90 protein-coding genes are annotated in these 99,765 nt (G+C 52.0%); 39 read left to right on the top strand and 51 right to left on the bottom strand.

What is annotated here, in order from left to right:
- Positions 1–289 precede the first annotated feature (289 nt).
- Positions 290–2,047: an AMP-dependent synthetase/ligase gene (locus tag BM040_RS19280; RefSeq protein ID WP_092105008.1), complete on the bottom strand. Its 1,758-nt coding sequence runs from the start codon at positions 2,045–2,047 to the stop codon at positions 290–292.
- A 219-nt stretch (positions 2,048–2,266) separates the two neighbouring features.
- Here BM040_RS19280 and BM040_RS19275 point away from each other — a divergent pair, with 219 nt between their 5' ends.
- The 5 genes from BM040_RS19275 (at position 2,267) to BM040_RS19255 (ending at position 6,132) form a co-directional block, all read left to right on the top strand.
- Positions 2,267–3,436, top strand: coding sequence for a formimidoylglutamase (locus BM040_RS19275; RefSeq protein ID WP_092105006.1), 1,170 nt, complete (start codon positions 2,267–2,269; stop codon positions 3,434–3,436).
- Positions 3,437–3,589: 153 nt separating this feature from the next.
- The gene (locus BM040_RS19270; protein ID WP_092105004.1) at positions 3,590–3,850 is read left to right on the top strand and encodes a cytochrome b5 domain-containing protein; all 261 of its coding nucleotides are present in this window, start codon (positions 3,590–3,592) and stop codon (positions 3,848–3,850) included.
- A gap of 71 nt (positions 3,851–3,921) precedes the next feature.
- Positions 3,922–4,794, top strand: coding sequence for a BadF/BadG/BcrA/BcrD ATPase family protein (locus BM040_RS19265; protein WP_092105002.1), 873 nt, complete (start codon positions 3,922–3,924; stop codon positions 4,792–4,794).
- 91 nt (positions 4,795–4,885) lie between these two features.
- On the top strand, positions 4,886–5,710 hold the full coding sequence (gene murQ / locus BM040_RS19260) for an N-acetylmuramic acid 6-phosphate etherase (RefSeq protein WP_092105000.1): 825 nt from the start codon (positions 4,886–4,888) through the stop codon (positions 5,708–5,710).
- Between the two features lie 143 nt (positions 5,711–5,853).
- Positions 5,854–6,132, top strand: a complete 279-nt coding sequence (locus tag BM040_RS19255) for a hypothetical protein (protein ID WP_092104997.1) — start codon at positions 5,854–5,856, stop codon at positions 6,130–6,132.
- A gap of 21 nt (positions 6,133–6,153) precedes the next feature.
- Here BM040_RS19255 and BM040_RS19250 read toward each other — a convergent pair whose 3' ends face one another.
- Entirely contained in the window at positions 6,154–7,203 is a 1,050-nt protein-coding gene (locus tag BM040_RS19250; protein WP_092104995.1) for a hypothetical protein, read from the bottom strand.
- 54 nt (positions 7,204–7,257) lie between these two features.
- Positions 7,258–7,986 (bottom strand): SpoIIAA family protein, encoded by a 729-nt coding sequence (locus BM040_RS19245; protein ID WP_092104993.1) that lies wholly within the window; start codon positions 7,984–7,986, stop codon positions 7,258–7,260.
- 273 nt (positions 7,987–8,259) lie between these two features.
- On the opposite strand from BM040_RS19245, the gene BM040_RS19240 reads away from it, so the two are divergent.
- A complete protein-coding gene (locus tag BM040_RS19240) occupies positions 8,260–8,829 on the top strand; it encodes a hypothetical protein (protein WP_092104991.1) in 570 nt (189 codons plus the stop codon).
- 72 nt (positions 8,830–8,901) lie between these two features.
- Here the strand turns inward: BM040_RS19240 and BM040_RS19235 are convergent, their stop codons facing one another.
- From BM040_RS19235 to era, 4 genes are all read right to left on the bottom strand, one after another.
- Positions 8,902–9,108, bottom strand: a complete 207-nt coding sequence (locus BM040_RS19235; RefSeq protein ID WP_092104989.1) for a hypothetical protein — start codon at positions 9,106–9,108, stop codon at positions 8,902–8,904.
- 33 nt (positions 9,109–9,141) lie between these two features.
- Positions 9,142–9,318, bottom strand: a complete 177-nt coding sequence (locus BM040_RS21865) for a hypothetical protein (RefSeq protein WP_175491128.1) — start codon at positions 9,316–9,318, stop codon at positions 9,142–9,144.
- 184 nt (positions 9,319–9,502) lie between these two features.
- Positions 9,503–10,816, bottom strand: coding sequence for a ribosome biogenesis GTPase Der (gene der, locus BM040_RS19230; protein ID WP_092104987.1), 1,314 nt, complete (start codon positions 10,814–10,816; stop codon positions 9,503–9,505).
- Between the two features lie 61 nt (positions 10,817–10,877).
- Positions 10,878–11,768 carry a GTPase Era gene (era, locus tag BM040_RS19225; protein WP_092104985.1) on the bottom strand — a complete coding sequence of 297 codons (891 nt, stop codon included), beginning with the start codon at positions 11,766–11,768 and terminating at the stop codon, positions 10,878–10,880.
- Between the two features lie 489 nt (positions 11,769–12,257).
- Here era and hemH point away from each other — a divergent pair, with 489 nt between their 5' ends.
- Positions 12,258–13,286, top strand: coding sequence for a ferrochelatase (gene hemH, locus BM040_RS19220; RefSeq protein ID WP_092104983.1), 1,029 nt, complete (start codon positions 12,258–12,260; stop codon positions 13,284–13,286).
- A gap of 387 nt (positions 13,287–13,673) precedes the next feature.
- On the opposite strand, the gene BM040_RS19215 is transcribed toward hemH, so the two are convergent.
- The 4 genes from BM040_RS19215 to BM040_RS19200 all read right to left on the bottom strand — a co-directional run bounded on the left by BM040_RS19215 (position 13,674) and on the right by BM040_RS19200 (position 17,472).
- Positions 13,674–14,255 (bottom strand): LOG family protein, encoded by a 582-nt coding sequence (locus BM040_RS19215; protein WP_092104981.1) that lies wholly within the window; start codon positions 14,253–14,255, stop codon positions 13,674–13,676.
- A gap of 104 nt (positions 14,256–14,359) precedes the next feature.
- Positions 14,360–15,502, bottom strand: coding sequence for a cysteine desulfurase family protein (locus BM040_RS19210; RefSeq protein WP_092104979.1), 1,143 nt, complete (start codon positions 15,500–15,502; stop codon positions 14,360–14,362).
- A gap of 149 nt (positions 15,503–15,651) precedes the next feature.
- Complete coding sequence (glmM, locus tag BM040_RS19205; RefSeq protein WP_092104977.1) at positions 15,652–17,043, bottom strand: phosphoglucosamine mutase; 1,392 nt, start codon at positions 17,041–17,043, stop codon at positions 15,652–15,654.
- 168 nt (positions 17,044–17,211) lie between these two features.
- Positions 17,212–17,472, bottom strand: a complete 261-nt coding sequence (locus tag BM040_RS19200; RefSeq protein WP_092104975.1) for a hypothetical protein — start codon at positions 17,470–17,472, stop codon at positions 17,212–17,214.
- Positions 17,473–17,617: 145 nt separating this feature from the next.
- On the opposite strand from BM040_RS19200, the gene mazG reads away from it, so the two are divergent.
- The 9 genes from mazG (at position 17,618) to BM040_RS19155 (ending at position 25,760) form a co-directional block, all read left to right on the top strand.
- Complete coding sequence (mazG, locus tag BM040_RS19195; RefSeq protein ID WP_092104973.1) at positions 17,618–18,427, top strand: nucleoside triphosphate pyrophosphohydrolase; 810 nt, start codon at positions 17,618–17,620, stop codon at positions 18,425–18,427.
- Positions 18,428–18,896: 469 nt separating this feature from the next.
- Positions 18,897–19,763 carry a MotA/TolQ/ExbB proton channel family protein gene (locus BM040_RS19190; RefSeq protein ID WP_092104971.1) on the top strand — a complete coding sequence of 289 codons (867 nt, stop codon included), beginning with the start codon at positions 18,897–18,899 and terminating at the stop codon, positions 19,761–19,763.
- Positions 19,764–19,788: 25 nt separating this feature from the next.
- Positions 19,789–20,394: an ExbD/TolR family protein gene (locus BM040_RS19185; RefSeq protein WP_092104969.1), complete on the top strand. Its 606-nt coding sequence runs from the start codon at positions 19,789–19,791 to the stop codon at positions 20,392–20,394.
- An 18-nt stretch (positions 20,395–20,412) separates the two neighbouring features.
- Positions 20,413–20,934, top strand: coding sequence for an ExbD/TolR family protein (locus BM040_RS19180; RefSeq protein ID WP_092104967.1), 522 nt, complete (start codon positions 20,413–20,415; stop codon positions 20,932–20,934).
- 207 nt (positions 20,935–21,141) lie between these two features.
- The gene (locus BM040_RS19175; RefSeq protein WP_317040195.1) at positions 21,142–21,768 is read left to right on the top strand and encodes an energy transducer TonB; all 627 of its coding nucleotides are present in this window, start codon (positions 21,142–21,144) and stop codon (positions 21,766–21,768) included.
- Positions 21,769–21,950: 182 nt separating this feature from the next.
- Positions 21,951–22,787, top strand: coding sequence for an energy transducer TonB (locus tag BM040_RS19170; protein WP_092104963.1), 837 nt, complete (start codon positions 21,951–21,953; stop codon positions 22,785–22,787).
- A gap of 107 nt (positions 22,788–22,894) precedes the next feature.
- On the top strand, positions 22,895–23,152 hold the full coding sequence (locus BM040_RS19165) for a hypothetical protein (RefSeq protein ID WP_092104961.1): 258 nt from the start codon (positions 22,895–22,897) through the stop codon (positions 23,150–23,152).
- On the top strand, positions 23,142–24,083 hold the full coding sequence (locus BM040_RS19160; RefSeq protein ID WP_092104959.1) for a PstS family phosphate ABC transporter substrate-binding protein: 942 nt from the start codon (positions 23,142–23,144) through the stop codon (positions 24,081–24,083). The genes BM040_RS19165 and BM040_RS19160 overlap by 11 nt, the downstream gene beginning before the upstream one ends.
- Before the next feature lie 33 nt (positions 24,084–24,116).
- A complete protein-coding gene (locus BM040_RS19155; RefSeq protein WP_092104957.1) occupies positions 24,117–25,760 on the top strand; it encodes a tetratricopeptide repeat protein in 1,644 nt (547 codons plus the stop codon).
- A gap of 118 nt (positions 25,761–25,878) precedes the next feature.
- Here the strand turns inward: BM040_RS19155 and BM040_RS19150 are convergent, their stop codons facing one another.
- The 14 genes from BM040_RS19150 to BM040_RS19085 form a co-directional block, all read right to left on the bottom strand.
- A complete protein-coding gene (locus BM040_RS19150) occupies positions 25,879–26,916 on the bottom strand; it encodes an RluA family pseudouridine synthase (protein WP_092104955.1) in 1,038 nt (345 codons plus the stop codon).
- 71 nt (positions 26,917–26,987) lie between these two features.
- On the bottom strand, positions 26,988–27,614 hold the full coding sequence (locus BM040_RS19145) for an OmpH/Skp family outer membrane protein (RefSeq protein ID WP_245756304.1): 627 nt from the start codon (positions 27,612–27,614) through the stop codon (positions 26,988–26,990).
- 29 nt (positions 27,615–27,643) lie between these two features.
- The gene (locus tag BM040_RS19140; protein ID WP_092104952.1) at positions 27,644–28,297 is read right to left on the bottom strand and encodes an OmpH/Skp family outer membrane protein; all 654 of its coding nucleotides are present in this window, start codon (positions 28,295–28,297) and stop codon (positions 27,644–27,646) included.
- Between the two features lie 17 nt (positions 28,298–28,314).
- Positions 28,315–30,837 carry an outer membrane protein assembly factor BamA gene (gene bamA / locus BM040_RS19135; protein ID WP_092104950.1) on the bottom strand — a complete coding sequence of 841 codons (2,523 nt, stop codon included), beginning with the start codon at positions 30,835–30,837 and terminating at the stop codon, positions 28,315–28,317.
- Between the two features lie 11 nt (positions 30,838–30,848).
- A complete protein-coding gene (locus tag BM040_RS19130) occupies positions 30,849–31,592 on the bottom strand; it encodes an isoprenyl transferase (protein WP_092104948.1) in 744 nt (247 codons plus the stop codon).
- Between the two features lie 59 nt (positions 31,593–31,651).
- Positions 31,652–32,374, bottom strand: coding sequence for a type IX secretion system protein PorG (gene porG / locus BM040_RS19125; protein WP_245756303.1), 723 nt, complete (start codon positions 32,372–32,374; stop codon positions 31,652–31,654).
- Positions 32,375–32,467: 93 nt separating this feature from the next.
- On the bottom strand, positions 32,468–33,472 hold the full coding sequence (locus BM040_RS19120) for a DUF6089 family protein (RefSeq protein ID WP_092104944.1): 1,005 nt from the start codon (positions 33,470–33,472) through the stop codon (positions 32,468–32,470).
- A 118-nt stretch (positions 33,473–33,590) separates the two neighbouring features.
- Entirely contained in the window at positions 33,591–34,478 is an 888-nt protein-coding gene (locus BM040_RS19115) for an NAD kinase (RefSeq protein WP_092104943.1), read from the bottom strand.
- Between the two features lie 10 nt (positions 34,479–34,488).
- Positions 34,489–35,877: a BamA/TamA family outer membrane protein gene (locus tag BM040_RS19110; protein WP_092105019.1), complete on the bottom strand. Its 1,389-nt coding sequence runs from the start codon at positions 35,875–35,877 to the stop codon at positions 34,489–34,491.
- Between the two features lie 11 nt (positions 35,878–35,888).
- Positions 35,889–36,554: a CBS domain-containing protein gene (locus tag BM040_RS19105; protein ID WP_092104941.1), complete on the bottom strand. Its 666-nt coding sequence runs from the start codon at positions 36,552–36,554 to the stop codon at positions 35,889–35,891.
- Positions 36,551–37,324 (bottom strand): alpha/beta fold hydrolase, encoded by a 774-nt coding sequence (locus BM040_RS19100; protein ID WP_092104939.1) that lies wholly within the window; start codon positions 37,322–37,324, stop codon positions 36,551–36,553. The genes BM040_RS19105 and BM040_RS19100 overlap by 4 nt, the downstream gene beginning before the upstream one ends.
- 516 nt (positions 37,325–37,840) lie before the next feature.
- A complete protein-coding gene (locus BM040_RS19095) occupies positions 37,841–38,413 on the bottom strand; it encodes an anthranilate synthase component II (protein WP_092104937.1) in 573 nt (190 codons plus the stop codon).
- A 172-nt stretch (positions 38,414–38,585) separates the two neighbouring features.
- A complete protein-coding gene (locus tag BM040_RS19090; protein WP_245756302.1) occupies positions 38,586–39,098 on the bottom strand; it encodes a CvpA family protein in 513 nt (170 codons plus the stop codon).
- 136 nt (positions 39,099–39,234) lie between these two features.
- Positions 39,235–39,696: a GatB/YqeY domain-containing protein gene (locus BM040_RS19085; protein WP_092104934.1), complete on the bottom strand. Its 462-nt coding sequence runs from the start codon at positions 39,694–39,696 to the stop codon at positions 39,235–39,237.
- Between the two features lie 162 nt (positions 39,697–39,858).
- Between BM040_RS19085 and BM040_RS19080 the strand changes: the two genes are divergently transcribed.
- The 6 genes from BM040_RS19080 to BM040_RS19055 all read left to right on the top strand — a co-directional run bounded on the left by BM040_RS19080 (position 39,859) and on the right by BM040_RS19055 (position 45,076).
- Positions 39,859–40,572 (top strand): pyridoxine 5'-phosphate synthase, encoded by a 714-nt coding sequence (locus BM040_RS19080; RefSeq protein WP_092104932.1) that lies wholly within the window; start codon positions 39,859–39,861, stop codon positions 40,570–40,572.
- Positions 40,573–41,601 (top strand): tRNA 2-selenouridine(34) synthase MnmH, encoded by a 1,029-nt coding sequence (gene mnmH, locus BM040_RS19075; protein ID WP_092104930.1) that lies wholly within the window; start codon positions 40,573–40,575, stop codon positions 41,599–41,601.
- A 2-nt stretch (positions 41,602–41,603) separates the two neighbouring features.
- Positions 41,604–42,656: a selenide, water dikinase SelD gene (gene selD, locus BM040_RS19070; RefSeq protein ID WP_092104929.1), complete on the top strand. Its 1,053-nt coding sequence runs from the start codon at positions 41,604–41,606 to the stop codon at positions 42,654–42,656.
- A gap of 10 nt (positions 42,657–42,666) precedes the next feature.
- Entirely contained in the window at positions 42,667–43,317 is a 651-nt protein-coding gene (locus tag BM040_RS19065) for a hypothetical protein (RefSeq protein WP_092104926.1), read from the top strand.
- A 49-nt stretch (positions 43,318–43,366) separates the two neighbouring features.
- The gene (locus tag BM040_RS19060) at positions 43,367–44,137 is read left to right on the top strand and encodes an alpha/beta fold hydrolase (RefSeq protein ID WP_092104924.1); all 771 of its coding nucleotides are present in this window, start codon (positions 43,367–43,369) and stop codon (positions 44,135–44,137) included.
- A gap of 222 nt (positions 44,138–44,359) precedes the next feature.
- Positions 44,360–45,076, top strand: coding sequence for an SAM-dependent methyltransferase (locus tag BM040_RS19055; protein ID WP_092104922.1), 717 nt, complete (start codon positions 44,360–44,362; stop codon positions 45,074–45,076).
- A 3-nt stretch (positions 45,077–45,079) separates the two neighbouring features.
- Here BM040_RS19055 and BM040_RS19050 read toward each other — a convergent pair whose 3' ends face one another.
- The 9 genes from BM040_RS19050 to BM040_RS19010 form a co-directional block, all read right to left on the bottom strand.
- Positions 45,080–46,078, bottom strand: coding sequence for a DUF4249 domain-containing protein (locus tag BM040_RS19050; protein WP_245756305.1), 999 nt, complete (start codon positions 46,076–46,078; stop codon positions 45,080–45,082).
- A 45-nt stretch (positions 46,079–46,123) separates the two neighbouring features.
- A complete protein-coding gene (locus BM040_RS19045; protein WP_092104918.1) occupies positions 46,124–48,481 on the bottom strand; it encodes a TonB-dependent receptor in 2,358 nt (785 codons plus the stop codon).
- Positions 48,482–48,698: 217 nt separating this feature from the next.
- Positions 48,699–50,255 carry a SusD/RagB family nutrient-binding outer membrane lipoprotein gene (locus BM040_RS19040; RefSeq protein ID WP_092104916.1) on the bottom strand — a complete coding sequence of 519 codons (1,557 nt, stop codon included), beginning with the start codon at positions 50,253–50,255 and terminating at the stop codon, positions 48,699–48,701.
- A 32-nt stretch (positions 50,256–50,287) separates the two neighbouring features.
- On the bottom strand, positions 50,288–53,497 hold the full coding sequence (locus BM040_RS19035; protein WP_092104914.1) for a SusC/RagA family TonB-linked outer membrane protein: 3,210 nt from the start codon (positions 53,495–53,497) through the stop codon (positions 50,288–50,290).
- Positions 53,498–54,314: 817 nt separating this feature from the next.
- Positions 54,315–55,751, bottom strand: a complete 1,437-nt coding sequence (locus BM040_RS19030; RefSeq protein WP_092104912.1) for a SusD/RagB family nutrient-binding outer membrane lipoprotein — start codon at positions 55,749–55,751, stop codon at positions 54,315–54,317.
- A 10-nt stretch (positions 55,752–55,761) separates the two neighbouring features.
- A complete protein-coding gene (locus BM040_RS19025; RefSeq protein ID WP_092104910.1) occupies positions 55,762–59,007 on the bottom strand; it encodes a SusC/RagA family TonB-linked outer membrane protein in 3,246 nt (1,081 codons plus the stop codon).
- A gap of 728 nt (positions 59,008–59,735) precedes the next feature.
- A complete protein-coding gene (gene feoB, locus BM040_RS19020; protein ID WP_092104908.1) occupies positions 59,736–61,889 on the bottom strand; it encodes a ferrous iron transport protein B in 2,154 nt (717 codons plus the stop codon).
- An 8-nt stretch (positions 61,890–61,897) separates the two neighbouring features.
- A complete protein-coding gene (locus BM040_RS19015; protein WP_092105016.1) occupies positions 61,898–62,101 on the bottom strand; it encodes a FeoA family protein in 204 nt (67 codons plus the stop codon).
- A 210-nt stretch (positions 62,102–62,311) separates the two neighbouring features.
- Complete coding sequence (locus BM040_RS19010; protein WP_092104906.1) at positions 62,312–64,768, bottom strand: bifunctional UDP-N-acetylmuramoyl-tripeptide:D-alanyl-D-alanine ligase/alanine racemase; 2,457 nt, start codon at positions 64,766–64,768, stop codon at positions 62,312–62,314.
- Between the two features lie 405 nt (positions 64,769–65,173).
- On the opposite strand from BM040_RS19010, the gene BM040_RS19005 reads away from it, so the two are divergent.
- On the top strand, positions 65,174–66,121 hold the full coding sequence (locus tag BM040_RS19005; protein WP_092104904.1) for an EamA family transporter: 948 nt from the start codon (positions 65,174–65,176) through the stop codon (positions 66,119–66,121).
- Positions 66,122–66,546: 425 nt separating this feature from the next.
- Here BM040_RS19005 and BM040_RS19000 read toward each other — a convergent pair whose 3' ends face one another.
- The 3 genes from BM040_RS19000 to BM040_RS18990 all read right to left on the bottom strand — a co-directional run bounded on the left by BM040_RS19000 (position 66,547) and on the right by BM040_RS18990 (position 70,646).
- The gene (locus BM040_RS19000) at positions 66,547–66,864 is read right to left on the bottom strand and encodes a hypothetical protein (RefSeq protein WP_092104902.1); all 318 of its coding nucleotides are present in this window, start codon (positions 66,862–66,864) and stop codon (positions 66,547–66,549) included.
- Between the two features lie 73 nt (positions 66,865–66,937).
- On the bottom strand, positions 66,938–69,529 hold the full coding sequence (locus BM040_RS18995) for a DUF5686 and carboxypeptidase regulatory-like domain-containing protein (protein ID WP_092104900.1): 2,592 nt from the start codon (positions 69,527–69,529) through the stop codon (positions 66,938–66,940).
- 238 nt (positions 69,530–69,767) lie between these two features.
- Complete coding sequence (locus BM040_RS18990) at positions 69,768–70,646, bottom strand: DMT family transporter (protein WP_245756301.1); 879 nt, start codon at positions 70,644–70,646, stop codon at positions 69,768–69,770.
- 293 nt (positions 70,647–70,939) lie between these two features.
- Here BM040_RS18990 and BM040_RS18985 point away from each other — a divergent pair, with 293 nt between their 5' ends.
- Positions 70,940–71,425, top strand: a complete 486-nt coding sequence (locus BM040_RS18985; protein ID WP_092104898.1) for a regulatory protein RecX — start codon at positions 70,940–70,942, stop codon at positions 71,423–71,425.
- 407 nt (positions 71,426–71,832) lie between these two features.
- On the top strand, positions 71,833–72,219 hold the full coding sequence (locus BM040_RS18980) for a hypothetical protein (protein WP_092104896.1): 387 nt from the start codon (positions 71,833–71,835) through the stop codon (positions 72,217–72,219).
- Between the two features lie 72 nt (positions 72,220–72,291).
- On the opposite strand, the gene BM040_RS18975 is transcribed toward BM040_RS18980, so the two are convergent.
- The 5 genes from BM040_RS18975 to carB all read right to left on the bottom strand — a co-directional run bounded on the left by BM040_RS18975 (position 72,292) and on the right by carB (position 80,815).
- Complete coding sequence (locus BM040_RS18975) at positions 72,292–72,927, bottom strand: DUF4230 domain-containing protein (protein ID WP_092104894.1); 636 nt, start codon at positions 72,925–72,927, stop codon at positions 72,292–72,294.
- Between the two features lie 70 nt (positions 72,928–72,997).
- Complete coding sequence (locus BM040_RS18970; protein ID WP_092104892.1) at positions 72,998–73,900, bottom strand: 1-aminocyclopropane-1-carboxylate deaminase/D-cysteine desulfhydrase; 903 nt, start codon at positions 73,898–73,900, stop codon at positions 72,998–73,000.
- 294 nt (positions 73,901–74,194) lie between these two features.
- Positions 74,195–76,651: a YfhO family protein gene (locus tag BM040_RS18965; RefSeq protein ID WP_092104890.1), complete on the bottom strand. Its 2,457-nt coding sequence runs from the start codon at positions 76,649–76,651 to the stop codon at positions 74,195–74,197.
- Between the two features lie 42 nt (positions 76,652–76,693).
- Entirely contained in the window at positions 76,694–76,975 is a 282-nt protein-coding gene (locus BM040_RS18960) for a DUF4834 family protein (protein WP_092104889.1), read from the bottom strand.
- A gap of 1,026 nt (positions 76,976–78,001) precedes the next feature.
- Complete coding sequence (gene carB / locus BM040_RS18950; RefSeq protein WP_092104885.1) at positions 78,002–80,815, bottom strand: carbamoyl-phosphate synthase large subunit; 2,814 nt, start codon at positions 80,813–80,815, stop codon at positions 78,002–78,004.
- A gap of 278 nt (positions 80,816–81,093) precedes the next feature.
- Here carB and BM040_RS18945 point away from each other — a divergent pair, with 278 nt between their 5' ends.
- Together BM040_RS18945 and BM040_RS18940 are read left to right on the top strand one after the other, a co-directional pair.
- Positions 81,094–81,330 carry a hypothetical protein gene (locus tag BM040_RS18945; RefSeq protein WP_092105012.1) on the top strand — a complete coding sequence of 79 codons (237 nt, stop codon included), beginning with the start codon at positions 81,094–81,096 and terminating at the stop codon, positions 81,328–81,330.
- 189 nt (positions 81,331–81,519) lie between these two features.
- Complete coding sequence (locus BM040_RS18940; RefSeq protein ID WP_139217854.1) at positions 81,520–81,930, top strand: hypothetical protein; 411 nt, start codon at positions 81,520–81,522, stop codon at positions 81,928–81,930.
- A 12-nt stretch (positions 81,931–81,942) separates the two neighbouring features.
- On the opposite strand, the gene BM040_RS18935 is transcribed toward BM040_RS18940, so the two are convergent.
- Positions 81,943–82,575 carry a DsbA family protein gene (locus tag BM040_RS18935; RefSeq protein ID WP_092104881.1) on the bottom strand — a complete coding sequence of 211 codons (633 nt, stop codon included), beginning with the start codon at positions 82,573–82,575 and terminating at the stop codon, positions 81,943–81,945.
- A gap of 228 nt (positions 82,576–82,803) precedes the next feature.
- On the opposite strand from BM040_RS18935, the gene BM040_RS18930 reads away from it, so the two are divergent.
- The 3 genes from BM040_RS18930 to BM040_RS18920 all read left to right on the top strand — a co-directional run bounded on the left by BM040_RS18930 (position 82,804) and on the right by BM040_RS18920 (position 85,288).
- Positions 82,804–83,277 (top strand): hypothetical protein, encoded by a 474-nt coding sequence (locus BM040_RS18930; protein WP_175491127.1) that lies wholly within the window; start codon positions 82,804–82,806, stop codon positions 83,275–83,277.
- A gap of 84 nt (positions 83,278–83,361) precedes the next feature.
- Positions 83,362–84,882 carry an HTTM domain-containing protein gene (locus BM040_RS18925; protein WP_092104879.1) on the top strand — a complete coding sequence of 507 codons (1,521 nt, stop codon included), beginning with the start codon at positions 83,362–83,364 and terminating at the stop codon, positions 84,880–84,882.
- Between the two features lie 85 nt (positions 84,883–84,967).
- Entirely contained in the window at positions 84,968–85,288 is a 321-nt protein-coding gene (locus BM040_RS18920) for a hypothetical protein (RefSeq protein ID WP_092104878.1), read from the top strand.
- Positions 85,289–85,369: 81 nt separating this feature from the next.
- On the opposite strand, the gene BM040_RS18915 is transcribed toward BM040_RS18920, so the two are convergent.
- Together BM040_RS18915 and BM040_RS18910 are read right to left on the bottom strand one after the other, a co-directional pair.
- Positions 85,370–85,831 carry a hypothetical protein gene (locus BM040_RS18915; protein ID WP_092104876.1) on the bottom strand — a complete coding sequence of 154 codons (462 nt, stop codon included), beginning with the start codon at positions 85,829–85,831 and terminating at the stop codon, positions 85,370–85,372.
- A gap of 73 nt (positions 85,832–85,904) precedes the next feature.
- The gene (locus tag BM040_RS18910) at positions 85,905–86,990 is read right to left on the bottom strand and encodes a DUF3616 domain-containing protein (RefSeq protein WP_092104874.1); all 1,086 of its coding nucleotides are present in this window, start codon (positions 86,988–86,990) and stop codon (positions 85,905–85,907) included.
- An 89-nt stretch (positions 86,991–87,079) separates the two neighbouring features.
- Here BM040_RS18910 and msrA point away from each other — a divergent pair, with 89 nt between their 5' ends.
- Positions 87,080–87,580 carry a peptide-methionine (S)-S-oxide reductase MsrA gene (msrA, locus tag BM040_RS18905; RefSeq protein WP_092104872.1) on the top strand — a complete coding sequence of 167 codons (501 nt, stop codon included), beginning with the start codon at positions 87,080–87,082 and terminating at the stop codon, positions 87,578–87,580.
- Positions 87,581–87,653: 73 nt separating this feature from the next.
- On the opposite strand, the gene BM040_RS18900 is transcribed toward msrA, so the two are convergent.
- From BM040_RS18900 to BM040_RS18890, 3 genes are all read right to left on the bottom strand, one after another.
- Positions 87,654–88,157 carry a hypothetical protein gene (locus tag BM040_RS18900; RefSeq protein WP_092104870.1) on the bottom strand — a complete coding sequence of 168 codons (504 nt, stop codon included), beginning with the start codon at positions 88,155–88,157 and terminating at the stop codon, positions 87,654–87,656.
- A 231-nt stretch (positions 88,158–88,388) separates the two neighbouring features.
- Positions 88,389–89,660 (bottom strand): zinc dependent phospholipase C family protein, encoded by a 1,272-nt coding sequence (locus BM040_RS18895; RefSeq protein WP_092104868.1) that lies wholly within the window; start codon positions 89,658–89,660, stop codon positions 88,389–88,391.
- 45 nt (positions 89,661–89,705) lie between these two features.
- Entirely contained in the window at positions 89,706–90,497 is a 792-nt protein-coding gene (locus BM040_RS18890) for a phosphatase PAP2 family protein (protein WP_092104866.1), read from the bottom strand.
- 137 nt (positions 90,498–90,634) lie between these two features.
- On the opposite strand from BM040_RS18890, the gene BM040_RS18885 reads away from it, so the two are divergent.
- From BM040_RS18885 to BM040_RS18870, 4 genes are all read left to right on the top strand, one after another.
- Complete coding sequence (locus tag BM040_RS18885) at positions 90,635–91,195, top strand: DUF4864 domain-containing protein (RefSeq protein WP_092104864.1); 561 nt, start codon at positions 90,635–90,637, stop codon at positions 91,193–91,195.
- Positions 91,196–91,282: 87 nt separating this feature from the next.
- Positions 91,283–92,299: a dipeptidase gene (locus BM040_RS18880; RefSeq protein ID WP_092104862.1), complete on the top strand. Its 1,017-nt coding sequence runs from the start codon at positions 91,283–91,285 to the stop codon at positions 92,297–92,299.
- A gap of 141 nt (positions 92,300–92,440) precedes the next feature.
- Positions 92,441–92,626 carry a hypothetical protein gene (locus BM040_RS18875; RefSeq protein ID WP_092104860.1) on the top strand — a complete coding sequence of 62 codons (186 nt, stop codon included), beginning with the start codon at positions 92,441–92,443 and terminating at the stop codon, positions 92,624–92,626.
- A 116-nt stretch (positions 92,627–92,742) separates the two neighbouring features.
- Positions 92,743–93,402: a hypothetical protein gene (locus BM040_RS18870; protein ID WP_092104858.1), complete on the top strand. Its 660-nt coding sequence runs from the start codon at positions 92,743–92,745 to the stop codon at positions 93,400–93,402.
- A 10-nt stretch (positions 93,403–93,412) separates the two neighbouring features.
- Here BM040_RS18870 and BM040_RS18865 read toward each other — a convergent pair whose 3' ends face one another.
- From BM040_RS18865 to BM040_RS18855, 3 genes are all read right to left on the bottom strand, one after another.
- Positions 93,413–95,728, bottom strand: a complete 2,316-nt coding sequence (locus tag BM040_RS18865) for a M28 family peptidase (RefSeq protein WP_092104856.1) — start codon at positions 95,726–95,728, stop codon at positions 93,413–93,415.
- Between the two features lie 126 nt (positions 95,729–95,854).
- A complete protein-coding gene (locus BM040_RS18860) occupies positions 95,855–96,640 on the bottom strand; it encodes a TerC family protein (protein WP_092104845.1) in 786 nt (261 codons plus the stop codon).
- Positions 96,641–96,822: 182 nt separating this feature from the next.
- Positions 96,823–97,320 (bottom strand): YajQ family cyclic di-GMP-binding protein, encoded by a 498-nt coding sequence (locus tag BM040_RS18855; protein ID WP_092104843.1) that lies wholly within the window; start codon positions 97,318–97,320, stop codon positions 96,823–96,825.
- A 313-nt stretch (positions 97,321–97,633) separates the two neighbouring features.
- Here BM040_RS18855 and BM040_RS18850 point away from each other — a divergent pair, with 313 nt between their 5' ends.
- From BM040_RS18850 to BM040_RS18830, 4 genes are all read left to right on the top strand, one after another.
- Positions 97,634–98,065, top strand: a complete 432-nt coding sequence (locus tag BM040_RS18850; RefSeq protein ID WP_092104841.1) for a GNAT family N-acetyltransferase — start codon at positions 97,634–97,636, stop codon at positions 98,063–98,065.
- A gap of 5 nt (positions 98,066–98,070) precedes the next feature.
- On the top strand, positions 98,071–98,625 hold the full coding sequence (locus BM040_RS18845) for a lipocalin family protein (RefSeq protein ID WP_092105010.1): 555 nt from the start codon (positions 98,071–98,073) through the stop codon (positions 98,623–98,625).
- 182 nt (positions 98,626–98,807) lie between these two features.
- Positions 98,808–99,020 carry a hypothetical protein gene (locus tag BM040_RS18840; RefSeq protein WP_092104839.1) on the top strand — a complete coding sequence of 71 codons (213 nt, stop codon included), beginning with the start codon at positions 98,808–98,810 and terminating at the stop codon, positions 99,018–99,020.
- A 327-nt stretch (positions 99,021–99,347) separates the two neighbouring features.
- Complete coding sequence (locus tag BM040_RS18830; RefSeq protein WP_092104835.1) at positions 99,348–99,680, top strand: hypothetical protein; 333 nt, start codon at positions 99,348–99,350, stop codon at positions 99,678–99,680.
- Positions 99,681–99,765: the final 85 nt, after the last annotated feature.

Here is a 99,765-nt window from a genome sequence, read left to right as displayed (position 1 = left end):
AGGGGCTGAATTTCAGAGCACCGGTGGAATTATTGGAGGAAATTGTAACTTGAAAAACCAACTTTACAATGGCTCAAAATCTGGGGTAGCTTACATGACCATCACGAATAAAAGTATAAACCGAATCATTTGTGTTGATAAAAAAGTGCAGAGACTATAAAAAAATCATCCTGAAAGCACCTTAGCGGAAGTATAAGCTCCCTCCGACCAGGTTCCTTTCAGGATGATATCAGGTTGGTGACGTATAAACAGCAGCCATTGCGGCGGCGGTTATACTTCGGTTTATACTTTAATACAGGCTTTCGATTATATCTTTATAGTTGGCTGTGATGATCTTGCGCTTCACCTTCAGGGTTGGCGTCAGCTCACCGCTTTCCACGGTCCACATTTTAGGGATGAGGGCAAACTTCTTCACAGTTTCGTATTGCGCCAGGCCTTTGTTGGCCTTCTCCAGCTCACGTTTGAACTTCTCTATTACCTCCGGATGCTTGATCATCTCCTCATCGGACGTATACTTGATGCCCTTGTGGTTGGCCCAGTCCTGCAGGCCCAGGAACGATGGCACGATGAGCGCAGAGGCGTACTTGCGGCCGTCGCCCACCACCATCACCTGCTCTATCACCACCGACTCCTTCAGCTTGTTCTCAATGGGCTGCGGCGCCACGTACTTGCCACCGGAGGTTTTGAACATCTCTTTCTTGCGGTCGGTGATCTTCAGGTATTTGCCCTGAATCATCTCGCCGATGTCGCCGGTGTGGAACCAGCCATCCTCATCGATCACCTCTGCCGTGAGATCAGGCTTTTTGTAGTAGCCTTTCATGATGTGCGGCCCGCGGGTCAGGATTTCCCCGTCTTCGGCAATCTTTACTTCCACATCGTCAATTGTCATGCCTACGGTGCCTATCAGGTTATTTTCCGGCTCGTAGCGGTTCACTGAAATTACTGGCGAAGTTTCTGTGAGGCCGTAGCCTTCCATCACGCGAATGTTGGCTGCCCAGAAAACGCGCGCCAGGCGTGGCTGCAGCGCTGCGCCACCCGACACGATCACTTTCACGTTGCCGCCCAGTGCCTCGCGCCACTTGCTGAAGATAATCTTGTTGGCCAGATCCAGCTGCTTGTTGTACCACCAGCCCTGGTCGGTCTGCGTGTCATACTTCAGGCCCAGCTCCAGCGCCCAGAAAAACAGCTTACGCTTCACGCCCGTCAGCTCCATACCAGCCGCCACAATCTTGTCGTATACTTTCTCCAGCAGGCGCGGCACGGTGGTGAACAGGTGCGGTTTCACCTCCTTCAGGTTGTCGGCCACCTTCTCTATACTTTCAGCATAGTAGATAGACACCCCGATGCGGAAGTACAGGTACAGCAGCATGCGCTCGAACACGTGGCAGAGCGGCAGGAAGCTAAGCGCGCGGTGGGTATGGTCTACCGGCACGTAGGCCAGCGTACCGCGCACGTTGCTCATCAGGTTGTCGTGGGTCAGCATCACCCCTTTCGGGTTGCCGGTGGTGCCGGAAGTATAGATAATGGTCAGGACATCTTCCGGGGTAACGGCGTCTTTCAGCGGCTCCAGCTGCTGCGGGTCTTCTTTCTCCCCCAGCGCCAGCACCTCTTTCCAGCTTTTAGCTCCGTGTATGTCATCAAAAGTATAAATCTCCTTGATGCCCGCTATGCCCTCAGTGGCGGCCACTACTTTGTTGTATAGTCCGGCATCGGCCACGAAGACAACCTTCACCTCTGCATCGTTGAAGATATAGCGGTAGTCCTCCTCGGTAATGGTTGGGTACATGGGCACGCTGATGGCCCCTATCTGCTGAATGCCAAAATCCACCAGCACCCACTCCGGCCGGTTGAAAGAGACGATAGCTACTTTGTCTTCTTTGCCAACGCCCAGCTTCAGTAGCCCGAGGCTTACCTGGTTGGCGTACTCGAGCACATCGCTGGTAGTATACTTTTGCCAGGTGCCGTTTACCTTAGCCGCTAAACAGTCGGGCTTTGGAAATTGCTGCATCTGGTTAGGCAGAAGGTCGAAGGTCCGGGTTAGGTTCATAGTGTATCTTACGCAACAGTGTTTTGATTAGCTTAAAAACAGGTCTCCGTGCAGGATAAACGACCTGTTACTGATGCATTTTAATTATTTTTTTCGAATTCTGCCACGGCAGGCCGTATAAATATTTCCAGTATAGTATATTTATACTTTTAGAACTTAGGCTACTGGCGCGGGTTACCCTGTGTTTGCGGCCTGCACTTTTAGGAGCAAGCTTCACCCATGAACCTATCGATATTTTTTGAGCCGCTGAACGAGGACGTTTTTGCTGCCCTGCATAAACCCCGCACGCTCGGCTCCTACATCAGCCGCTTTGTGAGCAAGTTTCCGGACTGGCGCGCTGCCGATATTGCCATACTTGGCGTAAATGAAACGCGCGGCAGAAACACCGCCGAAGCAGGCGAGGAAGATGCTGCGGTCCCTTCTCCCGCCCGCCTGGTGCGCAAAAGGCTCTACAGCCTGAACAAAGGCGCCGGCCGCTGCCACATTGTGGACCTGGGCAACCTGCGCCCCGGCATTACGCTGGAGGACACGCACCTGCGCCTGAAGGAGATCGTGGAAGTACTCATCTCACACAACACCATTCCCATCATCATCGGCGGCTCGCAGGATTTGGAGTATGGCCAATACATGGGCTACGAGCACCTGGAGCGCGCCGTGAACATGGTCACCGTGGACAGCAGCGTGGACATGAGCGAGGATACCGACGAGGCCCCTAACAGAAGGCAGCTGCGCCAGATACTCATGCACGAGCCCAACTACCTCTTCAGCCTGAGCCAGATTGGATACCAGTCGTACTTTGTGGAGCCGGAGGTAATGGCCACCTTCGAGAAGATGCACTTTGAGGCCTACCGCGTGGGCGAGGTGCACCGGAGCGTGCAGGAGATGGAGCCCGTGGTGCGCGTGGCTGACCTGCTGACGTTCGATATCTCGGCCATTCGCCACCAGGACGCCCCGGCCAGCGAGCCCGCCAACCCTTTTGGGCTGACCGGCGAGGAGGCCTGCCAGATCTGCTGGTACGCCGGCCTGAACGACAACCTGACCTCGCTGGGCATCTATGAGTATAACCCCGCCCTCGACGACCGCGAGCTGACCGCCATGACCGTGGCCACCATGGTCTGGTACTTTATCGAAGGCTTTTACCACCGCAAAAACGAGACGGACTTTAACGGCCGTAGCTTTACCAAGTATGCCGTGGCCTTGAACCACGACAACCCCGACCGCATGATCTTCTACAAAAACCGGAGCAGCGAAAAGTGGTGGCTGGAGGTGGAGCCGCTCAGCCCCGACAAGGGCAGCCGCATCGTACCCTGCAGCTACGAGGATTACCTGCAGGCCACCAAAGGCGAGGTGCCCCACCGCTGGATACTGACACAGGCAAGAATCGGGTAATTTTATCGTTCGGGATTTAAAATACGGAGGCGTGAAGATGCTTGAAATCTTTAAGCGCTGGAATTGAAGTATGATTGAAGCTAACCAAGTATAAACCACTTCTTGGCGCAATATTCTCAAAACTTCAAATTCCCACATCTCCTCATCTAAAGCATGACTTTACCAGAATACACGCTGCAACAACTGGCGCTACGCAACGGACAGGACCGCGAGGAAGTATGGGTAGCCTACCAGGGCATTATCTACGATGTAAAAAAATCGAGGCTTTGGCGGAACGGGAGGCACTACGAGCACTGGGCCGGGCAGGATTTAACAGAAGAACTAGCAGATGCACCGCATAATGCCAATGTTTTTGATAAATTTGAGGCTGTGGGGCTTGTCAAGAATTCTGCTCACCGTAATCCGCAGAGTTAACAGAGCTAAAAATAAAACCGTATATTGGTGTCACGACTTGTTTAAACATTAAAATAAATCAAAATAAACAAATGATATTTATAGCTGATAGCGGCTCAACTAAGACAGACTGGCGCATCGTAACGCAAGACACTGTGCTGGGCCAGGCACAGACTGCCGGATTTAACCCGATGTACCAGGAGACAGACGAGATTTTCCAGGAAATAAACGATGTGCTGCTACCACAGCTAAGCGACAAGAACCCGGAGGCCATCTACTACTACGGTGCAGGCTGCAGCTCGCCAGACCGTAACAAGCGCGTAGAAGACGCCCTGCTCCGCGCCTTCCCAGATGCGGCTGTATTTGTGGAGCACGACCTGCTGGCTGCCGCCCGTGCGGTTTGCGGCCGTCAGGCTGGTATTGCCTGCATCCTGGGCACCGGCTCCAACACCTGCCTCTACGATGGCACCGATATCATTGACAACGTGCCGTCGCTGGGCTTCCTGCTGGGCGATGAGGGCAGTGGCGCTTACATGGGCAAGCTGCTGATAAAGGCTTACCTGTACCGTGAGTTGCCGGAAGACCTGGCCACTTCGCTCAAGAACACCTACAACCTGACCAAAGACGGCATCCTGGACACGCTTTACAGCTCCGCTATCCCAAGCCGCTACATGGCTACCTTTGCCAGGTTCATGCACGACAAGCAGAAGCACCCGGTTATCCACGGCATGATTTACGAAAACTTCTCCGAGTTCTTCGAGCGCCACGTGGTGAAGTATGAGGGCCACGAGACGCTGCCGGTTAACTTTGTGGGCTCCATCTCCTACTTCTTCAGCGACATTCTGAAGCAGGTGGCCAAGAAGTATGGCCTGCACGTGAACACCATTCTGCAGAGCCCAAGCCAGGGCCTGATCCAATATCACCAGGAGCTCCTGCAAACGTTCGGCTCTCCTAAGAAAGCATAAATAGCCTCTAAAAGTTAAGCATGGCGCGATGGTTTAACGGCTATCGCGCCATGCTTTAAACCTATCATACTCTTTAAACGATATTTTACCGGTGTCTACTACAGAAACAACTTCCAACTACGACGGCCTGGAGCACATGAGTGTGCATGAGCTGCTCGTAAACATCAACCGCGAAGACAAAACCGTGCCGTTGGCCGTAGAAAAAGCCATCCCGCAGCTGGAGCGGCTGGTAAACGCCACGGTGGAGCGCCTGCAGCAGGGAGGCCGCCTGTTCTACATCGGGGCCGGCACCAGTGGCCGCCTGGGTGTGGTGGATGCCTCGGAGTGCCCTCCTACCTATGGTGTGCCGCACGGCATGGTGGTAGGCATTATGGCGGGCGGTGATTCGGCCATTCGCAAGGCGGTGGAGTTTGCCGAGGACGACGAGGAGCAGGCCTGGAAAGATCTGCAGCAGCACGACATCAACGAGAAGGACATTGTAGTGGGCATCGCTGCCTCAGGGCGCACGCCATACGTTATCGGCGGGCTGAAGGCCTGCCGTGAGCGCGGAATTGCTACCGGATGTGTGGTTTGCAACGCCGGCAGTGCCGTGGCCGCTGCCGCAGATTTCCCGGTAGAGGTAGTGACGGGACCGGAGTTCGTGACCGGCAGCACCCGTATGAAAGCCGGCACCGGACAGAAACTGGCGCTCAACATGCTCACCACCTCCACCATGATCAAACTGGGCCGCGTGAAAGGCAACAAGATGGTGGACATGCAGCTCTCCAACCTGAAACTGGTAGACCGCGGCACCCGCATGGTGATGGAAGAGCTGGGAATAGAGCAAGAGGAAGCAGGCGCCCTGCTTAAAAAGTATGGCAGCGTGCGCAACGCCGTAGACGCCTACCGCAACAGCAACCGCCATCAGGTTTTATAAGCCGCAGAAAAAAACAGCAAGAGCCGGAGCAAACACTCCGGCTCTTTTTATTTAGTGCCTGTTGCATCTTTATCGGTTGCCCGTAGTAGTAAAGTATAACCTGTAGCAGTAAAGGCTGGGGTTTACTTTAATCAGACCTACAAATGAAAGCAGCTGCCATTATATCGCTTCTGATTGGCCTGGTGGGGCTGGCGATACTCACCTACCTTTACCTGCAAACTCCCCCCGAACAAGAGGCGCCGGGCGGGCTGCAAAGTATAGGCTTAAGCTATGCCATGAGCGACAACACCAGAATGATACTATTTATACTCGAGACCGTTGGCGCTGTCTCAGGATTTCTGGCCTACAAGTACAGGAAAATCAAAACCGGGCTTCTGGGGATGGGCCTGTGCATGCTGAACCTCATCCTTTTATACTTTTAAGCTAGCCCCAGCAAGTATAACTTACTTCTCTGTAAACTTCTCCAGCATCACACGAGCCGCCTCCTTGCTGGGCACCCTATAGTTTACTACCGACCAGGGGTAGGAAAGTATAAACCGCTCGCGGTTGGCATCCCCGATATGCACGATTTTATACTTGTACAGCTCCAGCGGCTCCAGGCCCAGTTCCTTGCGGCGCTCATCTACTCGCTCCTCCTCCTTCCGGCTTAGCCTCATAGGCATATAATCGTCCAGACCGTCAAATTCATCGTCGTCTGCGCATTTGCTGCAAACTATTTTGGCATAGGCGCGGGAGCCGTGCCGGTTGGCTCCGGCCTGCTGGTCCAGGAGGTAGGCGGCGGCATACGGTGCAAGGCGCCCCTGCTGCACGGCCTGCGTCAGCACCTCAGTAAAGTCGTGGCCGTCGCGGGCCTTGGTCTGCCGCTCTATCACGATGGTGAAGCGAGGCAGTAACTCCAGCGTGTCCGCCAGGCCAATCAGGTCTTCGCCGGGGTAGCCATACTCCTCTATCCAGCCGAGCAGCAGCTTGGTGTTGGCTCCCTCAATGGCACGGATGGTGTCGCGGTGCACGCGCAGCCCGCCCTTTGCCTGCCGGAAATACTGATCGCGGGCGTAGAGTTCGTCAAGGTCGGCGCGGAGCTCCTTGTTCAGGTGCTGCTCATACTTCTGGCGGCGCTTGGGGTATTTCTTGGCGAATTTCTTCCAATGCTTGGTGGTGCGCAGCGAGTCGAGTGCGGGGCGCCGCTCCAGGTACTCCAGGCTTACCCCCTTCAGCACCAGTTTATCGAGGTAATGGAAGGTTTTCTTGCGATCCTGCAGCTCCAGCGCGCTCATCGCGGCATTGTAATAATCGCGGGCGAAGGGCGAGGGCACGGCGGCAAAGGCCTGTTTATACACATCCAGCGCCTGTTCATACTCCCTGTCCACCACCAGCAGTTCGGCCTGGTTGATGAGCGGGTGGTATACTTTCGTGTAGTCGGGTGTTTGCTGGGCAAAAGTATAGTGCTGCACCAGCAGCACTGCTGCAAAGTATAAAAGCGTTTTTCTGAGCATCGTTGTTTTGTCTGATGGCGCGGCAAGTATATAGTGGCGGCGTTGCTCCGGCTGCTACCGTAGCCAATCTATGGCTGTATCGCGCTCATCCAGTTTAAAGAATCTTACATGATGGCTGGGCGTGTAGCCACCTGACCGCTGCAGCCACTCCTCGTGCCCGGCAATGGCCACCTTGCTGAACTTATTATGGTGCGCCACGCCCTGCTTCAGGTTTTCCCACAGCACATCCGGGGCGGCACCGTTTGGTTGCAGCACCTCCAGGTATAAACGCACATCCTGGCTGTGCATTGTCCGCTCCTCCAACATGTGGTCTATTTGCTGCAGGTCCTCGTCTGATAGCCCGTCAAGGGTTGCCACGCCCAACACGTGCCGCGGCATGGCCTCCAGCACCGACAGCGCCTCGCCCTGTCCGGCGGCCAGTGGCCGGCCAAGCCATGCCAGTGCCTGCTCTTTATCGGCCATGCCAAAGGCTTTCACCTCAAAATGCGGCGTCAGGAAATTGGCCAGCCGCGACTGCTTCTTTACCCACTCTTTATCGGTTACGATGGCGTAGCGGGCCACCTTGTTCCAGCTGTGGAACCTTAGTTTGAGGGCATCGAAAAAGGACTGCACGCTGTCCCAGTCGCCGAACTGCTCAAACTCAAAGTATAGGCAGATTTTGGGGTGGGCCTTCGCCTTTTGCTCCATCTCCTGCACGATCATCCTCAGTCCTGCCTCATCAATATAGTGTTGTACCTGAAACCCTGCAAGGTTTTCCTTCTCAAAGCTAATTACTGCTACCATAGTATGCCAGAAAGTTAGGGTGTGTACTGTGCCTGCTACGTATGCCGATGTCTCTGTTAAATAGCGGCTTTACTGTACTTTACCATACCGCCAATGGCGCTAAACGGTTTCCTGTTCGGCACTTATACTTTTCAGATAATTCTGGTGCCACTTTTTCTGTGCTACATTTGTTAAAAGATGCTGCCGGAGAAGGTAAAAAAGCCGCTGGCGGGGCCAACCATGGTTAGGCCCGGACAGTATTTATGCTACGGCCCATACTTTGGAGACTAACTTATGCACGACATAGAGCCATACTACAACTGGATTGAGAAATACGCGGCCAGCGAGGACCCGCGCTCGCCGCTGTTCGGGGCCGAGAACAGCCTCATGCACTACACCCACGCCATTTACGGGTACTACATCCACCCGCAGTGGGATAACATGGATTCTGAAACGCTCTTCCTGAAGATCCTCTACGCCGACTACGAGCTGAACTTTGCCGTCATTGAGTTTATCGGCGAGTGGAACGATGCCCTCAACAACGACATCATGCAGCTCAAGCGCAACATCATCGACCCGATGGTGAAGGAGGGCATCAAGCATTTTATACTTATCGGGGAGAACGTGTTTAACTTCCACGGCTCCGATGACTCTTACTACGAGGAGTGGTTCGAGGATATCGAGGAGGGCTGGGTGGCTGCGCTTGGCTTCCAGGACTTTGTGCTGAGCGAGATGAAAAACTATAACCTGGACTCTTACATCAACTACGGCGGCAACCTGAACGACATCCACTGGCGCACCTTTGTGCCCAAGCGCCTGTTTGCCCTCGTAAACAGCCTGATCCAGAAACGGCTGGGGCCCTGAAAGTATAAAAAGTATAAAAAGAAAGAGGACCTGTTGTGGCAGGTCCTCTTCCGTTATGTAGTGTTCAGCTTGTTACTGCACTTCGTTTTCTACTTTCTCAGCGCCCTCCTCTATCTCGTCTCCTGCTTCATCAGCAGCATCCTCGATATCGTTGCCCATTTCTTCCGCACTGTCCTCTACTCTTTCAGCATCGCGCTCAGCGGCATTTTCAGTATTAGAATCGCAGGAGGCGAAGGCAAACATGCCCAGTGCCAGAAACATAACAATTGACTTTTTCATGGTATGGTTGTTTTAAGGGTTATCAAATAATGTTTACTCAATTACGGCGCTGGTATCAGCATCCTCGGCGGCATCTTCCATGTCCTCCGCCGTTTCCTGGGCCTGGTCTTCCCTTACCTCTGTCGTGTCGCGGCCTTCTTCGGCCGGAGAGCTGCATGAGGCGAGGCTTGCTAAACTAGCCAGTGTGAATGTGTACAGAGCCTTTTTCATTTGTCGTTTTGGTTAACTTTCTCGCTTGCGGGGCTGCCAAAACAGCTTCCGCCGAAACATGCCAGACAATACGCAGCTATCTGAATATAGTTTTTATTATTCATAAAAAAAGCGGCGGGCACCTCCTGAGAAGTGCCCGCCGTTTTTACTCTAATTCAGCCTGTAAGGCCTTATACTTTGTGCCTTATTTTTTCTTGAACAGCAGCCTGATCGGCACCCCGGTAAAGTCGAAGTGCTCCCGCATTCTGTTCTCGAGGTAGCGCATGTATGGCTCCTTTACGTACTGCGGCAGGTTGCAGAAAAACGCAAATGTGGGGTTGTGCGTCGGCAGCTGCGTGATGTATTTAATTTTGATGAACTTGCCCTTAATGGCCGGCGGCGGGTAACGCTCAATGTCCGGCAGCAGCAGGTCGTTCAGCTTAGACGTCGGGATCTTGCGCGTCTTATTCTCATACACATCCATGGCCACCTCGATGGCTTTGTGGATACGCTGCTTTGTTACCACCGAAGTAAAGATGATCGGCACGTAAGAAATCGGCGCGATGCGGCTGTAGATCTCGTCCTCAAACTTTTTGGTCGTGTGGGTGTCTTTCTCCACCAGGTCCCACTTGTTTACCAGTATCACAATGCCTTTGCGGTTCTTCTCGGCCAGGGCAATAATGTTGACGTCCTGCGCCTCGATGCCGCGCGTGGCGTCCAGTATCACGATGCACACATCCGCCTCTTCCAGGGCACGCACCGAGCGCAGCACCGAGTAGAACTCAATGTCTTCGCTTACCTTGCTCTTGCGGCGCAGACCGGCGGTATCCACAATGATAAACTCTTTGCCGAAGGCATTGTAGCGGGCATGGATGGCGTCGCGGGTGGTGCCGGCAATATCAGTTACGATGTTGCGCTCCTGGCCCAGCAGCAGGTTCACGAAGGACGACTTGCCTACGTTTGGGCGACCCAGCACGGCTATTTTTGGAATACCGGCATCCGGGTCTTCCACGCCTTCGTCCTTAAAGTGCTTTACTACCTCGTCCAGCAGCTCGCCCGTGCCGGAGCCGCTCTGCGAGGAGATCGGGAAGATATCGATGCCTACACCCAGCGCGTAAAACTCACCCATCTGGTGCATGCGTGCGTTGGTGTCGGCTTTGTTGGCTACCACATAAATAGGCTTATCAGTGCGGCGCAGCACGTTGGCAAACTCCTCGTCCAGGCTGGTAAGGCCGGCATCCACGTCTACCATAAAAAGTATCACGTCGGCCTCGTTCATAGCTAGCTCTACCTGGCGGTTAATCTCGGCCTCAAAAATGTCGTCGGAGCCGTGCACGTAGCCACCGGTATCTATCACGGTGAAGTACTTGCCGCACCAGTCGCCGTGGCCGTAGCTGCGGTCGCGGGTTACGCCGCTCACGTTGTCCATGATGGCCTTGCGCTGGCCAATCAGGCGGTTAAAAAGGGTTGATTTGCCCACGTTGGGGCGGCCTACAATGGCAATGATGTTGGTTGACATCGAACTATAATAAAATGGTTAAAGTGCCCCCGGAGCACCGTGCCCCGAAGCTTTATGTGCGCTACTCTTCGCGGTAGCCGAAGCGCCGAAGCAGCTTCTCGTCTGTCCGCCAGTTCTCGTTCACGCGCACGTATAAATCAAGAAATATCTTTTTCTGGAAGAAGTCCTCCATGTCCAGGCGGGCCTGGGTGCCTACTTTCTTCAGTGCCTCGCCCTTGTTGCCAATCACGATGCCTTTCTGGCTTCTGCGCTCCACGCTAATCTCGGCGCGGATGCGGATGATGTCGACCTCTTCCTTAAACTCCTCTACCACTACCTCGCAGCTGTAGGGAATTTCCTTTTTATAGTTGAGGAAAATTTTCTCCCGGATTATCTCCGACACAAAGAAACGCTCGGGCTTGTCGGTCAGTTCATCCTTCGGGTAAAAGGCGGGATGCTCGGGCAGGTAATGCAGCAATCGTTGGAACAAGTGGTCCAGCCCGAAGTTGTGCAGCGCCGAGATAGGCATAATCTCGGTCGGGTTCATGTGCTCCTGCCAGTAAGCCACCTTCTCGTTTACCTCTTCTTCGGTGGCCTGGTCTATTTTATTTATGAGTAAAAGTATGGGCACCTTGGCGTGCTGCAGGCGCTTGATTACGTCGTCCTCGTCGTGCTTCTCGTAGATGTCAGTCACAAAAAGGATGATGTCAGCATCTTCCAGCGAGGTACGCACGAAACCCATCATCGACTCGTGCAGCGCGTACTGCGGCTTGATGATGCCAGGCGTGTCGGAGTAAACGATCTGGAAGTCGTCTCCGTTCAAAATGCCCATAATGCGGTGCCGCGTGGTCTGCGCTTTGGACGTGATGATGGAGAGTTTCTCGCCTACCAGCGCGTTCATCAGCGTGGATTTGCCCACGTTCGGCTTGCCCACTATACTTACAAAACCGGCTTTGTGCGGTGTTTCGGCCATAATCTGAATTTGAGGTTGCAAAATTACTCCTTTTTTACGAAACCCCGTGAAAATGTGCAGATTTAGGAAGAGTTTGGGAGTTAGAGAGTTGGGGAGTTTAGGAGTTTTAGAGTTAAAAGGTTAGAAAGTGTGGAGACTGCTCCTTGGTTTGAATCCAAGAAATGTTGCCCTCGCTCGCCTCTGGCGAGTGTGCGGTATACTGTGGCGTCCCGCCCCGCATGCGTAACCCAAAGCGGCCAGAGGACGCCATATATTTCGCACTCGCCAGAGGCGAGCGAGAGAGGTAGCTGATTATAAAGTATATCTCAACTCTCTAACTCCTAAACTCCCCAACTCTCTAACTCCAAATATCTTTCTAACTGTAGAACATTTTCCCCTACTTGTCGCTTTAGGCTACGTTGGGCCTCTATGACGGCATAGAAATTAAGAATCAACAAGTAACGGGTTATCCTTGTATCTTTGTAAGACGAAAGCACTTTTAAAGTATAAATGAGCAAGAAAGCTATCGGTAAGATTGGCGTGCTGCTGGTGAACCTCGGTACACCGGACACACCCCAGACACCTGACGTGAGAAAGTACCTGCGCGAGTTCCTGCTGGACAAGCGCGTGATGGACATAAATCCGGTGGGCCGCTATGCCCTGGTGAACGGTATTATCGCGCCGTTTCGGGCACCGAAGTCTGCCAAAGTATACCAGCAGCTCTGGACCGACCGCGGCTCGCCGCTCATGTTCCATGGCCGCGACCTGCAGGCAAAACTGCAGACTGCCCTCGGCAAAGACTACCACGTGGCCTTTGGCATGCGCTACCAGAGCCCAAGTATAAACAGCGCCCTGGAGGAACTCAGGGAGCAGAGCGTGGACCGCATCATTGTAGTGCCGCTGTTTCCGCAGTATGCCGCTGCCACCACCGGCTCGGTGCACGATAAGATCATGGAGATTGTGCGGGACTGGTGGATCATCCCGAGTATAAACTTCATCTCCTCATACTGCGACGATCCGGGCTTTATCAAGGCTTTTGCTGAGCTGGGCAAGAAGTATATGGCCGAGGATGAGTACGACCATGTGGTGTTCAGCTACCATGGTGTGCCCGAGCGGCAGGTGCTCAAGGGCAGCGACCACGGCTACTGCAAGCTGGGCTCCTGCTGCAATAGCTATAACAAGCGCAACAAGTACTGCTACCGGGCCTCCTGCTTTGTCACCTCACGCCTGCTGGCCGCCGAGTTGGGCCTGCGCGAAGACCAGTATACTGTGGCGTTTCAGTCCAGGCTGCTGAGCGACCCGTGGCTGCAACCGTACACTGACGACCTGCTGAAGACTATGCCGGCCAAGGGCATCAAGAAAGTACTGGCCTTCAGCCCCGCCTTCGTAGCCGACTGCTTGGAAACCACCATTGAGGTTGGCGAGGAGTTTAAGGAGATGTTTGAGCATGCCGGCGGTGAGAAGTGGCAGCTGGTGGAGAGCCTGAACTCCAACGACTCCTGGATAGAGGCGCTGAAGGATATCGTGCTGGAGAACTAAATTTGAAGATTTGGGAATTGGGAGATGTGAAGATGCTCTCCGACAAAGTATAAAAGGGGCCGTTGCAAGTATAAATGCAGCGGCCTTTACTTTTAAAGTCTCTGCCGCAAGTCTAGCGCAGCGTAACTTGCGGCTAAGTATGGCAGCAGTTTTCAACTGCTTTGCTTTGGAGAAGTAAGGAGTGCAAAGGCTTAGGCTATACTTTATACTTTTGTTAAGTTGTATTTCAAGTACGCCCCTAGAGCCTGCCGAAGTATAAAGTATCTGCTACCTTATACTTTTCTGCTTCGCAGAAAGCAAGTTTCAAACTTGCCTCATGCAAAACCACAAGTTACGCTGTCGCTAAACTTGCGGCAGATGACCCCGAAAGCTCGAACAACCGTACAATTAAATCCGCTCCGAGTCCACCCAATCCTCCGACACAGTGTCGGCATACCTGGTGAGCTTTTGCAGCAGCACCTCCGGCTCGCTTTCCACGATCAGGTTCTTCATGTACTCCGGCTTAATGAGCCCTTCCTGCACGCAGTCGGCCAGAAAGGCCATGAATTTATCGTAGTAGCCGTTCACGTTAAAGAAGGCCACCGGCTTCTGGATAATGCCCAGCTGGTTCCAGGTGATTATCTCGTTTATCTCGTCCAGGGTGCCAAAGCCGCCCGGCATGGCTACAAAGGCATCGGACTTAGAGGCCATCAGGGCCTTGCGCTCGTGCATGGTCTTTACAATGTGCTGCTCCGTCAGTCCGGTGTGGGCTTGCTCGCGGTCTACCAGGCTTTGCGGGATTACGCCCACGGCCTGCCCACCTTTGGCAAGTACGGAATCGGCAATGGTGCCCATCAGGCCTACCTTACCACCACCGAACACCAACCCTATACTTTTGGCGGCCATCAGGTGGCCTAGTTGTGTGGCAGCCTCCGCGTACACCGGGTTATTCCCGGAGTTGGCGCCACAGAAAACGGCTATACTTTTCATGTTTTATACTTGCTAGAGTTTAATCAAGAAAGGCCCCGGCATACTGCCAAGGCCTTTTTTATACTTTATACTTTGTTTACACTCTAAGCTGAGCGATTATATACTTACGCCAGCTGCTTGTTATACATTTTAGCCACGGTTTCGGCTACGTAGTCAACCTCCTCAGGTGTGTTATACTTGCTGAAGGAGAAGCGCACCGAGCCGCGGGTTGGATCACACTCCAGCGCGCGCAGCACGTGCGAGCCGGCATTGGCGCCGCTGCTGCAGGCGCTGCCCCCCGAAGCGGAGATCTTAGCGATGTCCAGGCTGAAGAGCAGCATCTCGTTAATGTCTGATGCAGGCAGGCTCACGTTCAGCACCGTGTACAGGCTCTTGTCGCCAAACTCCGACATGCCGTTAAAGCTCACATCGTCCATCTGCTCGCGCAGCTTGTAAATCATGCGGTCTTTCAGGCTTTGGATGTACGTCTGGTGCTCGCCCATATCGCGGTAAGCAATCTCCAGCGCCTTGGCCAGTCCGATAATGCCGTACACGTTCTCGGTGCCGCCACGCATGTTGCGCTCCTGCGCCCCACCCTGAATCAGCGGCTGAATTTTCGTCTCGGCATCGCAGTACAGGAAGCCCACGCCTTTCGGACCGTGAAACTTGTGCGCCGAACCCACAATGAAGTTGGTCTTCAGCTGCTGCAGGTCGTGCTTGTAATGGCCCATAGTCTGTACCGTGTCGGAATGGAACAAGGCGTTATACTTTTTGCAGATCTCCCCGATGGCCTCAATATCGTTCAGGTTGCCGATCTCGTTGTTGGCGTGCATAACGGAAACCAGCGTCTGTGGCTGGCTGGCCAGCACCTCCTCCAGGTGCTCCAGGTCCAGGTTGCCGCGCTCGTCGTGGCGCAGGTACGTTAGCTGTACACCCTCCTGCTTCTCCAGCAACTCCATCGTGTGCAGCACGGCGTGGTGCTCCAGTTTGGTGGTGATGGCATGCTTGATGCCCAGCGAGCGGCAGGTGCAGATAAGGGCAGCGTTATCGGCCTCGGTACCGCCGGAGGTAAAGAAAACCTCAGCCGGAGACGTGTTCAGCAGGCCCGCCACCGTTTTGCGCGCCCTCTCAATGGCCGCCCTCACCTCGCGCCCGTGCGAGTGGATGGAAGACGGGTTACCGAAGTGCTCCAGCATATAGGGAGCCATGGCGTCAAAAACCTCTTTGTCCAGAGGAGTGGTGGCAGCATTATCTAAATAAACACGCATGTTATTAAGCTATATTTTGATTCTATTCTTATTCAACCAACAAAGTATAAAAAAAAGTTGCGCCAATGGCAGGAACAACCCTACCAGTGGCGCAACACTGCCTGTCACTTTTGATTTGTATTACAACAGCAACAACACATATTCTATACTTATGCTTTCTGCGAGATAATCTCTTTGATGTCTGTGATAATTTTGTTGGCCAAGTGCTCGGCCGTCGCATTGCTGTCGCTCTCGGCGTAGATACGGATAATAGGCTCGGTATTGGACTTGCGCAGGTGCACCCACTCCTTATCGAACTCAATCTTCACCCCGTCAATCGTATTGATTGGCTGCTTTGCGTAACGCTCCTGCATCTGGCGCAGCACCTCGTCCACGTCCACGTCCGGCGTCAGCTCTATTTTATTTTTGGAGATGTAGTAGTTCGGGTAGGAGGCGCGCAGGCGCGTCATGCTCATGTCCGATTTGGCCAGGTGCGACAGGAACAGGGCAATGCCCACCAGCGCATCGCGGCCGTAGTGAAGCTCCGGGTAGATGATACCGCCGTTGCCCTCACCACCGATGATGGCGTTCTGCTCCTTCATCATGTTCACCACGTTCACCTCGCCTACGGCAGCGGCGAAGTATGCACCTCCGGCTTTCTCCGTCACGTCGCGCAGGGCACGGGTAGAGGAAAGGTTAGAAACAGTATTACCCACCTGGTGCTTCAGGATATAATCGGCTACGGCAACCAGGGTATACTCCTCGCCGAACATGCTGCCGTCCTCGTTGATCAGGGCCAGGCGGTCTACGTCCGGATCTACCACAATGCCCAGGTCAAATTTGCCTTTCTCTATCAGGCGCGAGATCTCGCGCAGGTTCTCAGGAAGCGGCTCCGGGTTGTGCGGGAAATTTCCGTCCGGCTCGCAGTATAATTTCTCAATTTTGGTAACGCCCAGCGCCTCCAGCAGCATCGGCACGGCAAAACCGCCGCTCGAGTTTACGGCATCCACGGCTACGCTGAAACCTTTGGCCTTGATCGCCTCCACGTCTACCAGCGGCAGTTCCAGAATCGCTTTGATGTGCTTTGCCAGTGCTTCCTGGTCCTGGGTATACTTACCCAGCTCCGTTACCTGGGCGAACTCAAACGCCTCCTGCTCGGCAATCTCCAGCACCAGCTTTCCTTCGGCATCGGAGATAAACTCGCCTTTGTGGTTGAGCAGCTTCAGGGCGTTCCACTGCTTGGGGTTGTGGCTGGCGGTAAGGATAATACCTCCTCCGGCCTGCATGTCGGGCACGGCCATTTCCACGGTTGGTGTGGTGGAGAGGCCTACATCGATGACATCAATGCCCAGGCCCTGCAGCGTAGCGCATACCAGCTTGTTCACCATGTCGCCGGAGAGGCGCGCATCGCGGCCAACAACAATAGTCTTTTTGTCGGTGTTCTGAAGCACCCACGTTCCAAAAGCGGCGGAAAACTTAACCACATCCACAGGGGTAAGTCCTTCTCCAGCCTGTCCGCCTATCGTTCCTCGTATTCCTGAAATTGATTTTATTAAAGCCACTTTCCGTATTTTAGTTGCTCGGCAAAAGTAGCAATTTTACGCATACTTCCAGCGGGTTTTATGGTATTGTGGCAGCATAAAATGTCAGCGCCACACAGCGCACCTCTCCTGAAGCATCAGCCACCATCCTCAGGCACATTATTCATACTACCATACTGAATGCCGGGGCTATACTTTGTGCTCGGTAATTAGCTCCCTTACCCTCAGCCGGCCCACTTCCAGTTCATTTATCCGCAGCCGGTCCACCTCCCCTGCCTTTAGGTTCATTTTACGGATTGCCAGGCGCCCGATGGCCAGTGCTCCCACGGCCATGGCGCCCACACTCACTACAGCAAGGGCCGTGGCCAGCCGCGCAAACGCCACCTGCGACTGCACTGCGGCCACCGAGGCGGCCAGTTGCTGTATCTCCTGCTTGTTTTTCTTTTTCATAAAGTATAGCTATTTATATACATGCCTTGTTCTTCTCCGCTTTTACGCAAATGGCCGTAGCACGCAGAATGGTATAATATTAATAGCGTGTTAAGACATGCTTCTGCCGGGCTACGTACACTAATTATTTAGTACCTTTGCGTTTATGACTAATCCACAACCTGGTAAAAATAACCGCCAAAGCCAGCTGGAGGCTTTCGGCCGCCTGCTGGATGTAATGGACGACCTCCGGGAAAAATGCCCCTGGGACCGCAAGCAGACGATGGAAACGCTCCGCCACCTGACGATAGAGGAGACGTACGAGCTTTCAGACGCCATCCTGAAAGGGGAAGTGCAGGAGGTAAAAAAGGAGATCGGCGACATTATGCTGCACCTGGTCTTCTATGCCAGGATTGCCTCCGAGCAGGGCGCCTTCGATATTGCCGACGTGCTGCATGCGCAGTGCGAGAAGCTCATCTTCCGCCACCCCCACATTTACGGAGACACCAAAGCCGACAGCGAGGAAGAAGTAAAGCAGAACTGGGAGAAGCTGAAGCTCAAGGAAGGAAACAAATCTGTGTTAGGAGGAGTACCACAATCGCTGCCCGCCCTTATAAAAGCCATGCGCATACAAGAAAAAGCCCGGGGCGCCGGGTTTGACTGGGACGACAAATCGCAGGTATGGGAAAAGGTGCAGGAGGAGCTGGAAGAGTTTGGCAGCGAGTTCAACAAAGAGGATACTGCTGAAATCGACAAGCAGCGGGCTACGGCTGAGTTCGGCGACCTGCTTTTCTCGCTCATCAACTTTGCCCGCTTTGCCGGAATAGACCCGGAGGAAGCACTGGAGCGCACCAATCTGAAGTTTATCCACCGTTTCCAATACATTGAGAATGAAGCCTCTAAGGACGGAAAACGTATACAGGATATGAGCCTTGCCGAAATGGACTTTTATTGGAACAAAGCAAAAAATCTATAATCGTACATAGCGCTAAAAAATTATTCTTTATATTTAGTGCGTTTTTTCCTGAAAATAGAACTAAATAGTAGAGGAGAAAAAACTAAGCATGCAGGTGTAATCCTGGTTTAAGGGCAGCTTGCTCCGGCCAATCAATCACCTTACCTGCATAGCGCGAACCGCCACAAAAACAGGCCCCGCACCATAAAAGCTGGTGTTTAGACTTTGGAACAAATTTATTTATTTAATACTTTGCAATATTGAATTGCCTCAGGCTTGGAATTTTATAAGCTTATCGCTTAAATTTAGAGAACCTAAGCAGCAGCAGCAGGTTTTTTATTAATTTTTTCGAAACATAATTGTTTGAAAAATTGAGAAAAATCAGAAATTGCAAATTCAATAAAGAACTAAAAGCGAAACAATTACATTTTATACTTACACAAACGTTTTTATTACAACACAAACAGCTAAACTTTAAACTTTAATCAAAATGGAAAAAAAGACTGCAGTAGTGAGCAAGAATGCTAATGTAGAGAAAAAGCCTAGCGCAGTGGGCTCTCTATTTGCGACAATTGTTATTCCGCTTGCCCTGTTTGCTTGCGTACTCATCTATATGTTTGTTCTTGGCAATCCTGCCAACTTCGAAGGAAATGACCCAGCAAACCACCCACTTCCAGGTAACTGGCTTGGAATCGTATACAAAGGTGGATGGGTTGTGCCAGTGCTTCTTTCCCTGAACCTGATGGTATTTATCTTCGCTATTGAGCGTGCGCTTACTATCGGCAAAGCAAAAGGTACTAAGAACGTTGCTAACTTCGTTCGCACAATCTCTGCAAAACTGACTCAGCGTGACGTAAACGGCGCTATCGCTGCTTGCGACGTTCAGAAAGGTTCAGTTGCTAACGTGGTAAAGGCCGGCCTGCTGAAGTACAAAGAAATGCAGAATGAGCCAGAGCTGCTGAAAGCTGAGAAAGTTGCCGCTATCCAGAAGGAAATCGAAGAGTCTACTTCTCTTGAGCTGCCAATGCTGGAGAAAAACCTGGTGGTTATCTCTACTATCGCCTCTACCTCTACACTGGTAGGTCTGATCGGTACGGTACTTGGTATGATTAAGGCCTTCTCGGCTCTTGCAACAGCAGGTGCTCCTGACTCAGTAGCTCTTGCAAACGGTATCTCTGAGGCCCTTATCAACACGGCCCTTGGTATTACAGGTTCTACGATCGCGATTGTTGCCTATAACTACTTTACAAGCAAAATCGACGAGCTTACTTACAGCATCGACGAGGCTGGCTTCAGCATGGTGTCTACTTTCACAGCACAGCACGACACTGCTCCAGCTAGACCACAAACTGTATAAGTTAAACCGTATTTAACCAGATAAAATGCCTAAAGTAAAAGTAAAAAGAACAGTACCCTCGTTGGACATGACGCCAATGGTGGACTTATTCTTCTTGCTAGTTACTTTCTTTATGCTGACTGCAACTGCCCGTCCTGACGAGGCAGTTATAGTTGACACGCCTTCATCGGCATCAGAGATCAAAATTCCGGATACTAACGTAATTACTATTACAATAGATAAAGATAACCGGGTGTTCTTTGGAGTTGATGGACAGCAAACAAAGGAAGCTTTGCTTGACAAAATTGCGGGCAAGTATGGCGTAGGGTTCACCGAGGAAGAGAAGAAGACTTTCTCTCTTATGAGTAACTTCGGTGTTCCTGTTAGCCAGCTTAAATCACTCCTCGCAATGGAATCAAACGCACGCAAGGAGGTACACCAGCCGGGTATCCCAATTGACTCTACTCATAACGAGTTAGGCGACTGGGTACTACAGACACGTTTAACTAACCCGCAGGTGGTTATCGCTATCAAAGGCGACCAGGACACGAATTACCCGACTATCAAGCGTGTAATCGACATCCTGCAAGACAGAAAGGTGAACAGGTTTAACCTGATCACTACCATGGAAGCGAAGCCTACGAACCTATAATTAGAAAGGAGATAAGAAATGGCAGAAATACAACAACAAGCCGACTCCGGTAAAGGTGGTAAGAAACGCGCCAAACGCTCGTCGACCAAAATCGACATGACGCCGCTGGTAGACCTTGCCGCCCTTCTGATTACGTTCTTCATGCTTACCACAACTTTCAACAAGCCACAGACCATGGAAATCAACATGCCTGTGAAGCCTGAAGATGATTCGGAGCAGATAGCCCTGAAAGCAAGTAACGCCATGACCATTATTCTTGGCGAGAACGACGAGCTATACTACTACTTCGGATTGGTAGAAGATAACCCGGAAGTAATCGAGTCTAGCTACGCCGCTAATGGCATCCGTCAAGTTTTGCTTTCACCTCGCGTGAAGTCGAACGACAAGATGACAGTGCTGGTGAAGCCAATGGAGGAGTCCCGCTATAAGAATATGGTGGATATCCTGGACGAGTTAAAAATCACTGACACCAAGAAGTTTGCCATGGTAGACATTGCCGATGCAGACAAGAAACTGGTGCAAGAACAAATTGGAAATTAAGATATGGACGCAAGTAAGTTAGCAAAAGCATCGCTTGATGATATCGTCTTTGCCGGACGAAACAAAGCGTACGGTGCCTACCTACTTCGCAGACTTTACAATAAGCATATCACGATTGCTGCGATTACAGCAATTATCCTGTTCTTCTTGTTCTTAAGTATTCCTTTGATCTCTAAGATGATTAAGGGAGAAGAACAAGATACAGAGGTGATAACGCGCGTTGTAACAGAAGTAGACCTGGCTCCGCCACCACCACTGGATGAGGCAACGCCACCGCCGCCACCGCCTCCGCCACCAGATCTTCCGCCGCCACCACCACCAGTGCGTGCTACTGTAAAGTATACACCGCCGGTTGTAAAGCGTGACAACGAAGTTGTAGAGGAGGAAGAGATTCCTGATGTGGACGTACTAGAAGAGATTGACGCGGGTGTTAAAACCGTAGAAGGCTCCAAAGACGCCCCTCTTGACCTCGGCGATATTGACGGCACAAGTGATGTAGTAGCAGAAGTAGTTGAGGAGAAGCCTTATACTTACGTGGAGCAGATGCCTACCTTCCCTGGTGGCGACGGCGAAATGATGAAGTACCTGGGCAAGAACATCCGCTACCCAGCAGCTGCACAGCGTGCCGGTGTTGAAGGTCTGGTTGTACTTTCATTCGTAGTGAGCAGCACAGGTGAAATCTCTGACATCCAGGTGGTAAAACAACTGGGTGCTGGTACCGACGAAGAAGCTGTACGCGTTGTTAAGTCAATGCCGAAGTGGACTCCTGGTAAGCAGAACGGTAGAGCAGTACCTGTACGCTACACACTTCCAGTACGATTTACGATTAGGTAAGCAGATATACTTGCTAAAAGCCCAGCCTCCCCAGGCTGGGCTTTTTTATTTGCCAAAAATAAAATGCTCAGCATGCATACAATCAATATAGAATTCCGTATATTAAAAGAAAACTAGATAAAAGCTAAAAAGACTACTACAATGCCTTAGAGAAAAATTGTTAAACCTAAACCCCAAAGCCCATGGAAAAGAGCTATTTCTTAAGCATGACCTTCAACAATATTGTGTTCAGAGGTCGAAACAAAGCGTACGGAGCCTATTACCTGCGCAGGAAGTATGGAAAGCATATGGTACTGGCAACAGCCTTAGCCATCACCATTTTTTCAGGGCCTTTGGTAGGCGTATTGGTCGACGCAATTTTCTTTACAGAGCCTGTAAAGTATGAGAAGCCAACCTATATTGTGCATGAGCCTATAGATATCGTGCTCCCGCCGCCTCCTAAACCAGACCAAAAACCTAAGGTGGAAGTACTTCCCGCTGAACCTATAACAGAGCGAAAGGTGGCGACAGAGAAGTTTACGAAAATAGAAGTAGTAGATGACGCCACTCCAACAACGGAAACTGTGCCCAACCAGGAAGACCTTTCCAAAGCGGTAATTGGGACGGAGAAGATTGAGGGAGATGCACCTGAGTTACCGATTATGCCGATGCCAGATGCGCCGCCAGCCGGAGTAGAAGGAGGCACAGGAACTCCAGCTAGTACAGAGCCATTTGTGGTGGTAGATCAGATGCCGCAATTCAAAGGTGGACTTAACGACTTGATGCAGTACCTAGGCCGTAAGCTCCGTTACCCGCCTGCTGCACAGTCTAATGGAATAGAAGGAACAGTGGTGGTAACCTTTGTGGTAGGAACTACAGGCGAAATCACGGATGTGGCAGTATTGAAAGGACTGGGGTACGGTACCGACGAAGAGGCGATACGTGTCGTTAAAACCATGCCCAAGTGGGAGCCCGGCCGTCAGAACGGACGTGCAGTTCCGGTGCGCTATACGTTGCCCATCCGCTTTAGCATCAGATAATAACCAATAACAAAAATGGAAGCAGAAGCATTCGGACAGTTTTGTTCGCTTCTGCTTTCATTTTTTACGCATTAAATATATTTTTAAGGATTAAAAGAAACTAACCTATGATAAGACCACGCAGAGAAGACAACCGGCCGAAGCAAAGCGCATTCTCAAAGTTTGCCCGCATCTTTGGTGTCATCATGACCCTACTCTACGTGGCGATGGGTGTGTTTATACTTTTTGCCGGAGATACCCTAAACCTGGACATGCCTGACAGCATGAAGTATGCCTTAGGTGGAATTCTCATATTGTATGGAATTGTTAGATTTGTAAGAGTATACAACACCACACGCTCTAACAGAAACAGATATGAAGATTAAAGCATTAGGCTTAGCCGCCATAACAGGCATTATGGCGCTGGCAAGCTGCGGGGGAGACACTGGCACAAAGCAGGACACGCCAACTTCAGGCACTATCAGCATCAGCGTAGACGAGTCGTTTCAGCCCATTATAGAATCTGAAATTAACACCTTCGAAGGTATCTATAAGTACGCTAAGATAAACGCAGCCTATAAGCCGGAAGGCCAGGTGCTAAAAGACCTCCTGGACGACAGCACCAAGATAGCCATACTTTCCAGACAGCTAACGGAAGAGGAAAAGGCGGTATTCGATAAGCAGAACAGAGTGCCGCGCTACACCAAAATAGCCATTGATGCGGTGGCACTTATCACGAATAAGGAGAACCCGGACTCGCTGCTGACGATGGAAGACCTCACAAAGATCTTCAGCGGCCAGATCAAGTCCTGGAAAGAACTGGATAAGGGTTCGCCGCTGGGAGATATAACAATTGTATTCGACAATAATAACTCAAGCACCGCACGTTACGTTAAGGACTCGTTGATTGCAGGAAATAACCTTCCGGCCAACACGTTTGCCTCTAACTCGCATAAGGCGCTGATTGACTATGTACAGCAAAACAAGAATGCGATTGGCGTGATTGGTGTAAACTGGGTGAGCGATTTTGACGACTCCACAGTGGTAGGCTTCCTTAATAAAATTAAAGTTGTTGGAATAAGCGAAAATCCGGCACCGGTAAGCACCGAAGACTATTATCAGCCGTATCAAGCATATATAGCACAAGAGGTTTATCCACTGCGCAGGTTCCTGTATGTCATTAGTACTGAGGGCCGTTCAGGACTTGGCACAGGATTTGCCTCTTTTGTGGCTAGTGATAGAGGCCAAAGACTCATCCTTAAGTCAGGACTAGTGCCGGCAACTATGCCTGTGCGTGTGGTGAGCCTTGGAAACTAAGAAACTAAACAAAAACTACTAAACTTTTATAAAATGAATAAAAACTGGAAGTACATCGCTTTGATGGCGGCAGCCTTCCCTGCAACAGCAGCATTTGCTCAATCAGGTGACGCAGGCAGAACAGCTGTTAACCAGGAGCGCTACGAAGAAGCAAAATCTATCTATAAGGCTCAGTTGAACAATAAAGGCACGGCTGATAGAGCTTATTTCAACCTGGGCGACATTTACCTGCGCACAGAAAAACCAGACTCAGCGGCTTACTATTTCAACCAGGGCTTAGCTGCCAACAAGAAATCCAATATAGCGCATGTTGGTCTGGGCAAGCTGGCTTTACAGCAAGGCAATCAGGCCCAGGCAGAGCAGCACTTTAACCAGGCCCTGAGCGGAAAAGGCAAAAAGGATGCTTATGTACTTGCCATGATTGGTGAAGCTTATGTGAATATGCCTAACGCTACCGAAGCGCAGCTGAACAAAGGTGTTGAGTACCTGAAGCAGTCTTTGGAGCGTGACAATAAAAACGTGGATGCCAACATTGCTTTGGGTGATGCTTACCTGGACCTGAAGAATGGTGGTATGGCCATGACGCACTACGACAGAGCTATTCAGCTCGATGCTCAGAACGTTACCGCTTACCTGAAGCGCGGTCAGTTATACACCAGCTCACGTAACTATAACGAGGCAGAGCAGGCTTTCCTGAAGGCAATCGAGATCAACCCGAACTTCGCTCCCGCCTACCGAGACCTGGGCGAGCTTTACTACTTCGCCGGTCAGTACGACAAAGCGCTGTCTACTTTCCAGAAGTATGTAGACATGGCGGAGAACACGCCTGATACGAAGGCTAAGTATGCATCTTTCCTGTTCCTGACAAAGAACTACGACAGAGCCCTGCAGGCAGCTGAAGAAGTGCTGCAGGTACAGCCGGACAACATGGTAATGAATCGCCTTAGAGCTTACTCTTACATGGAGCTGGGCCAGCCTGACAAGGCACTGGCAGCCATTGAGACGCACATGCAAAAGGCTGACCCTAACAAGCTGATTGCAGAGGACTACGAGTACTATGGCCGTATCCTCTCTAAAAATAACCAGCACCAGAAGGCGGTAGAGAACTTGGAGAAAGCAATCTCTATTAACCCCATGAACGTGGAGCTGTATGCGGAGCTAGCTAATGCTTATGCCCGTAACAACCAATACGACCAGGCTATTGCTACCTATGAACGTAAGCGCGAGGCAGTAGAGCCTAGCAACGCCGACTACTTCTACATGGGCAACATCTACATGATGGCTGGTGAGGAGCAGGCAACAAACGGAAATTCTGCCAAGGCCAACGAGTACTTCAAGAAGGCTGACGAGACCTACGCGAAAGTTACGGAGGCAAATGCTGACTATGCCTATGGCTACCTGTGGAGAGCACGTGCCAATGCCAGCCAGGACCCAGAGACTGAGCAAGGTCTGGCAAAGCCATACTATGAGCAGTTCATTGAAAAGGCCGGTAACGAGAAAGACAAGTATAAGCGTGACCTGATTGAGGCTAACTCATACTTGGGTTACTTCTACTACATCAAAGGAGACCGTGACAATGCTGTGAAGTACTGGACAGAGGTGAGAACCCTTGATCCTAGCAACCCACAGGCTGAAGCGGCCCTGAGAGAGATTTCCAAGACGCCAAGAAAGAAATAGTCTTTCTTAACATACTAAACAGAAAAGCCGCTGCGATACGTAGCGGCTTTTCTGTTTTATAAATGGTGGGTTTATACTTTTGATAGTAAAGTATAAAATAGTGCGTTCTGAATAAGCTCTATACTATAGGCTCCTCGTACAGATCCCACTTCTCCAATACAGCCTCGAAGTCCTCAGGCAGTTCAGAATCAAACTGAAGAAAGTCTTTTGTAGAGGGATGCAGAAAGCCAAGTGATTTGGCGTGAAGCGCCTGCCGTGGCATCAACTTAAAAGCATTATCGACAAACGATTTGTAGGTGCCGCTTGGGTTGCCATACAGGATTTTATCCCCGCCATAGGTGGCATCAGAGAACAGCGGGTGCCCGATATGCTTCATGTGCGCCCTTATCTGGTGTGTTCTGCCCGTCTCCAGGTTACACTTCAACAGGGATACATACTTGAAGCTGCGCAGCACCTTGTAGTGCGTTACTGCATGCTTGCCGTAATCTCCTGCAGGGTACACAGCCATTACCTTGCGGTCCTTCGCACTACGCCCTACGTGGCCCGTTATCGTTCCCTCCTGCTCCTTGGGTACGCCCCACACCAAAGCGTAATAAGTACGCTCTATACTATGGTCATAGAACTGCTTTGCCAGGTAAGCCATACTATAGTCTGTCTTGGCAATCACCAGCAGGCCTGAGGTATCTTTGTCGATGCGGTGCACCAGCCCTGGCCTTCCTTCGCCGTTGCGGTGCGTAGGCAGGTTCTGCAGGTGATAGGTCAGCGCGTTCACCAAAGTGCCGCTCCAGTTGTTATAGGCAGGGTGCACAACCATGCCGGCGGGTTTGTTTACCAGCAGCAACTCCTCATCCTCATACACTATATCCAGCGGGATGTTCTCCGGCACAATATCGGTATCACGCGGCGGCTCTGCCAAGGTAACGGTAATCACATCCAGTGGCTTTACCTTGTAGCTTACCTTCACCGGCTTCTGGTTTACCTGCACCGATTCGGAGCGGATGGCGCCCTGCAGCTTGTTTCGGGTAACGTTTGGCAGGCGGTCCATCAGAAACTTGTCCAGGCGCAGCAAAGCCTGCCCCTTGTCCACTACAATGCGGTGGTGCTCATAGAGCTCGTCCGAGTCCTCTGCTCCTTCTGTTTCTATGTATTCTACCACAGTAATTCAGGTATAAAAAAGAAAGCCGAAGTATACACATCGGCTTTCCTAAACTATAGAAAATATCTTATTTAGTTCTTTTTCTTGTTGTTGCTTTTGGCTGGTGTGTTGCTCTTAGCTGGTGTATTGGAAGCAGGCGCTGGCTTGGCAGCGGCAGGCTCTGCCGTTTGCTGCTGTACTTTTGCAGGGTCTACGCCTAGCTTCTTCAGCACAAGCGGAGAGATGTCACCATCTTCCGGACCAGCCAACAGAGCCTGGTTACTGATTACGTAAGTATAACCATTCTCTTTGGCTACGTCTTTGATAGCTTTGTCGATCTTGGTGATGATAGGGTCAACCAATGACTTTTCTTTTTGCTGCAAAGACATTTGCGCGTTGCGCTGGAACTCCTGGATGGAGTTATTCAGGCCCATCAGTTCTTTCTCTTTGTCTTCACGAATGGTAGCATCCATTGTAGCTGCTCCTTTTTCGTATGCCTGAAGCTTTGTCTCATACTCAGCATACTTGCCTTTCAACTGGTTTTCCAGCTGCGTGCTGTGATCTTTCAGTTGAGACTCTATTTGCTTGCTCTCTGGCAGCTGCAGCAGTATATACTCCACGTTAGTATAACCAATCTTAAGCGGCTGGTCGTTGCTCTGAGCAAATGACGCAAAGCTGATCAGAAAGAACGCTGCTACTAATAGTTTAATCTTGTTCATCATTGGTTGGTTAATTGTTATTTAGACGTTTAGTTGTTAGACTTCTTCTTTGTGTTTCTGGCCGGAGGCTGTTGCTGTTGCTCCTGTGGTTCCTCTCCTACCTCTGGCAGGTTGGCGGGATCATCCACTAAGGCACTATCAGGGCGGGCGCCTGGAGTGTTCTTCCTGTCGGAGGCCAGGCCTAGCTCTTCCAGCACATACTCTGTGTAGTCATGCACCGGGTTAGTATAGATCATTACCAGGTCGCCTGACTTATCGAACATGATCTGAATGCCGCGGGCTTTTGATACTTTCTCCACCGCTTCAAATACCTCATCCTGGATGGGGCGCATCAGCTCCTGACGGCGCTTGAACATCATCCCCTCATAGCCAAAGACCTTTCGCTGATAATCGCGCAGCTCGTTCTCCTTCTTCGCTATTTCAGCCTGCCGCTTCTGCTTCATCTGCTCGGTAAGCAACACTTCTTCGGCCTTGTAGTCCTGTTTTAGCTTATCAGCCTGCTGCTGTAGCTGCTCAATCTCGCGCTGCCAGGCTTCCGCATACTTGTCCATCTCCTGCTGCACTTTGTTAAAAGCTGGCATCTTGCTCAGGATGAAGTTGGAATCAATATAGCCAATCTTCTGAGCTTGCGAAACAGACGTCAGCAAAAAGCCTGCTAAAAAGATGAACAAAAACTTCCTCATACTAATTCATTTGTTCTTTAGCGGATCTGCTGGCCAATGATGAAGTGGAACATGCCACGCTTATCATCCGCTCTGCCCGGCAAATCATCCAGTCTCCAGGCGTAGTCGAAGCCAAGCAGGCCGAACGCCGCCATAAAGATTCGCACACCTACACCCGTTGAGCGGTAAAGCTTGAACGGGCTGTAGTTTTTATAGCTACCGAAGTTATTACCTGCCTCTACAAAAGCCAAGCCATAAATAGTAGCGGCCGGGTTAGGCGATATCAGTTGGCGCGCCTCAAACACAAATTTGTTATAGGCTATACCCCCTGAGCTGAGCAAAGACTGATCATTGAGGTTATTAACCACCGTCTCATCATCATAACCACGGAGGCCGATGTATTCAGTACCAACAAAGATGTTGCCGCCCCCAAGGCCGGAACCACCCATTCTAAAGCGCTCGAACGGCCCTATAGCTCCGTCGCCATAGTTACCAATAAAGCCAAAGTGCGCTCTTGTGTTGAATACCAAATTCCCTGCCACATTTATAAAGTAGGAGGCGTCGAACATCCATTTATTGAATTCAATAAAAGTATAGTCGTCATCTTCCCGCTCAGAGAACAGAGAGTATGGTGGCGTCATGTTCAGGCTCAGTGTAAACTGAGAACCGCGTCTTGGGAACGTTGGGTTATCAATGCTGGAGCGGCCCAAGGTGTTCACCACAGAAATACTATTGGATGTACCGTTTCTGAAATTTACTGCTAAAGGATAGTCATTCAAGTTATACTGGGTATAGGACAGTGAGTGGTTCATGTAGAAATAGTTGTCAGGCCAGCTTAGGCGGCGGCCTAGACTTACAGATGCACCATTCACGTTCAAGCGGCTGTTGCTGGTGTTCTCATCTTCAACACCATACAACCTCCTATAATAATCGGTATAGCCGCCGCTGCGGTATATCGTCTTAAAGAGGCTTACCGATAGGGAGTTTGGCTTGCGGCCACCCAGCCATGGTTCTGTAAACGAGAAAGAGTAGGACTGGTAGTACTTACCATTGGCCTGCACGTTTAGCGACAGGCGTTGCCCGTCACCACTTGGTATCGGCTTCCACTCCGACAGGTCCAGCATCTTGCGCGTCGAGAAGTTGTTCAGCGACAGGCCTACTGTACCCACGGCTCCAATCGGGCCACCCCAACCACCTGACAAGCTTATCTGGTCATTTGGTCGCTCAGTTACGCTATAGGCGATGTCCACAGTACCATCTGCCGGGTTCGGAATCGGGTTCAGGCCGATTGTTTCCGGGTCGAAATAGCCTAATGCGGCCAGTTCGTTTCTGGTTCTGATCAAATCATCGCGGCTATACTTCTGCCCAGGCAATGTTCTGATCTCGCGCAGGATCACGTGGTCGCTTGTTTTGTCGTTGCCGGAGACGATAATCTTGTTAATGGTAGCCTGCGGTCCTTCCACCACACGCATCTCCACGTCAATAGAGTCGCCATCCACGCGAACCTCTACAGGCGTAATGCTAGAGAACAGGTAACCATCATTCTGGTAAAGTGCCGATACGTCTACACCGGTGGGGTTATAAGTCAGTCGCTTTTCCAGTTCTACCTGGTCGTATACATCGCCTTTGCTGATGCCCAGCACGCGTGCCAGGTAATTATCGTCGTAGAGGTAGTTGCCGGCCCAGGTGATGTTGCGGTAGAAGTACTGCTGCCCCTCATCCACTGTAATCTGTATGCCTAAACGGTCGTCGCTGATGCGGTAAACGGAGTCGGATACAATGGTGGCATCGCGGTAGCCCTGGCTGTTGTAGAAGGTAATCAGCGCCTCCTTGTCTTCCTCAAACTTGGTGCGGTTAAACTTAGAGGAGGTGAAGATCTTATAGAAACGCTTCTCCTTGGTATTCTTAAGCTGGCGCTGAAGCTTCTTGTCTTTAAACGCCTCGTTGCCTACAAAACTGATGTCGCCAACCTTTACCTTATCTCCCTTGTCCACGTGGATGTTCAACACCACGCTGTTTGGAAGTATAGAATCCGGTCGCTGGGTAATGTTAACCTTTACATTCAGGAAGCTCTTGTCCACATAATACTCGCGTACCACGTTTCTGGTGCTGTTCAAAACAGCGTCCGTCACGATACGCCCTTTCTGAAGCGGCACCTTATCGCGCAGCGCCTCGCCCTGAGACTTATTGATGCCGGAGAAGCGGAAGTTTGAAAGCCTTGGACGCTCCGTCAGGTTAAAGGTAAGGTAGATAACATCTCCCTCGGTGTGGGCCGTTACGTCCACATCACCCAGAATGCCCTGATCCCAAAGTTTCTGGATAGCGCGACTAATGTCCTCGCCCGGCACTGTGATCATGTCTCCCTCCTTCAGCCCGGTAAGGGAGGTAAGGGCAATAGGATCGAGAAACTTGTACCCGCTTACCTTCACTTCCCCGATACGGTACTGGCGCGGCTGCTGGTAATCTATCGAAGACGGCTGCTGGGTAGGTCTGTTAAGTACTTGGGAAGAGGCCGTGCCCGCCGTAAGCAGCAACACAAGCACCCAAATGCATCTAATCATTCGTGCGTTTATCACTTGGTTAGTTGTTCACTTGTCTTACCGAAGCGGCGCTCACGGCGCTGGTAAGATAATATCGCTTCATAGAGATGCTCTTTCCGGAAATCGGGCCAAAGCAACTCTGTAATGTATAACTCAGTATAAGCTAATTGCCAGAGCAGGAAGTTACTGATACGCTGCTCTCCACTGGTTCTGATCAGCAATTCCGGGTCAGGCATACCTGCGGTGGAGAGGTAACGCGCCACAACGGCCTCGTTTACTTCATCTGCCTTTATACTTCCATGAGCCACTTCTCCGGCAATGCGTTGCATGGCCTGGGTAATATCCCAGCGGCCACTATAGCTCAGTGCCAGCACCAGGGTCATGCGGGTGTTGTCTTTCGTTATCTCCATGGCCTCCATCAGCTCGCGCTGGCAGGCCTTCGGCAGGCTGGCGGTATTGCCAATCGTCTGCAAACGAATATTATTTTTTGTTAATGTAGCAGCTTCTTTCCGGATGGTGGATACCAGCAGGGTCATCAGAGCAGAAACTTCTTCTACAGGCCGCGACCAGTTCTCAGTGGAAAAAGCGTAAAGCGTCAGGTACTCTACTCCTAACTCTGCAGCGGCCTCTACCGTGCTGCGCACAGCCTCAATGGCATTTTGATGCCCAAAGATGCGCAGGCCTCCTCTTTTCTTTGCCCATCGCCCATTACCGTCCATGATAACGGCTATGTGCTTTGGTAAATTGCCTAAGTCTACTTTCTCCTTCAGATTCATTAAAACACGATTTCCTTGCAAGTTACAAAAAGCAAGAGAAATTCATGAATGATTGCAACTTAATCTAAGAGACCCGGTCTTTTCTTGTAAATCGGAGGGCAATTGTAGCGGTAGAAAGTATAAGATATGCTGATGCCGTTGTAGAAGTACCAGTCGTTATCGTGTGGGTTAGCGATATTTTCCGGAAAATCGGGTGCTTGGAGGTGATCCAACTTATCCGTGAAGGTTTTTCTGGCGCCAAACTCCAGGCCCAGGTTCCAGTGGGTGCTCAAAGCATACTTTAGCCCCACCCCTACCGGTATGGCAACGGTTATGTCTGTGTCAAACTCCCGCTCCACATTGCCCGCCATGTAAAGCTTTTTATTGTACAGCATCCCCGCAATACCCACAAAAAGGTACGGCGACAGGCGCGGGCTTTGGCTACGGTCGTAATAATCCAGGAAGTTGTATTCTACCACGCCCGAAAGTTCCAGCAAGCTGAACTTCAGCTCTGCCTGCCGGTAAGCGTGGAGCGGGCGCTCGTCGAAAGCCTCATCACTAAAGCTTTTGTCATCAAAGATACGATGACTCCCTAGCAGCCCCCCGCGCAACGTAATAGCGTTAGACATATCCCGGCGGTAGAATACCGTGAGGGCAGGCTGGTTGTTGAGAAAGCGGTAGTTGGGTGAAATCTCTCCCTTATAGTTAGCCCCTCCTATTCCTATGCCAATCTCAGAGGTAGTAACGGGCTGGTTGCCCTGCGCCTGAACACTTGTAGAAAAAAAAGCACTCCCTATCTGCAAAAGTAGACAAATAAGGAGCGCCTGTGGTAAAGTGCGTAAAGTCATGTAGTATGAGCAAAGTTTAGTTGAACAACGCAATCGCTGCCCGTTCTATTATCTAAACTTCGGACTTCTGATGCGTGGTGTTAGAATATAATTAATAGTGATACCGGTGGTAATGTACCAGTCATCATCTTCACGGTCACCTCTTTGTCTGCCAGGGTCTCCATATCCTCTAACAACAGCGTATGGTGTACCGCTCTGATCATCTTGTAATGCAAAACCAGAGGCGGCACTTCTATCAGCGAAGATAGCTGCCGCGCGCTGTGCCTCGGTAGTACCATCGCCCAGCAGGGCTGCTTTTGATACGTAGCTACCGCTCACATCATCCAGGTAATCGGTAAATGTTTTTCTCCAGCCAATCTCAAAGCTCAAGTCCCAGTATCTGTCAATCTTATAGCGTACGCCCAGGCCAAAAGGAACGACAACTTGCGCGCGCTTGTAAGGCTCCGGGTTATCCCCGCCCAAGTGCTGTCCCTCGGTTCCTAAAGGCTGCAGCTCATACCACCCAGAAGGGATATTGTAAGCCTCTGGCAGCTGCCTGTTATGCGATGCATCAAAGTAGTTGCCATCGTAATACGCTTTGGGGTTATGGTGCATCACTGCAACGCCCAGGAAGCCGTACGGCACAAAATCAGGGCGACGCTGAAAGGTGCTGCGGTTTTCGTACAGGTCTACGATACCTACGACGCTCAGTTCTTTAATATCGTTTCGGAAAGAGAGGTTTCTTCCGTAGCGGCCTCTGTTCTCACCCTCGTTTGCAGACGCGCTCAATGCGTCGTCACCTGTGATACGCCCCCAGTTAAACCCAACCCGGTAGGAAAAGCGCGGTGCAAAGCGATACGTATAGCTGATTCCGGCACTTGGTCTGGTAGACTTGAAACGGAAGCTCGTGAAGTCTGGCTGCGGCACGATATCCCCGAAGTAGTTCATGGCACCAAGCGTGAAACCAACAGTACCATACTGCTTACGCTTCGTCCAACGCTGCGCTTCTGCGTCGGAGGAGGCAAGTGTAAGCAAAATACCAAGTGTTAAAACAAGGGTACAAAGTTTCTTCATAATAGAGAATTATATAAAAGGTAGCGTATCAGCAAGCTTGCATTCTTCCTAAATTAATAGAAGCCAAAAATAGCGAGAATACTTAATTTATAAAATATTATAACAAATATATTTAATATTATTTTATGATGGTATTCCGCTTGTCCAACCCCCAATTTAGCTTGCTGCGTAGCGTCGACAAAAAGTTAACATGGTGAAGCTTTACCAGTCTGGCAACAAAAGCTTCCCTCCGAACTGCTAACTGCACATTCATATCCACTGGTGTAGATCTGGAGTCTAACGCAGCCAGGTAGCTGCTGCTACGCCCCTCTACCTCAAAAGAAATGACGCTGCGGTCAGACACGATCATGGGCCGCACATTGAGGTTATGCGGACATACGGGTGAAATAACGAAATTGTTGGTCTGTGGCAGCACCAGTGGCCCTCCGCAGCTAAGCGAGTACCCCGTAGATCCGGTGGGCGTGGCCACTACCAGGCCATCGCCCCAATAAGAATTTAAATATTCACCATCTATATACGTGTGCACCACTATCATGGACGAGGTATCGCGCTTAAGTACGCTAAACTCATTTAGACCGAAGTTAATGCCGTTAAACACCTCCTGATCGGAGTCCACACGGATCAGGGCGCGGTCATCTAAAGTATAATGACCTTTGTAAAGTGCATCCAGGGCGATGTTGATGCTGTCATAGGGAATGGTGGCCAGGAAGCCAAGCCGGCCGGTGTTGATGCCAAGTATAGGTATCTGCTGCGCCCCAATATAAGTCACCGTATCCAGCAGGGTTCCGTCCCCGCCAATGCTTAGCACCACCTCCACACCGGGCAGTTTATCGCCACGCCTGAAGGTTTCTATGCCCGTGGGCAGGTTGATGGTGTTTTTCAGGTACAGCTCGAAATGCTCTACCAGGCACAGCTGGGCCTTCCGGCGCTGCAGCTCGTCAAAAAGCGCTTGTATAAAAGGAGTGATATCGTCGGCGAAGGGGTTACCAAGTATGGCTATTTTCATAGTAATCGGCTTAAAAAGGAAATCGTGCGCTAAAATATAAACCTGTGTCGCCCTCCCGGTTGAGCGTATACTCCAGGCGCAGCACTATATCATAAAACGTTACCGCGTGCAGGCCCAGGCCACTGCCCAGCAGCAGGCGGTTGGTAAGCGGGTTGCCCTGCTCAAAAACATCGTCCACCACGTAGCCCGCATCTGTAAAGGCATTCAGGTAAAAAGCCAGGGGCACGCTGTTGAACTTCGGATTATGGATAAATTTAAGATTTATACTTTTAATATCCACCAACTGCCGCGTTAAGCCTTGTTTAAAAAGTCCATAGTGCTGCCCTCCAACCACATACAGTTCGTAACCGCGCACGTAAGAACGGAACCCCAGCGCCACGTTATCAGCAAAGGCGTGCTTGCCGGCCAGACGCAGTTGCCCCTCTGCCCCCACCATATAACTATACTTATCCGACAGCGGCACATACTGCACATACTTGGCGCGGGCAGTGGTAAAAGGGGAGCCTGAGTTCTGCAGGAACATAGTTTGGGCTACAATTGCCTCGAAGTAACTACCGGCCGTGGGGTAGGCAAAATCGTTGCGCCGGTTGATGACCCGGTACAATTCCAGGCGCGTGTACTGCCGCTCCTGCTGCGCCTCCCGGTAATACTCCGGATTCAGAAAGGCCACCGAATCGGAGATGTGCTCGTTGAAGTAGGACAGCCGAAGCCCTGCCTGCCGCTGCACGTTTTGCCGGTGCACCAGCGCCGCCGACACAGAGCTGCGCCGGATGGGCATGCCGCTTTCCTGCTCAAAAAAACGCTGCCTGTTGTTCAGGTTGGCATAGCTGATGGTGCGGCTGCGGTAATCAGCCACTGAGAAATCTGCCCCAATGTTATACTTGCGCCACACGTACGGGATGCGGTAGCCCAGTTCCAGCCGTTTGTTAAAGCCACGCTGCACCCGCACACGCACCTCCTCGTTGCGCCCTCTGAAGTTGCGGCGGATCAAATTTAGACCGTAGTCGATGCGGCTCCAGTCCTTCTTCTCCAGCCAGGCGTTAAAGTTACGGTCGGCAAAATCAAAGATGGGGATGGGGTACAGGTAAAAGCGCTCCTGCACCTGGTACGCTACCTGCACCTGTCCCTCGGAGCAAGTATATGTATAGTTTACATGGTGAAAGAGCCGCAGGTTGAAAAGCCGTCGCTGGTTCTCCTCCAGCAGGGGCTCCAGGTTCTCGGCAAGTATGGTATCGCCGGGGGCAAAAGTCAGCTCGCGCAGCATTACCTGTTCCTTGGTGGTCTCGTTGCCCGACAGGCTGATACCGGTGATTACCACGGCAGGTTCCTGGCAAGGGTTAGCCAGCGCAGCGGCTCCGGATAAAAGTATAAGTATAAGAGGGAGGATCCGCAGCAGCATCCGCGCCAGCATTAAATATCGAGGTATTTAAAGAGCATGTCGAGCCGGTCGCGGCCCACGTCGTATTCGGTGTTGTCGTTAAATTGGGCGGTAATGCGGTACTCAAAGCGCTCCAGGGTGGCAATGATACGGCTCAGGTCGTTGGTGTTGAGCTTGAGCGTGAGCTTGATTTTGTAAGGGTCCAGCTCGTCCGGCGACACGTAGGCGCTGAGGATCTTCACGTTCTCCTCCTCTATCAGGCGGCTGATCTGGGCCAGCGAGTAATCGCGCTCGGGCATGGAGAGCACCAGTATACTTCCCGAGCCTTGCAGCGCCGACATCTGCCCGAAAGCCGCCAAGGTATCGTTGATCGTGATCACGCCCATGTAGTCCTGCTCGTCGTCCAGCACGGCCACTACTTGTATTTTATTTTTGATGGCGGCCTCCATCACATCGTAAAAGTGCTGCGGTCCCTGCACGTGCACATCTTTATATTGCAGCTCTAGGTCTTTGAGCGGCTGCGTGCGGTCGGGCAGTTCAATAAGGCTAAGCTCGGTGGCCAGCCCCATATACTTGCGGTTGCTCACCACGGGCAACTCGTTTACGCGGAACTCATCCATCCAACGCAAAGCCTTCTCCACGGTGTCGTAGAGCTTTAGCGGCGGTATCATTTGGTTGATGAGTTCTTCGGCAATCATACAGGTGAGGCTATGGGGGTTCTCTCTAAATATTTCTCTAAGATACTGTTAAACTTCTCCGGATGTTCCATCATTGGCGCGTGTCCGCACTTATCAATAAAGTATAGCTCGGAGCTCTTAATCAGCCTATTGAATTCGTAGGCCACCAGAGGCGGCGTAATAGTATCATTCAGTCCCCATATTAACAACGTGGGCACCTGTATGTTTGTGATATCTTTCGCCATGTTATGCCGTTGGGCCGACTTGGCGATGGAAATGATGCGCAGGCACTTGGCGTTGCTGTTCGTAATGGAGAACACCTCATCCACCAGCTCCCGGGTGGCCGTTTTGGGGTCGTAGAACGTATAGCCCACGCGCTCCTCCACATAAGCATAGTTGCCGCGCTTGGGGAACGAGCCTCCCATCGAGTCCTCGAACAGGCCCGAGCTGCCGGTAAGCACCAGGCGCTTTACCATCGTCGGGTTATCAAGCGTGTACACCAGCCCCACATGCCCGCCAAGCGAGTTGCCGAGCAGCGTCAGGTCCCGCAGCTTTTTCATCTTCACGAAACCTTCCACAAAGTTCACCAGGCCGGGCACGCCCGCCTTGTGCAGTGGCATTTCATAAATCGGCATGAGCGGGATAACCACACGGTAGTTCTTCGAGAAATGTTTTACAACGCCGTTCCAGTTACTGAGTGCCCCGAAAAGCCCGTGCAACAGCAGCAGCACTTCTCCTTCTCCCTCATCAATATACTGATAATCTCCTTCTTGTTTGACTTGTAAATTCATGAATCGAAAAACTTATAAAAATCCTGTGCGCTGCCTTTGCTTATACTTTCTACAGCAGCAACCGGTTACCGGAACCCGCAACTGCCTTAGCCCGCAGGTGCCGCAAAAGTGTAAATTCGCCTGCTTGCCATGTAAAAACAAAGGCTGAGCCCTAAGAGCCCGATGTTCGCGCAATATTAACAATACTAACCCAAATTTGAAGCATATAGAGCAGATTAGCAAAGCGCCTTTTTTTGCCCGTTCCTCGGTCAGATGCTGCTCCCGCGCCAGAATCGCATGAAAATGCTTTGCCGTTACACTTGTTAATCAACAGGAGTGCAAGTATAAAAAATCGCCTGTTTCTAGCCGCTGCCGCAGCAAATCCGCACGGGGCAATAGTGCCGCCGAAAACGGAGGGGTACCAGCATCCCAAATGAGGGCAATTTATAAAATACTATAGATGAAATGCTTTCTCCGCAACTGGAAAAGGGCTCAGTCAACGCGGAAAGGCTCAGCGTTTCTTCAGTTTTAACTGGTTCAGGAGCCAAGCAACTTTACGATACGGAGCCAGTTTTGGAGCATCTGCAGGCCATACGTGGTCAGGGCCGCCTCGGGGTGGAACTGCAGGGCGTACAGCGGCAGCTCCCGGTGGCGAAAGGCCATCAACTCCCCTTCCGCAGTATGGGCCAGTGGTTTTATACTTTCAGGCACCTGCCGCAGCACCAGCGAGTGATAACGCACCACCGGCATTGTGCGAGGCAGTCCCTCAAAAAGAGCATCCGGCTCGCAGGTAATTTCTGAGATTTTCCCGTGCATGGGCCGCAGCCCCTTCTCCAGCCTAGCCCCGAAGAACTCTCCCAGCGCCTGGTGCCCCAGGCAAATGCCCAGCATCGGCACACGGCTATGGTAATACTGTATCACCTCCATCATACTTCCGGCCTGTTGCGGCACGCCCGGCCCCGGCGAGAGCACCACACCCTTCACCGGCAGCTGCTGCAGCTCCTGTAGCGGCACGTCATTGCGCACCACCTGCACCTCCACCCCCAACCGGCCAAAATAATCCACCAGGTTGTACGTAAAGGAATCGAAGTTATCGAGCAGCAAAAGCATGGGGAGAGTTGAGGAGTTGGGGAGTTTGGGAATTAAAGAGTTTAAGAGTTGATGAAGCATGAACCTTTGTTCTCATTGCCATCAAATGGATTCCGGGAGCTGCTGCAAAGCATGAATATCGTATTAAGCAACTGTAACTCCTAAACTCTCTAACACCCCAACTCTTAAACTCCTAAAAGTGTTGCCTAACCGAGGTGATGAGGGCTTTGATGAACGGGAGCACGTAGCTTAGGATGTCGAGGGCGTAAGGAGTGGTTTTGAGTACCACCGGGTAAATCATTGAGGCCGCTGCTGTGTCTTTAGATACGCTGATACCGGCCATGTCGGACACGTAGAGCAGTAGGCTCAGGGCCAGGCACCACTTCAGGCCGCCCAGTATCGCGCCCAGCACATTGTCAAATAACCCGAAGGGGGTAAAATCCACTACTTTCTTGAGCATCAGGCCGCCCAGGTGAATGAGCAGGATGATGCCCACAAAAACAACCAGGAAGGTAACGTAGGGCAAGAGCCCATGCGCGTCGCCAATAAAACCGGCCATCAGGGGCAGGGCCGTGTCCAGCAGTTTCAGGCCGCCAAGTATAGCCAGCACCAGCGCCACCAACGACACCAGCTCCAGCAGCAGGCCCTTCCGGAAACCCATGAAGGCGCCATAGGCAATCGGAATAGCCAGAAAAATGTCAAACATACTCATAATCTATAAAAAGGGTGGAAGTAGCAGCACTTCATACATTTGGGCAAAGTATAGCCCACCCATACTTTACCCGGAAGCTACAGCTGTTGCAGCCTTGGAAGAATGGCGGCAACAGCTGCAAATTTATACTTTAAAAATCGGTATTGTTCAGCAGGTCGCTTACTGCCTGAGAAATGGCGCGTCCGTCGGCCTGGCCGGCCAGCTCTTTGGAGGCTACGCCCATTACCTTGCCCAGGTCGGAGGGACCGGTGGCGCCCACCCGCTGGATAATCTCTACCAGGCGTATGCGCAGGTCGCCCTCGTCGAGTTGCTTGGGCAGGTATTCTTCAATCACGGCCAGCTCGGCCATTTCTACCTGCTCCAGGTCGGCGCGGCCCTGCTGGGCGTATAGTTCTGCCGATTCGCGGCGCTGCTTGGCAGCCTTGGTCAGCAGCTTTAACTCAGTGGCCTGATCAATGCCCTCGGTGCCGCCCTTCTCGGTTTCGGCCAGCATAATCAGCGACTTTATCCCTCTGAGTGCCTGCAGGCGTGCTTTATCTTTGGCTAGCATTGCCTGTTTGATGTCAGCATCGATGCGTTGTTTTAGCGTCATAGTTTTTGGTTTTATACTTTATCTGATTGAGATGCTATTGCTTACGTGGCTATCAGCTCCAAAGGCCATATCCGCCTACTGTCATCTTACATAAAATTCCACTAATTTAGTCATTCTAAACTCGTATGATAACAACAGGGCTGCGGTCCGAAAAATAGAGCCATGACAAAGCTGAGTGTAAATATAAACAAAATTGCCACGCTGCGGAACGCCCGCGGCGGCGACAGGCCAAATGTAGTGCAGGCGGCCAAAGACTGCGAGCGCTTCGGCGCCCAGGGCATCACGGTGCACCCACGCCCCGACGAGCGCCACATCCGCTACCGCGACGTGTACGACCTGAAGGAGGTGGTCACCACCGAGTTCAACATCGAAGGCAATCCCACGCCGGAGTTTTTGAAATTGGTAAAGGAGATAAAACCTGCCCAGGCTACGCTCGTGCCCGACGCTCCGGACGCCATCACCTCCAACGCCGGCTGGGACACCCTCAAGCACAAGGACTTCCTGACGGACGTGATTCTGGAGCTCAAAGAACTCGGCATCCGCACGTCTATTTTCGTGGACCCGGTGGAAAGTATCATCGAGGGCGCTGCCCTGGTGGAGACAGACCGCGTGGAGCTGTATACCGAGGCCTATGCCGTTAACTACCACAAAAACCGCGAGGAGGCAATCGCGCCATACTTGAAGGCCGCCCTGAAAGCGCAGGAGTACGGCATCGGTCTGAACGCCGGCCACGACCTGGACCTGGACAACCTCAAGTACCTGCACGACACGCTGCCGGGCCTGCTGGAAGTTAGCATCGGCCACGCCCTGATTTGCGACGCGTTATACTTGGGGCTGGAGAACACGATACAGCTCTACCTCCGCCAGCTTAAGTAGATGGTCTACCCCATCGGCATAAAAGAGTTTCTACAGAAGGCCAGACAGCTGCCTGTGCTGGACGTGCGCGCCCCCAAAGAGTATGCGGCCGGTCATATTCCTGCGGCACATTCCTTCCCCATTTTTGACGATGCGCAGCGCGCCAAGGTAGGCACCGCCTACAAACAGCAGGGCCACGACCCGGCCGTACTCATCGGCTTGGACTTGTTCGGTCCGCGCATGTCAGGCTTTGTGAAGGAGGCCGGGAAGCTGGCGAAAAACAAAAAGGTGCTGGTGCACTGCTGGCGTGGCGGGATGCGCAGCGGCGCTATGGCCTGGCTGCTTGGTTTTTCCGGGTTTGAGGTATACTTGCTGAAGGGGGGCTACAAAGCTTTTCGCCGGTTGGTGCAGGCCGAGTTCGAGAAGCCCCGCCGGCTGGTTATACTTAGCGGCCACACGGGCAGCGGCAAAACCGATATCCTGCCATACTTGCACAGGCACGGCCAGCAAAGTATAGACCTGGAAAAGCTCGCTGCCCATAAAGGCTCCGCCTTCGGAAGTATAGGCATGCCCCTTCAGCCCTCCACCGAACACTTCGAGAACCTGCTGGGCATGGAGCTGCTGCAGCTGGATGCGCGGCAACCGCTGTGGCTGGAGGATGAAAGCATCACCATCGGCAAAGTACAGCTGCCCAAACCGCTCTTCGACCAGATGCAAGCCGCGCCCACCATCATGCTGCAGGTGCCCCACAAGCTTCGGGTACAGAAACTGGCCCAGGAGTATTGCCGTACCGACGAAGCCATACTTGCCACCGCTATCCTGAAAATCAAAAAGCGTTTGGGAGGCCTGGCTACGAAAGAGGCCCTGGCCGCCATCTCAGATGGCGATATGGAGAAGATGGTGGAAATCGCCCTGACGTATTATGACAAGGCCTATACTTTCGACCTGGCCAAAAAGCAGCACGTGCTGCCGCTGGAGCTGCCCGGTATAGCCCCCGAAGAAAACGCTGCCCAGGTGGTAGCCTTTGCCAAACAACATAACCTGCTTTAACCATGGAAGAAACATCCACCGAAAGTATAAGACTAACCCAGTACAGCCATGGCGCTGGCTGCGGCTGCAAAATATCCCCCAAAGTGCTCGACGCCATCCTGCACACCGATATCACCTACCCGGAGGAGAAAAACTTATTAGTTGGCAACAGCTCCCGCGACGATGCCGCCGTGTATGACATCGGCCAGGGCCGCGCCGTTATCAGCACCACCGACTTTTTCATGCCGATTGTGGATGACGCCTATGATTTCGGAAGGATTGCCTCGGCTAACGCTATTTCGGATGTGTACGCCATGGGTGGCACGCCGATGATGGCCATTGCCGTGCTGGGTTGGCCCGTGGACAAGCTGGCCCCGGAAGTAGCCAAGCGCGTCATAGAAGGCAGCCGCAGCATCTGCCACGAGACAGGCATTCCGCTAGCCGGTGGCCACAGCATCGACAGCCCGGAGCCCATCTTCGGACTAGCCGTCACGGGCATGGTAGATATCCAACACCTGAAGCGCAACGACACGGCCACTGCCGGCTGCGAGCTATACTTAACCAAACCGCTGGGCGTGGGTATACTTTCTACGGCCCAGAAAAAAGCCATCCTGAAACCCGAGCACGCGCACCTGGCCCCACAGCAAATGATGCAGCTCAACAAGATTGGGGCAGAGCTTGGGCAACTGCCACAGGTAAAAGCCATGACCGACGTCACCGGATTTGGTTTGATGGGTCACCTTTCGGAGATGTGCGAGGGCAGTAACCTGAGCGCCGAAGTATACTTTGATAAAGTGCCGGTGATACCGGAGGCGCTGGAGTACCTGGCGCAGAAAGCCATTCCCGGCGGCACCCACCGCAACTTCGACAGCTACGGCCATAAGTTAGCCGAGCTCACCCCAGACCAAAAGCACCTGCTCTGCGACCCACAAACCAGCGGTGGCCTATTAGTGGCTGTTGACCCGGCAGGCCGCGAGGAGGTACTGGCAATTTTCGAGAAGTATAACCTGCAACTGAAGCCGCTGGGCGTGCTAACAGAGCGGGAGAAGGACGGGAAGTTGATAAGAGTAGTGTAAGTATAAACTTATGAGCAGAGGCAAGTATAAGAAGTTATACTATGTACCGGGGCTAATTAGTTTGGTCCTGTTGCCTTTGCTGTTGGTTTACTTCGGAAGGAAGGAAATTCAGAAGCTGGATTTAAGAGTTATTGAGATTAATTTCTGGAACCCAAGTTTTAGTAGTCACTGGCATTTCCCCGAACGGAATTATAAACAAGTTATACTTACAGGCGATATAACTAAAGATAAAGTTGCGCTCGAGAATGCTAAGCAGTTTATCAAAAAATTATATACTTCAGAAGATACACTTAACGGCATTCAATTTATACTTCAAGACTCTGCTTCATATGGTTCATTTGTAGGTCTGATAAATTACTTCAAAAAAGAAGACATTAGAAATGTTCTACCATATGGGAATAACCTTTGGGTATCTTATCCTTCTCCACCCAAGCGAGTTGTGGGGGAAGTTCCAATATCCACTGAATGCCTTTTATGTGATGATATTATAGTTGTGCCGCCTGCTGCTAAACAACTAACTATTTTTGAGCAATTACAAAACACGCTCCATACTTATAGTACAGGCATAAAAAAACTTTTGCCAACCATAGCACTTCTAGCTATTCTAATAGCTTTAACTATAACCCAAATTACCAGACGCTCCATAGCAACTATAGACTAATCTTACCACTTATACTTTCGTAAGCATTACCTATATTAACTACAACGAAATGAAACTACACTATAAGGAAATGGGCCACGGCCAGCCGCTGCTGATTCTGCACGGCCTGTTTGGCACATTGGACAACTGGGCTACCCTGGCCAAGCGCCTGGCGGAACACTACAACGTATTTCTGGTAGACCTGCGCAACCACGGCCGCTCGCCCCACAACGAGGAGCACAACTACGACGTGATGGCCGACGATGTGCTGCGCCTGGTAGACGAATTAGGCATCCCCACTCCGGCCATCATGGGCCACTCCATGGGCGGCAAAGTCGCCATGAAGTATGCCCTCAAGTACCCTACCCGCATCACCAAATTAATTGTGGTGGACATCGCCCCCAAGGCCTACCCGCCGCACCACGACGATATTCTTAATGCCCTGCAGTCGGTGGACCTGAGTACGGCTACCAGCCGGGGCGAGATAGACAAGCAACTGGCGCAAAGTATAAAAGAGGAGGACGTGCGTCTCTTCCTGATGAAAAACCTCTACCGCAAAGAGGACAATAGCTTTGGCTGGCGCATGAACCTGGATGCTCTCTGTAACAACTACGACCACATCGCCGCTGCCATCACCTCTGATACGCCTTTTAAAAAGAACGCCCTGTTCATAAAAGGTGGTCGCTCGGGCTACATCAAGCAGGAAGACATCTATGGCAATATCGAGCACCTCTTTACGCTCGTTGAAGTAGAAACTATTCCGGGGGTGGGCCACTGGGTGCATGCCGAGGCGCCAGACGAAGTATACAATCTGGTTACCAGGTTTCTGAGCACTGACTAGGACTAGGATTCGCAGGATTTAAGGATGTTTAGGATAAAGTATAAGATTAGGTTAAAGTATAGCATCTAAGTTATACCTATACTTTGCCAGCCCTCCTGTTAATCTTCTAATCCTAATAAACCTGACAAAAGCTGCCACTGCCCCAAAGCGGTGGCAGTTCTACTTTGTAGCCTCAAACAATTTAACAATCCACCAATCCAACAATGTACTTACCTTTGTACCATGAAAAAGACCGGCACTTTATACTTAATTCCGACCATACTGGCAGAGGATACGCAGAACCAGGTGATCTCGCCACAGGTAAAGGACACGGTGCAGCACCTGACCTACTTTATTGTGGAGAACCTGCGCACGGCCCGCCGCTTCGTGAAAAGCATCTGCCCCGAGCTGGTGATTGAGCAGCTAACGTTTGTGCAGGTGGACAAGGATGCCACGCCGGCACAAGTACAGTCCTCTTTAAAGCCGCTGCTGGAGCAAGGGATGGATGCCGGTATTATTTCAGAAGCAGGCTGCCCCGGCATTGCTGACCCCGGCGCCGAAGTGGTGAAGTATGCGCACCAGAAAAGTATAAAAGTAGTGCCCTTTGCCGGTCCTTCGGCTATACTTCTGAGTTTAATGGCCAGCGGCTTTAACGGCCAGCAGTTCTGCTTCCACGGGTACCTGCCCATCGAAAAACGCGACAGGCTGCAGGCACTGCGCCAACTGGAAAAGGAAATGCAGCAGCGCAACCAGACGCAGATTTTCATGGAAACGCCCTACCGCAACAACAAGCTGCTCGAAGACCTGCTTGCCACCCTGCACCCCGACACCAAACTTTGCATTGCCGCCAACATTACCTCCCCGGAGCACGAGTTCATCCAAACCAAAAGTATAAACCAGTGGCGCGGCAAGCTCCCCGACATCCACAAACAGCCGGCGGTGTTTTTGATTTACAAATAGGGCTTACCAGTCTGCCGGAAACACTGTGGTAGATCCTGGCAATTCGAGGCAATCATCGGGGAACTGGTAAGGCAAAAAGCCATGGTTTATCTCGTTGCGAAGCACGGTGATTTCCTTTGCTGTAACCGATGATACATCAAAGAAGCCAATCACCTGCTCATGCTCATTATTTGGGTTATACATATTGCCCACTACGCGTGCCGGAGGAGGATCGAACACAGTACCGGTGGCTTCCTTCTGCTGCTCCATAATGCGGTAAAACTCATAAGCCTCCTCCGTTACAGTATATTGGTATATTTTCAGCTTATGCTTCACGCCGAAGTAGCGGTAAAAAGGAATAAACAACACCTCCTGGTTAATAACTCTGTTGCCATCTGTCAAACGGTCGTCTACCACCTTAAACCTGTCCAGCTTTTCTGTTAGCAGGCATTTGGCACAGCAATCCTTGGGTTGCGGCTTTCCGTATCGATTAATATAGTACCAGGGCTGTGTGAACACCTCATAGTTTACCAAAAACGACCACCTCAGGAAGTTCTTCTCCCCTGCCGGGTCCTGGTAATCGACCAGCACTTTATACCCCGGAAAGCGCGTTTTCTCGCGGTCCCCTTTAAAGGCGTATAGTTGCTCATCCATTTCCAGGTGCAACTTGTCCACAGGAATAGGCCTCGGCATAGTTATCCACGGAGATTGGTAAACAGAATCGCCGATACTAACATGAAGCATATATGCTTTGCCCGGTTCCCCGTATGCAGCGGAGCCATCAATCGGGTAATAGCGCGAGGTAGCCGTATCGTATGCAAATACATACCTAGTGGTTCCATCCATGCTACTAACGTATACAAAAGCCGCTGTATCGTACTCCATATAAGTGTTGTTATATGGTTTAGCGTATGACAGCCGCACATAATTATGCTCCGGGTCATTTGTAAAGCTACCCTCAATTACCAAATGCCTTTGCTGGTCTTTATCCTTTATATTGATGGGATCAATACATCCCGACATCAGGAGCAGAAGCGCAAACAAGAGTGTTACTCTCAGCATATCAGGTTAAAATTTAACATTGAAATTTATAGAAGGGATAGGCATGCCTATCACAGAGAGTTTATATGCACCAGCAGGGGCACCGTAGTAGTGCTGGTACAGGGTGGAGTAGGCATTCTTTCTGCCATACAAATTATAGACAGAGATGCCCCAGGTATAAGTTGCCCTTTCCCTGACGATTGGCTCGCGGTTGAAAGAGAGATCCAGCCTATGGTAATCCGGCATGCGCGCCTGGTTACGGCCTACATAGTTCGCAAATATCTGGTCATGGTACCTGTACCAGGAGTCTGCCCCGGTTATGGGCCTGCCGGTACTGTAGGTAAAGTTCGCGGACACGTTCCAGTTGAGCCAGGCCTTGTAATTGGCAAAGATGTTCAGGTTGACAGGCTTGTCGTAATTAGAGGGGTAAAGCTTCCCGTCGTTGATTGTTTCTTCTCTGGTTGGCCCTTTTATTCTTCTTAAGGCTCGGGAATACGTCATGCTTAGCCAGCCGGTTAAGCGCCCCTGGTTCTTTTTTACCAGCCACTCCGATCCGTAGGCATGGCCTTCCCCGAACAGTAAATCCGCATCAAGGTTAGGGTTCAGCAGCAACACAGCACCATCCTTGTAATCTATCTGGTTGTACAGCTTCCTATAGTATACCTCCCAGCTAAACTCATATACGTTGTCCGGCTGCAAGTAAAAATAACCTAAGGAGACCTGATCAGCCACCTGTGGTTTGATGTCCCTGTTCGATAGCTTCCAAACATCCACCGGCGTGATGGCGGCAGTGTTAGAGATTAGCTGAATGTACTGCCTGGTGCGGCTAATACCGGTTTTCAAGGAAGCATTTTCTGTAAGTGAGTATTTAAGAGAAGCACGGGGCTCCAGCCCCTGGTAGGTCTGCACCACACTGCCTGCACTTATAAACAAAGTATCCAGAATGTACTTGTCGTTTTTTGGCCTGCCTTCCCAGTAGCGGTAAATTTCAGAAGGCCCTACTTTCGTGAAGTGAGAATAGCGCAGCCCTAGCGAGAAGGTAAGCTTATCATTGACTTTTATCTCATCATTAATGTATGCCGCAGCCTCATAGCCTTTGTCTTCTCTCAAAGTACGCCGGTTAAGGCTAGACGTACCGTACGGCACCAGATCGCCCGGCTGTATGGCATACGCTGATGCCTCTCCACCAAAATCAATCTGATGGTTTTGCAGGCCAAAATAGCCCAGGTTTAGCTTTACCTGCGACAGGTCTATACCTGAGTTCAGCTTAAACTCTTCGCCTGTAGCAATGCCTTCTACTGTGTTATGGTAAACGCTCTTCACCAGTGTGACAGAGCCCGTAAAATCATTATGAAACAGATGGGTCCACTTTAGCGAGCCAAGCGTGTTGGTCCAGCTATAGGTAGTATCATAGGGAAACTTAAAGCCATCAGCGCTGTGGTAGCCGGAGAAGGTGAGGCTGTTCTTTTCGTTTAGCTGGTACTTCAGCTTCAGGTTGCCATCATAGAAAAAGCCTGAGCTGTTCTTCACATTCTCACTCTGGAAAAGCTTCATCAGGTAGTTAGGGTAAGCGCCACGGAAGGCCGCAAGCACCGTTACTTTATCCGATAGAGGCCCATCTATACTTAGTTTTGCGGTGATAGGCGTTATACCTGCCTCATACTCCATTTTTTCTGTGTTGCCATCCCGGAGGCTCACATCCAGAATAGAAGAAATGCGCCCCCCGTAGGCAGCAGATATTCCACTCCGGTGCAGGGTAAAGCTTTTTAAGATGTCAGGGTTATAAACCGAATAGAAGCCAAACAAGTGATTGGCGTTGAAAAGTGGGGCACCATCCATCAGCACCAGGTTCTGGTCAGAGCTTCCGCCGCGCACATAAAATCCGGCTGTTCCCTCTCCTGCGTTTACTACGCCCGGCATCGCCGACACGGCTCTTATCACATCGGCCTCACCGAGCAGTTTCGGCATCCGCGTCAGCAGCTCCTGATCCATGAAGCTGCTCCCCATCTGCACGGAGTTGATATCGATGATGGAGTTAGTGGTAATTTCTACCTGGTTCAGGCTAACTTTCTGCTCTCCCAGCTTAAGCACAACCTCCTTATTATTATCCAGCACGATGGTTTCCTTAAGTGGGGCCATCCCGATATACTGGCACGTAAGCTCATAGGTGCCATTGGACAGCCGGGTAGTAAAGCGCCCCTGCTTGTTTGTCAGAACACCCTTGTCACCGGGCCTAATCACGATAAAGGCTCCTTCCAGTCGTTCGCCAGCCGCATTCGTCACGACGCCGGATAACCTGTACTGCTTATCTTCGGCTTGTTGTGCCTGTACGGCTTGCATCAGCAGCAGCCCTATTACAAGGAGTTTGAAAATCCTGATTAACATAGGATAGACTTATTTTTATATCGTCTATCCTAAATATATAAAATTTCGAAGACAATACTGGGCAGATATATAATTATTCTTGACGCTTCATTTCCAGATACAGGCAGTTTATTGCAGCGAAAAAAGAAAAGGCCCCCGGAAACCGAGGGCCTTTTTCCAATGAAGAAGACTACTACCTAGTATTCTAAGTTATTTACTTTCATTATGAAATACTTGTTTATTTTACGTCCCACCAAGGTTTTACGCCAAGGCTGTTTTTACCACCTATACGCTGAACTGCATCGGCATAGCTAGTACCGTTCAGAGAGGCCTCCGTAACAGGGTAGCTCATACGGAATGGCACCATGTCCACGTCTGGGTCTACTGAGCCATCAGCAGGGGCTACGAAGATTTCCTCTCCTGTGTATGGGTCATCAAAGTCCAAGCGCAGGCGCTCAAACCAGGACTGGATTCCCTGGCCATACATGGCGATCCACTTCTGAGATCCGATCAGGTCAAGAGCAGTTTCCAGATCTGGGGCAGTGCTGGAGTTACGAGACTCGCTGTAAGGCACCTCTTTCAGGTACTCCTCATACTCTGCAGTAGACAGGCCAGTTTCTTCGAAAGAAGCTTTGATGCCATTCTCATAGTGCTGCTTCGCGGTTAGTGGCGTAGCGCCAATACCACGGGCAGCAACCTCTGCCAGCATGAACTCAACCTCAGGATAAGCCAGAATGTAAGTCGGGGCTGTCTCGCCTATTACATAGTCGCCCGGCAAGCTTACAATTTTAGCATCACCGTTAGAGTTTCCATTGCCGGCATTTAAACCGTATGGCTCACCTACGTACTGTGGGTTTCCATTTGCATCCAGAATTGGGGAGAAGCTGGAACCCAGCGGGTTGCCTGTTCCCAATGGTCTGGCGAACACCGCAATACGAGGGTCGTCATACTTTTGCAGGTAATCTACAAACGGCTCAGCTACCGAGAAGTCAATCCTGGTTTTATAAGCCTCGGCCAGCGGATTGTTGTTAGGCGCTCCTGAAATCCAGGCAAACTTGGCACTCTCAGCGTTTGAAGAGATAAAGCCTGCACTGCTGTTAAGCGCCTTGTTGATGTGCTCTGTGGCAGTTGCCTGGTCAGCGTCATACATGCGCAGGGCTATGCGCAGACGAAGCGAGTTGGCAAACTTTTTCCACAGCGCCACATTGCCGCTATACATGACATCACCACTTTGGAAACTTGGGCTAGCCTCATCCAGGATAGCGATTTGCTCATCCAGCGTGTTCAGCACCCCAATGTAAATATCCTTACCGTTATCATACTTTGGTGTAACATTCTCTGTGCTCAGCGCCTCGCTATAAGGTACCGGGCCTCCATAAATGTCAGACAAAGTCTGGAAGGTCATAGCCTTCATGATCTCGGCAATGGCAATGCGGTTTTCGAAGCCATTTAACTGGTTCTCAGCCTCAATTTCCTGAGCAGTGGTCAACTCCCGCAATACACTTGCATAGAAAGTGTTCCACATGGTCTGGTTAACGCCTTCACGAATCTGGTAACGGCTCTCGTCCGTGTACTGCGTGGAGGACCAGTACTGGGCATAGTACATACCCATACGGGCATTGTTCCAGGCATCCCCGATGTTAGTGGCATAGTTGTACTGCGCCGTTGCCAGCAGTTGCGCAGATGTTGCGTTTGCCGGTTGGTTAGGGTTGATGTTCATCTCCTCGAAGTCTTCTGTACAAGACACCATAGAGAAGAGCGCGGCCCCAAGCAATAGCTTATTATATAACTTCATATTTATCTAGGTTGAAATCGTTTAACTAAGTACTACAGTCCCAGCGTCAGGGTAAATCCGTAAGAACGAACAGACGGTAAAGCGCCACCCTCGATGCCTTGAACGTTAGTGATAGAGTTTGTAATGTTTGATGGGTCTACGTGGTCAGAGTTAGACTTGATCAGCCACAGGTTTCTGCCAACAAACGCCAGTCTTACACTATTGAACGGAGTTCTCTCCACCAGGCTGTTTGGCAAGCTGTAACCAAGGCTCGCCTCGCGCAGGTAGATGTAGCTTGCATCGATAATGTCAGCCGCACCAATTCTGTAGCCACCATTCACGTAGAAGTATGTTTCGGCGTCAATAACCTGTGCATTTGGCGTGCCATCTGAAAGCACACCAGGAGTAACTAAACCATCTTCTCGTATGCTACCTTCTGCAGTTTCTTCCAGCATACCTGAGTAACGTCCGAACATCTGCGTAGTAGAGAAGAAGTCGCCACCTTTCTGGAAGTCAACCAGCGCTGACAGGCTCAGGCCTTTGTAGCGGAACGTGTTGGTTACACCACCAGTAAAGTCAGGAAGCACAGAGCCGATTACCTTCTGCTCAGCAGAGCGAGCATAGTAGCCTTGCGGAAGAACAATTTTTCTGCCCTGATCATCATACTGGTAGTCATATCCGATGATAGAACCAAAAGACTCTCCCTCGCGGGCCTGCAGCTGTACTGCAAACGGAGCATTCGTAATCACCATTGTTTTCTGATCGTCGGTCAGCTTGATGATCTTGTTCTGGTTCTTAGCCCAGCTCAGGTTGATATCCCAGCTAAAGTCATTTGTTCTTACTGGTGTACCATACAGGTTGAGTTCCACCCCTTTGTTTTCCACCTCACCCGCGTTAATGTAGCGGAAGGTAAAGCCTGTGGCAGCTGAAAGGCTAAGCGGAATAATCTGGTTTTTGGTTTTTCTGTTGTAGTATGACGCATTGATACCCAATCTGTCGTCGAATACACGCCACTCAGTACCAAACTCGTATTCTGTAGAAATCTCTGGCTTCAGCTCTGCGTTAGGCAGTGTGTTTGGCACAGAAACTCTTGACTCAGAGCCAAACGGCGTGTTCAGCGCGTAAGTCAGGATTGTGTTGTAAGGATCAGTGTCGTTACCTACCTGTGCTACGGCTGCACGCACTTTAGCCAGGTTCAGCCAAGGAGCATCAATCAGGTCCGTGAATACATACGACAGGGACGCCGCTGGATAAAAGTAAGAGTTCTCTCCTTCTGGCAGTGTAGAAGACCAGTCGTTACGGGCGCTCAGATCCAAGAACAACTGCTCACGGAAACCGAATGAGGCACTAGCAAACAGGGAGTTTATCTGCTTCTCTGTTTTTTCGTCCGTAATAGCAGGACGGCCTACTGATGCACCCAGGTTGTATACTTCTGAGCTCAGACCATCTACCGTAGAACCTGCGAATATATTGCGGGTGCGTGTCATTCTGTTAGCACCAACAAATGCATTCAGAGAGAAATCATCAGACAGGTCTTTGTTGAAGTTTAATAAACCCTGGATGTTGTTCTCCATGAAGTCGATCTTGTACAGCGTGTAGTCAGAAATCTCCTGAGAACCTGGAGCGATACGCTCTTCCTGTGTTTCAGAGTAGGTATCTGTTGATACTCTTACGTCAGCGCTCAGGTAATCCGTGATTTTGTAGTTCGCGTTCACGTTACCGAAGATACGGTCTCTACCGTCGTTCTGGTAGTTCTTATAACGCACCCAGTAAGGGTTGTTAGAATACTTAGGAGCCACGTTATCCCAAGAAGTACGGTTCCATGACAACTGCGTACCGTCTGGCAGCATGTAGTTTTTCTGCTTATCGTTGTCTATCTGGCGCTGGCCCCACTGCGTGAACTGCTGCAGTACGTTTGAGCCATCATAACCAGTACCCGGACGACCTTTCGCCTCGTGCGTTACGTAGTTGGCGCTGGCAGACACATTCAGCCTGTCGGTTACTTTGTAACCACCGTTGAAGCTCAGGTTATGACGGGTCATTTCTGAGTTAGGCAGGATAAAGTTCTGGTCCAGGTTCGAGTAAGACAAACGGAAAGAACCCTTGTCGTTAGCACCATCCACGGCGATAGAGTTAGTCAGAGTAGTACCTGTCTCGAAGAAGTCGCGGATGTTGTTTGGCTGCGCCTCCCATCTTGCCAGTTCACCAAAGTTAGGGTTACCTAACTCCTTATCCCAGCTCCAGTAAGGACGGTAAAGCTGACCTTCAAATTTAGGTCCCCAGGATTCGTCCACATCGTAGTCAGGGATCAGGTCATAGCTACCCTTTCCATCGCCATCGTCATAGGCACCCTGTCTTCCTTCCGGGAAGGCCTCTGGATTTTCATTATAGTATAGCTTTGAGAGCGCATAGCCACCGCCATACTTGTTCTGATACTTAGGCAGTATGTATACTTTGTCCATGGTTAGGCCAAGCGTATAGGTAACGCCTATACCACCACCTTTTCTCTCTCCTTTCTTAGTTGTGATTACGATAACACCGTTGGCACCACGGCTACCGTAAAGCGATGTTGCTGCGGCACCCTTCAGTACAGTTATCTCAGCAATATCATTTGGGTTGATATCCTGGATGGCGCTACCGTAGTCGTAACCACCGCCACCGCGCTGCTGGTTGGTGGAGTTAGTGTTGGAGTTCTCGATTGGCACACCATCCACTACGAACAGGGCGTTGTTGTTGCCGCTGATAGAGCTTACACCGCGCATGGTAACCCTTGCAGAACCACCCATAGCGCCAGAGTTAGTACCAACTTGCACACCGGCAATTCTACCGGAGAGCGAGTTTACAACGTTTGTCTCGCGCACCTGGCTTAGCTCCTCACCGCTTACAGTCTGAGAAGAGTAACCGATTGATTTTTCCTCTCTGGCAATACCAAGAGCAGTTACCACCACCTCGCTAAGTTGCTGCGTGTTTACAGGCAGGTTCACGTCTACTGTATTACTGGAGCCAATAGGGCGCTCCACTGTTTGGTAACCAATAAAACTGAACACCAAGGTGTTACCTCCTTCTGGCACATTAATAGAATAAGTACCATCTGCTGAGGTAGCAGTACCTACCGTGGTTCCTTTAACCAGAACTGTAACGCCTGGTAAAGGTTGGCTGGTAGCAGCATCCGTTACTCTACCAGTAATAGCCCTTACCTGTGCCATGGCCTGGTGCAACAGGGCCGTCACAAGCAAGAGGCTCAGAAATAGAATTTTCTTCATTGTGTTTTAGTTTAAAGTGAGAGTTAATGTAGTTTACAAGCTAAAACAAGGCAGTAAAAGCCCCGTGTAACGTAGCCTAAGGGCAAGGCTACGCCATGCTAACTACAAAAGCATGGTAGCCTTTGCAGCAGCCGTATGCCAACAACTCCGAAACAGGTGCACGCTACCCTACACGCGAATATGTGGGGCAGCAGCTACACTTACCTCAGAGGCAGTAACTATGACGTTATGAATCGAATAGATGGAGGTTGCTTCAGACACCCCGAGGGTGAGGCAAGAATGAGTAAAGAGTTCGCCATAAAAATTTTGTTTAGGTGAGATGATTCAACAAGTTTATCAAAAAGCAACTATAATCACAAGATTATTATTTACTTTTTTCAATATTCTACTCCTGCACTAATACTTATTAATTTGTTATTTCTAAAACATCTAGCTGATTATCAAGAGAGAACTGCTCATGTGTTTTAGCAATTATTTGATAACACTATAAATATTCATTTCTGAAGAGCAGCACATGGCTTGTACCGATTGCACCTCAGAGGTTAATCTACGCAGAAAGCAAATTTTGGATAACCTAAATATTAATTTATCTAATATAGACTATAATTTAGCAGTGCCACTGCCTGGCAAAATGTTATATACCTGCTTGTTAAAATTTTTTAAGTAAGTGTTTTGAAGACCTGGATTTTTTGCCGGTGGGGATGATTGAGTAGATTTATGGCACTTTCTCTTTGAGGTATAACAAAAAAGGCTCCCGAATACGGGAGCCTTTTCCAATGAAGAAGCCTATTACTCCTTTTTGTTAATCTTAGCCCTATTACTGGACGTCCCAGAAAAGCCGGGTGCTTGCCTCATCCCCTCCGATAGCTGCTGCTGCAGCAGCGCGGTTCTCAGGATTAAGCGTCTGCTCATTGACAGGGTAGATCAGGCGCTTTGGAATTATCAACTCAACTGAGCCAGGAACAGCCGGTGGCTGTAAATCCGGGGCGTCCAGCCTTCGCCATTCCAGCCAGGCATCAAAACCACGGTTATAGAGCGCAATCCATTTCTGGGTTCCAATCTTCTGCCGCCAGTCGCCAGGAGCTGAAGTATAATTTACCCCAGGCTGAGACAGGTAGGCTTCCGCTTCCTCCGCTGTTCTACCCCAGTAGGTAATAGAGGCAGTGATGGCGTTATTATAGTGCTCTTCGGCTGTGCCTGGCACATTAAAGCCTCTTTCCACGGCCTCTGCCAGCAGGAACTCTACTTCTGAGTAGTCCAGCATCAGCGCCTCGAAGTTAGGAGCCGCTATTTTGGCACTCACCGTTGAGAAGGAAGTATAGGTATTCTGGAAACCATACTGCCCGCCAATGAACTCCCCGTTAACCGTGGTAAAATACTCCGGCCTTCTCGGGTCATTCAGCTCATTCATAACATCAACCAGCGTGCTGGCGGCGACATAGTCCTCTCTGGATGTGAAGGGTCCCTTCACGTTGTCGGAGATCGGGTTGTTGTTAGGTGGCGCATCCAGGTACTGGATAACGGCATTATCTGCATTACTCGTAAACACGTTCGGTGCAGCCTCCTCCACTAACGTCCTGGCCTGGCCCGGGTCTACATCCGCCAGCACCATGCCCATCTTCAACTTCAGGGAATTACCAAACTTCAACCACTGTGTCATGTCTCCGTTGTAAAACAGGTCGCCTTCCTCGAAGCCTGAAGAACCAGGATCTATCAGCCCTATCGCAGTGTTAAGACGCCTGATGAGGTCATTGTAAATTGCCTGGTCATCGTCATAAACGGGCAAAGCGTTTGTTGGATCAAGCGCCTCTGTATAGGGAACATCACCCCAGGTTGTCACTATCACGAACCAGGTATACACCTCCATCATCTCTATTTGCGCCAGCTGATTATTCTTTTCGCCTGCCTCCAAAAACTCATTTTCATTCACCAGGCTTTTGGCTTCTTTTAGATCTATCAGGGCATCACGGTACAGTTCCTGCCACATGTTCTGTGGGATAAGCCGCTGCACCATGTTATACCTGGGCTCATCCACGTACTGGGTCGAAGCCCAGTGCTGCACATAAAACCTATAGTTATTGAAGTTCACATTTGGCGTAGCCAGCACATCCGATACGCTCAGCACCGCATTGGTAAAAAGTGTTGCAGGCGGCGCCTCTGTCGTTCTCTTCGGATCCACATTATAATCATCCAAATCATCCACGCATGATGCCACCAGCACCATCGAGAACAAGAATATCAGAATCTTTTTCATCTCTTTGCTCTTAAAAATTTAATCTCACGTTAAATCCGTAGGTTTTGAGGGCTGGGTAGGCACCGCTCTGATAGCCTCTGCCTGCATTGCCGGAGCTGATGCCCTCCTCCGGATCTGAGTACTTCATGTTCTTGTGGATAATCCACAGGTTGCGGCCGATCAGTTGCAGGTCTACCCCTTTGATGAAGCCGAGGTTCTCAATCAGCGTCTGAGGCAGGGCGTATGACAGGGCAACTTCTCTCAATTTCACAAAGCTACCATCATACACATACCAGGATTTAGGGGCACCAACACCGTTGTTAGCGGCATAACCAAAAGGAGTCTGGCCATTGCCGTCCTGGTTCTCCGCATAAACGTCGTTCGGGGCACCGCTTTCATTTACTCCTGGCAGAAGTATACCACCGCCCTCAGCTACCGGAAGGCGGGAAGGATTTCCTTTATCGTTCAATCCGGCGGAGTTCGGATACAGGCCTGTTGCTTCTCCGTACCATTGGTCCAGGGAGAAAATATCGCCACCGTCACGTATATCAATCAGGAAAGCAAGCGTAATATCCTTGAATGTGATCGAGTTGTTCACACCTCCCAGCCAATCGGGGTTTGGATCACCGATGATGTCATTGGCACCAGGAGTAACCAGGTAGTAGCCATCGGAGTTAACGGTCCTCTGCCCGTTGGTGTAGACGAAGTCGTTGCCTCTAATCACACCGTAAGGATGGCCAACTGCCGCATTAAGCGAAACACCACCCTGGAAGTTTTGCAGCAGCACGTTCTGCACGTCTTCAAACAAGCTTACTACTTCGTTCCTGTTGCGCGAGAAGTTGAGGTTCATTGTCCAGGTGAGATTTGATGTGCGCACGGGTGTAACAAATGCTGCCACCTCAAATCCCTTGTTCTCCACTTCACCTGCGTTAACAAAGCGCTGGGAATAACCAGATGCTGATGTAGTACTCACAGGGATGATCTGATCCACGGTTTTAGAAGTATACCAGGTGAAGTCAAACCCAAAAAGGCTGTTAAAGAACTCTGCCTCCAGACCTGCCTCAAAGCTCTTTGACCGCTCGGGCTGCAGGTTTTCGTTGTTCTTAATGTCTGGAAGCGAGAATAGAGGAATATTACCGAAGCCGGTTGGCTTATCATACACGTCCAGTACACTCAGCGCCGGCGCGTCGTTACCTACCTCAGCATAATTGACCCGCACCTTGCCGAGCGATAGCCACGGGATTTCCAGCGCGTTGGAAAAGACAAAGTTTGCGGCCACAGCAGGATAGAAATAGGAATTGTTATCCTCGGGCAAAGTAGTTGACTTATCCCGGCGGCCTGAAAGCTCCAGGAACACCATTTCTCTGAATCCAAAGTTGGCGCTGGCAAAGATACCGTCTACGCCAATGCGCTCGCCCTCTTCAAACGGTGGAGTGGGAGGATTAGCCGAATTTGACAGCGCATACAGACCAGGAACCACAAGACCACCATTGGTTGTAGCTCTGATAGAGTTCATGCGGCTTCTGCGTAGGTTGGATCCCAACAAGCCTGTGAAGCTGATGTCTTCGGTAATATTCTTGTTGAAGTTTAAGAGGAGGTCGAAGTTTGACTCGTTAAAATCCCGGTCAAACCGTTGATACTGGCTTACGTCCGCACTCCCTACGGCTATACGCTCTTCCTGAAAGTCTGTGGTTGTGTTAAAGGCCGCCCGACCCATTACGTTAAACCAGTCGGTGAATTTGTAGGTAGCTGTAGCGTAACCGTAGAAGTTGTCCCGGCTGTCGTTCGAGAAGTTTTCGTATCTCGTCCAGTAAGGGTTATCGGTAAAGATAGGCCCTGTATTGGTGCTGTTCCAGTTCCAGGTGATGTTCTGGCGGTTTCTAAAGTAAGCGTCTCGTTGCTCTTCTATATCCACGTTGGTTTGCCACCACTGCCTGAAAGCCTGGTTAGGGTTACGCCCCTGGTACCCGGTACCATACCTTCCCACAGCCACGGTGCGAGAGTAGTTGGCAGAGGCACTAACCGTTAATTTGTCGGTAGCGTCATAAGAACCGTTGAAGTTGAACAGATCCTTGTCTATCGTGCTGTTTGGTAGGTTTCCCCTGATATCGTTGCGGGTATAGCCCAGGTTGAAAGTAGTTCTGTCTCCACCACCACTTACCACTACGCTTTGGTTGGAGTTGACACCGGTTTCGTAGAAAGTACTGGGGTCATTTTCAGCCGCTACCCAAGGTCTTGTCTTACCAAAATTCGGGTGGAACGGATCAATGGCATCCCACTGGTACACCTGCAAGTTCGGGTCGAACCGAGGGCCATAGGAAGCATCATCCTGAAACCTTACAACCGGCGCTACTCCGCTGCCTAAATCCGCCGGGTCACGGAACTCCTGGGAGTAGCCTGCGCCGTACTCCTTCTGGTATCGGACAAAGGTGCTTTTATCGATCTCGCTCCAGGTAACACCGCTGTTTACGACTATATTCAGGCTGTTTTTGCGGCCTTTCTTAGTGGTGATCATGATTACGCCGTTGGCTGCACGCGAACCGTACAGAGCTGTCGCCGCCGCTCCCTTCAGTACGTTCACCGACTCGATGTTATCCGGGTTCAGGTCTGCTGCAGCGTTACCCCAGTCTGTGCCTGCCCGACCGCCTTGCTGGTCACCGAAGTCGGGGTTCTGCTGGTAGGCTCTGGTGTTGGTGTTGTTGTTGGCGTTGCTCACCGGCACACCGTCAATCACAAACAGCGCCTGGTTGTTGCCGGTAATAGAGGAATAACCCCGGATCACCACGTTAGTAGACCCACCCATGGTGTTGTTGCTTCTGATATCCAGACCGGCTACTTTACCGGAGAGGGAGTTGACAAAGTCAGCAGGTCTTGTACGGGTAATCTGCTCCCCGCTCACCTGCTGGGCAGAATACGCCAGCTCGTTGCGGGAGCGCTCTATACCCAAGGCAGTTACCACCACTTCCTGCAGTTGCTCGGTGTCTGTAGATAAGGCGACATCAATGGTAGAGGCGTTGCCGATGGTGCGCTCTACTGCCTGATAGCCGATAAAGCTGAAGCTTAAGGTATTGCTGCCTTCGGGTACGTTCAGGGAGAAGGTACCGTCTCCCGCAGTGGCTGTACCTACGGTGGTACCCTTTACCAAAACGGTAACGCCCGGAAGCGGCTGGCTGGTAGTAGCGTCCGTTACCCTGCCAGTGATCGTTCTTCCCTGGGCGAGGCCTTGATTTATCAGGACTGCCACAAGCAAGAAACTGAGTAATATGACTTTCTTCATTGTGCTAGTAGTTAAGAATAAGTGAGAGTTCGGATGTTCAGAAAGTGACCATCAAAAGGATACACGAGACAGGGAAGCAACTGTGAAGCGTGACGTTGAGGCATTTACAAGAGGCGCAAACGGCAAACGGGCGCGAGGAACTACTGCTGCAGGAACAGGCGGGCACAGCATACTGAAGGCATGTAGGCCCTATGTTACTTGCACACTATTTATTACTTATTTAGCTAAGCATTCCTGCGGCTCATGCTTTACTTACCAGGGAGAATCTGGTACAGCACTCACGCCAAATCGGGGAGTAAGAGTTGGTTTCATAGCGACAGACAATTATCAACAAAACAAACCATCACAGAAAAACACAATTTTTATCGCTAGATTAACTACCTTGTAAGGTGGAATAATTTATACTTCTAACGTACCGCTCATCTTTGCAAGCAAATATCTGATAATCAGTGTATTAATATGAAGCCGTCAACAGATACATCGCCTGCTCATGCTGCGGGGCCTTTTTCTCAGAAACGCCCTTATTTTGCAGCAATCACATAAATATTATACGTAAACTCAGAAATATGAGGTGTTTTTTATGATTACTTGGTTATGGTATTGAAAATTACCAAGAACAGATAAAGAAATAAAGCGTGAGACAAGTATGAGATAAATACAAAAACGGCGCGGCCCGAAGCAGTAATATGCTTCGGGCCGCGCCGTTTTTATACTTTAAAAAAGTATGGCTAACGCAGTAGCTGGTAGGTGATGAAGGCCATCACATAGGCCAGGCCGCTCATATAAACCAGTTGCGCTGCAGGCCAGGCCCAGCTCTTGGTTTCGCGGCGCACGATGGCCAGGGTGCTCACGCACTGCATGGCGAACAAGTAGAAGATCATGAGTGAGAAACTCCGCGCCGGAGAGAAGAAGGGCTCTCCGTTATCATCCTTCACCGTTGCAAGCTTCTCTTTGATGGTGGTTACGTTTTCTTCTTCGCCTATGCTATAGATGGTGGACATGGTACCCACAAACACCTCACGGGCCGCAAAAGAAGTAAGCAGGGCAATACCTATCTTCCAGTCGTAACCTAGCGGCTTGATAACAGGCTCTATGGCCTGCCCGAACTTGCCGGCATAGGATACCTCCAGTTGGTGAGAGGCTATTCTGACTTCAGTCTCTTCCTGGGTTAAGCCTTCGTTCTGTGCTTCCACAAGCGCTTGCTGCTCTGCACGCTCAAAGCCATCACCGGGGCCATAGGAGGCCAGCACCCAAAGTATAATGGAGATGGCCACAATGATTTTACCAGCCTCAAACACAAAGGCCTTCACTTTCTCTACAATCGTTAGGCCCACGTTCTTCCAGCGGGGCATTTTGTAGGTTGGGAACTCCATGATGAAGTAGCTGCGCTCGCGGGCCTTGAGGATAACCTTCAGGAGCCAGGCGGAAAGCACAGCCGCCACAAAACCGATCAGGTAAAGCGCCATGAGCACCAGGCCCTGCAGGTTCAGGAATCCGAAGTAGTATACTTCGGGCACCACCAGCGCAATCAGCACAGTATAAACCGGGATGCGAGCCGAGCAACTCATCAGGGGCGTTACGAAGATGGTGATCATGCGGTCCTTCCAGTTCTCAATCGTGCGCGCCGACATTACGGCCGGCACGGCACAGGCCACACCCGAAATCAGCGGCACTACGCTTTTTCCGTTCAGCCCGAACTTGCGCATCACCTTGTCCATCATAAAGGTAACGCGGGCCATGTAGCCAGTCTCCTCCAGGATAGCGATAAAAGCGAAAAGGATGGCAATCTGCGGTATAAATATCAGCACGCCCCCCAGACCGGCAATAACGCCTTCGGTTAGCAGGTTGATAAGCGGTCCTTCAAAATTGCTCTGGATCAGCGCATTCAAGTTAGCAATACCCAGGTCTATGAGATCCATCGGGTAGCTAGCCCAGGCAAAGATGGCCTGAAAGATAAGGAAGAGCAAGCCGAAGAAAATGAGATAACCGTACACCTTGTGCGTCAGGATCTGGTCGAGGCGGTTGCTGAACTTCTCGTCCTTGTCGGCTTTCTCCACGCGCACCACATCCAGCAAAAGCTCGTTGATGCGGGTATAGCGGGCAATCGTTTCCTCTGCCTGGCGGGTGTTCGATTTAAATCCTGCGCTCTCCAGCTGTTCGCCCATCCAGGCTACATCCTCTTCCTTCAGGAATTTAAGGCTCTTGTGGAGGTGCGCGTACTGTAAGGCCAGGTAATCGTTGCTCAGGCCAAAGCGGGATTTTATACTTTGTAGCAGCGGCTGAAGGTCAGAAGGAACAGTATAAAAGGCCTTCTGCGGCGCAGTCAGCTGCTGCGTCATCACAATTTTAAGGGCCGCCACGCCGGCGCCTTTGCGGGCGTTCATCGGGATAACGGGCACCCCCAGTTCGCGCTGCAGCGCATCCACGTCAATCTTTACCCCCTCTTGCTCGGCCACATCCACCATGTTCAGGGCCAGCACCGCCGGCAGCTGCAGGTCGGCCAGCTGCGTGAACAGCAGCAGGTTGCGCTTCAGGTTGGAGGCGTCTGCGGTAACAACAATTAGGTCAGGGGATTGCTTGGAGGCTGGATCATGCAACAGGTCGGTTATCACCCGCTCATCCAGCGACTTGGGGTAAAGGCTGTAAGAGCCCGGCAGATCTATGATCTCGGCTCTGATAGAAGGTGTAAGTTGTATAAAGCCCGATTTCTTATCTACTGTAACCCCCGGAAAGTTGCCAACCTTTTGGTTAAGGCCGGTAAGCTGATTGAACAACGATGTCTTGCCGGAGTTAGGATTACCAATAAGGGCAATTTTCACTTCTGCCGGCTTGGCGATCTTCCGCCCTGCCGGTTTAATCTCAGGTTGGGTAGCTACAGTCATGTTAAGGTCTACGGCTTGAGTAAAATAGTCTCTGCTTCATCTAGGCGCAGGGAGAGCGTATAGTCGTTCACGATGATGGTGATCGGGTCGCCGAGAGGGGCACGGCTGTTCATTTTGATTTCTGCACCGGGTATACAACCCATTTCAAGCAGTTTCAGGCCCATTTCAGGGTCATTCAGGCTAGAGATCACGCCACGCTCGCCTATCTCCATGTCGCGCACCGATCTGCGCACTGCTTGTTTTTCTGCCTTATGTTCCACCTCTATTCGCTCTTTATTTAGACTGTTTATAAACAACTGCAAGTTACGAGGTGTTCAACTTTAAAGCAAAAGAAATAGGAATTTGAGCCATCCGGAAAGCTAAATTCTGAAAATGAGGCAGTTATTTCCTGAAACCGTTCAGATGTAAAGTAAGGCTTTGGCTTATTCCGAATAGAAAATACGCTTTACCCGGGTGCTCACGTTGGTGAGCAATTCGTAGGGGATGGTGCCGATGCGCTGCGCCAGCTCCACCAGCGTCAGCTCCGGCCCGAACACGGTAACAGCGTCTCCGGGCCTTACCGGCACGCCCGTCACGTCGACCATGCACATGTCCATGCACACGTTGCCGATGATGGGGCAGCGCCGGCCGTTGATAAGCACCTCCCCCACCCCGTTGCTAAAGCGGCGGTCGTAGCCGTCGGCATAGCCGATGGCGATGGTAGCGGTGGTTTTGTCCACATCCGCAATCCCCCTGCGGCTGTAGCCCACCGTGTCGCCCTGTTTTATACTTTTCACCTGGGAGACCGTGGTCTTGAGCGTACTCACCGGCCGCAGCGCCTCCTGCTCCGAGCCTGTGGCCTCCACCCCGTACAGGCCGATACCCAAGCGCACCATGTCCAGCTGGTGCTCCGGAAAGCGCACAATGCCCGCCGAGTTGAGGATGTGTTTGATGATTTTATATTTTAGCCGCTCCTCCAGCGTGGTAGCCATACTTCTGAAGCGTGAAATCTGCAGCTGCGAGAAATCGTTGTGGATGGCCTCGTCGGCCCCAGCCAGGTGCGAGAAAGTGCTGGCCACCTGCACCTGCGGGTGCCGCTCCAGCAAGGCGAACAAAGCCTCAAAATCCTGTTCCTCAAATCCCAGGCGGTGCATGCCCGTATCGAGCTTCAGGTGGATTTTATACTTTACGTCCGGCTCCAGCGAGGCCACAAAAGCCTGAAGCTGCTCCAGGGCGTAGATTTCCGGTTCGAGGCTGTACTGCCGTAGTTTGGGAAAGCTGTCGGGCGAAGGGTTCATGACCATAATTGGTAGCGTGATGCCGTTCTCGCGCAGGGCCACCCCTTCGTCCACATAGGCCACGGCCAGGTAATCCACCCGGTGAAACTGGAGCAGGTTAGCCACTTCGAAGCTTCCGCTGCCATAGGCAAAAGCCTTGACCATCACCATCAGCCTGGTGTCCGGGTTCAGTTTGGCGCGGTAGTAATTAAGGTTATGCACCAGGGCATCCAGGTTTACCTCCAGCACCGTGCCGTGTACCTTCTGCTGAAAAGCCTGCACAATCCTTTCGAACCCAAACACGCGCGCCCCCTTCACCAGAATTACCTCGTTGCGGAAGGCATCCGGGTTAAACGCCTTCAGAAAATCTGTCGTGGAAGTATAGAAATCAGCTTTGGGAAACAGGTGGCTATACTTGCTGATGGTGGGCCCGATGCCGATGAGCCGCTGCACCTGGTGCGCCTGCACCAACTCTGCCACCTTCCGGTACAGGTCCTGCTCGGGCAAACCCGACTCCAGCACATCGGAAAGTATAAGCGTGTGCTGCCCCCGCTGCGGCTGACTGGCCTGCAGGTTTAGGGCAATGGTGAGGCCGGCCAGGTCGTTGTTGTAGGTATCGTCGATGAGGTAGCAGCCGTTGATGGCCTCCTTCATCTCCAGGCGCATGGCCACCGGGTGCAGGCGGTCCAGCCGGTCCTGAATTTCGGAGAGCGGCAGGCGGCGGTATAAAAGTATAGCCAGGCAATGCAGCGCGTTCTCCACAGAGGCCTCGTCGGTAAACGGCAGGGCCAGCCGCTGCTTCTCTCCCCCGAAAGTATAGACCACGATGGTCCGGTGGCCGGCCGTGGTGGTGGCGTTGATGTATAAATCAGCCTCGGGATGTATGCGGCTCCAGGTGAAGGAGTTTATACTTTGGGCGAGCACTGCCTGGTGCAGCAGCTCGTAATCGGCGCAGTAAAAGAGTGATTCCACCTCCTTAAACAGCTTTAGCTTCTCCTGCACCTTCTGCTCGCGAGAGGCAAAGCCTTCGTCGTGGGCCGTGCCGATGTTGGTAAAAATGCCAAGGGTAGGCCGAATGATGGGCTGTAGCTTCTCCATCTCACCGGGTTGCGAAATCCCCGCCTCAAAAATGCCTAACGTATGGTTGGGCTGCAGCTGCCACACGCTCAGCGGCACCCCTAGCTGCGAATTGTAGCTGCGCGGGCTCTTCACCACCAACTCATCGGTGCTCAGCAGCTGCGAGATCCACTCTTTTACAATCGTTTTGCCGTTGCTGCCCGTGATGCCGATTACGGGAATGGCGAACTGCGCCCGGTGCCAGGCCGCCAGCCTTTGCAGCGCCTCCAGGCTATTTTTGACCAAAAGGATGTTGGCCTCCGGATACAACCGCTTCAGTTCCTCCGGCTCGCCCTGCTCCAGCACAAAGGCCCTCACCCCTTGCGTGTACAGCTGCGGCAGGTACCTATGGCCATCATTATACTTGCCTTGAATGGCGAAAAACACAGAGCCCGCCGGTTGCGAGAGCTTGCGGCTGTCGGTAAGCAGGTGCACAATAGGTAGCGGCCGCACAAACTGTACTTCCTTGCCCTGGGTTGTACTTTGAAGTTGCTGAAACGTGAGCATGGCGGCAAAGTTAGGGAGTTTGGGAGTTAGAGAGTTTAAGAGTTAGAGATTTTAGGAGTTAGAAAGTTAAAAAGTTAGAAGGTTAGAAAGTTGGGAGAGTTTGGGGGGTAAAAAGTTAGGCGAGTTTAGGAGTCGAGTTTGTAGGGACAGGTCGCGACCTGTCCGTGCGAGGACAGCAGCTCTAAAGCTTATACTTCAGCTAAAGCAATTACCAGACTCCCCGCCTTAGCCTTTATCGAGGGCCCCTACCCCCAGGAGGGGTTAGGGGTGGTTGGGCCCAGTACCACCATCCTACAAACCCTAACTCAGGCAATCAACCACTTAACAATTTAACCATCCAACCATCAACAATTATCAATCAACAATTCTCTACCTTTGCTCGCTTTACCCTATTTCCGGCTTTTCATGGAAACACCGAATACAAAACCTTATTACGCGGCAGGCCTGGCGGCATTTCTTATCTGGGGCTTTATCCCCTTTCCGCTTAAGGCGCTTGCTGACTATCCCAGCGGCCAGATTTTATACTTTCGCGTGGCGCTGTCGGTAGGTTTGCTGCTGCTTGTCTCGCTGCTTTTCCGCCGTAAGCAACTGCTGGCAACGCTAACACAGGTGAAGAATTCCAGGGCCCGCGAGAAGCGCCTGTTTATACTTTATACTTTCCTGGGCGGAGTGCTGCTCACTACCAACTGGTTGTCGTTTATCTACGTGGTCAACCACATCGACATTCAAACCGGCTCCTTCTCATACCTGCTCTGCCCTATACTTACGGCGGTACTCGGGTTTTTATTGCTCAAGGAGAAGCTGCGCGTAAACCAGTGGCTGGCCATCGGGCTGAGTGCCCTGAGCTGCGCCTTGATTGGCAGCGGCGAGCTGTCGAGCCTGCTCTTCAGTTTGCTGATTGCCCTGAGCTACGCCTTTTACCTGATCACGCAGCGCCTCATGAAAGCCTACGACAAGATTGTGCTCCTGAAACTGCAATTGCTCCTGGCTTTCGCGTTTATCGGGCCTTTTTATACTTTCTTTACCGGCGGCAACGCCCAGCTGGATGCGCACTTTTTTGTGTATGTGGGCCTGCTGAGCGCGGTGTTTACGGTGCTGCCGCTATTTCTGAACCTGTTTGCTCTTAAAGAGCTCACTTCGGGCACCATCGGTATCCTGATGTACATCAACCCGATCATCAACTTCCTGATGGCCTTTTTATACTTTGGCGAACACACCACAGGCACCAAAGTAGCGGCCTATATCCTAATTTTCATATCCGTCATCATTTACAACCTTAACCTGAAGGGCCGCAAGAAGCGGGGTGATGGGCTGGTGATACCACCAGTCGGCACTACGGCGGTGGTGAAGTAAGGAGGTCTGTGAAGCTGTAGGGGTGCAGGTTTCTACCTGTTTCTGCTATACTTCGTAGCTGCTGCCCTTGCTGTCATCTCGAACGGAGTGAGAGATCTAAAGAGAATTCCCGATAGCTCTCTCGCCCTGCTCGAGATGACAAAGAGTGAAGCAAGTATAATTCCCCTCCTCGGAGGGGCTGGGGGTGGGTATATACTCTATAGGGACAGAAGGCGAACTGTTCGCGCGAGAACATCAACTATAAAACCTATACTCCTGCATCAGTAACTACAGGCTCCCCGCATTGGCCAAGGAGGGGCCAGGGGTGGTTGGACCCGATTCTGCTAAACACCCTACCCTACTCTTAGGTGTCACTCTACCCCTCCCCAAAAACAAAAGCTCCTCACCAACTACCGCCGGTGAGGAGCTTTTCATACTTTTTATACTTAATTCGTGGTAGTGCCGCGTTGCTGCTGCTGCTGTCGCTGCTTATCCAGTTGTTGCATTTCGCGGGCGGCGGTGTCTACGTTGGGAGGTAAGTCGCCGAACTGGTCGGCTTGCTCACCGGTTACGGCTGTATCGCCGATGGGGGCCGGGCGCGGGTTGTTTAGGTTTGCTGCGGCGTCATTCCCCTCTACAACCGCCTCCGAGGTGCCGATGTCACGTTCCTCTTGTTCGGTGGTGGCGCTATTTCCACAGCCAAATCCTACAACACTCGCAAAAGCCAGGGCCAGGCCTGATTTTACTATATCTGATGTCTTCATGGTTCTTGTTCGTTAGTTCACTGGCTTTTTTAACGGCCCTGGCGCTTATTTGGTTATCCAACAACCAACTGCCTTAGAACCCGAAGCCCACCATTACTCCTGTCCTGGCTTTGTTGCCTTCCTGGAAAGAGGTCACAAAATCTACCCGGAATACCTTAAAAATATGCTCGATGCCCAGCCCCAGCTCCAGGTAGTGCCGCGACTCCTGCGTGTTCAGGTAATTTAAGCTCACCACCTCCTGCCACTTGAGCTTGCGGAACAGCGGTATCTTGTTGAACAGGAAGCCATTGAAGTGATGCTCGTAGTGCGCCTCCAGGTAGCGGTTGTTGGTGCTGTAGCGGTAGTAGTCGAGCAGTTGGAAGCCCTCGTAAGTGCCTGCGATGAGCGTTCTGTTGCCGTTAAAGTGCTTGTAGTCCAGCAGGCGCATGTCCTCCTTGCCCCAGAACACGGCCCCCAGCACGCTATACTTGCTGCGCCCCAGCAGGCCAAGGCTTACATCATCGGCTATACTTAAGCCCGCCGTGTTATACTTCACATCGCCTCCCAAAGCCTTAAAGCCTCCGCGGTAGCTCAGGGTAAGGGTCGGGTATTTAGAGGGCAGGTTGATTTTGTTATCGGGGCGGGAGATGTAGCGCTGGCCCGGCCTTATACTCAGCGCAGCCGTAAAAGTCAGCGCCTGGTGCGGCGTGAAGGAGGCGTCCTCCAGCTCGGCGTTTACCGGTACGTTGGACGTAAAGCGGCTTGGCTCGTCGGTGCCGCGCTCCCTGAAGCTGAAGTCGGTCGTGTTCTCGAGCGGCATGCGGTGCGCATAGTTCAGGGATGTGTTCAGCCTCCAGCCGTTCCAGAGCTCGCTGCGGTAGCTCACCTGCCCAAAGTCGCGCTGGTAGAGCTTGAGGTAGTTACGCTCGGCAAACAAAGTATAAAGCGTGTTGACGAAGGGCGAGATAGGATTCTGGTTGTTGATCTGGGCTACATAGCGGCCGCCTTCCACGCTGATGGTGCTGTTTTTAACGGGGTCGTATTGGTAGCTCAGCAGTAGCTTGGCGTTCAACTTCTGGTTGCTAAACCCATAGCGCACCGTAGGCTCTACCTGGTAGTAGGTCCGGTCCTCGAACGTCTTGCGGTAATTCACGCGCACATCAGCTGCCACGCCCTCCACGGTGTTATATTGCAGGATGCTCGGGCCACCCGTCAGGCTCAGCAGCGGGTCAAAGCGGTAAAACCTGCGCTCGTAGCTCTTCGAGTACGTATAGCCGCCCATCAGAAAACTACCGAAGGAAGGCTTGTTGCGTACCGCGTCGAGCGAGTCCTGGTAAGGTTTGGAATTTTTGACCACTTCCAGGCTGTCTTTTTTATGGTAATCCACCACCTCCTCCTGCGTGAGCGGCACCGGCCGGATGGAAGCCCAATAGGCCGAGTCGCGCTTGTTGGCGTCCTTCTCCACCAGCAGCACCTCCTTGCTAAACAGCTCATCGCTTACTACGGGCTGTGCCGGTGGCGTTGCCTCCTGTGGTGCCACTACTTTATACGTTGGTTTTTTGGCTGGCCTGGCTGCGGCTACTTCTGCTTCCGGGGTTGGTTCCGGCTCCACTTCCTCCACCCGTGGCGGAGTGGCATAGGCGGGTTGCACTTTGTAGTTAGAATACACGCCCATCGCGTAGCCACTGCCCTTAAAGCCCAGACCCGCGCCCTCAAAGCTAAAGCGCTGCGACACCGGCATCCATACTTCCGCGGCCACCGGCGCGTATACCTGCCGCACCCGTATCCAGTCCACAAACTCAATTCCGGCATCTTTGGTGAGCCTGAGATCGGTACTATGAATGCGCCAGCTGCCGTCTACAATGTAGATGTTGCCCGAGAAAACGGGGTCGTGTTTGCGGCGGGGAATGACTTTTATCTTGTTGATGGTGCGGCCGTTCTCCTGAAAGGTGCCCAGGTACTCGAAGCGGTAAAACATGAAGGCGTTGTTGGCCAGCGGCGACACAAACCCGCGTTCGCTCAGGCCCTCCACCTTCAGCAGTGGGTCGTAGAAGCTGATGTTCATCTCGGAGGCCTGGTTAAAGCTGAAGCCCCGCTTCTGGCCGCTCACCTTGCTCGATATCATCCGCTCCGAAACCTTGTTCGGCTTTTTAAACGCCAGCTCCGACACCGACTCCGACAAGTATACAATGCCCGTATCTACATCCACAATCTTAATGCCCAGCACCTTGGAGGGCACCTTATCCATACGGGCCACGCCCTTCATGTACACGCGGGCGCTCCAGGCGTTCACCTCGTCGCGGTGGTATTTGCGCAGCCGGATGGCGTTGCGCATGATGGCGTTGGCAGGGTCCTCGTCGGAGGCTTTCACTACCACCTCTTTCAGGTTGAGCACCTCGGGCTGCAGCTGCACGTTCAACTCCTGCGCCGCCTCGCCGATGGTGACGGTTTGGGTATGGGCACGGTAGCCGACGTACTTAAACTCGAAGGTATAAGTGCCGGGGCTGAGCTGCAGTTGGTACAGGCCCTGGTCGTTGGTGGCGGTGCCGCTGGCGGTTTCTTTGATGTAGATGCTGGCAAAGGGCAGCCCCTTGTTGTTTTCATCTGTGACGCGGCCGCGCAGGATGCCCGCCATACTTAGGACAGGCAACAAGAGCAGCAGCAAAAGCAGGTAGGTGTGGCGCATGTGCTAAAGGGTTAGTAGCAAACATATCAGCTAAAAAGATACGCAGGAAACCCTTAATCGTCAGTATAAACTATACTTTATTATACTTTAAATCGAGTTTCAATTTTAAATAACATGCAGGAGCAAACCTACCCCTCCCAAGAGGGGAATTTCTACAAGTGTAATCTGATTCCCCTCCTCGGAGGGGTAGGAGTGGGTTAATGCAATTTGGGTTTTATACTTTGAGGGTGCTTCCTGCTTACTTAGAGCCGGATTTGGTGGCCAGGGTTGCATTTTTGCCAAGCCTGTTTTTGTACTGCACATTCAGTATCACGCCCAGCAGCACGAGCGCCATCCCTACGTAGGTCCAGACGTTTAGCATCTCCCCGAAGAAAAAGAAGCCGAACAGCAGCGCGTAAATAATGCCGATGTAAGTGAGGTTAGCAACTTTGGATATCTCCTCACTTTGGTAAGAGAGCGTCATGTAGTACTGCCCCAGCTGTGTGAACAGGCCCACCAGCAGCAGCACAAGCCAATCCCAGCCCTCGGGCTGCACCCAGTTAAACAACGTATAAACGCCTACTACCGGCAGCGTCACCAGCGGAAAATAAAAGATGATGACCAGCGGGTGCTCCTGCACGTTCAGCCTGCGCACAATGCTATAGGCCACTCCCGTAAACACGGCGCTCGCCACGCCCAGCCACAAGTATAAACTATCCACATTCGTCTCCACGCCCTCGATTACCAGGATGCCCACAAACGACACCAGGAAGAAAAACCACTGCCACGGCCGTACCCGCTCCTTGACGATGAAAATGCCCAGGATGGCTGTAAAAATAGGCGAAAGGTATTGTATTGTGGCTGCCGTAGCCAAGGGTATATTTTGCAGCACATTGAAGTATAGAATCAGGGCCACTGCCCCGAAGGCCCCGCGCGCCAGCAGCCATTTGCGGTTGTTGCCCCACACGCTCACGCCCGCCCTGCGCAAAAACCACAGGCTTATCGCCAGCGAGATAAGCGATCGGAAAACGATAATCTCTTCGGCCGGAATATGCGGCACCCACTTCACGCACACCTGCATCAACGCAAAAAAGAACGTCGACAGCAGCATGTATACCACTCCTTTTGATAACTTCATCTTGTACTTTCCTGCCGCAAAGGTAAGCTAATTGCTGGTCTGAATCAGGATTTTCAGGATTTTAGGATTGTGGTACTGGGCCCAACCGCCCCTAACCCCTCCTGGGGGTAGGGGGCCCTCGATAAAGGCTAAGGCGGGGAGTCTGGTAATTGCTTTAGCTGAAGTATAAGCTTCATCGCTGCTGTTATCGCGCGGACAGGTCGCGACCTGTCCCTACTAATATTTAACTCCTAAACTCCCAAACCCTCTAACTCTTAAACTTGTTTTATCTTTGTAAAAGCTGATTTATACTTTTGGAACGCGACAAGAAGCAGAAAACCTACACCCCCAAGGAGGCGCTGATAAAAGCTGCCGCCTATTGCGCCTACCAGGACCGCACCCAGCAGGAGGTGCGCGACAAACTCTATTCCTACGGCCTCGAGCCCGACGATGTGGAGGAACTGATCGTGCGCCTGAGCCAGGAAAAACTCATTGATGAGGAACGCTACGCCCAGAGCTACGTGCGCGGCAAGTATGGCCTGAAGAAGTGGGGCCGCCGCAAGATTATGCAGGGCCTCAAAAGCAAAGGCATCTCTGACTACTGCATCAAGCAAGGCTTGAAGGAGATTGACCCCGAAGCATACGAGCAGAACCTGCTACACCTGCTGGAGAAGAAGAACGCCACCGAAAAAGAGAAAAACCCCTTCGCCCGCCGCCAGAAACTCACCTACTACCTCATGAGCAAAGGCTATGAAAACGACCTAATCCAGGATGCACTAAAGGGGCTGGAGAAAGAATAGAAAAGTATAACCTGCCGCAAGTTTAGCGATAGCGTAACTTGTGGCTAAAATGGTGTTGAGTTTGTAACTCCACTGCCCCGGAGGGGCATAATAAAGCAGCAAAGTTCGGTAACAGCCTGCCTTTCGAAAAGTAATTAATTACAGCTAATTACCCGCTACATTCAAGAAGAGATACTTTCTACAAGAGTATATTTTTCTGCTCCGCAGAAAGCAAGTTGCAAACTTGCAGCCATGCACAACCACAAGTTATACTTCGCTAAACTTGCGGGAGGAAGAAGCGTGAGTTCTGTATATTATGTACATTGGTTCAGTACTTAGTACATAAAGTATACTCCAGATATAGTGCAGATAAGCGTAGGTTTACCGCTATACATAGTTGATTTTAATATAAAAGTATAAACTTCTCTATGAGCAAGAAAGAGAACCGGATAATACATAAGCTTATACCATGTATCCTTTTCTTCGGCAGCTTATCAGCAATTGTAGTTTATATCCAGTGGGAGCAAAACTTTTTGAGTGAATACCCTCGATATACAATAGGAGTTGCTACTGAAACATATTGGACTGTGGCATCGGGCAAAAAGCTTCGTTTTGAATATGTTGTGAACGGAGAAAGTTACCTTCGCTCAAACCGCTACAATGATAGAAGCCGAGTCCCTGGTAGGTACTTTGTGAAATTTAGTGCGGAAAGACCAAGTATAAGTGAAATACTTCAAGATATACCTGTACCAGACAGCATAATAGCAGCCCCATCAGAAGGCTGGCAAGAAATTCCAATAAAGTTTGAGAAATAAGAATAACTGAAGTCAACAAAACCTAAAACTTAACTCCGCATAGTTAAGCAGAGCCCGTTAAAAACTAATCCCCTACCGCTTCGGCCCCATCTCCGGGTTTTGGATTCTGCGCTGGGGCACCAGCACCACGCGGCGGCCGGTTATCTCTTCCAGCATCGGCTTTAAAATCTTCTCCGCGTTTACCTTGGTTTGGTGCAGTATGCCGGAGCTCAAAGCGGCCTCCTTCACATTGGCCTCGGCGTAGCGGTAGCTTTCCTGCACCAGGTCGGCATCCTGAAAGTAGGTGTTCTCCTTGCTGAAGACTTTGGACTTGTTGTGGTCGATTTTGTAATAGCAGATCTCCGGTTCCGGCAGCGCCACCTGCACCACCGAGTCACCCACGAACTCGATGTCGGCCTCCGTTATTTTCGTAAAATCCAGGCAGCCGACAGCCTCGCCCGACACAATCAGCGCCACCTTCGAGTTCGGAATCCACCGCGAGAACTCCTTTTCATACTCCACCACATCCTTGAAATTATAGCGCACCAGCTCCATCCGGCCCAGGTCCTCCACCGAAGTAAGCACGTTACTGAAGTTTACCACCACCTTCGGCTCCTCTTTCACGTCCGGCTTGCTAAAGTAGTCGCCGACGGTGCGCCACAGAAAGATGCCGAGCCAGACAAGTATAACCAGGGGAAGTAATTTGAACAGAAAACGAAGTAGGGGCATGTGGTGCTTTGTATGTTTACGGATTATAGGTACACATACGGTGTTACAAATATTGTGCTACAAAAGTGCCTTACACCTGCAGCCCCAGCCGCTCCCGGAAGCCGGCGTTGCCCTGCAGCCCGCCCGTATGCACCGCTACAATCCGGCTGCCCCGTGTAAAAAATCCTTCCCGGATGAGGTAAAACAGGCCGTACATCATTTTGCCGGTATAAATTGGTTCCAGCGGGATGTGGTGCTTTTTACCGAATTCCTCCATAAAGGCCAGCAGTTCCGGCTTTACCTTGGCATAGCCCCCGAAATGGTAATCCGTGATAAGTTGCCAATTGGTATAAGTATGGCCGCTATATTCCTGCACCAGTTCCTCCACATCCTGCTTTAGAAATTCCCCGCCTTTCAGGGCCGGAAAACCAAGCACCTGCTTCTCTCCTGCCAATCCCGCCACAATGCCCGCCAGTGTGCCGCCCGTACCCATGGCGCTGCAGATGGAATCATACTTTATGGGGATGTCCTGCACAATCTCCGTGCAGCCTTTTACGGCCAGCAGGTTGGTACCGCCTTCGGGCAGCAGGTGTACGTTGCCGTAAGTTTGCTTCAGTTCCTCCAGAAAATCCGGCTCGGCTTTCAGTTTATACTTTTCGCGGCTGATGTAGTGCAGCTCCATGCCGCAAGAGGTGGCGAAACTGAGGGTGGGGTTGAGCGGCAGGTGCTCTTCGCCCCGGATGATGCCGATGGTGTTGAAGCCATACTCTTTCCCAGCTGCTGCTGTAGCCGCAATGTGGTTGGAGTAGGCACCGCCAAAAGTAAGTAACGTATGATGCCCCTGCTCCTTGGCCTCCTGCAGGTTATACTTGAGTTTGCGCCACTTATTGCCCGAGATGTGCGGGTGCAGCAAGTCCTCGCGCTTTACCCACAGCTCTACCCCCTGCTCCTGCAGCAGCTCATCCTCCAGTTTCTGTAACGGTGCTTCCTCCATACTTACAATATTGGCAAAAAAGAAGCCCCGGCAAAAGCCAGGGCTATACTTTATAAATCGTCTGAATCAGGATTTACAGGATGTTAGGATGTCCAGGATTGCTTTACCGGGTCCAACCACCCCTAACCTCTCCTTATCAAAGGCGGGGAGTCTGTGATTACTGGTGCGAAAGTATAAGTTTTATAGCCTCAGTTCTCGCGCGGACAGGTCGCGACCTGTCCCTACAAATATGCCCCCTCAATTCCCAAACTTTTTAACTCCTCAACTCCCAAACGCTCTAACTCCCAAACTCAACTATACTTTCTCCACAATCGGCTCCTCCACCGGCTTGGTCTTTACCGCATAGAAGATAGCGCCTGCTACTACCAGCACAAGTATAATAGAGGAGATAAGCGATACGGTGTTGCCGGTGTAATACGACTGCGGCGCAAATTTGAACTCGATGGTGTGCTTGCCTGCCGGCACTTCCATGGCGCGCAGCACGTAGTTGGCGCGGATGTTGTCTACCGGCTCCCCGTCCAGGTACGCCTGCCAGCCTGCCGGGTAGTAGATTTCTGAGAACACCACCAATCCTTCTTTGGCCGCCTCATACTCATACTTCAGGTAGTTTGGCTCGTACTCCGTTAGCTTGATATTGGCGCTGTCGGCACTGAAGAAGCGGCGCTCTATCGGGAATTTCTTCACGTCTATCACAGCAGTGGCACCGGCATCAAACATCGTCAGGCCATCCAGCTCGGCATCCGGCGACTCTACGGCCTCCACTTCCTCCACAAACCAGGCATTGCCCAGGGCATCCGGAATGCGCTGTACCGGCTGCTGCTGGTTGCCCGTAATCGCATAACGGGTGTTCAGCATACGCAGCACCTCCAGGTTGTTCTGGGAGATGTGGCGGTCGATCAGGTCCTGGTAGCGGCGCAGCTTGGCGCCATGGTAGCCGCCTACCGACTTGTGGAAGTAGGAGGTGCGGGCATCGTTAAACGGATTCGGCAGGTAAATAACGCGGTAGCTCAGGCCTCGGGCAGGATCCTGCGTATCCTGCAGGATAGCCTGGTCGGCCGGGGTTGGCCGGAAGTAGTTCGCCTCTACCTGTGGCTCAAAGTCGCCGTTGTTCAGGTAGCGCTGATCCACTGACCACAGATCCACCAGCACCAGGATGCCCACGCCGGCCATGGCTACCGTAGCCGATACCTTGTTCTTCACATAGAAGTACAGCAGGCCGGCTGCCAGCACGATAAATACCAGCGAGCGGAAGGCATCGGAGCGCATCATGCTTTCGCGGTCGGCGCGGATGGCATCAATCGGGAACTGTGCCTGTATCAGTCTTTGGTCGGTTTCGGACATGAAGCTGGCCGTGCCGGCAAAAAGCCACACCAGCAAACAGATGCCCGCCGTTATGCCTCCCGAAATCAACAGTTTCTTGTCTAGGTCTTTTATCTGGCTGCGCTCGTTCAGCAACTTCCAGAGGGCAAGTATAGCCAGGAAAGGAATGGTAATCTGGGCAATTACGAGTGCCGACGACACTGCCCGGAACTTGTTGTAGAGCGGGAAGTAATCGAACATGAAGTAGTTGAAGGCCTCAAAGTTCTTGCCCCATGCCAGCACGATGGAAAGTATGGTTCCGGCTACCAGCCAGCTTGTCCAGCGGCGGTCTACGATAAACATGCCCAGCACAAACAGGAATATCACCACGGCACCCACGTAAACCGGGCCGCTCGTCATCGGTTGCGGCCCCCAGTACATCGGCAGGCCCTGCTGTACCAGTTGCTCGGCCTGTGCCGGGGCGGCTCCCATTTTCAGGAAGGCGTTATAGGTCTCAGAGTCCGTGTCGAGCGGAGCGCTGCTGCTGCCCCCGTAGAAGTCCGGAATCAGCAGGGTCATGGTTTCGCTCACGCCGTAGCTCCAGTTGAAGGCGTACTCACGGTCCAGGCCGGTGCCTACGCCATCGCCGCTGTTTGGCTGCGTTAGCTCCGATTTACCCCGGATGCTGTACTCGCTATACTCAGCGGTCGTATAGAGTCTGCCAAAATTGACGCCTACGGCAAGAATGGCAGCCACCAGCAGCACCACACCGCGCTTCAGCAGCTCGGCAAAGGTGCCATGCTTAAAGGCATAGATAATTTCCACTACGGCAAACACCAGCACCAGCAGCAGCATGTAATAGGTCATCTGCAAGTGGTTAAAGTGCAGGTTCATGGTTAAACCCACCGCAAACAGGGCCGCCCCAATCCAGAGGTTCCGGCGCAGCGCGTAAATCAGGCCGGCTAGCACCATCGGGATGTAGGCAATGGTCAGGGACTTGGTGTTGTGCCCCGCCTCCAGGATAATGAGGTTGTAAGAAGTAAAGGAGAACGCCACCGCGCCTATAATGGCCAGCCAGGAGCTCATGCCCATGGCTACCAGCAGGATGTAGGCGCAAATCAGCGTGATGAAAATGTTACCCGCCAGGGCAGGCAGGTCAAACGTCAGTACTTTGTGGATGTAGCCCGACCAGTCGCCGGGAAACTTGGTTTGGATGAGGTACGCCGGCATGCCCCCGAACATGGAGTTGGTCCAGAGGGCTTCCTCGCCGGTGCGCTCACGGTAATCCTGAATCTCCTTGGCGCCGCCTTTAAACTGCAGAATATCGTGCTGGGCAAGGCCTTTGTCCTGAAACAGGACCGGCGAGAAGTATACCGCCGTCAGGAAGAGGAAAATAAGTACCGCGATGGCGTGTGGCAGCACATCGCGCTTAAAGTTGAAGGAAGTTGTCATAATCTTTCAAAAACCCGGAATAGAGCTTGAAAGATAGTAGTTTTATTTTACTTCTTCATAATCCACGTACTCGCCGCCGTTGAAAGTCTTGCCCTTTGGCTGCTCCGGAATGTAGTCGATCTTGATATCACCTTTTGCGCGCCCATTGCCGTTCTGGCTTTGCTGCTGTTGGGCCTGTTGCTGCTGGTGCATGTTGGTGTAGAAAAAGGTCCCGTTGCGCATTTTTTTCCGGATAAACATCCCCAGCAGCCACCTGAACAGGGTTGGTGCTACCAGGCGGATGAAGAAAATAATGAGTAACGTGGTAAATATGAATTTGATCATCGTAAAGCTTTGTCTTTTGGTGATGCGTACCGCAAAAACAGTACCTATTCCTTAATACAACTCTCTTGCCAGCCTTTTGTTGCCTGACTTTTTGACGGTTAGTGCAAAGATAAGGAGGAAATTACTAAAATTCCGGCTTCTCCGGGTTTGTTCCGAAGCAGGAGTTATACTTTATACTTTGGCTATACTTTTATACTTATCTGGCGCAAGTCTTCAGACTTGTATCTTATTATTGGGTCGAGTCTGTGCCTCGACTGGCTTGAAAAGCCATACTTTATACTTTGGCTATACCTCCATAGCTCACGCTTCCTTCCTCTTGAAGCAAGCTATCCTTTCTAGCTGCCGCTCATCCTCCAAGCTTACATAAGCTACTGTTGTATCTCTAGCTTTGGTGCCCTCCCAGGCCGGGAGGCCTCGCCTTCGGGCATCGCGCTGTGTTCCCTCCTTGCCTCGCTCGCGCTCGGCATGCCCTTGACGGGCACCGGATCTCACAAGGCGCTCAACCCAAAGGCTGGGAACAGGTTCGATAGCTTGAGCTTTCTGTCATCTCGAACACTCTTGAGGCGAGAGCCGAAGAGAGCCAGCGTAGCTGTGAGAGATCTGATTAGAATTACCGCTAGATCTCTCGCGCAGCTCGAGATGACAGAGAAAGTGGCAAGTATAATTCCCCTCCTCGGAGGGGCTGGGGTGGGTTTATACTTTGTGCAGATAGAAACTATAGAACTTATACTTCAGCATTAGTAACTACAGACTCCCCGCCTTAGACAAGGAGGGGCCAGGGGTGGTTGGACCCGGTACTGCAGAAATCCTGCTCATCCCTAAATCCTGCAAATCCTGATTCAGACAGAGTATAAGGTATAGCCAAAGCCAGACGCTCGCAAGACCTTGGGACGGCGCGAGGTCTTCAGGCGAAAGAGTGAGCGTAGTGCTGCGGTTTATACTTCTCCAGCAAACTATAAGCCCAGCCCAAAAACAAAAAGCCCTCCCCTGTTTCCAAGGAAGGGCTTTTTTATAATTCTATACTTCTTACTTACTCAGGTACAGATTCCTTTCAGAGTATACTTTAGTGAAGTAATCGTCGTGCAGGTCGTCGATGAAGTAGATGGCCTCGCCGGTAGACTTCATCTCAGGGCCAAGCTCCTTATTCACTTCCGGGAACTTGTTGTAGGAGAACACCGGCACTTTAATGGCATAACCGTTCTTGTACGGCTTGAAGTTAAAGTCCTTCACCTTGGCGTGGCCCAGCATGATTTTGGTAGCGTAGTTGATGTACGGCTCACGGTATGCCTTGGCAATGAACGGGAAGGTACGGGACGCACGCGGGTTGGCCTCAATCACATACACAATCTCGTTTTTGATGGCAAACTGAATGTTGATAACACCCACCGTGCCCATCGCCACGGCTATTTTCTTCGTGTGACTTTCGATCTGCTGCATCACGTTCTCGCTCAGGTCAAACGGAGGCAGCACGGCGTAAGAGTCGCCGGAGTGGATGCCCGCCGGCTCGATGTGCTCCATGATGCCGCAGATGTACACGTCCTCGCCGTCGCAAATGGCGTCAGCCTCGGCCTCAATGGCGTTGTCAAGGAAGTGGTCAAGCAGCACCTTGTTGCCCGGGTGGTCCTTCAGCAGGTCGATTACGTGGGCCTCCAGCTCTTTCTCGTTAATCACAATTTTCATGTTCTGGCCACCCAGTACGTAGCTTGGGCGCACCAGCAGCGGGAACTTCAGCTCCTTGCACATTTCCAGCGCCTCTTCTGCTGACTCGATTACAGCAAACGGCGGGTAAGGAATGCTCAGGTCACGCAGCAGCGAGGAGAAGGAACCACGGTCTTCGGCCAGGTCCAGGGCCTGGTAGCTCGTACCCATCACCTTAATGCCGTAGCGGTCAAGCTTCTCGGCCAGCTTCAGGGCCGTCTGGCCACCCAACTGCACGATCACGCCCTCCGGCTTCTCATGAAGTATAATCTCGTAGATGTGCTCCCAGAACACCGGCTCAAAGTATAACTTGTCCGAGATGTCGAAGTCTGTACTTACCGTCTCAGGGTTACAGTTGATCATGATGGTCTCGTAGCCCAGTTCTTTGGCCGCCAGCACACCGTGCACGCAGCTGTAGTCGAACTCTATGCCCTGCCCGATACGGTTTGGTCCGGAGCCAAGCACCACTACTTTTTTCTTATCAGATACTGTGCTCTCGTTCTCGCCCTCAAAGGTGCTGTAGTAGTACGGGGTGCTCGCCTCAAACTCGGCGGCACAGGTATCCACCATCTTGTACACGCGTCTGATGCCAAGATCCTGGCGCTTGTTAAACACCTCGCTCTCCAGGCAGCGCAGCAGGTGCGCAATCTGGCGGTCGGCGTAGCCTTTTATCTTGGCGTCGCGCAGCAACTCGGCCGGGATGGTAGCCAGGCTATACTTCTCTATCTCCTTCTCCATCTGGTCCAGCTCCTCAATCTGCGCCAGGAACCATGGGTCGATCTTGGTCAGTTTCTGGATGGTGCTGGTCGGGATGCCGATGCGCATGGCGTCTTTCACGCTGAACAGGCGGTTCCAGCTTGGGTTTTTCAGGCTGTCAATCAGCTCGTTGTAGTCTGTCTTCTCTTTCCCGTCCGCCCCGATGCCGTTGCGCTTGATCTCCAGGCTCTGGCAGGCCTTCTGCAGCGCCTCCTGGAAGGTACGGCCGATGCCCATTACCTCTCCCACAGACTTCATCTGCAGGCCCAGCGTGCGGTTCACACCCGGGAACTTGTCGAAGTTCCAGCGCGGAATTTTCACAATTACATAGTCCAGGGCAGGCTCGAAGTAGGCGGATGTGGTTTTGGTGATGGCGTTCTTCAGCTCATCCAGGTTATAGCCGATGGCCAGTTTGGCCGCGATTTTCGCGATGGGGTAACCGGTTGCCTTAGAGGCCAGGGCCGAAGAGCGGGACACGCGCGGGTTGATCTCGATGGCGATGATGGTGTCGTCGTCGGGGTTAACCGAGAACTGCACGTTACAGCCACCGGCAAACTGCCCGATGCCGTTCATCATTTTGATCGCCAGGTCGCGCATGTGCTGGTACACCGTGTCTGGCAGCGTCATGGCCGGGGCCACAGTGATGGAATCGCCGGTGTGGATGCCCATCGGGTCGAAGTTCTCGATAGAGCAGATGATGATCACGTTGCCCAGGTTATCGCGCAGGAGTTCCAGTTCATACTCTTTCCAGCCAAGGATGCTTTGCTCGATGAGTACCTCGTGCGTCGGCGAAGCGTGCAGGCCGCGCGTAAGGGCCGCATCGAACTCATCAGGGGTATTAACAAAACCGCCCCCCGTACCACCAAGGGTAAACGAAGGGCGAATTACCAGCGGAAAGCCAATTTCCTGGGCTATCTCCTTGCCTTCCAGGAAAGAGGTAGCCGTTTCTCCCTTGCAAACATTTACGCCGAGCTCCAGCATTTTCAGGCGGAACGCCTCGCGGTCCTCGGTCGTTTCGATGGCCTTGATGTCCACACCGATAATGCGTACGCCATACTTTTCCCAGATACCAGCCTTATCACACTCGATGGCCAGGTTCAGGGCAGTTTGTCCGCCCATGGTAGGCAGAACGGCGTCAATCTTATGCTTCTCAAGAATCTCAACAATATACTTCTTCTCCAGGGGCTTCAGGTACACATTGTCCGCCGTAACCGGGTCGGTCATAATGGTAGCCGGGTTGGAGTTGATGAGCGTTACCTCTATACCCTCTTCCCTCAGGGAACGGGCGGCTTGGGAGCCAGAGTAGTCGAATTCGCAGGCCTGCCCGATAACGATGGGACCGGAGCCTATAATGAGAACTGATTTTATCGAAGTGTCTTTAGGCATTGGGTTGGTATGTATAAATTGCCCAAAGTTACGGCGAAATGTTGGGGCTCGCAACGTAAAAATATACTTCGGCGCGATTTAATTTCTGACGAGAAGCATGTTGCCGGTTCGCGGAGCGCTGTTTGGTTGCACTGATTTGTGGCGCTGCTTTAGTATAAATAGCCCTTGTTTTGCCCTAAAAAAGCCGCTGCTGCGGGTTTTTCCCTTAAATGAATCGCAGCAGCCAAACTAAAACGGCCTTCTGCGTACCTATAAGTATAACCTATATTTTTATACTTATGGACACACCAAAAGAAGACGATATCATTACGAACGCCGATGAGAGCAAGCGCCTGCCTGACGAGAACCCCGAGCCGCTGGAGGGCGTGAAGAAGGACGAAGTAAAAATTAAATCGGTAGATATTTTCGAGAACGAACCGGAAGGCAAGGAAGAAGGCGGCAACGTGGCCGCTAAAGACGAGGAAGATACCCGCGAGCTGGATGGCAGCAACGCCAACAACCTACGCACTAAGTAGCGGCAAAGCCAACAGATGGCGCCCCAGCTTTTGTTATGCAGCCGGGGCGCCAGGCTTACCGTAGAGGCACATTTATATAGGGTTTTTTATATATAATTTTTTATTAATTCCTGCCGGGTTCCTCTTGTATTTAAGTGTACAATTTTTTAACATTAGAAGATGTAAGCGTACACTCTTAAACAGTGGCCTATGGTTCTATCCTCTACCCCGTTTCACCATCTCGAGCACTACCCAGCCCACAATGTTGTGGTAAGCCAATGGTATGGGCCATGCAGCAGCCAGGAATACCGTAATACACTCATGCAGTTCCTGCACCTGATAGAGGAAATGCGCATACCTTACGCCATTGCAGACCGGCGCCTGCTGCCCCCTATGCCTGTAGAGGACAACCGCTGGACCTTGAACGAGTACCTGGAGAAGTTTCTCAGGCTTCCGCTTAAACGCTTCGCCTTCATCAACTCCTTCGACCCTGTAGCGGAGCGGCAGATACACCGCTTCCTCGAAAACAACAAGAACACCGTTTTCCCTTTCGAGATGCGTGTATTCGACGATCTAACCTCAGCTTACGACTGGCTCATTACCGGAAAAGAAAGGCACTAGTTCGCTGTTTTTTTAAGCCTCTTGCTCCAGCTTTTGCAGGGTGGCACTTAGCTGCTCATAGGGCTGGTATCCCCGCGCCACCAGGTACAGCTTCTCTCCGTTCTGGCATATCACAGCCGGAAACCCGCTTATCCCCCAGTTCTCTACCAGCTTAAACTCCTCCTGCGCCTTCTTCAGGTAGCTCTCGTCTGCAAATTTCCTCTTGAAGTCTTCCTCATTGGCTCTGAACTCCCGCACCACCGGCAGGTAGGTTTCCACCTCATTCAAATCCAGGCCTTCCACAAAGTGCAGCTTTTGTATGGCCGCCGCCAAAGATGCCTGCTGCTCCGGAAACTGCTCTTTCAGTATGGCCATGGCTACAGCAGGAGGTTCAGAGTTGCTCATGTAAGTGCCCTTGTCCAGAATCTCGCGATGGTATACTTCTGTCAGTTTCACGCCGGTTGTTTCCTCCAGCCTTGGCGCTACTTGCTTTATGTATTCGGCCATGCCTTTTATGGGCCGTACGTTACTGCCACGGATCATCCCCCCGCTCAGCACCTCCATGTCATACTTCTGCTCCTCGAACAGGCGCGAGATAACCGGGCTCATGCCGTAACACCAGCCGCACAAGGCATCCTGCACGTAAAATACTTTCAGCTTTTTCATTAAATAAAGGTTTACGATTTCCCTCTTTTAACCACCCCAATGCCTAAAGGTTTGGTCCCACGGCAGTACAATTCTATACTTACCCTACTTTTCATCAGCGACGGCAAACGGGCCTTAAAGGCGCCCCCAAAGTATGGGAAGGCAAAATAAGGCTCATAAATTATACTTTTTTCTAAATAGTCCGTAGAATCAATGCTAAACAAACATGTATAACAAACATTAAATGCTATGAAAAAGAACTTGATAACTTTCTGCGCGACTGCCTTTGCGGTTACTGCTCTTACCTTTGGTTGCACCACTTCCGATAGCACGACCGATAGCGACGCGACAGATATGGATACAACTGAAGATACTGACTACGGCACCACGACTGGTACCACTACAGGAACCACAACCGGCACCACTACAGGTACTACAACCGGTACAACCGGAACCACGACCACGGGTACTACAACCGGAACCACCACGGGCACAACCACCGGAACCACGACTGGCACGACAACAGGTACTACCACAGGCACCACAACCGGTACCACCACCACAGGTACGACTACGGGAACTACAGGTACTACAACCGGCACAACTACTGGTACGACCACCGGAACTACTACGGGAACTACTACCGGTACAACAACTGGCACTACCACAGGTACAACCACTGGTACTACAACCGGCACTACCACAGGTACCACCACTATGTAATGACATATTATTTAACCCTATAACAGAAAGGCAGACACCATCCCGGTATTTGCCTTTCTGCTTTTCATGCAATACCCTGCGCAGATGAAGTACCTGGAGCGATACCTGAGACGAGTTTTTACCGTAGACCTGCGGGCACTGGCCCTCATGCGTATCTGGTTAGCTAGTATCGTACTGCTCGACCTGGCTATCAGGGCCACCGACATGGAGGCACATTACTCCAACATGGGTGTGTTGCCGCTCCATGTGCTGCACCAGCACCTGTGGCTGCCGCAGTTTTTCTCCCTGCACGCCCTCAGCGGGCTTTGGCAGTTCCAATTGCTGCTGTTTATACTTGCCGCCTGCTTTGCCTTCTGCCTGCTGCTGGGCTACAAGACGAGGCTCGCTACCGTTGCTACCTGGCTACTGCTGCTCTCGCTGCAAAACCGGAATCCGCTGATAGAGCAAGGCGGCGATGACCTGCTGCGCATGCTGCTCTTCTGGGGCATATTTCTGCCGTGGGGCAGGTTTTACTCAGCTGATGCCGTGCGGGAGCGTACGCTGGAAACTGCAGCGCCAGCGACCCAATACTTTAGCGCGGCCACTGCGGCCTACATCCTGCAGGTGGGGCTGGTATACTTCTGCACCGCCCTGCTCAAGGATTCTCCGGAATGGCGCACTGATGGCACCGCCCTCTACTATGCCCTCAGCCTCGACCAGATTCTGATGCCGTTGGGTCGCCTGATTTACCCTTATCCCGAGCTACTACGCACCCTTACGCTTATCACCTGGTACACCGAGTTGCTGCTGCCCTTCCTGCTGCTCATTCCGTTTTATACTTATTTTTTCAGGATGGTGGTAGTAGTGGTGCTGGTGGGTTTCCACATCGGCATCAGCCTGACGCTTTTTGTGGGGCTCTTCTACCTGATAAACATTGCCTCCGTGACCGGGTTGCTTCCCGCTCCGGTTATGGATTGGCTCGACAGGCGCGTGCTGCGCTCGTTCCGAAGGCCGAAGCTCGGGCAGTTTAAGCAGATCTTCAACAAACTGAGCAGTCCGGTAAGTATAAACGTGCAGGTAAACTGGCAAAAACCGGGCATCCCGAAGCACGCACTGTCGCCTGTGCGGAACGGGGTGGTGGTGGCCCTGCTGTTTTACTGCATCTGGTGGAACTTCAGCACCACCAACCTGCCCCTCCATAAAATACCGGACAGCAGCCGCTGGCTCGGTTACCTGCTCCGCCTGGACCAGCATTGGGGCATGTTCTCGCCGGTTGTATTTAAGGATGATGGCTGGTATGTACTGGAGGGCTATACATCCAACGGCACCAACATAGACCTGAACCAGGAGGGCAAGGAGGTGAACTACAGCAAGCCAGCCTCCGTGGTTTCGCTGTTCAAAAACGACAGGTGGCGCAAGTACTCAGAGAATTACCTGTTCGTGCACAATGCCCACATACGGCCCTATTACTGCAACTACCTGGTGCGCCGCTGGAACGAAGCACACCCTACACAGCCTATCCGCCAACTGGAGGTTATCTACATGAAGGAACCATCCCTACCGGATTATGAGTTGGCAGTGCCAACCCGGGAGGTGCTGTGCACCTGTGCCAACGCGCCGGAGTAGGAATTGTACTAATTTTCTTATTACCTCTTTTAAGCGCGTTACGTACAAGTTACTTTGAATCAATGTTTAACAAAACCTGAAAGCTATGAAACGAACATATGCATTTGTACTTGCCGGCTCTTTGCTGGCTGCCACCGCACTTACGGGCTGCGGGTCGGACAATACCACTGGTGTTGAAACGCAAAACGAAGCCACCGATACAGATAACATGAACAACGACGCCACCATGGAGGACAACACCATGATGGATGACACCACTATGATGGACGACACTACCGGCACAACCACTTCTGGCACAACCGGTACAACTACTGCTGGCACGACTACCACAGGCAACACAACAGGCTCTGGTACTACTACCGGCACAACGACTGGCACTACAACCGGCACGACTACAGGACAGTAGTTTACACCGAGCATGATAAACCAATAAAAAGGCAGGCGCTCAAGAGCGCCTGCCTTTTTCTATACTTCTAAAGATGGCAATTTATACTTCTTCAGCTGCCTCCTCGTCGCCGCTAAGGGCGTAGCCTACTGCGGCTGCAACCATACCGCCCAGCAGGTAGTACCCGATAGTCATGGCCTGGGTCTTGGTGGTGCGGTTACTGGGTGCCTCGCCCAAGCCCATTGGGCCCGGCAGCAGCACTGCCCCGGCCCCGGCTGCCGCACCAAGTACGGCGCCGCGCCACCAGGCGTCCTTGCCCGTTCCTGCCAGGCTGTAGTATACCGAGTTGGAAAGTATGTCTCCGGCCAGCGTCCAGTTGTGGAGTTCCTTTTCATCCTGAGGGGGTTCCTCACCGGCCATGTTCATTAGTTTAGAGATGGCGCGCATGCCCAGCACATCCATACGCGGGGCATCGGGCACGAAGCGCCGCAGGGTCTCGTGCAGCAGCGTGAGGGCACAGGCTCCGGCCACCCCGCCTGCCACAGCTTTTATCACATTGTTCATAGCTTTATCTGTTTTGGTTATCAGCTTTAGGGCTGTTTACCAAGTATAGCCATATAGCGGCTATAAGGTTACGTTAGGTCACCACACGCAGCACATCGGCCCACACGGCGTGCTCTCCCTGCTTGCGCTCCTCCACCGGGCTGTCGAATACGACCAGCACATGGTGCTCGTCCAGCACGGCCAGCCCCTCAGCTTTGTCTTTGCTGCTGTCTGTGCCGGTGCCATGCGGCACCTCCTGCAGCCGCTCCAGCTCGTTGTTGTGCACCATCTGCTCCGGCTCCCCCACTGCGTTGGGCCAGCGGTAGATGGCTATCACACCGTCCAGGTCCATGGTAGGGCCAGCCAGCAAGTATAAATCTTTGCCAAAGAAGCGGAGCTCGCGGATGCCCTTGCCCTTCAGGTTCAGGAAGTGCTTTTTGTAGGCCTTGCCGTTCTCCAGCTCTTTCAGGTGTAGCTTGCCCTGTGTGTCTTCTGCTGCCTCTACCTCCAGCACCATAGCCCAACCGCGCAGCACGGGGCCACGCAATCCAATGAAAATCCGCTTGCCATGTATCGCCAGCCCCTCTATGTCAAAACCGTTATCCTTGCCGGGGATACTCATAAAAGGACCTACATGCTCGTCGTCGGCCAGCAACTCGGTAAGGATGCTGCTGTGGGTATCGCCGTGTAGCTGGGCCGCTACCAAAGTATGGCCGGTCTGATCGGGGTCTTTGGCCTGCCGGTGCAACGTATAGTCGCCGGTTTTTTCATCCTGAAGTATGGGGATGCGCGCCAGCAGGTAGCGGTTAGGGTCGTTCTTTACCTTGGCCAGCCGCTTCATCTGCTTCGCCACCGACTGATGGCGCTTGGGTTTGCTGCGCTTCAGGCTGTGGGAGCCCATTATCCAGAGGTAATTGTCGGCTATCCCTATCCCCTCAATGTCTACTTCGCTGTTGCCTTTGTCAGGCAGCTCGATATAATCCTCCAGGTTAAAAGATTTATGGTGGCCATAGGAGCCGTCCGGCTGCCGCGTCAGGCGCTCTATAGTGGTTCTCTCATCGCAGCTGACCCACAGGTTGTTACCGGTGCAGAGGGCGGCAGAAAGGCCATCGCGGACATGCTTCCCCTCGGCGTTCAGGCTCAGTTTGGGGTCAAAGTCAAGTAAAACTTTATTCTTCATTTTGCGATTTAAAGTATGTATAAGGCAGTTTTACGTATCCCGCACCTGTAGGTGGTGTGCCTGACCACGGGATAAGCAGCAGTATAACTATGAAACCATCAGTAAATAAGCGATTAGAGAAGGCCACGTTTGGGGCGGGCAGCTTCTGGGAGCTGGAAGAGGCCCTCAGGACGGTGCCCGGCGTGGTGCATACCGAGGTCGGCTATATGGGCGGGCACGCGCCTAACCCCACCCACCAGGAAGTATGCTCCGGCCGCACAGGCCATGCGGAGGTGGTGCAGGTAACTTTTGACCCACAGCAGGTAAGCTACGACCAGTTGCTGCAGGTGTTCTGGCGGTCGCATGACCCAACGCATACTGACAGCTTGGGGAACGCCATAGGCTCACCATACCGCTCCGTAGTGTTTTTCCACCACAACGAGCAGCGGCTGATGGCCGAAACCACCAAAGAGAACTGGCAGCAGTCGCCGGAGTTTAGCGGCCGCCAGATTATGACCGCTATCTTGCCGGCCGACACTTTGTACCGGGCCGAAGAGTACCACCAGCAGTACCTGTTAAAGCGAGGCGAGGCAGGCTGCCGCACCAACTAATTTTTATACTTATTGCACACAAAAAAGCCGGACCTCAGTGGTCCGGCTTTTTTGCTGTCTAGCTTACCTCGGCTTACTTTACGCGGGCGTTGGTGCCCGATGATGAACTCGTGGAGCTGCTGGCAGTCATGTTGGAACGGCCTGTTGTGTTCTGCTGCTGCTTGGCATTAACGTTATGCAGGGCATCTTTGGCAGAAGCCGCCGCAGAGCTTATCTGGCTCTTGATTTTGTTCTTGTTCTTCTGGCTCATCGCCATCCAGCCAGCGCCTAATGCCAGCACAGCGCCACCCACCATGGCTTTCTGCGTGGTGGTCAGGTTATTAAACTTGGTGGCTGCAGTGCTGCCAAATCCGGAAAGCTTGCTTTGTATATCCTTTAAGCCGCCCTTGCCGGTCGTGGCGTTCTGGTTGCTGCGGCCCTGCATGTTCTGGCTGCTGCTACTGTTGCGCGACTCAGAAGAACTGCTCTGGTTCTGGTTGGAGCTGCTTGGGTTATTCCTGTTCTGGGAGCCTGAAGACATATTACCTGTGTTGGATTGTCTTTGCGATGTCTGGTTACTATTCTTGTTCGTTTCCATTTCTCTTATACGTCTAGTTAAAAATGATCCAATTTTTACGGTACCTGCATAGCTGCAATTACTACAGCCAAACGGTGTCCCGTAACTATATCTATCGTTAAAATCAAAGCTTAGTTGCGTTTGATACTATATTTTTACGCTGGAACCCCGTTCTATGAGCAGGTAATAGCCCTCACCTGTTGTTAGGGCACGTACACGAACAAGTGCAAAATCCATACAACGCGTAGCTGCTTAGCCGCCAGCATGCAACCGCTGCAGTTGCAGCAGGTACTCCTGCGTTTCCTCCCACTCCTTCAGCGCTTCCTTATCACTGGCGTCAGGTGCCTGGGCCTTCTCAAAATATAAAAGCAGGTGGTGTTGCAGCTTTTGGTTGGCCTGCTTAAACTCTGTCTTGGCTAGCTTCTTCAGCAGGTCGGCGTAGGCTTCGTCGGTGAGGGGGTAAGTGCCGGGGCGGACGGGTTTTCCTGTATCGAGGTGCAGGTTCTGCAGCTGCGGAGGGCGCTGCCCGAGCTGTTGTACCATGGCGCCATACTTATCAACCGTAACGTTAAAGCTTTCCATGTAAAGTTCTTCGGCCTCCGGAGTCGGCGGTATAAAAGCCAGCGGGCGCAGCGGACCAACTTTGGGCAGCACCTTTATCACCCAGGCCGCTGCACGGGCCAGAAAGTGCGGGCGCTCATACTCCTGGCCCCACTGCTCATGAAAACTGGCCCGGCTCATGCGGTACATAAACTTGCGCCGGCTTATGCCCGGCTGCGCCTCCTGTATCTCGCTTTTCTTTGCCTGCCAAGCCGCCTTTGTCAGCTCCGGGAAAATGCTGCGAATGGTGTAGCGGTAACTGCCGATGGCCAGCGGCAAACTGGTAAACACCTCCCCTAGCTCCAGGCCGTAAGTTTCCAGAAACGCCTCCTCCAGCAGCTCTTTAGCCACCTCAAAACCGATAAACTCCTGGTAAGCCTCCGGAGCGTAGTTGCCGCGCGCCACCTGCAGCACATCAAAGCCAAACTCGGTTTTTATATGCGAGATGGCATCATCGGCGTAGGTAACGGTATGGCCATGCTCCTGCCGCACTTTGGGGTAAACCAGCGGCACGGCCCTGTTTGTACCGATGGGATGGCCGTAAATATCTGCGTTGAAGTGCGCCATTGCCCCCAAGGCAAAACCCAGTTCCTCTATGGTGTCGGCGTGGCGCAGCAGGCTCTCCACAAAATCGCCGCTACGCACATAGTGGGTAAGGTCGGTAAAAAAGGTGTTGCCGAAAGGGTAATAGCCCATGTCCTGCACAATAGAGCCGCCGTAGGCATGCGCGTGGGCTTTCTTTAATTCTTCTTCAGTCGCATGGGGGTAGCGCCGGAGCAGCAGGGGCTTCAGGTTCTTTTCCCAGGCAGCATCTATCACCGCCTGGTGTGTGAGCACTCCGTAGGCCTTCGCGGTAAAAGCCGGCAAGAGGGTGAGTGCCAGCACGAAGAGACTTAGAAAGGTTCTGTATTGGTGAAGTTTCATTATTGTTTTAGTAAGGGTTAATGCTTTGGAAGCACGAGCCGGACTTTAATGTAAGTTATTGGACCGCTGTTTATGGTACTCCATCACCTCCACAATGCTGATGCCCACCAGCAGCCACAAGCCCCCCAGCAGGAAGCCTGCCAGCACATCCGAGAAGTAATGCACGCCCAGGTACAGGCGACTGAAACCAACCATCATGACAAGTATAGTACCCATAACTACCAGCAGGCGCCGTAACAGGGGTGCCTCCTGGTGGCGGTACAGGAAGTATACCAGCATCCCGACAAGCGCCATGGAAGTGGTCGCGTGCCCGCTGGGAAAAGAGAAGTGATCCACTATGTAGTAGGCCATGTCCTGCACGGGGCGGTCGCGGCTGATGATCTTTTTCCCGAACCTGACCGACAGCCCCGCCCCGCCCATGGCTACCCAAAAGGCAATGATAGCGGCCCACCGCCGGCGCAGCAGGAGCACTATGGTTGCCAGCCCACCCAGCACAAAGACAGCCTGACGGTCGCCCAGCCAGGTAATAGTATAAAAGACCCGACTGACCCACTCTGAGCGGATACTATACAGCAGGTCGTTTAGCCTTTTATCCACCTGCACCACCCACTCGGCCTCCACCACACTTTCGGCAAGGTTAGAGAGCAACACCAGGTTTAGCAGCACTGCCAGCACAATAAGGGTAAGGGGCAGGCCCACAAAGTAGTTTGTGTTAAAACGATCCGTTATAAACGTGGCGGCCTTCGGGTACCGTTGCCTCAGGCGCATTACCGGTGGCTGGCGAACCAGCCACACCAGGCCTCCCCTTACTTTATCTGTCAGGATATGTCTTTTCATAATATGCTGTTGTAGGAATATACGGAGCAACTATCTTTTGTGGTGGCATTTTCATCGTTGGCAGTCAGAAGCGGTCCGTCTGCCCCAAAAGCAGGTAGTTTCACAACAAACGGAGCCTAAATAAAGTACATATTCACATGAGGGTGCGAGACAATATATTCGACAAGATTATGCTGGCCATCGGGGTGCTGCTGCTCGGTATGTTCTGTATGCAGTTTCCGGCCACCCCCACAACCGGCGAGCACCACTACGCTTCCTACACCTCGGCCAACACAGACATCGCCCATACTTCTAAATGGACTTATCTGAAGCCTGACAAGGCGCTTTCGCCTCACCAGGTCATCGACATACAGCTGCGCGCGCTGCAGCAGAACGATCCCGCCGACAGCGGCGTGATTACCCTGTTCAACTTCTCCTCGCCTTCTAACAGAGCCTACCTTGGCCCGCTCAAGCACTTCCGCCTGATGGTACGGGAGCCATCTTTTCGTCCAATTCTCAACTTTAAAAGTTACAAAACAGGACAATTGGTGGTGGACGGTAAAAACGCGTATCAGCTGGTGGTGGTAGAGACATCCGAAGGCCGCCAGGAAGCCTTTATGTTTATACTTACCAAGCAGCGCCGGGGCACTTACAAAGACTGCTGGATGACCGAGGGAATTGCGCGCATGGAGACCAGCCACTTCACCAGCCAGCTATAGCACCTAATTTCCTGCACAGGCAGTTGCCTGCTCAAATACAATCAGCTAACTTAGCTTATCCTGAGCCCTAAACCCTTGCCCCAGCCTATGAGCCCTACACCCGCTGCCCGACTGCCCATCATCGACCTGCACTGCGACTTACTGGTATACCTGACCGATGTGCCCAATGCGGACATAGACCGGATAGAGGAAATAGGCTGCGCCGTGCCGGCCCTGGTAGAGGGCAACGTAAAGCTGCAGGTAATGGCGATTTTCTCGGCCACGGCTCCCGGCAGCACCCGCTTTGCCGAACTGCAGTGCCAGATGTTCCGCCAGTTGGCCGACAATGACAACTGCCTGACCGCCGTTACCAATGCGCCCCAACTGCAGCAGGTTTTGCAGCAACCGGGGAAAACAGGGATGGTGGCAGCCATTGAGAACGCCGCCGGCTTCTGCGAGGAGGACGAACCGCTGGAGGAAGGCTTTAAGCGCCTGGAGAAGATGATAGAAGTATGCGAGCGCATCCTCTACATCAGCTTTACCCACCACACGGCCAACCGCTTTGGGGGCGGCAACTCCTCTGCTCCCACGCATGGCATTACCACCGATGGGCGCATGCTGCTCGATTACCTGCACGGCCGCCGCATTGCCGTGGATCTGTCGCACACCAGCGACGCACTGGCCTTCGACATACTCAACCACATCGACACTGAGCGGCTCGATATTCCCATCATGGCCAGTCATTCCAACTTCAGGCCGGTGTGGCCACACGAGCGCAACCTGCCCGCAGAGCTGGCACAGGAGATTATCCGCCGGCAGGGACTGATAGGGATGAACTTTCTGCGCAAGTTCGTGAACACCGAAGACCCAGCCGCCATGCTGCAGCACATCCACTACGGCTTTGCCCACGGGGCGGCAGATGTCCTCAGCTTCGGGGCAGATTACTTTTACTTTGCCGATGAGCAGGATCTGAGCCGCTTTCCCTTTTACTTTAAGGAGCATGCGCTGGCCAGCACCAGCTATACTTACCTGCTGGAGCAGCTGCAGGGGCAATACCCGCCGGAGCAGCTACAAAAGCTGGCCTTTGCCAATGCACAGCGCTTTATCGAGCGCCTTTGGACCTGAAGGTGCGCTAAGCACATTACTGCCCTATGACATTATCTGCAGAATTTTCTGGATTTATACTTACCGATTGCTATATTTAGCAAAGTATATACTTATACTTTGCCTTTATAAATTGTACCTTCCACTAAAAAATTAGCAAGTATGGAATTTATAGGATTATTCCTGCTGCTGGCGGGGCTGGTGTCGCTTACGCTGGAGGCATTGGGCGCTAACTTGCTGGTATTAAATTGGTTAAAAAACTTTGGCGAAACAGGCAGCTGGGCCATTCGCATTGGGGTAACGCTGGTAGGGGGCGTTATTTACTACCTGCGCCGCCACGACGACTAACCTGAGATAAAAATTTGTATATATATTATTTCCCATGTGAGGAAAAACTGCGTATACGAATTTAAGTACCTACACTGGTTCTGCGCCACAGCCTAAACTATTAAGCCGCTAACGCCATGGATGCTCAGGAATACGCACCGCGCTATGTTCAGATAAACGAACTATACATCGACACAGTGGTGATTGATGACACCGAATTTATTACGCTCTGGTGCTTTACGGTGCTGGACGATGAGTATAAGTTTGTGTACCTGGGCTGCGACTTCTGCCAGTTTAACCAGATCCTTATCGCCGCCGGCGAGAAAGGAAAAGAGATAGCCCTGCACATGGCCGAGGTGCTGGACAGGCCTTATGACTCGCCTACCCTTATCCCCATAAAGGAGAAGTTTGAGGAATACCTGGAGCTAACCGGCCACGATATCATCGTGTATGAGCCGCTGGCGGTGGAGGACGACCTGGGCGTGCTGGAGGAGGATAACGAAGACCTGCCCCTGGAGGAACTGTTTAGCGGCAAGCAGAATAAGACGCGCCAGAAGTACCTCATTTACCAACTCGATAAGCTATACCCTTCCAAAGTATTTGAGCCGGAGAAAAAGCCTACAGAAGAGCTCTCCGAGTGCTTCGAGGACGACTCGCTGGAGCTGGCCCAGCTCTACTACGACTACCTGAATGCCATTGAAAACGGCTACTCCGACTGCGAAGCCCGCCAGGTAGCCGGGCTGGAGCGTGAGCTCTTTTTCCGGATGGCCCGCAAAGCCTCTGAGTTCTGGAGCTAAAAATCCTTGTTTAGAAAGTATACTGTTGCCGCACCACGGTCAGGTTGCTATCGCGCCCCTGGGAAGGGATGATGTGGGGCGGCATGGGCTGCCTTACCAGCTCCTGCGGCAACGCCAACGTATGGTCATAGAGCAGCAGGTGAAGCGGCACCCCGGTTTTCAGGCGCACTTCCAGTTCAGCTTCTTTCCTAATGGGCAGCCCGTAATGTCGGATGTGGTAGACATTCCCTGAAGGCGCAAGAATGGGGCGCGGGTGCAGCTCCTTGCCGCTGAGTTTTATACTTTGCAAGGTATCGGTAGTGCCCGGCTGAAGTATAACCTCCAGGTGCGCCGCCCCGCGCGGCGAAGATAGGCGCAGGCGCAGCAATCGCTCATCCCCTACAACAGAATCAGCAAGCACTTGAGCGACAGGCGGTACCAGGGCAAGGGGCTCCGCCTGGTTTTTAAGCTGTCGCCGCTGGGCATGCGGATATACTTCCTCGAGCGGACCGGCCTGGGCGGCGGTAAAAAACTGCTGCTTCCACTCATCCAGTTGCTCCGTACCCGATACCCAGTAAGCCTTTCCGGCATCCGCATTCAGGTAATAGGCCACCTGGCTGTGCAGGGGCGTTTGTGCAGAGGGCTGCTCTCCTGCTACGGCACGCCATACTTGCAGCACACCAACAGCCAGCAGCACCAGGGGCAGCAGCGGCACAAAGCGCCAGCGGTAGCTTCGCTCCAGCAGCACCAAAAGCGGCAGCAGCAGGCCCAGCAATAGCGTCAGCAAAGCCATACTTGCTATCGGCATCTGCAGCTCAAACGCCAGGAAAACCGAATACGCGATCGGCATAATAATAAAAATAGCAGGAAGCGCAGCGAGTAAAAGTATATGCACGTAGCCCCAGCCTTTATCCAGCTTTTGATGCAGCTCCTGCAGCAGCACCAGCAACACTCCGCCCATGCCAAACAGCAGCGGGAAGAGCAGCAGGTAGGCCGCAGCCGGCACCATTAAGGCCAGCACGCCCATCAGCACAAACTGAAGTATAAACACCCCCAGCAGCAGCGGGAACAGAGGCAGCCAGCGCAACACCAGCCAGTTTAAAAGTATAAATAACCCCACCGCCAGCAGCAGGTAAGCTATAAAGAACTGATCAGCCCCGTAAGCTCCGCCAAGGCCACCCGATGGCAGCAGCGACAGCACCAGACCGTTTACAGGTATAAACAAGCCCGCCACGGCTACCAGCAGCAACAGGTAAGCTCCTACACCAGCTATAACCTGCTTTCCGGTGGCCATTTTCTTTTGCAGGGCCACTTTAACGGTTGCTAATAATAGCAGCGCGCCCAGGGCCACAAAAAACACGTTCAGCCCCAGCCGGTAATGTATCACCCAGCCGTTGATGAAGTTAAAGAAGACGATATCAGGTGCCTTTGTCTGGGAGAGGCTAAGCTGCCCGAAGTGCCGTACCAGCGCCAGCATGTTGCTGCCGTGGTGTTGCAGGCTTTCCCGGCTGAGGTTCTCGGGTGAGTCGGTGGCTTTGTGGTAATGCGCAAGCCCGCCTATAAAGGCCGAGTTAAGCCCGGTGTAGCCCGCATCCTTAAAAATGGTAAAGTCGGTATCGTTGGGCATGCGGCTGTATATCTCGTAAGCCAGGGAGCTCACAAAAGGATAAGGCGCCGCCTCTATGAACCGCCGGGCAATCCAGCCATTCTGCGGGCTCAGCTCAAAGGTCATACTTGGCCCCTTGTTGCCACGGGCCTCTACGTTCAGCACCAGCGCCACCTCCCGGGCCCAGGGGTGCTCCAGAAAAGCCCTCGCGCCAAACAAGCCATACTCTTCCCCATCAGTCAGCAGCACGATCACATCCTGCTGCAGCGGTTCGCTGTGCTGCAGCGCCCGCACGGTTTCGAGTATCGCGGCCACGCCGGCGGCATCATCCCCGGCGCCCAAAGTGTTTGGTTGCGAGTCGTAATGGGCCACCAGAAGTATAGCCTCCCTGCCTCCGCCCGTGCCTTTTACGCGCCCCAGCAGGTTATACACGTAGCCCACGTTGGCAACGATGCCTTGATCGTCTGTTGCCAGGGCTTCCTGCACCTGCGGGTTAAGGCCAAGCTCCTGCATTTGCTGCAACAGGTAAGCCCTTACTTGGGCGTGCGCGGCCGTGCCCATGGCATGCGGCTGCGCCGCTATCCGGTTTACGTGCTGCATGGCCCGCTCTGCCGAGAACACCTCTGAAGGCGCGGTGGCCGGTACCGGCTTGGGCGGCATCAGCAGGAAAACGCTCAGCAGGGCCAGCCCCGTCAGGGCAAGCAGTACGAAGGCGGCAATAGCAGAATTACGGTGGCGCATAAGGCAGTGAGGCAAAAGTATATATAGCTCTCCGAATATACGTATTTATACTTTCCCCGGGCGCCACCGGCAAATAAAAAAGGCTCCCGGCGCATGCCGGAAGCCTCTGAAAAAGCTGTCTTGTCTCTACTCTGCAGCCGTGTACTTGTCTTCCTCCACAATGGTATTCTGGCGCAGGTGCACCGGCTGCGTCTTTTTGCGGAGCCGCAAGTTGAGCATCTCCACCAGCAGCGAGAAGAACATGGCAAAGTAGATGTAGCCTTTCGGGATGTGCTGGTGCAGCGCCTCCACCACCAGCATAAAGCCAATCAGGAGCAGGAAGGCCAGAGCCAGCATCTTCACAGTGGGGTGCTTGTTAACAAAATCACTCACGTACTTGGCAAAGATCAGCATAATCACCATGGCCAGAATCACGGCGATGATCATGATAATAACCTCCTGCGCCAGGCCTACGGCCGTCAGGATGGAGTCGAAGGAGAACACGATGTCTATCAGGATGATCTGGACGAGCACCTGCCCCAGCGTGGCGTATGCCTTACCGGCTTCGTGCGTTTCCTCTTCGCCCTCCAGCTTGTTGTGGATCTCGGTTACGGACTTGGCCAGCAGGAACAGACCGCCGGCAAAAAGTATAATGTCACGCCACGACACCGGGAAGTTCTCTTCTGTAAACGGCAGGTTGATGGAGAAAATCGGGTCAGAGGCGCTCACAATCCAGGAGATGAACAAGAGCAGGATAACGCGGAAAACCAGCGCCAGCATCAGGCCGATGTTGCGCCCCTTGGCCTGTTGCTCCTTGGGCAGGCGGCTTACGATGATGGAGATAAAAACAATATTGTCGATGCCCAGCACCACCTCCATAAAGGTCAGCGTCAGCAGGCTTATCCAGGTATCCGGATTGGCGAAGATTTCCATAGGTTACAGGCGAAGTTGTTGGATGGTTAAATTGTTGTTTGCCTTACCAGCACAATTATTTAATGCTATGCTCATACGAATTGCACAAGAACAGGTATAGCCAAACGCAAGAAGCTTAACGGTAAACTATACTTCCCCGGTCAAAACAACCCCACAATTTAACCATCCAACAATTCAACCATTTAACTCTTCATGTTCACGTACTGCAGCGGCATGCCTATTTCCTCGGCGTTGGTGCGCAGCACGGCAATCACACCCTGCAGGTCGTCTATCTTTTTGCCCGTCACCCGGATGGTTTCGTCCATAATGGCCGGCGATACTTTCAGCTTGCTGTCTTTGATGAGCTTCATGATTTTTTTGGAGGTATCCTTATCAATACCAGCCTTAACGCGGATCTCTTTCTTCAGCATCGCCCCCGATTGCTGGGCCTCTTTGGAGAAGTCGAGCGCGGTGGCATCAAGGCCCTGCTTCACCATTTTCCCGATAAGTACGTCCTCGGTATGCTGCACACGCATGTCGTTCTCCATCGTGATGGTGACCACGTTATTTTTCTTGTCATACTCCAGGCTGCCCTTGGTGTCGCGGAAGTCGTAGCGGTTCAGGATTTCCTTGCGGGCCACGTTCACGGCGTTGTCCATGGTTTGGGGGTCTACCTTGCTTACAATGTCGAAAGATGCCATAGTTTTATACTTATACTTTAGAAACTGATTTACTTAATTATGCCGACAAAGTTATTGTTAATTACCGGAATGTTGAATTGCTAAATTGCGGCACGGTTGCGCGTAAATTGCCGGCCGGCGGGCACGTATAGTGTACGCACGCGCTAAAGTATAAATAAGCGGGAGGAGCAGAAGCATACTTTGGGCGTGCCGGCACAGCCGTCGGGCTCTCGCGGCTCGCTCTCCGAAAGCTTTCGGAGGAGCTCAGACAACCGCTCCATCCCTCACGCAAAGCAAAGTATAAATCTACCTCATACCCATAAAGCCATCACCCATGGAAATCATAGAGCCCACCACCCCCGAACAGTTTGAGCAATACTACCGACTGCGCTACCAAACGCTGCGCCAGCCCTGGGGCCAGCCCGAAGGCAGCGAGCGCGCCGACGACGATGCCTCCGCCATCCATGCCATGCTGGTAAACGACGCCGGCGAGGCCGTGGGCGTTTGCCGCCTGCACCTGCACACGCCGCAGGAGGGGCAACTGCGCTTTATGGGCATCCGAAGTGACCAGCAAGGCAAACGCCTGGGCGACCAGCTGTTGCAGTACATGGAGGCGCGCGCCCGCGCCCTGGGAGCCGAACGCATGACGCTGCAGGCCCGCGAAAATGCCGTGAACTTTTACCGCCGCAACGGGTATGAAGTAGTAGAGAAAACACACCTGCTGTTCGGAACCATACAGCACTACAAAATGGAAAAGCCCCTATGAAAACGATGAACAAGAAAACAAGACTACTGCTGATAGCGGGCACTGTGCTGGCCGGCACGGCCATACTTAGCACGCGCAACCGCAAACACGCTCCCCTTAAAACAGTGCCGCACGTAGACCTGGACCGCTACCAAGGGCGTTGGTACGAAATAGCCCGCCTGCCGCAGCGCTACGAAAAAGGCTGCCACTGCGTGTATGCCGAGTACAGCCAAAACTCCGCCGGCTACGTGGAGGTGAAAAACGCCTGTCGCAAGGGCGGGCCAAACGGTAAACTGAGTGTAACTGAGGGCAAGGCCTACCCGGTGGAAGGCAGCGGCAACAGCAAGCTGCGGGTAGAGTTTTTCTGGCCTTTCCGGGGAGATTACTGGATCCTGGAGCTGGACCCCGATTATGCCTACGCCCTGGTGGGCGCGCCCGATCGCGAAAGCCTCTGGATTCTCTCCCGCACCCCCACCCTGGACCAAGACGTGCTGGAACGCCTCGTGCAACTGGCCGACCGCAAGGGCTTCCCGGTGGAGCAAATGCTCCTAACCGACCAAAGCTGCTTTACGCAGGGCTAGCTATACTTGCTGATTTTATACTTTAAAGAGCAGCTGCCGGGGTATTTATACTTTGGCAGCTGCTTTTGTTTTGCCTACAAGGCAATGCAATAGTATAAATTCTTCGATAGGTGCCATACTTTTATCTGGAATTCCTTATATTGTTAGAGCGTAATATCCAGAGCACCTAAACAAGAAAATCCATGGCTTCAACTTTCAGAGACATTTGGCTTGCCATTAACAGCGTCCTCACCATGATCAACTCCACATTGCTTGCCATTATCCTGGGGGGCTCGCTGTATAATCACAAAAAGAAGCAATATGCCAAGGTTCCGCTCATAGCCAACATCATCCTTCTGCTGGTGCTGGGCACTGTGGCAGGCGCCTATTTCTACAAGTCTTTCATAGCCGAGTAAGTATGAGCATGCATTCTAAACGCACGACTTTTATTTCGCTTATCATCACCTATGTTGTTGTGAAGGTTGTCCACAGCCTGATTGGGTTTGATTATGATATTTTCAGTGAGGGTATACTTAACCTGAAGTTTTTAATTGATGTGGCATCCTGGGCTATAGTATCTGCGGCGGTATATTTCCTGCTAAGGAAGTTGCTGCCTCAGAGGGGTGCTACGGCTGGTTAGAGGTATGATGGGCTTTCCTTGAGAGGAAGTGCAGCTTCGTACATAGTACAGATAAGCGTAGGTTTACTGCTACACACCAGTTGGCAAAGATTTCAAAAATAGAATGAACTTCATTATGAAAATGAGCTTAGTAATTGTTTTAACTTTTTTAGTCGTTTCATGTCAGTCGGATATTACAGAAAGACAAAGTCAGGAAGCCTACAAAAACGGAATTGAAGTACTTCAGCAAGCAAGTGGGAATCAGAAGGCAGTAACAGAAAGAGCTTTAGTGCATTTTAGTAAGGCTGTCACTATTGACCCTGCAAACATGGAAGCTGCCCTCTGGAAGTCACAAATGGAATTTAAACTGGGGAAGTTTGAAGATGCTCTTCTGACTGCAAACTCAGCCATTGAAAGATTGGTAGATGAGAGTCATCGATTACTGCCTAAATCCTGACTAACGTTTATTTCTCAGGCCGTTGCAAAGCCCAGTTCTTCAGGCTTGAGGTCTAATTTAGCGATGTTTTTCTTTATCCGCTGCA

The sequence above is a fragment of the Pontibacter chinhatensis genome, from assembly GCF_900113285.1.
GTDB lineage: Bacteria > Bacteroidota > Bacteroidia > Cytophagales > Hymenobacteraceae > Pontibacter > Pontibacter chinhatensis.
This window is presented reverse-complemented; position numbering and strand designations above follow the sequence as displayed.

Excerpts from the sequence above, each read along its gene's own strand:
- BM040_RS19240 (WP_092104991.1), top strand. The coding sequence starts at position 8,260 with ATGCACGACATAGAGCCATACTACAACTGGATTGAGAAATACGCGGCC.
- BM040_RS19115 (WP_092104943.1), bottom strand. The coding sequence starts at position 34,478 with ATGAAAATAGCCATACTTGGTAACCCCTTCGCCGACGATATCACTCCT.
- BM040_RS19210 (WP_092104979.1), bottom strand. The coding sequence starts at position 15,502 with ATGCGTGTTTATTTAGATAATGCTGCCACCACTCCTCTGGACAAAGAG.
- BM040_RS19000 (WP_092104902.1), bottom strand. The coding sequence starts at position 66,864 with ATGAAGACATCAGATATAGTAAAATCAGGCCTGGCCCTGGCTTTTGCG.
- BM040_RS18935 (WP_092104881.1), bottom strand. The coding sequence starts at position 82,575 with ATGAAAAAGCTGAAAGTATTTTACGTGCAGGATGCCTTGTGCGGCTGG.
- BM040_RS19130 (WP_092104948.1), bottom strand. The coding sequence starts at position 31,592 with ATGAATCTGAAGGAGAAAGTAGACTTAGGCAATTTACCAAAGCACATA.
- selD (WP_092104929.1), top strand. The coding sequence starts at position 41,604 with ATGGAAGAAACATCCACCGAAAGTATAAGACTAACCCAGTACAGCCAT.
- BM040_RS19165 (WP_092104961.1), top strand. The coding sequence starts at position 22,895 with ATGATAAGACCACGCAGAGAAGACAACCGGCCGAAGCAAAGCGCATTC.
- BM040_RS19200 (WP_092104975.1), bottom strand. The coding sequence starts at position 17,472 with ATGAAAAAGAAAAACAAGCAGGAGATACAGCAACTGGCCGCCTCGGTG.
- BM040_RS18915 (WP_092104876.1), bottom strand. The coding sequence starts at position 85,831 with ATGAACAATGTGATAAAAGCTGTGGCAGGCGGGGTGGCCGGAGCCTGT.
- mnmH (WP_092104930.1), top strand. The coding sequence starts at position 40,573 with ATGGTCTACCCCATCGGCATAAAAGAGTTTCTACAGAAGGCCAGACAG.
- BM040_RS19050 (WP_245756305.1), bottom strand. The coding sequence starts at position 46,078 with ATGTCGGGATGTATTGATCCCATCAATATAAAGGATAAAGACCAGCAA.
- BM040_RS19215 (WP_092104981.1), bottom strand. The coding sequence starts at position 14,255 with ATGAAAAGTATAGCCGTTTTCTGTGGCGCCAACTCCGGGAATAACCCG.
- BM040_RS19255 (WP_092104997.1), top strand. The coding sequence starts at position 5,854 with ATGAAAGCAGCTGCCATTATATCGCTTCTGATTGGCCTGGTGGGGCTG.
- BM040_RS19010 (WP_092104906.1), bottom strand. The coding sequence starts at position 64,768 with ATGCTCACGTTTCAGCAACTTCAAAGTACAACCCAGGGCAAGGAAGTA.
- msrA (WP_092104872.1), top strand. The coding sequence starts at position 87,080 with ATGAAACCATCAGTAAATAAGCGATTAGAGAAGGCCACGTTTGGGGCG.
- BM040_RS19180 (WP_092104967.1), top strand. The coding sequence starts at position 20,413 with ATGGCAGAAATACAACAACAAGCCGACTCCGGTAAAGGTGGTAAGAAA.
- BM040_RS19105 (WP_092104941.1), bottom strand. The coding sequence starts at position 36,554 with ATGATTGCCGAAGAACTCATCAACCAAATGATACCGCCGCTAAAGCTC.
- BM040_RS18910 (WP_092104874.1), bottom strand. The coding sequence starts at position 86,990 with ATGAAGAATAAAGTTTTACTTGACTTTGACCCCAAACTGAGCCTGAAC.
- era (WP_092104985.1), bottom strand. The coding sequence starts at position 11,768 with ATGGCCGAAACACCGCACAAAGCCGGTTTTGTAAGTATAGTGGGCAAG.
- BM040_RS19155 (WP_092104957.1), top strand. The coding sequence starts at position 24,117 with ATGAATAAAAACTGGAAGTACATCGCTTTGATGGCGGCAGCCTTCCCT.
- BM040_RS18970 (WP_092104892.1), bottom strand. The coding sequence starts at position 73,900 with ATGGAGGAAGCACCGTTACAGAAACTGGAGGATGAGCTGCTGCAGGAG.
- BM040_RS19030 (WP_092104912.1), bottom strand. The coding sequence starts at position 55,751 with ATGAAAAAGATTCTGATATTCTTGTTCTCGATGGTGCTGGTGGCATCA.
- BM040_RS19250 (WP_092104995.1), bottom strand. The coding sequence starts at position 7,203 with ATGCTCAGAAAAACGCTTTTATACTTTGCAGCAGTGCTGCTGGTGCAG.
- BM040_RS18930 (WP_175491127.1), top strand. The coding sequence starts at position 82,804 with ATGAAAAAGAACTTGATAACTTTCTGCGCGACTGCCTTTGCGGTTACT.
- BM040_RS18840 (WP_092104839.1), top strand. The coding sequence starts at position 98,808 with ATGGCTTCAACTTTCAGAGACATTTGGCTTGCCATTAACAGCGTCCTC.
- BM040_RS18855 (WP_092104843.1), bottom strand. The coding sequence starts at position 97,320 with ATGGCATCTTTCGACATTGTAAGCAAGGTAGACCCCCAAACCATGGAC.
- BM040_RS19110 (WP_092105019.1), bottom strand. The coding sequence starts at position 35,877 with ATGCTGCTGCGGATCCTCCCTCTTATACTTATACTTTTATCCGGAGCC.
- BM040_RS21865 (WP_175491128.1), bottom strand. The coding sequence starts at position 9,318 with ATGAAAAAGGCTCTGTACACATTCACACTGGCTAGTTTAGCAAGCCTC.
- mazG (WP_092104973.1), top strand. The coding sequence starts at position 17,618 with ATGACTAATCCACAACCTGGTAAAAATAACCGCCAAAGCCAGCTGGAG.
- BM040_RS18880 (WP_092104862.1), top strand. The coding sequence starts at position 91,283 with ATGAGCCCTACACCCGCTGCCCGACTGCCCATCATCGACCTGCACTGC.
- der (WP_092104987.1), bottom strand. The coding sequence starts at position 10,816 with ATGTCAACCAACATCATTGCCATTGTAGGCCGCCCCAACGTGGGCAAA.
- BM040_RS19040 (WP_092104916.1), bottom strand. The coding sequence starts at position 50,255 with ATGAAGTTATATAATAAGCTATTGCTTGGGGCCGCGCTCTTCTCTATG.
- BM040_RS18875 (WP_092104860.1), top strand. The coding sequence starts at position 92,441 with ATGGAATTTATAGGATTATTCCTGCTGCTGGCGGGGCTGGTGTCGCTT.
- BM040_RS19060 (WP_092104924.1), top strand. The coding sequence starts at position 43,367 with ATGAAACTACACTATAAGGAAATGGGCCACGGCCAGCCGCTGCTGATT.
- carB (WP_092104885.1), bottom strand. The coding sequence starts at position 80,815 with ATGCCTAAAGACACTTCGATAAAATCAGTTCTCATTATAGGCTCCGGT.
- BM040_RS19090 (WP_245756302.1), bottom strand. The coding sequence starts at position 39,098 with ATGTTTGACATTTTTCTGGCTATTCCGATTGCCTATGGCGCCTTCATG.
- BM040_RS19270 (WP_092105004.1), top strand. The coding sequence starts at position 3,590 with ATGACTTTACCAGAATACACGCTGCAACAACTGGCGCTACGCAACGGA.
- BM040_RS19015 (WP_092105016.1), bottom strand. The coding sequence starts at position 62,101 with ATGGAGATAGGCGAGCGTGGCGTGATCTCTAGCCTGAATGACCCTGAA.
- BM040_RS18965 (WP_092104890.1), bottom strand. The coding sequence starts at position 76,651 with ATGACAACTTCCTTCAACTTTAAGCGCGATGTGCTGCCACACGCCATC.
- BM040_RS18870 (WP_092104858.1), top strand. The coding sequence starts at position 92,743 with ATGGATGCTCAGGAATACGCACCGCGCTATGTTCAGATAAACGAACTA.
- BM040_RS19120 (WP_092104944.1), bottom strand. The coding sequence starts at position 33,472 with ATGAAGAAACTTTGTACCCTTGTTTTAACACTTGGTATTTTGCTTACA.
- BM040_RS19170 (WP_092104963.1), top strand. The coding sequence starts at position 21,951 with ATGGAAAAGAGCTATTTCTTAAGCATGACCTTCAACAATATTGTGTTC.
- BM040_RS18890 (WP_092104866.1), bottom strand. The coding sequence starts at position 90,497 with ATGAAAAGACATATCCTGACAGATAAAGTAAGGGGAGGCCTGGTGTGG.
- BM040_RS19190 (WP_092104971.1), top strand. The coding sequence starts at position 18,897 with ATGGAAAAAAAGACTGCAGTAGTGAGCAAGAATGCTAATGTAGAGAAA.
- feoB (WP_092104908.1), bottom strand. The coding sequence starts at position 61,889 with ATGACTGTAGCTACCCAACCTGAGATTAAACCGGCAGGGCGGAAGATC.
- BM040_RS18990 (WP_245756301.1), bottom strand. The coding sequence starts at position 70,646 with ATGAAGTTATCAAAAGGAGTGGTATACATGCTGCTGTCGACGTTCTTT.
- BM040_RS18865 (WP_092104856.1), bottom strand. The coding sequence starts at position 95,728 with ATGCGCCACCGTAATTCTGCTATTGCCGCCTTCGTACTGCTTGCCCTG.
- BM040_RS18925 (WP_092104879.1), top strand. The coding sequence starts at position 83,362 with ATGAAGTACCTGGAGCGATACCTGAGACGAGTTTTTACCGTAGACCTG.
- BM040_RS18920 (WP_092104878.1), top strand. The coding sequence starts at position 84,968 with ATGAAACGAACATATGCATTTGTACTTGCCGGCTCTTTGCTGGCTGCC.
- BM040_RS19055 (WP_092104922.1), top strand. The coding sequence starts at position 44,360 with ATGAAAAAGACCGGCACTTTATACTTAATTCCGACCATACTGGCAGAG.
- BM040_RS18975 (WP_092104894.1), bottom strand. The coding sequence starts at position 72,927 with ATGCCCCTACTTCGTTTTCTGTTCAAATTACTTCCCCTGGTTATACTT.
- BM040_RS19035 (WP_092104914.1), bottom strand. The coding sequence starts at position 53,497 with ATGAAGAAAATTCTATTTCTGAGCCTCTTGCTTGTGACGGCCCTGTTG.
- BM040_RS18845 (WP_092105010.1), top strand. The coding sequence starts at position 98,071 with ATGAACAAGAAAACAAGACTACTGCTGATAGCGGGCACTGTGCTGGCC.
- BM040_RS19185 (WP_092104969.1), top strand. The coding sequence starts at position 19,789 with ATGCCTAAAGTAAAAGTAAAAAGAACAGTACCCTCGTTGGACATGACG.
- BM040_RS19140 (WP_092104952.1), bottom strand. The coding sequence starts at position 28,297 with ATGAGGAAGTTTTTGTTCATCTTTTTAGCAGGCTTTTTGCTGACGTCT.
- BM040_RS18900 (WP_092104870.1), bottom strand. The coding sequence starts at position 88,157 with ATGGAAACGAACAAGAATAGTAACCAGACATCGCAAAGACAATCCAAC.
- BM040_RS19145 (WP_245756304.1), bottom strand. The coding sequence starts at position 27,614 with ATGAACAAGATTAAACTATTAGTAGCAGCGTTCTTTCTGATCAGCTTT.
- BM040_RS19095 (WP_092104937.1), bottom strand. The coding sequence starts at position 38,413 with ATGCTTTTGCTGCTCGATAACTTCGATTCCTTTACGTACAACCTGGTG.
- BM040_RS19085 (WP_092104934.1), bottom strand. The coding sequence starts at position 39,696 with ATGACGCTAAAACAACGCATCGATGCTGACATCAAACAGGCAATGCTA.
- BM040_RS18885 (WP_092104864.1), top strand. The coding sequence starts at position 90,635 with ATGAGGGTGCGAGACAATATATTCGACAAGATTATGCTGGCCATCGGG.
- BM040_RS18860 (WP_092104845.1), bottom strand. The coding sequence starts at position 96,640 with ATGGAAATCTTCGCCAATCCGGATACCTGGATAAGCCTGCTGACGCTG.
- BM040_RS19280 (WP_092105008.1), bottom strand. The coding sequence starts at position 2,047 with ATGAACCTAACCCGGACCTTCGACCTTCTGCCTAACCAGATGCAGCAA.
- BM040_RS18850 (WP_092104841.1), top strand. The coding sequence starts at position 97,634 with ATGGAAATCATAGAGCCCACCACCCCCGAACAGTTTGAGCAATACTAC.
- BM040_RS19025 (WP_092104910.1), bottom strand. The coding sequence starts at position 59,007 with ATGAAGAAAGTCATATTACTCAGTTTCTTGCTTGTGGCAGTCCTGATA.
- BM040_RS18995 (WP_092104900.1), bottom strand. The coding sequence starts at position 69,529 with ATGCGCCACACCTACCTGCTTTTGCTGCTGCTCTTGTTGCCTGTCCTA.
- BM040_RS18895 (WP_092104868.1), bottom strand. The coding sequence starts at position 89,660 with ATGAAACTTCACCAATACAGAACCTTTCTAAGTCTCTTCGTGCTGGCA.
- BM040_RS19275 (WP_092105006.1), top strand. The coding sequence starts at position 2,267 with ATGAACCTATCGATATTTTTTGAGCCGCTGAACGAGGACGTTTTTGCT.
- BM040_RS19100 (WP_092104939.1), bottom strand. The coding sequence starts at position 37,324 with ATGAATTTACAAGTCAAACAAGAAGGAGATTATCAGTATATTGATGAG.
- bamA (WP_092104950.1), bottom strand. The coding sequence starts at position 30,837 with ATGATTAGATGCATTTGGGTGCTTGTGTTGCTGCTTACGGCGGGCACG.
- BM040_RS18960 (WP_092104889.1), bottom strand. The coding sequence starts at position 76,975 with ATGATCAAATTCATATTTACCACGTTACTCATTATTTTCTTCATCCGC.
- BM040_RS18980 (WP_092104896.1), top strand. The coding sequence starts at position 71,833 with ATGAGCAAGAAAGAGAACCGGATAATACATAAGCTTATACCATGTATC.
- BM040_RS19045 (WP_092104918.1), bottom strand. The coding sequence starts at position 48,481 with ATGTTAATCAGGATTTTCAAACTCCTTGTAATAGGGCTGCTGCTGATG.
- BM040_RS18940 (WP_139217854.1), top strand. The coding sequence starts at position 81,520 with ATGGTTCTATCCTCTACCCCGTTTCACCATCTCGAGCACTACCCAGCC.
- BM040_RS18945 (WP_092105012.1), top strand. The coding sequence starts at position 81,094 with ATGGACACACCAAAAGAAGACGATATCATTACGAACGCCGATGAGAGC.
- BM040_RS19160 (WP_092104959.1), top strand. The coding sequence starts at position 23,142 with ATGAAGATTAAAGCATTAGGCTTAGCCGCCATAACAGGCATTATGGCG.
- BM040_RS19245 (WP_092104993.1), bottom strand. The coding sequence starts at position 7,986 with ATGGTAGCAGTAATTAGCTTTGAGAAGGAAAACCTTGCAGGGTTTCAG.
- BM040_RS19065 (WP_092104926.1), top strand. The coding sequence starts at position 42,667 with ATGAGCAGAGGCAAGTATAAGAAGTTATACTATGTACCGGGGCTAATT.
- BM040_RS19235 (WP_092104989.1), bottom strand. The coding sequence starts at position 9,108 with ATGAAAAAGTCAATTGTTATGTTTCTGGCACTGGGCATGTTTGCCTTC.
- BM040_RS19265 (WP_092105002.1), top strand. The coding sequence starts at position 3,922 with ATGATATTTATAGCTGATAGCGGCTCAACTAAGACAGACTGGCGCATC.
- hemH (WP_092104983.1), top strand. The coding sequence starts at position 12,258 with ATGAGCAAGAAAGCTATCGGTAAGATTGGCGTGCTGCTGGTGAACCTC.
- BM040_RS19080 (WP_092104932.1), top strand. The coding sequence starts at position 39,859 with ATGACAAAGCTGAGTGTAAATATAAACAAAATTGCCACGCTGCGGAAC.
- BM040_RS18830 (WP_092104835.1), top strand. The coding sequence starts at position 99,348 with ATGAACTTCATTATGAAAATGAGCTTAGTAATTGTTTTAACTTTTTTA.
- BM040_RS19005 (WP_092104904.1), top strand. The coding sequence starts at position 65,174 with ATGGAAACACCGAATACAAAACCTTATTACGCGGCAGGCCTGGCGGCA.